Annotated in this window: 97 protein-coding genes (2 of these 97 running past the window's edge); 81 read left to right on the top strand and 16 right to left on the bottom strand. The window is 45.0% G+C overall.

The window, feature by feature from the left end:
* The 5 genes in view from ruvB to yajC are tightly spaced (at most 50 nt apart) and all read left to right on the top strand, a layout consistent with a single transcriptional unit that may run on beyond the window.
* Positions 1-739, top strand: partial view of a Holliday junction branch migration DNA helicase RuvB gene (ruvB, locus tag NST25_RS24350; RefSeq protein WP_036677672.1) — the 3' portion only. It extends 269 nt beyond the left edge of the window; 739 of the gene's 1,008 nt are visible here — the last part of the coding sequence; its start codon lies beyond the left edge, outside the window; its stop codon occupies positions 737-739.
* Positions 740-771: 32 nt separating this feature from the next.
* On the top strand, positions 772-2,871 hold the full coding sequence (locus tag NST25_RS24345; RefSeq protein ID WP_340392662.1) for a SpoIID/LytB domain-containing protein: 2,100 nt from the start codon (positions 772-774) through the stop codon (positions 2,869-2,871).
* A 9-nt stretch (positions 2,872-2,880) separates the two neighbouring features.
* Complete coding sequence (gene queA / locus NST25_RS24340) at positions 2,881-3,909, top strand: tRNA preQ1(34) S-adenosylmethionine ribosyltransferase-isomerase QueA (RefSeq protein ID WP_340392661.1); 1,029 nt, start codon at positions 2,881-2,883, stop codon at positions 3,907-3,909.
* A gap of 21 nt (positions 3,910-3,930) precedes the next feature.
* A complete protein-coding gene (tgt, locus tag NST25_RS24335) occupies positions 3,931-5,067 on the top strand; it encodes a tRNA guanosine(34) transglycosylase Tgt (RefSeq protein WP_036677666.1) in 1,137 nt (378 codons plus the stop codon).
* A 50-nt stretch (positions 5,068-5,117) separates the two neighbouring features.
* Complete coding sequence (yajC, locus tag NST25_RS24330; RefSeq protein ID WP_038572999.1) at positions 5,118-5,438, top strand: preprotein translocase subunit YajC; 321 nt, start codon at positions 5,118-5,120, stop codon at positions 5,436-5,438.
* A gap of 95 nt (positions 5,439-5,533) precedes the next feature.
* Here yajC and NST25_RS24325 read toward each other — a convergent pair whose 3' ends face one another.
* Positions 5,534-6,373, bottom strand: a complete 840-nt coding sequence (locus NST25_RS24325; protein ID WP_340392659.1) for a phosphatase PAP2 family protein — start codon at positions 6,371-6,373, stop codon at positions 5,534-5,536.
* A 94-nt stretch (positions 6,374-6,467) separates the two neighbouring features.
* Positions 6,468-6,860, bottom strand: a complete 393-nt coding sequence (locus NST25_RS24320) for a TIGR04086 family membrane protein (protein ID WP_036677660.1) — start codon at positions 6,858-6,860, stop codon at positions 6,468-6,470.
* Positions 6,861-7,086: 226 nt separating this feature from the next.
* Here NST25_RS24320 and NST25_RS24315 point away from each other — a divergent pair, with 226 nt between their 5' ends.
* The gene (locus NST25_RS24315; protein WP_076130399.1) at positions 7,087-7,851 is read left to right on the top strand and encodes a DUF421 domain-containing protein; all 765 of its coding nucleotides are present in this window, start codon (positions 7,087-7,089) and stop codon (positions 7,849-7,851) included.
* Positions 7,852-7,855: 4 nt separating this feature from the next.
* Here the strand turns inward: NST25_RS24315 and spoVB are convergent, their stop codons facing one another.
* Complete coding sequence (spoVB, locus tag NST25_RS24310; protein WP_076130398.1) at positions 7,856-9,454, bottom strand: stage V sporulation protein B; 1,599 nt, start codon at positions 9,452-9,454, stop codon at positions 7,856-7,858.
* 196 nt (positions 9,455-9,650) lie between these two features.
* On the opposite strand from spoVB, the gene NST25_RS24305 reads away from it, so the two are divergent.
* From NST25_RS24305 to NST25_RS24280, 6 genes are all read left to right on the top strand, one after another.
* Positions 9,651-9,902, top strand: coding sequence for a post-transcriptional regulator (locus NST25_RS24305; RefSeq protein ID WP_036677655.1), 252 nt, complete (start codon positions 9,651-9,653; stop codon positions 9,900-9,902).
* Between the two features lie 221 nt (positions 9,903-10,123).
* Positions 10,124-11,374: a protein translocase subunit SecD gene (gene secD, locus NST25_RS24300; RefSeq protein ID WP_036677653.1), complete on the top strand. Its 1,251-nt coding sequence runs from the start codon at positions 10,124-10,126 to the stop codon at positions 11,372-11,374.
* Positions 11,364-12,266, top strand: a complete 903-nt coding sequence (secF, locus tag NST25_RS24295) for a protein translocase subunit SecF (protein ID WP_052097271.1) — start codon at positions 11,364-11,366, stop codon at positions 12,264-12,266. The genes secD and secF overlap by 11 nt, the downstream gene beginning before the upstream one ends.
* A gap of 143 nt (positions 12,267-12,409) precedes the next feature.
* Entirely contained in the window at positions 12,410-13,360 is a 951-nt protein-coding gene (locus tag NST25_RS24290) for a cation diffusion facilitator family transporter (RefSeq protein WP_036677651.1), read from the top strand.
* Positions 13,361-13,389: 29 nt separating this feature from the next.
* Complete coding sequence (gene recJ, locus NST25_RS24285; RefSeq protein WP_076130397.1) at positions 13,390-15,792, top strand: single-stranded-DNA-specific exonuclease RecJ; 2,403 nt, start codon at positions 13,390-13,392, stop codon at positions 15,790-15,792.
* A 145-nt stretch (positions 15,793-15,937) separates the two neighbouring features.
* Complete coding sequence (locus tag NST25_RS24280; RefSeq protein ID WP_036677647.1) at positions 15,938-16,456, top strand: adenine phosphoribosyltransferase; 519 nt, start codon at positions 15,938-15,940, stop codon at positions 16,454-16,456.
* Between the two features lie 253 nt (positions 16,457-16,709).
* Here NST25_RS24280 and uraA read toward each other — a convergent pair whose 3' ends face one another.
* The gene (uraA, locus tag NST25_RS24275) at positions 16,710-18,023 is read right to left on the bottom strand and encodes a uracil permease (RefSeq protein WP_038572987.1); all 1,314 of its coding nucleotides are present in this window, start codon (positions 18,021-18,023) and stop codon (positions 16,710-16,712) included.
* A 313-nt stretch (positions 18,024-18,336) separates the two neighbouring features.
* Here uraA and NST25_RS24270 point away from each other — a divergent pair, with 313 nt between their 5' ends.
* The 10 genes from NST25_RS24270 to NST25_RS24225 all read left to right on the top strand — a co-directional run bounded on the left by NST25_RS24270 (position 18,337) and on the right by NST25_RS24225 (position 28,569).
* The gene (locus tag NST25_RS24270; protein WP_036677643.1) at positions 18,337-20,517 is read left to right on the top strand and encodes a bifunctional (p)ppGpp synthetase/guanosine-3',5'-bis(diphosphate) 3'-pyrophosphohydrolase; all 2,181 of its coding nucleotides are present in this window, start codon (positions 18,337-18,339) and stop codon (positions 20,515-20,517) included.
* A gap of 21 nt (positions 20,518-20,538) precedes the next feature.
* On the top strand, positions 20,539-20,982 hold the full coding sequence (gene dtd, locus NST25_RS24265) for a D-aminoacyl-tRNA deacylase (RefSeq protein WP_036677641.1): 444 nt from the start codon (positions 20,539-20,541) through the stop codon (positions 20,980-20,982).
* Positions 20,983-21,115: 133 nt separating this feature from the next.
* Positions 21,116-21,271 (top strand): hypothetical protein, encoded by a 156-nt coding sequence (locus NST25_RS24260; protein ID WP_175617366.1) that lies wholly within the window; start codon positions 21,116-21,118, stop codon positions 21,269-21,271.
* Positions 21,272-21,421: 150 nt separating this feature from the next.
* Positions 21,422-21,931: a type 1 glutamine amidotransferase domain-containing protein gene (locus tag NST25_RS24255; RefSeq protein WP_076105448.1), complete on the top strand. Its 510-nt coding sequence runs from the start codon at positions 21,422-21,424 to the stop codon at positions 21,929-21,931.
* Positions 21,932-21,979: 48 nt separating this feature from the next.
* Positions 21,980-22,429, top strand: a complete 450-nt coding sequence (locus NST25_RS24250; RefSeq protein ID WP_036677637.1) for a hypothetical protein — start codon at positions 21,980-21,982, stop codon at positions 22,427-22,429.
* A gap of 367 nt (positions 22,430-22,796) precedes the next feature.
* Positions 22,797-22,934, top strand: a complete 138-nt coding sequence (locus NST25_RS24245) for a hypothetical protein (RefSeq protein ID WP_175617365.1) — start codon at positions 22,797-22,799, stop codon at positions 22,932-22,934.
* Between the two features lie 192 nt (positions 22,935-23,126).
* Positions 23,127-24,380, top strand: coding sequence for a histidine--tRNA ligase (gene hisS, locus NST25_RS24240; RefSeq protein WP_036677635.1), 1,254 nt, complete (start codon positions 23,127-23,129; stop codon positions 24,378-24,380).
* 55 nt (positions 24,381-24,435) lie between these two features.
* Complete coding sequence (aspS, locus tag NST25_RS24235) at positions 24,436-26,214, top strand: aspartate--tRNA ligase (protein WP_076130396.1); 1,779 nt, start codon at positions 24,436-24,438, stop codon at positions 26,212-26,214.
* 61 nt (positions 26,215-26,275) lie between these two features.
* Positions 26,276-27,031: a tRNA threonylcarbamoyladenosine dehydratase gene (locus NST25_RS24230; protein ID WP_076130395.1), complete on the top strand. Its 756-nt coding sequence runs from the start codon at positions 26,276-26,278 to the stop codon at positions 27,029-27,031.
* A gap of 239 nt (positions 27,032-27,270) precedes the next feature.
* Positions 27,271-28,569 (top strand): NCS2 family permease, encoded by a 1,299-nt coding sequence (locus NST25_RS24225; RefSeq protein ID WP_036677630.1) that lies wholly within the window; start codon positions 27,271-27,273, stop codon positions 28,567-28,569.
* Between the two features lie 55 nt (positions 28,570-28,624).
* On the opposite strand, the gene NST25_RS24220 is transcribed toward NST25_RS24225, so the two are convergent.
* Positions 28,625-29,188: a hypothetical protein gene (locus NST25_RS24220; protein ID WP_340392656.1), complete on the bottom strand. Its 564-nt coding sequence runs from the start codon at positions 29,186-29,188 to the stop codon at positions 28,625-28,627.
* Positions 29,189-29,736: 548 nt separating this feature from the next.
* On the opposite strand from NST25_RS24220, the gene NST25_RS24215 reads away from it, so the two are divergent.
* From NST25_RS24215 to NST25_RS24170, 10 genes are all read left to right on the top strand, one after another.
* Positions 29,737-31,920 (top strand): UvrD-helicase domain-containing protein, encoded by a 2,184-nt coding sequence (locus tag NST25_RS24215; RefSeq protein ID WP_340392654.1) that lies wholly within the window; start codon positions 29,737-29,739, stop codon positions 31,918-31,920.
* Between the two features lie 391 nt (positions 31,921-32,311).
* The gene (locus NST25_RS24210; protein ID WP_076129667.1) at positions 32,312-32,593 is read left to right on the top strand and encodes a CD3324 family protein; all 282 of its coding nucleotides are present in this window, start codon (positions 32,312-32,314) and stop codon (positions 32,591-32,593) included.
* Positions 32,594-32,887: 294 nt separating this feature from the next.
* The gene (locus NST25_RS24205; RefSeq protein ID WP_076281197.1) at positions 32,888-34,192 is read left to right on the top strand and encodes a replication-associated recombination protein A; all 1,305 of its coding nucleotides are present in this window, start codon (positions 32,888-32,890) and stop codon (positions 34,190-34,192) included.
* Positions 34,193-34,571: 379 nt separating this feature from the next.
* A complete protein-coding gene (locus tag NST25_RS24200; RefSeq protein WP_076129669.1) occupies positions 34,572-35,588 on the top strand; it encodes an ABC transporter ATP-binding protein in 1,017 nt (338 codons plus the stop codon).
* Positions 35,575-36,510 carry an ATP-binding cassette domain-containing protein gene (locus NST25_RS24195; protein WP_036677615.1) on the top strand — a complete coding sequence of 312 codons (936 nt, stop codon included), beginning with the start codon at positions 35,575-35,577 and terminating at the stop codon, positions 36,508-36,510. The genes NST25_RS24200 and NST25_RS24195 overlap by 14 nt, the downstream gene beginning before the upstream one ends.
* A 4-nt stretch (positions 36,511-36,514) precedes the next feature.
* On the top strand, positions 36,515-37,477 hold the full coding sequence (opp4B, locus tag NST25_RS24190) for an oligopeptide ABC transporter permease (RefSeq protein ID WP_036677612.1): 963 nt from the start codon (positions 36,515-36,517) through the stop codon (positions 37,475-37,477).
* Positions 37,478-37,504: 27 nt separating this feature from the next.
* Positions 37,505-38,410 (top strand): ABC transporter permease, encoded by a 906-nt coding sequence (locus NST25_RS24185; protein ID WP_076129671.1) that lies wholly within the window; start codon positions 37,505-37,507, stop codon positions 38,408-38,410.
* A gap of 19 nt (positions 38,411-38,429) precedes the next feature.
* Positions 38,430-40,277, top strand: a complete 1,848-nt coding sequence (locus NST25_RS24180; protein WP_076218485.1) for an oligopeptide ABC transporter substrate-binding protein — start codon at positions 38,430-38,432, stop codon at positions 40,275-40,277.
* Between the two features lie 292 nt (positions 40,278-40,569).
* A complete protein-coding gene (locus tag NST25_RS24175) occupies positions 40,570-43,302 on the top strand; it encodes a glycoside hydrolase family 9 protein (RefSeq protein ID WP_340392650.1) in 2,733 nt (910 codons plus the stop codon).
* A gap of 32 nt (positions 43,303-43,334) precedes the next feature.
* The gene (locus NST25_RS24170; RefSeq protein WP_081386463.1) at positions 43,335-46,319 is read left to right on the top strand and encodes a glycoside hydrolase family 48 protein; all 2,985 of its coding nucleotides are present in this window, start codon (positions 43,335-43,337) and stop codon (positions 46,317-46,319) included.
* A gap of 368 nt (positions 46,320-46,687) precedes the next feature.
* On the opposite strand, the gene mnmA is transcribed toward NST25_RS24170, so the two are convergent.
* Positions 46,688-47,809, bottom strand: a complete 1,122-nt coding sequence (gene mnmA, locus NST25_RS24165; RefSeq protein ID WP_076193287.1) for a tRNA 2-thiouridine(34) synthase MnmA — start codon at positions 47,807-47,809, stop codon at positions 46,688-46,690.
* Between the two features lie 294 nt (positions 47,810-48,103).
* Here mnmA and NST25_RS24160 point away from each other — a divergent pair, with 294 nt between their 5' ends.
* On the top strand, positions 48,104-48,523 hold the full coding sequence (locus NST25_RS24160) for an Rrf2 family transcriptional regulator (protein WP_036677599.1): 420 nt from the start codon (positions 48,104-48,106) through the stop codon (positions 48,521-48,523).
* Between the two features lie 202 nt (positions 48,524-48,725).
* On the opposite strand, the gene NST25_RS24155 is transcribed toward NST25_RS24160, so the two are convergent.
* The 3 genes from NST25_RS24155 to NST25_RS24145 form a co-directional block, all read right to left on the bottom strand.
* Positions 48,726-49,181: a GNAT family N-acetyltransferase gene (locus NST25_RS24155; protein WP_076304253.1), complete on the bottom strand. Its 456-nt coding sequence runs from the start codon at positions 49,179-49,181 to the stop codon at positions 48,726-48,728.
* Positions 49,182-49,249: 68 nt separating this feature from the next.
* Positions 49,250-49,867: a hypothetical protein gene (locus NST25_RS24150; RefSeq protein WP_076179369.1), complete on the bottom strand. Its 618-nt coding sequence runs from the start codon at positions 49,865-49,867 to the stop codon at positions 49,250-49,252.
* A complete protein-coding gene (locus NST25_RS24145) occupies positions 49,864-50,310 on the bottom strand; it encodes a GNAT family N-acetyltransferase (RefSeq protein WP_076129675.1) in 447 nt (148 codons plus the stop codon). The genes NST25_RS24150 and NST25_RS24145 overlap by 4 nt, the downstream gene beginning before the upstream one ends.
* A 128-nt stretch (positions 50,311-50,438) precedes the next feature.
* Here NST25_RS24145 and NST25_RS24140 point away from each other — a divergent pair, with 128 nt between their 5' ends.
* Positions 50,439-50,891: a MarR family transcriptional regulator gene (locus NST25_RS24140; RefSeq protein WP_076179370.1), complete on the top strand. Its 453-nt coding sequence runs from the start codon at positions 50,439-50,441 to the stop codon at positions 50,889-50,891.
* 179 nt (positions 50,892-51,070) lie between these two features.
* Here NST25_RS24140 and NST25_RS24135 read toward each other — a convergent pair whose 3' ends face one another.
* Entirely contained in the window at positions 51,071-51,514 is a 444-nt protein-coding gene (locus tag NST25_RS24135) for a carboxymuconolactone decarboxylase family protein (RefSeq protein ID WP_076179371.1), read from the bottom strand.
* 273 nt (positions 51,515-51,787) lie between these two features.
* Between NST25_RS24135 and NST25_RS24130 the strand changes: the two genes are divergently transcribed.
* From NST25_RS24130 to NST25_RS24120, 3 genes are all read left to right on the top strand, one after another.
* The gene (locus NST25_RS24130; RefSeq protein WP_076129677.1) at positions 51,788-52,162 is read left to right on the top strand and encodes a hypothetical protein; all 375 of its coding nucleotides are present in this window, start codon (positions 51,788-51,790) and stop codon (positions 52,160-52,162) included.
* A gap of 158 nt (positions 52,163-52,320) precedes the next feature.
* Positions 52,321-53,529: a glycosyltransferase gene (locus NST25_RS24125; protein WP_076185497.1), complete on the top strand. Its 1,209-nt coding sequence runs from the start codon at positions 52,321-52,323 to the stop codon at positions 53,527-53,529.
* Between the two features lie 22 nt (positions 53,530-53,551).
* Positions 53,552-54,652 (top strand): glycosyltransferase family 4 protein, encoded by a 1,101-nt coding sequence (locus tag NST25_RS24120; RefSeq protein ID WP_254847650.1) that lies wholly within the window; start codon positions 53,552-53,554, stop codon positions 54,650-54,652.
* A gap of 249 nt (positions 54,653-54,901) precedes the next feature.
* Here NST25_RS24120 and NST25_RS24115 read toward each other — a convergent pair whose 3' ends face one another.
* Positions 54,902-55,570 carry an SOS response-associated peptidase gene (locus tag NST25_RS24115; protein ID WP_076129680.1) on the bottom strand — a complete coding sequence of 223 codons (669 nt, stop codon included), beginning with the start codon at positions 55,568-55,570 and terminating at the stop codon, positions 54,902-54,904.
* Positions 55,571-55,726: 156 nt separating this feature from the next.
* Here NST25_RS24115 and NST25_RS24110 point away from each other — a divergent pair, with 156 nt between their 5' ends.
* The 6 genes from NST25_RS24110 to leuS all read left to right on the top strand — a co-directional run bounded on the left by NST25_RS24110 (position 55,727) and on the right by leuS (position 62,515).
* Positions 55,727-56,182, top strand: a complete 456-nt coding sequence (locus NST25_RS24110; protein ID WP_076129681.1) for a DUF523 domain-containing protein — start codon at positions 55,727-55,729, stop codon at positions 56,180-56,182.
* A gap of 128 nt (positions 56,183-56,310) precedes the next feature.
* A complete protein-coding gene (locus NST25_RS24105; protein WP_339191273.1) occupies positions 56,311-57,462 on the top strand; it encodes a cysteine desulfurase family protein in 1,152 nt (383 codons plus the stop codon).
* A gap of 92 nt (positions 57,463-57,554) precedes the next feature.
* Positions 57,555-58,076 (top strand): PRC-barrel domain-containing protein, encoded by a 522-nt coding sequence (locus tag NST25_RS24100; protein ID WP_036677560.1) that lies wholly within the window; start codon positions 57,555-57,557, stop codon positions 58,074-58,076.
* 14 nt (positions 58,077-58,090) lie between these two features.
* Positions 58,091-58,300, top strand: a complete 210-nt coding sequence (locus NST25_RS24095) for a hypothetical protein (RefSeq protein ID WP_036677557.1) — start codon at positions 58,091-58,093, stop codon at positions 58,298-58,300.
* A gap of 179 nt (positions 58,301-58,479) precedes the next feature.
* Positions 58,480-59,547, top strand: a complete 1,068-nt coding sequence (locus NST25_RS24090) for an AI-2E family transporter (RefSeq protein ID WP_036677553.1) — start codon at positions 58,480-58,482, stop codon at positions 59,545-59,547.
* A gap of 517 nt (positions 59,548-60,064) precedes the next feature.
* A complete protein-coding gene (gene leuS, locus NST25_RS24085; RefSeq protein WP_076129683.1) occupies positions 60,065-62,515 on the top strand; it encodes a leucine--tRNA ligase in 2,451 nt (816 codons plus the stop codon).
* Between the two features lie 61 nt (positions 62,516-62,576).
* Here the strand turns inward: leuS and comER are convergent, their stop codons facing one another.
* Positions 62,577-63,428 (bottom strand): late competence protein ComER, encoded by an 852-nt coding sequence (gene comER, locus NST25_RS24080; protein WP_036677548.1) that lies wholly within the window; start codon positions 63,426-63,428, stop codon positions 62,577-62,579.
* A 187-nt stretch (positions 63,429-63,615) separates the two neighbouring features.
* Here comER and NST25_RS24075 point away from each other — a divergent pair, with 187 nt between their 5' ends.
* From NST25_RS24075 to NST25_RS24045, 7 genes are all read left to right on the top strand, one after another.
* Positions 63,616-64,269 carry a ComEA family DNA-binding protein gene (locus NST25_RS24075; RefSeq protein WP_340392648.1) on the top strand — a complete coding sequence of 218 codons (654 nt, stop codon included), beginning with the start codon at positions 63,616-63,618 and terminating at the stop codon, positions 64,267-64,269.
* A gap of 113 nt (positions 64,270-64,382) precedes the next feature.
* A complete protein-coding gene (locus NST25_RS24070) occupies positions 64,383-64,901 on the top strand; it encodes a dCMP deaminase family protein (protein ID WP_076137388.1) in 519 nt (172 codons plus the stop codon).
* Positions 64,902-65,015: 114 nt separating this feature from the next.
* The gene (locus tag NST25_RS24065; protein ID WP_340392647.1) at positions 65,016-67,691 is read left to right on the top strand and encodes a ComEC/Rec2 family competence protein; all 2,676 of its coding nucleotides are present in this window, start codon (positions 65,016-65,018) and stop codon (positions 67,689-67,691) included.
* A gap of 774 nt (positions 67,692-68,465) precedes the next feature.
* Positions 68,466-70,529, top strand: coding sequence for a glycosyl hydrolase 115 family protein (locus tag NST25_RS24060; protein ID WP_340392646.1), 2,064 nt, complete (start codon positions 68,466-68,468; stop codon positions 70,527-70,529).
* A gap of 133 nt (positions 70,530-70,662) precedes the next feature.
* The gene (locus tag NST25_RS24055) at positions 70,663-71,202 is read left to right on the top strand and encodes an RNA polymerase sigma factor (RefSeq protein ID WP_076129686.1); all 540 of its coding nucleotides are present in this window, start codon (positions 70,663-70,665) and stop codon (positions 71,200-71,202) included.
* On the top strand, positions 71,199-72,317 hold the full coding sequence (locus NST25_RS24050; RefSeq protein ID WP_076185491.1) for a hypothetical protein: 1,119 nt from the start codon (positions 71,199-71,201) through the stop codon (positions 72,315-72,317). Before NST25_RS24055 ends, NST25_RS24050 begins: the two co-directional genes overlap by 4 nt.
* Positions 72,318-72,389: 72 nt before the next feature.
* Complete coding sequence (locus NST25_RS24045) at positions 72,390-73,406, top strand: LacI family DNA-binding transcriptional regulator (protein WP_076179378.1); 1,017 nt, start codon at positions 72,390-72,392, stop codon at positions 73,404-73,406.
* Positions 73,407-73,916: 510 nt separating this feature from the next.
* Here NST25_RS24045 and NST25_RS24040 read toward each other — a convergent pair.
* A complete protein-coding gene (locus NST25_RS24040; RefSeq protein WP_076129690.1) occupies positions 73,917-74,867 on the bottom strand; it encodes a sugar kinase in 951 nt (316 codons plus the stop codon).
* Positions 74,868-75,213: 346 nt separating this feature from the next.
* On the opposite strand from NST25_RS24040, the gene NST25_RS24035 reads away from it, so the two are divergent.
* From NST25_RS24035 to NST25_RS24010, 6 genes are all read left to right on the top strand, one after another.
* Complete coding sequence (locus NST25_RS24035; protein WP_038572952.1) at positions 75,214-75,855, top strand: bifunctional 2-keto-4-hydroxyglutarate aldolase/2-keto-3-deoxy-6-phosphogluconate aldolase; 642 nt, start codon at positions 75,214-75,216, stop codon at positions 75,853-75,855.
* A 238-nt stretch (positions 75,856-76,093) separates the two neighbouring features.
* Positions 76,094-76,330, top strand: coding sequence for a hypothetical protein (locus NST25_RS24030; RefSeq protein ID WP_038572950.1), 237 nt, complete (start codon positions 76,094-76,096; stop codon positions 76,328-76,330).
* 308 nt (positions 76,331-76,638) lie between these two features.
* Positions 76,639-77,187 carry a sigma-70 family RNA polymerase sigma factor gene (locus tag NST25_RS24025; protein WP_036677530.1) on the top strand — a complete coding sequence of 183 codons (549 nt, stop codon included), beginning with the start codon at positions 76,639-76,641 and terminating at the stop codon, positions 77,185-77,187.
* Complete coding sequence (locus NST25_RS24020; RefSeq protein WP_340392643.1) at positions 77,184-78,440, top strand: zf-HC2 domain-containing protein; 1,257 nt, start codon at positions 77,184-77,186, stop codon at positions 78,438-78,440. Before NST25_RS24025 ends, NST25_RS24020 begins: the two co-directional genes overlap by 4 nt.
* A gap of 276 nt (positions 78,441-78,716) precedes the next feature.
* Positions 78,717-79,736, top strand: a complete 1,020-nt coding sequence (gene holA, locus NST25_RS24015; RefSeq protein ID WP_036677525.1) for a DNA polymerase III subunit delta — start codon at positions 78,717-78,719, stop codon at positions 79,734-79,736.
* Positions 79,737-79,773: 37 nt separating this feature from the next.
* Complete coding sequence (locus NST25_RS24010; RefSeq protein WP_076185489.1) at positions 79,774-80,262, top strand: hypothetical protein; 489 nt, start codon at positions 79,774-79,776, stop codon at positions 80,260-80,262.
* 149 nt (positions 80,263-80,411) lie between these two features.
* On the opposite strand, the gene rpsT is transcribed toward NST25_RS24010, so the two are convergent.
* Positions 80,412-80,684: a 30S ribosomal protein S20 gene (gene rpsT / locus NST25_RS24005; RefSeq protein ID WP_036677521.1), complete on the bottom strand. Its 273-nt coding sequence runs from the start codon at positions 80,682-80,684 to the stop codon at positions 80,412-80,414.
* Positions 80,685-80,988: 304 nt separating this feature from the next.
* Here rpsT and gpr point away from each other — a divergent pair, with 304 nt between their 5' ends.
* From gpr to dnaJ, 16 genes are all read left to right on the top strand, one after another.
* Positions 80,989-81,990, top strand: coding sequence for a GPR endopeptidase (gpr, locus tag NST25_RS24000; RefSeq protein ID WP_036677518.1), 1,002 nt, complete (start codon positions 80,989-80,991; stop codon positions 81,988-81,990).
* 156 nt (positions 81,991-82,146) lie between these two features.
* Complete coding sequence (locus tag NST25_RS23995; protein WP_340392641.1) at positions 82,147-83,484, top strand: stage II sporulation protein P; 1,338 nt, start codon at positions 82,147-82,149, stop codon at positions 83,482-83,484.
* Positions 83,485-83,519: 35 nt separating this feature from the next.
* A complete protein-coding gene (locus NST25_RS23990; RefSeq protein ID WP_076129694.1) occupies positions 83,520-84,005 on the top strand; it encodes a hypothetical protein in 486 nt (161 codons plus the stop codon).
* Between the two features lie 140 nt (positions 84,006-84,145).
* Complete coding sequence (gene lepA, locus NST25_RS23985; RefSeq protein ID WP_036677511.1) at positions 84,146-85,960, top strand: translation elongation factor 4; 1,815 nt, start codon at positions 84,146-84,148, stop codon at positions 85,958-85,960.
* A gap of 105 nt (positions 85,961-86,065) precedes the next feature.
* On the top strand, positions 86,066-87,871 hold the full coding sequence (locus tag NST25_RS23980) for a histidine kinase (protein ID WP_340392638.1): 1,806 nt from the start codon (positions 86,066-86,068) through the stop codon (positions 87,869-87,871).
* Complete coding sequence (locus NST25_RS23975; protein ID WP_076141556.1) at positions 87,856-88,623, top strand: response regulator; 768 nt, start codon at positions 87,856-87,858, stop codon at positions 88,621-88,623. The genes NST25_RS23980 and NST25_RS23975 overlap by 16 nt, the downstream gene beginning before the upstream one ends.
* A gap of 95 nt (positions 88,624-88,718) precedes the next feature.
* Positions 88,719-90,023: an extracellular solute-binding protein gene (locus NST25_RS23970; protein ID WP_076129697.1), complete on the top strand. Its 1,305-nt coding sequence runs from the start codon at positions 88,719-88,721 to the stop codon at positions 90,021-90,023.
* Positions 90,024-90,114: 91 nt separating this feature from the next.
* Positions 90,115-90,999 carry a sugar ABC transporter permease gene (locus NST25_RS23965; RefSeq protein WP_249267723.1) on the top strand — a complete coding sequence of 295 codons (885 nt, stop codon included), beginning with the start codon at positions 90,115-90,117 and terminating at the stop codon, positions 90,997-90,999.
* A gap of 63 nt (positions 91,000-91,062) precedes the next feature.
* Positions 91,063-91,890, top strand: a complete 828-nt coding sequence (locus NST25_RS23960) for a carbohydrate ABC transporter permease (protein ID WP_076129699.1) — start codon at positions 91,063-91,065, stop codon at positions 91,888-91,890.
* A gap of 19 nt (positions 91,891-91,909) precedes the next feature.
* Entirely contained in the window at positions 91,910-94,186 is a 2,277-nt protein-coding gene (locus NST25_RS23955; protein WP_340392636.1) for an FAD-dependent oxidoreductase, read from the top strand.
* A 184-nt stretch (positions 94,187-94,370) separates the two neighbouring features.
* Positions 94,371-95,543, top strand: a complete 1,173-nt coding sequence (hemW, locus tag NST25_RS23950; RefSeq protein WP_076105910.1) for a radical SAM family heme chaperone HemW — start codon at positions 94,371-94,373, stop codon at positions 95,541-95,543.
* Positions 95,544-95,636: 93 nt separating this feature from the next.
* Complete coding sequence (locus NST25_RS23945) at positions 95,637-96,128, top strand: N-acetyltransferase (RefSeq protein WP_051490987.1); 492 nt, start codon at positions 95,637-95,639, stop codon at positions 96,126-96,128.
* A gap of 103 nt (positions 96,129-96,231) precedes the next feature.
* Positions 96,232-97,263 (top strand): heat-inducible transcriptional repressor HrcA, encoded by a 1,032-nt coding sequence (gene hrcA / locus NST25_RS23940; RefSeq protein WP_036677493.1) that lies wholly within the window; start codon positions 96,232-96,234, stop codon positions 97,261-97,263.
* 48 nt (positions 97,264-97,311) lie between these two features.
* The gene (gene grpE / locus NST25_RS23935) at positions 97,312-97,893 is read left to right on the top strand and encodes a nucleotide exchange factor GrpE (protein WP_036677491.1); all 582 of its coding nucleotides are present in this window, start codon (positions 97,312-97,314) and stop codon (positions 97,891-97,893) included.
* 175 nt (positions 97,894-98,068) lie between these two features.
* Positions 98,069-99,916 carry a molecular chaperone DnaK gene (dnaK, locus tag NST25_RS23930; protein WP_036677488.1) on the top strand — a complete coding sequence of 616 codons (1,848 nt, stop codon included), beginning with the start codon at positions 98,069-98,071 and terminating at the stop codon, positions 99,914-99,916.
* Positions 99,917-100,169: 253 nt separating this feature from the next.
* A complete protein-coding gene (gene dnaJ / locus NST25_RS23925) occupies positions 100,170-101,294 on the top strand; it encodes a molecular chaperone DnaJ (protein ID WP_036677487.1) in 1,125 nt (374 codons plus the stop codon).
* 1,370 nt (positions 101,295-102,664) lie between these two features.
* On the opposite strand, the gene NST25_RS23920 is transcribed toward dnaJ, so the two are convergent.
* On the bottom strand, positions 102,665-107,203 hold the full coding sequence (locus tag NST25_RS23920) for a S8 family serine peptidase (RefSeq protein ID WP_340392633.1): 4,539 nt from the start codon (positions 107,201-107,203) through the stop codon (positions 102,665-102,667).
* Between the two features lie 283 nt (positions 107,204-107,486).
* Here NST25_RS23920 and NST25_RS23915 point away from each other — a divergent pair, with 283 nt between their 5' ends.
* From NST25_RS23915 to NST25_RS23900, 4 genes are all read left to right on the top strand, one after another.
* Positions 107,487-107,846, top strand: a complete 360-nt coding sequence (locus NST25_RS23915) for a hypothetical protein (RefSeq protein ID WP_340011057.1) — start codon at positions 107,487-107,489, stop codon at positions 107,844-107,846.
* 36 nt (positions 107,847-107,882) lie between these two features.
* On the top strand, positions 107,883-108,062 hold the full coding sequence (locus NST25_RS23910; RefSeq protein WP_036683923.1) for a YfhD family protein: 180 nt from the start codon (positions 107,883-107,885) through the stop codon (positions 108,060-108,062).
* Between the two features lie 97 nt (positions 108,063-108,159).
* Positions 108,160-108,534, top strand: a complete 375-nt coding sequence (locus tag NST25_RS23905) for a hypothetical protein (protein WP_340392632.1) — start codon at positions 108,160-108,162, stop codon at positions 108,532-108,534.
* Positions 108,535-109,173: 639 nt separating this feature from the next.
* Positions 109,174-110,085, top strand: a complete 912-nt coding sequence (locus tag NST25_RS23900) for a methyl-accepting chemotaxis protein (protein WP_340392630.1) — start codon at positions 109,174-109,176, stop codon at positions 110,083-110,085.
* A 214-nt stretch (positions 110,086-110,299) separates the two neighbouring features.
* Here the strand turns inward: NST25_RS23900 and NST25_RS23895 are convergent, their stop codons facing one another.
* Entirely contained in the window at positions 110,300-110,554 is a 255-nt protein-coding gene (locus tag NST25_RS23895; RefSeq protein ID WP_340392628.1) for a hypothetical protein, read from the bottom strand.
* 291 nt (positions 110,555-110,845) lie between these two features.
* On the opposite strand from NST25_RS23895, the gene NST25_RS23890 reads away from it, so the two are divergent.
* The 5 genes from NST25_RS23890 to NST25_RS23870 all read left to right on the top strand — a co-directional run.
* Positions 110,846-111,406, top strand: coding sequence for an RNA polymerase sigma factor (locus NST25_RS23890; RefSeq protein WP_076128962.1), 561 nt, complete (start codon positions 110,846-110,848; stop codon positions 111,404-111,406).
* Positions 111,366-113,042 (top strand): DUF4179 domain-containing protein, encoded by a 1,677-nt coding sequence (locus tag NST25_RS23885; RefSeq protein WP_143763876.1) that lies wholly within the window; start codon positions 111,366-111,368, stop codon positions 113,040-113,042. The genes NST25_RS23890 and NST25_RS23885 overlap by 41 nt, the downstream gene beginning before the upstream one ends.
* 104 nt (positions 113,043-113,146) lie before the next feature.
* Positions 113,147-113,725 carry a DNA-3-methyladenine glycosylase I gene (locus tag NST25_RS23880; protein ID WP_076185274.1) on the top strand — a complete coding sequence of 193 codons (579 nt, stop codon included), beginning with the start codon at positions 113,147-113,149 and terminating at the stop codon, positions 113,723-113,725.
* A 209-nt stretch (positions 113,726-113,934) separates the two neighbouring features.
* On the top strand, positions 113,935-114,987 hold the full coding sequence (prmA, locus tag NST25_RS23875; protein ID WP_076185273.1) for a 50S ribosomal protein L11 methyltransferase: 1,053 nt from the start codon (positions 113,935-113,937) through the stop codon (positions 114,985-114,987).
* Positions 114,988-114,989: 2 nt separating this feature from the next.
* On the top strand, positions 114,990-115,343 hold the 5' portion of the coding sequence (locus NST25_RS23870) for a site-2 protease family protein (RefSeq protein WP_036683904.1). 330 nt of this gene lie beyond the right edge of the window; the window shows 354 of its 684 coding nt (coding positions 1-354); its start codon is at positions 114,990-114,992; its stop codon lies off the right edge, out of view.

The following is a 115,343-nucleotide window of genomic DNA, read 5'->3' as shown; positions in this document are numbered from 1 at the left end:
GCGTCCAGGCGATCTTGCCGCTCTGCTGACGAATCTGCAGGAAGGCGACGTGCTTTTCATCGATGAGATTCACCGTTTACACCGCACGGTTGAGGAGGTTATGTATCCTGCGATGGAGGATTTCGCGCTGGATATCATGATCGGCAAAGGGCCAAGTGCCCGTTCGGTACGATTGGATTTGCCGCCGTTCACACTGATAGGTGCCACAACCCGGGCAGGACTACTGTCTGCACCACTGCGTGATCGTTTCGGAGTGGTCAGTCGCCTGGAATTCTATAACATAGATGAGCTGAGTTACATTGTTTCTCGAAATGCGGATCTTTTAGGCATTGAGATTGTTGGCGATGCAGCAGAAGAGATCGCGCTTCGTTCGCGGGGCACGCCGCGGATTGCTAACCGCTTATTGAAGCGGGTCCGTGATTTTGCTCAAGTGCGCGGAGATGGAATTATAACTCCTGAAATTTCTGGGGAAGCATTGAAGATGCTTCAGGTGGACCCACGTGGGCTGGACAGTATTGACCACAAGATGTTAAGTGCTATGATTTCAAGCTTTCGCGGCGGTCCTGTAGGACTGGATACGATTGCAGCTACGATTGGTGAGGAAAGTCAGACGATTGAGGACGTATATGAGCCGTACCTGCTGCAGATAGGTTTCTTGCAGCGGAGTCCGCGTGGAAGAATTGTAACCCCGGCCGCTTATCATCATTTAGGGCTTCCGCTCCCTCCGGAGCAGCACTAGTTCGTCACTACAATTATAAAGGAGGATGCTGGATGAAGCATACGAAGAGGAAATGGAGAGGGGTCGCCCCGCTAAGCAAAGGATTGCTTGCGGCTGCGCTTGCTGTAGGAAGTTTCCTGATCCCTGCGGGTGCCAGTCATGCCGATTCTAATAGCACGATACGAGTTGCTCTTTATGCTGATATTGGAAGTAAATATAAATCCACTGTGCCAGCAGTAACACTGCTATCAACGCAAAGCTTTACTTTGCTGTCGGATCAAGCAGGAAGTGCTCCTTTGGTGTCTGTCCCAGCACAGAAGCAAATTCGTGTAAGTCTGGACGGATATAGAGTTAAGGTGATGGAGGTTTCAAGCTGGCAGACAGCAGCGGATGCAGCTAAAAAGCTCCAATCCACCTCCGATAAACCGCAGATTTTTGCAATCTCCAGAAATGGAGCGACTGTGTATCAGTTGTACACGGGCGTCTATGCTAGTGAAGCAGCTGCCAAGGATGGGCTTACCCGTGTAGTCAAAGCAGGGTTGAGCATTCCTGCTGACCAAACCCCAGCAGTGAAAGGTAATAAACATTTATCAGCTGGCCGCTATTCTTCGGAGCAGGAAGCAGATGTGGCGCTTAATAGCCTCACCGCAGCTGGTTTGGATGCTTGGAAGGTGTTTCTGACAGGAAACGATGGCAGTGCACAAGTAGAGGTATGGGTAGGCGAAGCTGCCAACGATAGTGATTTAACAGCTGTTCAGGCCGCTGTGTCTACGGCGGCACCACAATTTACGGTTTCGGTGGCGACCTCGCCTGGATTAATACTGCGTAAGGATGCCGGACTGGATTTTAGCAGTGAAACTCAAGCCGATCATTATCTGGTTTCTGGAAGCAATGCTAAATTTCTTGCTGCAGGCAGCGAGGCTGGGATTCAGTTAGTGGAAAGATCCAAGCGTACATATCGCGGAAATTTGGAACTGAGCAATTTGAGCGGATCGCTGGCTGTAATTAATGTAGTGCCGCTGGAGCAATATTTGTATGCCGTAGTTGGAGGAGAGGTTTCCTCCAGCTGGCCAGAAGAAGCGCTAAAAGCTCAGGCTGTCGCCGCCCGCAGCTATGCGCTGTCCCAAGGCAACCGTTTTGATGTAGCGAATGTAGTAGATACCACTCTTAGTCAGGTATATAACGGAATCGGGTCTGAAGCTCCCTCCATTATCAAAGCTGTAGATACTACTGCTGGTGAAGTGCTGATGGGTGGTGGTAAAGTTGTTGAGGCTGTATTTTCTTCCAATAGTGGAGGTATGACAGCTGACCCTTCAGAGGTTTGGGCGAATGGTGGCGATGTATTTGCTAGTGTTCCAAGCGTTGAAGATGTTTCGGCTGCTGCTGCTAAGAAGTGGTATTATGTTCTGCTTGCGAATGGTACCTCTGGTTATGCACGTGAAGATAATATTAAATTGACGGGCAGCAAAACCGCTGCCGGACTCGATATAGTTACCGCTACAACCAAAGATGTGAATATACGTCCTCTGCCAGTTATTGAGAGCAGTGTTAGTGCAGTCGGAAAGCTGAATCCGGGTGAGAACGCTGTGGCTCTGGATAAAGTATATGAGTCTGGCAGCTATAGCTGGATCAAAGGGCCGTATACCTCTGCTGAACTTCTAAAAAGCCTGCAGGGTAAAACAACAAGCACGCTCCCTTCCAGCATCTCTAACCTGCAGGTCACCCAGCGCGGTCCTTCTGGAAGAGCGATTCAGGTGAAAGCTAATGGTCAGGCTCTGAATGTGAAATATCCTGATATGTTCCGCTCCGCGTTTAATGGATTACCTAGTACATTGTTTGATATTGTGGCACCCGGAAGTTATACTGTATTAGGCGCTGACGGCGCTACCGCCACAATTAGCAGCTCGCAGAGTGCTGGCGTGCTTTCCGCATCGGGGAAGGTTAATGTGAATGGCAGTGGAACTGTAGTGATGGGCGGAGATTCTGCGGCCAGAGTGATCACTAACAGCTCGGGCTTTCTGTTCATTGGACAAGGCAACGGCCATGGTCTAGGCATGTCGCAGTGGGGCGTGAAAGGCATGGCGGACAGCGGGTATGATTACAAGCAAATATTGCAACACTATTATAAGAACGTTACTATAGTTAAGGAATGAAGACAGACCATGAATGTAGATGCTTATGATTTTCATTTGCCGGAAGAATTGATTGCCCAGACACCTCTCGCTGATCGCAGTGCTTCTAGACTGCTTCTAGTGAATAAGGAGGATGGAGAGCTGGCTCACCGGCATTTTACCGATATTATTGATTATTTTAATCCCGGAGACACGCTTGTTCTAAATGATACGAGAGTCATTCCAGCGAGATTGTTTGGAGTGAAAGAAGATACTGGTGCTAAGGCGGAAGTGCTTCTCCTGAAGAATCTTGGGGATGATCGCTGGGAAGCTCTTGTAAAGCCAGGGAAAAAGCTCAAGACAGGCGCGGTGATCATCTTTAGTGATGAGCTTCGTGCCGTTATCGAGGACGAAGCTGATATGGGCGGCCGTACGCTTCGTTTCATATATCAGGGTATTTTTCAGGAGATTCTGGACAGGCTGGGAACGATGCCGTTGCCACCTTATATTAAGGAAACACTGGATGATCGTGAACGATATCAGACTGTGTATGCTCGGCATGAGGGATCGGCCGCTGCGCCTACCGCAGGGCTTCATTTTACCCAAGAATTGCTGGAACAGATTGAGGCTAAGGGTGTAAATATCGCTTATATCACCCTTCATGTAGGTCTCGGTACTTTTCGTCCGATGTCTGTAGAGAAGGTTGAAGAGCATGTTATGCATTCTGAGTATTTCGTAATGTCTCAAGAAACGGCAGATACCATAAATGCTACTAAGGCACGAGGCGGCCGTATTATTGCAGTTGGTACAACGTCTTGTCGGACACTTGAAACGGTCGGAAGACAATGTGAAGGTGGTCCGCTTGTGGAATGCAGCGGCTGGACGGATATTTTTATCTATCCAGGGTATACGTTCAGTGTAGTAAATGCGCTAATTACCAATTTCCACCTGCCAAAGTCTACTTTGGTTATGTTGGTTAGCGCTTTGGCAGGTCGGGAACATATTCTAGCTGCTTATGAAGAAGCGATAGAGCAGAAGTACCGATTCTTTAGCTTTGGAGATGCAATGTTTATTTATTAAGGTAAGAGGATGGGTTAACTTATGGCAGCAATTACTTATGAGCACATCAAAACGTGCAAACAATCCGGAGCCAGACTTGGAAGAGTCCACACTCCACATGGTGTGATTGAGACACCAGCATTTATGCCAGTCGGCACACAAGCTACAGTTAAGACCATGAGTCCTGAAGAGCTGAAAGAGATGGATGCCCATATTATTTTGAGCAATACTTACCATCTGTTTCTAAGACCAGGCCATGATATTGTTCGTGAAGCTGGTGGACTGCACAAGTTCATGAACTGGGATCGTCCGATTCTGACAGACAGCGGCGGGTTTCAAGTATTCTCGTTAAGCGACATGCGCAAGATTACAGAAGAAGGAGTTCATTTCCGTTCCCATTTAAATGGGGATAAGAAATTCCTGTCTCCGGAAGTAGCGATGGAGGTTCAGAACTCCCTGGGTTCAGATATAATGATGGCATTTGATGAATGTCCTCCATTCCCGGCTGAATATGATTATGTGAAAAAATCCCTAGAGCGCACCACGCGCTGGGCTGAACGTTGCCTGAAAAGTCATGCTCGTCCTAACGATCAGGGTCTTTTTGCTATCGTGCAAGGGGGCATGTATGAAGATCTGCGCCGTCAGAGCGCGGCTGATTTGACTTCCATGGATTTCCCGGGGTATGCTATTGGGGGGCTCAGCGTCGGAGAGTCCAAGCAGCTAATGTATGAAGTGCTGGATTATACAGTTCCCCTGCTGCCACAAGGCAAACCTCGCTATTTGATGGGCGTGGGTTCACCGGATGCGCTGCTGGAAGGATCAATCCGAGGAGTGGACATGTTTGACTGCGTCTTGCCTACTCGTATTGCCCGTAATGGAACAACGATGACCAGTCAGGGAAGACTCGTTGTACGCAACGCTAAGTATGCCCGTGATTTTGGGCCGCTTGATCCGGAGTGCAATTGCTATACATGCCGGAATTATTCCCGCGCTTATTTGCGCCATCTAATCAAAGCCGATGAAACCTTCGGACTTCGATTGACGACATACCACAATTTGCACTTCTTGTTGGATTTAATGCGTAAAGTGCGTGAAGCCATCAAAGAAGATCGGCTGCTTGATTTTCGCGATGAGTTTTTTGCCAAATACGGATTATATGATAATCTTAAAGGCTTTTAGGGTTTGATTTAAGAGTCATGTTTTAATGTACTTTGAAAGGGGGGAGAAATATGATTCAATCGTTTCAATATGCAGCTGGCGCAGGTGGTGGAGGTAGTATACTAGGCCTGGTAGGTCCCTTTGTTCTTATGTTTGTAGTATTCTACTTCTTGCTGATTCGTCCGCAACAAAAGAAGACCAAAACTCGTAACGCAATGTTGAAAGCTCTGAAAAAGGGCGATAAAATCGTTACTATTGGAGGGCTTCACGGTACGATCATGGAAATTTCCGATGATATCGTGGTTCTGCGGGTCAACGATGTAACTAAGCTGACTTTTGATCGCGGTTCCATCAGCCACGCTGTGGCGACGGATGTCGAAGAGAAAGTATAGACTTGTTATTTAAGTAAATAAAAAGCGGTGTCTTCTCATTGGAGAGGACACCGCTTTTTTGATCTTTAAGGTTATTAAGATTTAGCAGTTTAACTTTAACGTACATTTGTTACGCGGCTCGGAACGGTAAGCGACTCTTCACGTCCCCGCAAAGTTAATTTGGAAAGTTGAACGCCAACTGTAGAGGCTAGTACAGCTAGCAAGGTTCCACCAATCATATCTGTAAGCCAATGAATGCCCAGATAGAAAATTCCAAAGACGATTACAACTGCGGAAATACTAGTGATGGCCATCCAGCGGCGGTTCCCTGAACGGAAGGCCAGAAGTGCCATTGTAACAGATATGGACGTATGTAGACTCGGGAAGCAGTTATTGAGACCGGATAGCGGTCTATATTCCTGTTCGAATTTCGGAAATACATCCAGCATAGTAAATTTGACGCCCGCTGGCAGATAGGACCAAACCTCGTTTACCGGGAAGTAAAGATAGAATGGAATCGCCAAGGCATAGTTGATAATAATAGCATAGCAGGTGGCATATAACATCACCCGGTTTTTATCTAACAGATAGACCCCTAATGATGCTGCTAGAACAGACTGAAGCATGAAAATGTAGAAAAAGACGATGATCGGTGTTAACCATGGACTGTAGAATATATCCTGAACGGCTTGGACAAAATGACCCTCTAGACCAAATATAAACGGCGTATAATCAGAGGTAAGATGCATTTTTTGTTCAATTTGCAGTTCATATTTATTTATGGCTAATACGCCAAACATTCCTGCAATCAGCAACAAAAACTTATAGGATCGCAGCATCTCTTTCCCAATTTCAACCAATGCCATGAGTGGATTACGTTTAGCGCCAATCCATACTAATATCACTACTAATGCAACTGTGTACAAAACAATATGGTTCATTGATTGGTAAAACAAAGCAATCGAAGCCTCCTTGATCTCTTAATGAAGTCAGATGATCACAGTTTAACATATTTTCAAGGAATGTTTCGAATTTAATGGAATTATAATTTTAGCTTTTTTGTAAATTAACGCCAAACATTCCGCCGAGAGCGCCAATTGCAGCAGCTGCCAGAACCCATAGCAGATCCACACCAGAGGGTGCGCTGTCCAGTGCCAAAAAACCGATCAACAGAACGATAATTCCATAAAATGCGCCTGTAAGACTTCCTTGATACCAGCCTTTGCTCGTGGCTCTGCGACCGGCGGTTAGTCCTCCGAATGCTGCAGCTATGCCGTGTACAATGTATGTGTACATTGAGAGATCCTGCTCCTTCAGACTGCTGCCCCATAACAAAAGTGAGAGGACAAACGCACCCATCAGCATCCAAAGGAATGATCGACATAGGCCAGATAACACAGGATTGGCTATTCTCCACGAGAACATGCGCCGGATTAAATACATGGTACAACCTCCTAAAGTTTTTTTGAGGAAAAAGAATCAACATAGTTATTATTCATTGTATGGGATGGCTTGCCCCAATAGTACAAGAAAGGGCATTGCAGCCTTTTTACCATTAATTAATATGCCGGCTTCCGAATGTTCCCTGCACAGAGCGGTCAGAATAGGGTTACATTAATCCACCCGAGGAAACAAGTCTGCGGGTGAGAATGGAGGGGAGCGAAGCTATATGTTCCAGCATATCTCTACCCATATTTTCTTGACCGTGCTGATGTATTTCTTCATATTCCTGTGTATGCGCATCATGGGGAAGAGGGAAATAGGTAAGCTGTCTGTATTTGATCTAACGATCTCCATCATGATTGCTGAGATTGCTGTTTTTGTGCTTGAGGATATTAATCGGCCGATCTATGAAGGAGTCGTTCCGATGGCAACATTGGTGTTGATACAGGTAATTGTGGCTCAGCTCAGTCTTAAGAGCAGAAAGCTCAGACTTTTAATGGACGGCAAACCGAGCATACTCATTTCTGGCGGCAAGCTGCACCGGGGCGAAATGCGTAGGCAGAGATATAATATTGATGATCTGCTGCAGCAGTTGCGTGGACAGAACATCGCCAGTCCTGCTGACGTGGAATTTGCAATCCTGGAGCCTAGTGGACAGCTAACCGTATTCGAGAAAGAGAAGGGGAGTTCATCCTCTAACCCATCAGGCAATAGCAGTGCAGCTGCTGAGCATAAAAAGAGTGACGATAATAAAGGAAATAAGAACCGTAAGATAGAGCTGCCGAAGAATAAGATCAGATATGAAGGACTTCCAATCCCTCTGATTATGGATGGCAAGGTGCAGGATCAGAATTTAGAGATGATTGGAAAAACCAGATTTTGGTTAAGAACTCAAATTCGTCAAAAAGGAGTATCTGATTTCAAAAATGTATTTCTATGCTCCATAGATCATAAGGGCAGAATTTATGTCGACCGTTTGGACAACAGATAGCTTTTTAGAGCCTGCGTTTGATAAACGGCAGACGGTCCAAATCACGAATTGAGATAAGGCCAGCTAACAGACTGATTCCGAAATACAGGACCATTCCTATCGCAGAGGCAAATATAAATTGAATCCATTGTACATCTGCAATGGGAATGGAAGTGTATACATAATGCACGCCCGCTCCCATAATGACCATTGCACATAAGGTTTTTATGGTTTCGGTTACTCTTAAAGATAATGAAATAAGACTGACCACACTGTATCCGTGAAGCAGCGTAACCAGAATGCTGTTCACAATAATGGCTATGATGGCGCCGTAAATTCCATATTCAGGTTGCGATGCCAGTATTACGATCAGAATGATTTTGACTACTGCTCCAATTAAGGTATTGATGAGTGCCCTGCCCGGTCGATCCATAGCTTGCAGCGCAGCTTGTAAAGGAGCTTGAACATAAATGAACAAGGCGAATGGAGCCATGAGCTTCAGCATAGGAGCTGTATCCGCGTTACCATATAACAAATTGCATAGCGGAACCGCCAGGATATACATAAGAACAGCAAAAGGAGCCCCTGTTACCAGCGCAAGCCGCAACGCTTGATGCATACGCTTGTGAATGGTGGGCAAGTCCTTTCTTGCCGCAGCTTCTGATATGGAAGGAACCAGAGACACAGCAAGTGAAGAGGTTAATGCCCCGGGCAGCAGCAATAAAGGAACAACCATCCCTTGTAAAGACCCGTACTGAGCTGTAGCGGCAGCAGCGGCTATACCTGCCAAGGCGAGACTGCGCACAGTAATAATAGATTCCAGCAGATAAGAAAAAGAGCCTACAAGCCGACTTGCTGTAACGGGAATGGATATGCCTAGTAACCGCCGTAATATGGGGGAGTTGGCTTTCACACCTTGTGTATCAGATGGGATAACCTCCGGCTCGAGAGCGGGTTGCTCTGGAGTCGGATTTGTCTGCTTTTTATCTTTTTTAGTAATGACATAATATTGCCACAGAATCGCTAACATTCCGCCAATTTCTCCTACCGTCACACCTAACATCGCTCCAGCCGCCGCCATAGCAATACCCTTAGGAAGCAACAACCAGGAGAACCAGAGCATAAAGAATATTCGAACTAAAGATTCGAAGATGGAGGAGAGCGCCGATGGTATCATGTTCTGCTTGCCTTGGAAATAACCGCGGTAAATTGCAGATACGGCGACAATCCCAATCATTGGGATCATGGCAATAAACGTATAATAAACTCGATGGTCTGTTAAGATAACATTGGAGACCCATGAGGCACTTACCAAAGCAACCAATGTAAAGAAGATTGCAAGTCCAATACTAAGAGCAAGTCCAGTACGTAAAATCAGCCGTGATTTTTCAGGCCGATTCTCTCCTTCTGCTTCCGCCACCATCTTGGCTATCGCCAGTGGAATCCCGCCTGTAATGACAGTAACCAGCACAAGAAAAAAAGGATACGCGAGCTGATACAGACCCACACCTTCTGCTCCGATAATACGGGGTAAAGCAATCCGGGGAATAAATCCAAGCATCCGATTAATGATGCCGGCGGCTAGCAAGATTAAAGTTCCTTGTATAAAGCTCTGTTTCTTCAAAGGTCACGCCTTCTTCCCAAAATGAAATAAAACGCTGGCGAACTTGTCTATTCTTATGGATATGCTGTACCCCTATCTCGGCATGCCTTGTTTTAGTGGCATTAACTTTTTGTGACGGAAGAAGGAAAGCGAAGAACAAGAGTCGAATATCTATGGTGAGCATACGAACATGAGCGATCTTTGGAGGTGTCAACACGTGGAATCGGAACAGTGGAATCATGATCAACATAGTGAAGAAATCGAAGCCATGTGCCGCAGCAAAGCTGAAGAATTCCGGCTCCTCGGCTATGAGTATGTAACCAGCAAGGATATTTGGGATTGCATCAGCCGTAATTATGATAAGGAAGGCTTGCCTCCCCTACATAAGCTGGTAAACGACATTTATTCCTTGAAAGCCAATAGTTACATGAATTATTTGACTATTGCGGCCTATCGGGGGTTGAACTGAACAATAAACCACATATTTCTTTTTGCGAACTGCCTGATAAAGCAGTAAAGTAAGAGAATAATAACTCCACATCTCCTATTAAAACGGATGTCTTGCTGATTTAGGCAGGGGCGGCCGTTTCTTTGTGTGAGTATAGCTCTATCAATGCTGTGAATTGACGGTCATTTCGCGTGTAGCTATAATAGGAATATTGAGTTAATGAAAGGGGAACTAGCTAGAGCATGAAGAGACTAATGGGCTTTTTTATTACCGTGCTCGTTTTGACAGGCGTTATGGCATTTACTACTCCTGGACTGCTGGACAAGGTTAGACTTGGTCTTGACCTGAAAGGCGGATTTGAGATTTTGTATCATGCTGAGCCTATGGAAGCGGGAGCAGCATTGTCCCGAGCTTCTCTGCTGAAGACAGCGGAAAGCTTAGAAAAACGGGCGAATGCGCTCGGAACAAGTGAACCAGAGGTAACTACTGAAGGTACGGACCGTATCCGTTTGAAAATTGCGGGCGTAACGGATGAAGCCGAGGTTCGTAAAAAAATGAAGGAACCTGCAGTTCTGACTTTCCGTAGTGCTGCTGAAGGTGACGCTGAGGGAACTTACAGCAAAATCGAACTGGTAGGTAGTGATTTTGTTGAAGGTGCTGCAGAAGTTGGACGGGATAACCTGAATCAGCCAATCATCAGCATCAAGATTAAGGACAAGGACAAATTTGCAGAGATTACTAAACGTCTCTTGGGAAAGAATCTCGCAATTTACTTGGATGAGAACAAACTATCTGACCCTACGGTACAAGCAGTACTTACCGATGGCAGTGCTTCTATTTCTGGTAACTATACAATTAAGGAAGCGCGCGAACTTGCAGACACGATTAACCTAGGTGCATTGCCACTGAAGCTGACGGAGAAATATTCCCAAAGTGTGGGTGCTACCCTGGGTAAGCAATCGCTTGATCAAACGATTCGAGCAGGTCTGCTGGCTTCTGTGATTATCCTTATTTTCATGATCGGAATGTATCGTTTGCCAGGTCTTTTGGCTAGTTTTGCCTTGCTCTTGCATACATGGGCGCTAATTGCGGTCTTCGTCTTCGCGGACTTCACCTTGACGCTGCCTGGTATAGCCGCATTTATTCTGGGTATAGGTATGGCGGTCGATGCTAATATCATTACCAACGAACGGATAAGGGAAGAAATGCGCAGTGGAAAAAGTATACTGTCCTCCGTTAAGGCAGGGAATAAATCCTCTTTCCGGACAGTAATGGACTCCAATGTGACTACTATTATTGTGGCAGCAGTTATGTTTGCCTTCGGTACAGGTGCGGTCAAAGGCTTTGCATTGGTGCTGATTGTAGAAATCGTGCTGAGTATCGCCACGAATCTTTATTTCTCCCACTGGTTGCTTAGCCAGCTTGTCAAAGCGGGTAAGCTGAACAAACCGAAGAGCTTCGGTGTTAAGGAGAGTGAAATCCGTGCGCTTTAAGAAAGAGCTTGATTTCGTACATTTGAGTAAATATTTCTATATTTTCTCTATCGCATTGACAGTAGCAGGATTGATTTTCCTGGCGACATTTGGCCTGAATTACAGCGTTGACTTTAAAGCTGGATCTAATGTGGACATCTCCCTATCCAAGAATTTGAACTTGGATCAGGTTAAGACTGCAACTAGTGCAATCGATGTCGATCATGAACCGACGATTTCGTTTGGTGATCAGCGTGTGAATATTCGTTATGACGAAGTTCTTGATGAGGCTCAAGATGAAGCCCTAAAAGCTGAAATCCTTAAGCTGGATGACAAAGCATCATTTGAAATTAACACCGTGGACACTGAAATGGCTAAAGAATTGGCACGTAATGCTATTTATGCAGTTCTGATTTCTTGTCTGGGGATTATTATTTATGTAAGTATTCGTTTTGAATGGCGTTTCGCCGTGGCATCGATTGTGGCCTTGCTCCATGATGCCTTTATCGTAGTCGCGCTCTTCTCTATCTTCCGCTTGGAAGTGGATTTGACGTTCATTGTAGCGGTGCTTACGATCATCGGTTATTCCATTAATGATACGATCGTTATCTTTGACCGTATCCGTGAGAATTTACGTTTTGGTAAACAGAAAACTTATGAAGACTTGAAACACCTTGTGAACAAAAGTGTGGCTCAAACGCTCATGCGTTCTCTCTATACTGCATTTACCGTATTTATTGCGGCGTTCTTCCTGTTATTGTTCGGAGGCGAGTCGATTAAGATGTTCTCGCTTGCGATGGTAATCGGCTTGCTCTTCGGAGCTTACTCTTCCATCTTTATTGCAAGTCCACTCTGGTTAGTGCTTAAAAAGCGTGAGAAGGTTAAAGTGAAGAGCAGCCCGAATAAAGGTTAGAAGAAATTAGCATCGAAGTTCTACTTTTCTTATACGTTTAAGAAAGCCGCGTCAAATGCGACGCGGCTTTCGAAATCTTTAGGGTCATGTCATGTGTATTGAATCATCATGAGATTACTTGCTATTGGTAAGGAGGGCCTCGTATGAATAAAGAACGATCACCGCAAAGCGAGACGGTTGCTTGGACAGGGATCATTAGCGATGTTACTTTGGCAGTAGCTAAGGGGAGTTTTGGCTATATTTCAGGGAGCAAGGCATTAATGGGGGATGCTTTGTATTCCGGAGCAGATGCAGCAGCTAAACTGGCGGATATTCTTCCGTGGCGCTCTGAGCAAGGGAGAAAGAGTAAGCAACGGATCGAAGAACGGCGGGGCACTAAGGAGCCGCTGCTGGCTATACTTTTTTCGGTATTTATTCTTATGGGGGGACTGCAGATCGCATTCTCTGCAATCCGCGACTTAACAGATGGAAAATCATCTACACACGGACAGCTGGCGTTTGTAACCGTCTTAGTATCTATTGTGTTTAAAGAAGCTGTTTTTCAATATCAATATCGCTACTTTAAAAAAATAGGTGATGGCAGTCATGCTGCATATGTTAATAGTCATCGTTTCAGCTTATATACATCTATCACAGTATTAGTCGGAATTTCGTTATCCATGGGTGGTACCTATTGGCATCCTCTATCTTATATGGATCCTATTGCCGCGCTCTTAACCGGAGTTTTAATTCTTCGTAAAGGCTATTCACTCATTGCTAGCTCTATTAACACTAAAAACGCGCAGGAGCTTCCTTCGGAGGAAGCCGCTAATTTTATTGAAACAGTGCAACGTGTTCATGGCGTCATTCGCGTAGAACATTTGAAGGCACTTGAGCAAGGGAATTATGTGAATCTTCAAGTGAAAATCAGTGTGAATCCGCGGATTACGGTGATGGAAGCACAGGATATTTCGGAATGCGCTAGGAAGCTGCTGCAGCACCGGTTTGTTCATGTCGGTGAGGTGCATATGGACGTTGTTCCTTATGATCCCGGCTATCCGTACAAAAGCAATTATGAATTGCCGGATAATGATATTCCTACGTTGCTTCAGTAGTTTGCAAGGTGAGAGAAAGGTGAGTTCTATTGCTTTATTCAAAAACAAGATGGCAATCTCCGGCAGCCAATCCCGACACAGTTAGGGATATGGCCCGGAGCCTTTCTATTTCTCCACTCTTATCCTCACTATTAGTAAATAGAGGAATGAACACGCCTCATGAAGCTCTAAGCTTCATGGATGGCAGTGAGGAAGAACAGCATGATCCGTTCCTACTCAAAGGAATGGCTGAAGCGGTTCCTAGAATTAGAAAGGCTTTAAAAGATGAAGAACATATTCTTATTTATGGCGATTATGATGCCGACGGGGTGTCCAGCACAGCACTTATGATTCATCTGCTGCGCTATTTAGGCGCTTCCTTTGATATTTATATCCCACACCGCTCTAATGAGGGTTATGGGCTGCATAATCATGCCCTGGATTGGGCTTTACAGCAAGGTGTCTCCTTAATCATTACAGTAGATACTGGCATTAGCGCTTATCATCAGGTTGCTTACGCTAATGAACTGGGGATCGATGTGATCGTTACGGATCACCATGAACCTCCTGAGCTTTTGCCAGAGGCCTATACGCTTATTAATCCCAAGCTGCCAGATTGCCCTTATCCGTTCAAAGGATTAGCGGGTGTAGGTGTGGCTTATAAGCTTGCTCAGGCTATTCTAGGGGAAGAGACTCCCACAGAATGGGCAGAGATTGCAGCGATAGGAACGGTTGCGGATTTAATGCCGCTACTTGGCGAGAACCGTGAGATTGTTAGAAATGGCTTGGAAAGTATGCGGCATTCAAGTTTCCCGGGGATTCGTGCCTTACTCGCTGTCAGCGGTGTGAACATGAGCACTGTGAGTGCGGTCAATATCGCTTTTGGCATGGCGCCGCGCATCAATGCCAGTGGTCGCCTGGATCATGCTGGACGGGCTGTGTCCCTCCTCACTACCGAGCATGCGGCTGAGGCAGAGCAGCTAGCTGGAGAGCTTGACCTGCTTAACAAAGAACGCCAATTGGTGGTAGAAAGAATTGTTGTTGAGGCCACTGCCAAGCTGGAGCAGATGACACAGGGTGGCGAAATCCCAGACATCATTGTTCTTGCTGATCATGGCTGGAATGTAGGTGTGGTAGGTATAGTGGCTTCCAAACTACTGGAGCGTTATTATCGGCCTGTGATCATTCTGGATATACATCCAGAGACCGGAATGTGCAAAGGTTCTGCTCGCTCCATACCTGGACTTGATATCTACGCTGCACTTTCTTCTTGTTCTGATTTAATGGATCATTTTGGAGGTCATCCAGCCGCTGCGGGAATGAGCCTGCATCGGGATGGATTAGAAGTCTTTGCTGCAGCATTAAATGAATATGCGTCCGGGGTGTTAACGTCAGAGCATTTCGTTCCTGTTGCTTCCGCTGATGCAGAGGTGTCAATCTCGGATTTATCACTGCAGACCGCGCTAGAATTGGAAAGGCTTGCACCTTTCGGAATGTCTAATCCGTTGCCGAAGTTTATTATTCGTGGGGCTACTGTGAAAGAGACACGTACAATGGGTCAAGATGGAAAACACCTGAAGATTGTATTGCAGCAGGGGAAAAACAGCATTGAAGCCTTGGCGTTTGGTAAAGGCGCTTTATCCAGGCTGCTACCGGCGGGTACTACGATCAACGTGTTAGCTGAGCTGTCGATCAATGAATGGAATGGCTCACGCAAATCACAGCTGATGCTGCAGGATTTATCTGTGCAGGATGCCCAGTTATTCGATCTTCGTGGTGCTGCTGACGCCGTACGGCAAGCCGCACATATTAGAGAACTACTTCTTCCTTATAGTGGTGCGGGTCCGTATCGAGCTGCTGCAGTGTTTCAGAACGGACGTAGTACGCCTGCAAGTGAATTGATAGGAATGTCTTTATGGGTATATGATAAAGAAGCTGGCATTAGCGCTGCTGTTAAGGATGAGCCCCTTCAGGAGTCAGGGCATGTCTCTCTGTTATGCATACTGGATATGCCGGAGACTCCTGAACAACTGGATGCGCTGCTCCAAACCTTCCCTAATGCTGATAATATTGCGTTATTGCATTCTATCAAGGATGGCCGAGAACGACTTATTACTCCGACACGGGATCATTTCAAAATACTATATAAACTGTTGGCTTCGATCACCTCAGTTGCAACGCCTGAGAACGAAGTTTTGCTGCGGTTAAGCCGCCAGTCCTCGTTAAGTATCCGCATGCTTAACAACATGCTTGATGTGTTTGAGGAGCTTGATTTTATTAAAAGAAGTCAGGGAAGTGTGGCGTTTATTACTCAGCCAGTAGCTAAAAGTCTGACAGCTTCGAGTCATTTTGTCCGACTGGGACAGATGGCGGAGATGGAGCAATACTTCATGGAGGGCAGCCTGTCAGAGTTACAGGACTGGATGTTATCGCGTCGTTTAGGCGTATCATAATCCATGCAAATATGAGATGCTGAGCGTACCCAACGGTGTATAAAAATGCAACGCTCATATAACAAAGCGAATGCTTACGAAGCAAGTTTTGCCGATCTGAAATCACTGTAGCTTATGCTTACAAAACTTATAGGAGATGATAAATTTGGATTTTAAAGATAGTATTCGTGTGATTCCTGATTTCCCTAAAGAAGGTATTAGTTTTAAAGATATCACCACATTGCTTAAAGACGGTGAGGCTTACCGCCAAGCGATTGACGCGTTGAAAGCTCTCGTAGCGCACTTGGAAATCGACGTTATCGCTGGACCAGAAGCACGTGGCTTCGTAGTTGGAGCACCTCTTGCTTATGCGATGGGAGTAGGTTTTGTGCCGATTCGTAAAAGCGGCAAGCTTCCATATGAGACTATAGAGGTAGGTTATGATCTTGAGTATGGCAAGGACACCCTTGCTGTTCATACAGATGCCATCAAGCCTGGTCAAAAAGTATTGATCGCTGATGATTTATTGGCTACTGGTGGAACCATTGCTACTTCGGTTAACCTTGTAGAACAGCTTGGCGGTAAAGTGGTAGGTGCTGCTTTTCTGATTGAGCTGGTTGAGCTTGCTGGGCGTAATAAGCTTTCTGGAGTTGAAGTTCTTTCCTTGGTGAATTACGAGGATTAATCTTGTAAAGTTTGTCTTTTCCCGGGAAATAAACGGGGATTCGGCTCTCGAATTATGCTGAAAAGTGCAAAGATTAGCGCGTGACGCAAAGTGTGGAAGTTAAACATTAATTGGAAAATGTAAGATAATAACAGCAGCTGTCTGCCTTGTGGCGGAGAGTTGCTGTTTTGTATCTGAGTCAATAAAAAAAGCTGCCCAAGTCCATAAATGGATGTTGGAGCAGCTTTTTTAAAATTCTATTTTTTATAACCGATTAATGGGCAGTTTTATCACTTTCTCCGCCATCATTAGACAGTCCAAGCACTTCAATGAGTTTGAAGAACAATGCCAATACGATACCAACAATTGTAGCCAGCGCCATACCACTTAGTTTAACGTTGCCCATAGTAAGGGTTGTACCACTGATTCCGACAACGAGTACCAACGTAGCCATGATCATGTTCGTAGCCTTGGAAAAATCAACTTTTTGCTCAACGAAAATACGTAATCCGGAAGCCGCAATTACACCAAACAGCAACAGGGATACACCACCCATTACAGGGGTTGGAATATTAGCGATGACGGAGGAGAAAGTACCAGAGAATGAAAGCAGAATAGCAATCACCGCTGCGCCGCCGATTACATATACCGAATATACTTTAGTCAACGCCATAACCCCGATATTTTCACCGTAGGTTGTATTTGGAGTAGAACCGATAAAACCGGAGATAATTGTAGATATCCCGTTCCCCATCAGAGAGCGGTCAAGTCCAGGATCTTTTGCCAAGTCTCTGCCGACAATATTGCTTGTAACAAGTAAATGTCCAATATGCTCAACAATAACAACTAATGATACCGGGATAATAGTGAATATTACATTCCAATCAAATGAAGGAGTAACAATGGAAGGATGCGCTAAAAATTTTGCATTAGAGATAGCAGCGGTATCCACCATTTTCAAAATATATGCTAAACCATAACCAGTGACGATACCAATAAGGATGTGAATGATTTTTGGAAAACCGCGGAAGAGTACAGCTCCAATTACAGTTACACCAAGTGTCACCATAGAAAGTGCGATTGTTTTGCCATCTGGAGTCCAGTCTGCAACTGCAACGCCTTCAGGAGCAATAAGTCCTGCCATTCGTGCGGCAACAGGTACAAGTTCAAGTCCGATCGTAGCTACGATCGCTCCCATTACTGCTGGAGGGAAAACAACATCAATCCATTTGGTTCCTGCATAACGAATGATCAATGCCACGAGCACGAATATAATACCAGTGACGATAAAAGCACCCAAAGCAAGCGAGTATCCTTTCATGTGATCATTTGGGTAACGACTGAGTACTGACAATACCGGTGCAATAAAGGCAAAGCTGGAACCAAGGTACGCAGGGATTTTACCGCGACAGATCCAAATGTACAGCAATGTACCGATACCATTCATAAGCAAAATCATTCCAGGGTCGACCCCGAACAAGTTAGGCACTAGCACTGTACTGCCAAACATGGCAAACAAATGCTGGAGACTTAATAGAAAGCCTGGGCCCCATGGAAGTTTTTCGTTAACTTGAATTTCGCGTTGCAATGGAGTTCACTCCTCTTTCTTATCTGATATTAGGTTGTCCGGCGAAAATCCGCCTTTACTAGATTAAATAGAACTTGGCTTTTTTACAACAACATTTTCACAAGTGTTATTAATTTGTCCGAATTTAATTACTTTTACTTCTGGAATACCATGAGATGGCAAGTGTTGACGTAATCCTCCTTAAGCCTCATAATTATAGACAACTTTGAATAAGGGCGTAAGTAAGCTTGGACAAATGAAATGATTGGAACCTGCAGATTTTTGAACAGTTGCGGGTTCATTTTATTATAGAAAGGAATCGGATACGACGAGAATGGGCATTGAGCGATTAATTGATAAGGCTGGCGCCTATATAAAAGATAAAGATCTTCTCCGCATCCGGGAAGCTTATGAATTTGCCGATCAGGCTCATCACGGGCAGATCCGCAAGTCGGGGGAGCCATACATTCTGCATCCGCTGGCGGTGGCAGATATTGTCGTCAATATGCAAATGGATGTTATATCTATTGTTGCAGCGCTTTTGCATGATGTGGTGGAAGATACGACGGTCTCACTGGAACAAATCCGCGCTAAATTTGGCGATACCTGCGCAATGCTTGTTGACGGCTTAACGAAGCTGGAACGTATTCGCTTTCGCTCAAAGGAAGAGCAGCAGAACGAGAATTACCGCAAAATGTTTATTGCTATGGCCCAGGATATCCGGGTCATTGTCATTAAACTGGCGGACCGTCTGCATAATATGCGAACGTTAAAATACCAATCTGAAGAGAGCCAGCGCCGTATTTCTTATGAGACGTTGGAGATCTTCTGTCCTGTAGCTGACCGGCTGGGGATTTCCGCGATTAAGTGGGAGATGGAGGATATTGCGCTTCGTTACTTGAACCCGCAGCAGTATTACCGGATTGCTAATCTGGTGCATAAGAAGCGGGCTGAACGTGAGCAATTTATCGACAGCGTAATTGGCCGTATTCGTGCCAAGCTGGATGAAATGGGCATTGAAGGTGATCTTTCCGGCCGCCCGAAGCATATTTACAGTGTTTATAACAAAATGAGCACAAAAAATAAGCAGTTTAATGAAATTTATGACCTGCTGGCCATTCGTATCATTGTGGATAATATCAAGGACTGTTATGCAACCCTTGGAATTATTCATACCTTATGGAAGCCAATGCCGGGGCGTTTTAAAGATTATATAGCTATGCCAAAAGCCAATATGTATCAATCTCTGCATACTACTGTGGTAGGACCAGGCGGAGAGCCTACTGAGGTGCAAATTCGCACCTGGGAAATGCACCGCACGGCAGAATACGGGATAGCCGCACACTGGGCATACAAAGAAGGCAGCAGTAATAATGCTAATCCGGAGAATCGGATGCCTTTCTTTCGCGAAATATTGGAGCTGCAGCATGAAGCTAAGGATGCCGAAGAGTTCGTAAAATCACTAAAAATGGATTTTTTCTCAGACCTCGTGTTTGTATTTACTCCTAAAGGTGAGGTTATTGAGCTTCCTGCCGGTTCTGTGCCTCTTGACTTCGCGTTCCGCATTCATACAGAAGTGGGCAATCGTACGATTGGTTCCAAGGTGAACGGGCGGATCGTGCCGCTTGATCACAAGCTGAAGACGGGCGATATTGTTGAGATTTTGACGTCTAAGCATTCTTACGGACCTAGCCGTGACTGGCTCAAAATTGCACAATCCTCTCACGCAAGAAGCAAAATTAAACAATGGTTCAAAAAAGAAAAACGTGAGGAAAATGTCGAAAAAGGACGCGAAGCGATTGAACGTGAGCTGAAGCGCCTGAATGTCGAAGTTTCCGAGTGGATTTCTGATGAAAAACTGTTGGAAGCTGCGAAAAAATTCGCTTTTAATGATGTAGAGGATATGTTGTCTGCCGTTGGTTTTGGTGGGATTACCGCTTCGCAGATTGCCTCCCGTTTGACGGAGAAGCTGCGCAAGGAGCAGGAAGAAGCTGCTAACCACTTGGAGCTTACTTCAGAGATGAAGGAGATCAAGTCTTCCGGCGAGAGAAGAAATCAACCCACCAATGGCGTTAGTGTAAAAGGAATTGAAAACTTACTTGTTCGTTTTGCACGATGTTGCAACCCGGTTCCGGGTGACGACATTGTAGGTTATGTTACACGGGGCCGGGGCGTATCTGTACACCGCCAGGATTGTCCTAATATTCCGGGTGAAGGTGACGGAGAAGAAGCAGCTAGAGTGATTGAAGTGGAATGGGAAGGCACGATGGAAGCAAACTATAGTGTGGATATTGAGATTACAGGCCATGATCGCAATGGACTGCTCAATGAAGTACTGCAGGCTGTGTCCGAGAGCAAAACGAACATTTCAGCGGTCACTGGGCGCTCTGACAAGAATAAGATGGCAATGATTCATATGACCATCCTTATTCGTAATACGGAGCATCTGCAATCCGTTGTAGATAAAGTGAAACGAGTCAAGGATGTATATACAGTGAATCGGATCATGCAATAAGGCAAGGAGCGAAGTAGTGCGATGAGAGTTGTAGTACAGCGTTGTAAGGACGCCAAAGTAACCGTGGATGAGACAGTGACCGGAGCGATTGGCAATGGCCTGATGCTGCTTGTCGGCGTTACCCATGAAGATACAGAGAAGGATGCCAAATATTTAGCGGATAAAATAGCTGGACTGCGTATTTTTGAAGATGATGCTGGCAAAATGAACTATAGTGTCACGGATACTAACGGAGCTATTCTTTCAGTGTCCCAGTTTACTTTATACGGAGATTGCCGTAAGGGAAGACGGCCGAATTTCATGGGAGCTGCAGCTCCTGCGGAGGCCGAGCGTCTTTATGATTATTTTAATCAAGAGCTTAGAGCTGGAGGTCTTCAGGTGGAGACGGGCATATTTGGAGCGATGATGGATGTGTCGCTGACCAATTGGGGCCCAGTTACTCTCATTCTGGATAGCCGCAGCTAACGAAATAGAGGATGTCGAAGATTGCTTCTGGCCGGAGCTAACTTTCGACATCTTTTTTTTATGCGGATAGAGCTTCTTTGGGCTGGATAAACTAAATGCAGGCAGATATCACGCATAAGGCAGGAGTTTAAGAATGAGACAATCACAGAAGGCATGGGTATGGAGAAGTATCCCGGCATTACCGACTGGGAGTCCTATGGAAGCCTGTGCATTAGCCAAAAAGCTAGACGGCGAGACCGAACCACTAGTGATGAAAGGAAGAAGCCGCAATCTCTTGCCGCGTACCTGAAGCGGGTGGAAAATGCGGCTTTTTCGGTGTTGTGAAGGAAGCCTTTTTTCCGATTAAAGGTTAGAAAGCATCCTCATAAGGGTAATAGACCACAAGAAAGAATAATTAGAACATCATTAATTGCTAAAGACAGAGAGGAGAAACTATTACATGAGTAACGTTGCTTTCTTACTGGCTAATGATTTTGAAGATTCTGAAATGAAGGTTCCTTATGATGAAATTATAAAGGCAGGACATCAAGCTGACATTATTGGTTTGAAAAAAGGGGAGACCTTGCTAGGTAAAAAGAAAGAAGTCTCCTACGCAGCAGACAAGGCGATCGCCGATGTTCAAGCAAGTGATTATGACGCGATTGTCATCCCGGGTGGTTCTTCCCCCGAGAATTTACGGCAAAATGCCGATATTTTGAAGTTTGTAAAAGAAGCAAATGAAGCAGGCAAGCCTATCGCCTCTATTTGCCACGGACCGCAAATTCTGATCAGTGCAGACTTGCTTAAGGGACGCACCATTACCTCTTATCCTCCGCTGAAGGATGATGTTGTGAATGCCGGCGCGGAGTTTAAGGATGAGGAAGTAGTGGTTGATCGCAATTACATTACTTCGCGTACACCAAAAGATGAGCCTGCATTTGTTCGTGAAATATTGAAGGTCCTGAAATAAATAAGCAATATTTAAATTAGAGTCTTATAATCCAAGGAGGTAATGGCAATGAGCAGAAAAATCCAAGCGTATTTCAGAACTGAAAATGAAGCAGAAGGCGCAAAAACAGCATTGATTAGCTATAAGGTGGATGGCTTGGAGGTTTGGCCACTCACAGACCCTATCGGCAATGATCGTAATATTCTGTTTCCAATCATTCCACTGGATAGTGCATCTGTAGTCGCAGGCACAACTGGAACGCTTGGAACGGCTAGTACACCTGCAGCTGGAGCTATGCTGGTTCCTGGCATTGCCGCTTCCGACACTCGGGCTGACCCTGAAACACATTATAGTGTGAATGAAGATCAGGTTAGTGCGAACGTGGCAGAAGGAGATCTCGAAGATGGGGATTTAAGTGAACTTCGTTATGTGATGGAGCTAAGTATAGCAGAAGAGAATTATAATGAAGTTGTGGAAATCCTCCGGGGTAAAGGGGCTTATGTTGAACAATTCGAATAGTATTCTATTAAAAATAAACCGCTTTCATGGAATGTAATATAATCGTAATATTCCGTACATGATTCCTTAATATAGCGTGTTTATAATAAAGGCATGACCCCCTTTTTAATAATATATGATGATGGACCTGCAGCATTCGGCTGCAGGTCATTTTTTTTATTACAATATAATTGCTGAATAAAAAACTCGGAAGCTGTCAAAATTTATACTAGGCATCCTTTTTACTACCTTGACTTTAATGCAGTAGTTCAGTAGAATGTTAACAATATACGATTTTATCATATGGTTTTGATGACGGGACCAAGTAATTCGAGAACCCACAACTCCAGAGAAGAATCCCTTGTCGATTCGGATGACATCTACTTAAGTGGATGATGAACCGGTATCGCTTGGCTGCAAGGATTCTGTTGATGAGCGAATGAATGACCTCCCCGAGAACGTACGGCGAAAGTGGGCAATGTTGATTGCCGCGATCAGTAGCCGTTTACGCGTAGGCGGGCGTTAACCGCTTTGAGCGGCTTCAGTATATTTTTACTGATCCGGAATGTGGGTGGTACCACGTGGTGTATTATTGGTTATGATAATCCCTCGTCCCTGTTTTTTTATAAAACAGGGCGAGGGATTTTTTGCTTTTTCTGCAATAGAAACAGATGAAGAGAACAGCTTTAGAGGGGTTATTTTTTAGGAGGGATAGACTGTGGCTAAAGAAAGATTCGAGAAACCAACAGGAACGCAGGACGTGCTTCCGGGTGCTGTGGAGAAATGGCAGTATATTGAGGGGAAGGCCAGAGATTTATGCCGCCGTTTTAACTACCGGGAAATTCGCACACCTATGTTTGAGCACACAGGGTTATTCGAACGTGGAGTAGGCGAAACAACGGATATCGTGGAAGGTGAAATGTATACGTTCAAGGACAAAGGCGACCGTGATTTGGCTCTTCGTCCAGAAGGAACGGCTGGTGTCGTGCGGGCTTACGTTCAGAACAAGCTATACGGTGAACCTGATGTAAGCAAGCTGTATTATATCGGACCTATGTTCCGTTATGAGCGTCCGCAGGCCGGAAGATATCGCCAGTTCCATCAGTTTGGGATTGAGGCGTTTGGGGCCGTGGATCCGGCTATTGATGCAGAAGTAATCTCTATGGGCTATCAATTCTATAAGGATCTAGGTCTTAAGGATGTAAGAGTGGAGCTTAATTCCGTGGGTAATGCACCAAGCCGTGCGGCTTACCGGGAGAAGCTGCTGGGATTCCTTAGACCGATGAAGGATAACCTCTGCAGTGACTGTCAGCGTCGAATCGAGCGTAATCCGCTTCGTGTGCTGGATTGCAAGGTGGATCAGGATAAATTTACAGATGCGCCTTCCATTTTGGACAGTTTGGATGATGAATGCATAACTCATTTTGAGAAGGTTAAGATGCATCTCGACATCATGGGTGTGGAGTTCACGATTAATCCTCGTCTTGTACGTGGTTTGGATTATTACACGCATACTGCGTTTGAATATAAAGCAGCTGGCATTGGCTCTATTGATACCGTAGGCGGCGGAGGCCGTTACAACGGTTTGGTTGAAGAAATCGGTGGACCGGATCAACCGGGTATTGGTTTTGGGATCGGGCTGGAGCGTATTCTTCTTATTCTGGAAGATCAGAAGGTAGAGCTGGAGACTGCGAAGCCACTGGATGTGTATTTTGTAGCTCTTGGCGAAGAGGCTGACATTGAAATCTCCAAGCAGCTATACTTTCTGCGTAGCCAAGGGTTCTCGGCAGAACGCGACTACCTCGGCCGGAAGATGAAGGCGCAGATGAAGTCAGCTGACCGTATGTCGGCACGTTATACTGCGATTCTTGGCGAAGACGAGCTGAAGAATGGTGTAATTGCGCTGAAGTCGATGAGCACAGGGGAACAGCAGACTGTGAAGCTCGAAGAGCTGGCTCAGGCGTTGGTATAGAAGAAGACTTTTTAAGTAGAAATGTATTTTTAAATAAAAAGGGGAATGGTGAATTATGCAAAGAAGTCATAACTGTGGGCAATTAACACCAGAACATATTGGACAAACGGTAACCTTGAACGGATGGGTCCAGACCCGCCGCGACCTTGGGGGCGTACTTTTTATTGACCTGCGTGACAGAAGCGGTATTGTGCAAGTTGTATTCAACCCGGACTACTCCGGCGAAGCACTGCAAATTGCGGATAAGGTTCGCAGTGAGTATGTTTTGGCTGTCAAAGGAAAAGTGGTTAAACGTGATGAAGAAACCATTAACCGCAATCTGCCAACAGGTGAGATTGAAGTTCAAATTACAGACATCGAAGTGCTGAACGCTGCTAAGACTCCTCCATTCTTCATCGAAGATGGAGTGGAAGTAGACGAATCTCTTCGCCTGAAATATCGTTACCTGGATCTGCGTCGTCCAGAAATGCAAAAAACGCTGTTGCTACGCTCGAAAGCTTCTAAGATTTTCCGCGATTTCCTTGACAGTGAAGGATTTATTGACGTAGAGACGCCAATCCTAACTAAGAGCTCACCGGAAGGTGCTCGTGATTATTTGGTGCCAAGCCGTGTGCATGAAGGCGAATTTTTCGCATTGCCACAATCTCCACAAATCTACAAGCAGTTATTGATGGTGGGTGGCATTGAACGCTATTATCAAATTGCTCGTTGTTTCCGTGATGAAGATTTGCGTGCTGACCGTCAGCCGGAATTTACACAAGTGGACATCGAGACTTCATTCCTGTCTCAGGATGAGCTGCTTGGCATGATGGAGAACCTGATGCAGCGTTTGTTTAAAGAAACTGTAGGAGCGGATATTCAGCTTCCATTCCAACGTTTGACTTATGCTGAGGCTATGGGCAAATACGGTTCAGACAAACCTGACCTGCGTTTTGGATTAGAGCTTGTAGAAATGAACGATATTGTTGCCACAAGTGGCGTAAAGGTATTCGCTTCCGTGATCGAAAAAGGCGGAGAAGTGAAATGTCTAAATGCTAAAGGCTGTGGGACTTGGACTCGTAAAGAAATCGATGATCTCGGACCTTATGCTGCGCGTTATGGAGCGAAAGGTTTGGCTTGGATTCAAGTGAAAGACGGCGAGTTCAAAGGGCCGATTGTCAAATTCTTCACTGAAGAAGAAATTGCCGCTGTGAAGGAGCGTACAGGCGCTGAAGAAGGCGACCTACTGTTGTTCTCCGCTGATACCAAAAAGGTTGTAGCGGACGTTCTAGGTGCCCTTCGTGTCAAAATCGGACGTCAGCTGGGTCTGATCGACGATAACGTGTTCAAGTTCGCTTGGGTGACTGACTTCCCATTGCTTGGTTATGATGAAGATCAGAAACGTTATGTAGCAGAACACCATCCGTTCACTCGTCCACGTGAAGAGGATCTTCATCTGTTCGACACAGATCCAGGTGCAATTCGTGCACAAGCCTACGATATCGTTCTGAACGGTTATGAAGTAGGCGGCGGCTCCATGCGGATTTACAAACGTGAAGTACAGGAAAAAATGTTCCAAGCTCTCGGCTTCTCAGATGAGGTTGCTTACGAGAAATTTGGTTACCTGATGGATGCGTTCGAATATGGTACACCTCCACATGGTGGTATTGCCTTCGGTTTAGATCGTCTAATTATGCTGCTGGCGGGTCGTACAAATCTACGCGAAACCATCGCATTCCCGAAAACGGCAAGTGCAACGGACCTGCTTATGGATGCACCTGCACCAGTAGACGGTTCACAATTGGAGCAACTGCATATTAAGCTGGCTCTTAAACCAAAGAAAGAAAAAGAATAATTAAATAAAGCGGGCAAGGCAGATTTCTGCTTCGCCATAGCTTTTGAAGGAGGCTGACCTCATGCTGCATCAGTTCTCACGTACGGAACTGGCGATCGGACCGGAAGGTCTGGAGATTATGAAGAACAGCACAGTAGCGGTACTTGGTATCGGCGGTGTTGGCGGTATGGCTGTTGAGGCATTGGCTCGTAGCGGGATCGGCAGACTGATTCTGATTGATAAGGATTCCGTCGACATTACCAATGTGAATCGGCAGATCCACGCACTTACTACAACGGTTGGGCAAAAGAAGGCCGAACTGATGGTAGACCGTGTGAAGCTGATTAATCCGGAATGTGAAGCGATTGCGCTGAACATGTTCTATACGGAAGAAACCTATGAGGAACTGTTCAAGCTGAAACCGGATTATGTGATTGATGCCTCGGATACGATTATCTACAAGGTCCATTTGATTAAAGAATGTCTGGCACGTGGAATTCCTATGATCTCAAGCATGGGCGCTGCCAACAAAATGGATCCTACAAGATTCCAGGTAGCGGACATTTCCAAAACAACGTATGATCCGATTGCCCGGGTCATTCGCCAGAAGCTGCGTAAGGATGGGATTAAGAAAGGCGTGAAGGTGGTTTTCTCTACGGAGCCGCCAATGAAGCCACGTCAGGATGTTACGGACAAGATTGTTCCGGAGAATGCGCCGGATCGACGTAAAGCGAAACAACCGCCAGCCAGCAATTCATTTGTTCCACCGGTAGCCGGCCTAATTATGGTCAGCGTTGCCGTGCGTGACTTGCTTGAGGCTGGAGGCGTCAGCTTGTAAGTGAATCGCTGAGCTGAGGCTGTTTCAATTATAGTTATAGGATTAGAGTAATGGACAAAAGGGCGAGTAGCTGGAATCCGGCTGCGTACGCCCTTTTGTTGTCGTTAAACAGGCGGGTTCTGCAAGAAGCAGGCCACAAATAGGCATAATAGCTGAACCGGGATGAACGGCTGATTATTAGATTTATAATCCGGGTAATATCCGCCTGCGGAACTTAATATCAGTGGAGGTTTTTGTACATGAAATCGAATTTTTGGCGAAATAGTGTGGGGCTTGCGCCTGAGAATGACTGGAAACGGGAATGGGCTGCAGGGATTCTCTCCTATTTTGCTTCAGTTTATATTGTTATGGTGAATGCGACGATTCTCCATGACGCGGGGATGCCGCTTAGACCGGCAATGGTGGCTACACTGTTGACCGCAATTACCGGCTGTCTGCTGATGGCTTTTGGCGGGAAGACGCCTATCATCGTGGTTCCCGGGATGGGGATTAACGCATTTTTCACTTATACGCTTGTTCATTCCATGAAACTGGACTGGAGAGAGGCGCTTACTGTAGTCGTTATAACAGGCGTGTTATTCGCTATCGTGGCCTTTACATCACTTTATCGTATTCTTAGTGAGGCAATTCCCCAAAACCTGCAGCATGCCATTACAGTCGGTATAGGGCTGTTTCTGACCTTTATAGGGCTGCAAAAGAGTGGGATAGTGATTGCCCATCAGACTACTTTTGTTGCCATAGGACATTTTAGTGATCCTGCAGTTATTACATCCTGTGTGACTTTATTGCTGGCTTTAGTGTTATTTATCCGGGGAACTAACGGAGGCCTGCTGATAAGTATGCTGGTCGGTACAGGACTTGCCTACCTGCTGGGAGCTGCACATGCACCGGAAAAACAGGCCTCAGGGCATGTATTCTCAGGTTATGGCGGCCTATTTTTCGGAATGGACTGGAGCGGCATTGTGAGCCTGGTGTTCTGGATTGCTGTATTCCTGTTATTGTTAATCGTTGTATTTGAAAATATCGGTCTTGTAGCCTCGCAGACGATGATGGCAGGCCGTCCAGAACGCTTCAAAAGCAGCCTGCGTGCGCTCTCGCTTGCTAATATCGCCGCAGGTCTTTTCGGAAGCAGTCCGGTCGTGGCCGCTGCAGAATCTAATGCAGGAATAGCTGCGGGCGGGCGTTCGGGTCTCACCTCGCTGGTAACAGGGCTTCTATTCGGGGCGACCTTCTTATTCCTACCGCTGTTATCCTATATTCCCGACAGTGCGATCGCACCGATCCTGATTGTGATCGGCGGACTAATGGTACAAAATGTGCGTGAGATGGACTTAAGTGATTTGACCGAGCTGTTCCCGTCTTTTCTAATCATGGTTATGATTCCATTCACCTATAGCATCGTGGACGGTATGGCTTTTGGTTTTATTACCTACCCAATTGTGAAGCTGGCGCTGGGCAAAGGGAAGGAAGTGCCACCTGCGTTGTATGGAATTGCTGGTTTGTTTGTGGCTAACTTTATTTTGCAGGCTGTGCTATAGTGCGGCATCCGGTTTCTTTGATTGCGAGGGACCTGTTACACACTTATTAGCTCTATTAGCCCGCGTTGAAATCAAAGAGGTAAATGCGTGTGCCGCTGATTGGAGTCAAATGTGCGTAGACGTCGAAAACAGAGGGATAAATGCGGCTGATTGGAGCTAAATGCGTGTAGACGACGAAATCTACGGGATAAATACCGTTGAATGGGGCTAAATGTGTGGAAGCCTCGAAAACAAAGGGAAAAATACCGTAGATGGAAGCTAAATGTGCCTGGACGTCGAAATTAAAGGCAAAAATGCCTCTGATTGGAGCAAAATGCGAGCGAACGCCGAAAACAGAGGCGAAAATGCCTCTGATGCGAGCTAAATGTGCCTGGACGTCGAAATCAAAGGCAAAAATGCCTTTGATCGGAGCTAAATGTGTGCGAACGCCGAAAACAGAGGCGAAAATGCCTCTGATGCGAGCTAAATGTGCCTGGACGTCGAAATCAAAGACAAAAATGCCTTTGATCGGAGCGAAATGCGAGCGAACGCCGAAAACAGAGGGAAAAATACCGTTGATTCGAGCCAAATGCGTGGAAGCGTCGAAAACAGAGGGAAAAATACCGTTGATTCGAGCCAAATGCGTGGAAGCGTCGAAAACAGAGGGAAAAATACCGTTGATTGGAGCTAAATGCGTGGAAGCGCCGAAATCAAAGGGATAAATACCGTAGATTGGAGCTAAATGCGCGTAGACGACGAAAACAAAGGTATAAATACCGTAGATGGAAGCTAAATGTGCCTGGACGTCGAAATCAAAGGCAAAAATGCCTTTGATCGGAGCTAAATGTGTGCGAACGCTGAAAACAGAGGCGAAAATGCTTCTGATTCGAGATAAATGTGCCTAGACGCCGAAATCAAAGGCAAAAAAGCCTCTGCTCGGAGCTAAATGCGTGCGAACGCTGAAACCAAAGGCAAAAAAGCCTTTGGTTTGTCCCAAACATTCGGCGCTTGTGCATGCTAAGGTGCACCAAAGTGCTTTAGGTTGGAGAACTTATAAGTTTAGTCAAATCATTTGAAAGATTTGGTATTTAAGTGCTGATTGTGCTACAATGGGTATCCTTTTGCGTGAGAAATGGGCGTAGGAGCATGAAAATTTAAGCTCGATAAACTTTTAGGAGGTAACTGAAATTGGAAGACAACTTTCAAAGTGCCTATCAAGAGGAAGAAGACAGGCTGAATCAAGCGCTTACTGAAATTGACACTTTGCTGGAGAAGCTCCAGCAGACACCAGTGTACACGGGACATGACTATACGGAACAGGTGCTGGAAGCGAATCGTGATCAGAAGCGCAAAGATCTTGCTAAGCTTAGGCAGGAGCCTTATTTCGGACGGCTTGATTTTCAAGGCAATGATGAGAATGAACGGAAGGCACTCTATATAGGCAAAATCGGCGTAGACCGTGAGCAGGTAAGCGACCGTCCGCTAGTCATCGACTGGCGCGCACCGGTAGCAAGCCTGTTTTATTCGTTTACCGGCGGTACGGAGCCAGCCACCTATGAAGCTCCTGAGGGATTGATAGAGGGGCTGGTATACCTCAAACGCAACGTGGTGATTCGGAAGCAAATTCTGGAGCGGGTCGCGGATACGTACAATCGGGAAAGCGATGCACCGATTGTATCAGATGAGTTTCTCGTCTATCGACTTGGGGAGAACAAGGATAATCGTCTACGGGATATCGTATCGACCATTCAAGAGGAGCAGGACAAGATTATCCGTGCTGCCAAAAATACAGCGCTAATCATTCAGGGCGTGGCAGGAAGCGGTAAAACAACCGTTGCACTGCACAGGCTTGCTTTTCTGCTGTATCAATACAAGGATCAGGTTTCTGCGGAAAAAATGATCATTTTTGCACCAAACCGGATGTTTTTGGATTACATCTCGGACGTATTGCCTGAGCTCGGGGTAGGTAATATTGCTCAAAGTACATTTCCGGATTGGGCGGCTAATGTACTAGGACTGGAATTGCCGGAACAGGATGCGACAGAGACGATGAACCGCTGGTTCGAAACCCCTGGCGGCATGCCGGTAATTACAGAAGAGACACCAGGGCGCTTCAAGGGTTCCACGGTGCTGATGGGAATCATAGATTCCAGCATCGAGCTATTAGAAAGCAGCTCTGTACCTGAGGGTGATTTTAGCCCGTGGGAGGGTGCGGTGCTACGCCGTTCTATGATTTTGCGCTGGCATAATGAGGAGTATGCTCCCTATCCTCCAGCCAAGCGCAAGGAACGGGTAATGGCGCGGATTCATCGCTGGATTGAGATGGAACTGAAGAAGAGTCCGTCAGCTGCTGCTATGAAGGATCGCAAGAAAAAAGGCGCGCAGCGAGAGAAGGCTTATAGTGCCAAATGGCCTAAATATGATCCATTAACGATCTATAAGCAAATTTTCCGAGCAGCTAAACTTCCTGAGGATTGGCCGGTTGAACCGCCAGAGGAAATTCCTGCAGCTGTGTTGAAGGAAACGGCAAAAGAGCTGAAAAAAGGCATCATACGTGAAGAGGATTTACCTCCGCTGCTGTATATCCATTATCTTTTGAATGGTGATGAGGGCGTTACTCGCTTTGACCATGTAGTAATCGATGAGGCTCAGGATTTTTCACCTTTCCAAATTGCCGTTCTGGATTTATATGTGCGAGGCCATTCCTTTACGATCCTGGGTGATCTCTCGCAGGGCATACATGCCTATAAAGGCGTACACGCGTGGGAAGAGATGCAGACGTTGTTTGCCCCTGAGAACACGGCTTATCACGCGCTGACACGCAGCTATCGTTCTACTATGGAAATTATAGACTTCGCTAATGGAATTCTATCTTCAGGTGTGGAGAGCTCATTGCTGGCTGTTCCTGTGTTTCGTAGTGGAGATCCCGTGCGTATGATCGCCTATGGCGAGGATGCCGGGGAACTGGTGGCTGATGAGCAAGCTCGCTTGCGGACAATAACCTCTGCACTGAAGTCTCTGTCAGGAAGGGAATACCGTACGGTGGCTGTCCTAACAAGAAATCTTCATGAGGCTGCAGAACTATATGCGGAGCTGGCACAGCATTTTGAAGATATTCATCTGATTGATGGCAGTATGACGCAATATCAGGGCGGGTTATCGGTGCTGCCTGTCTATTTATCAAAAGGTTTGGAGTTCGATGCGGTGATCTTAGCAGATGCCGATCAAGACCATTACGGAGCGACGGCTTGGGACGCGAAGCTGATGTATGTCGGCTGTACACGTGCTCTCCATGAGCTGTGGCTGCTCCATAATGGGGAAGTTCCTTCCTATGTGCAAACGGCGGCTGGAAGCGATTCTGAGGGAGAGTAAGATTGGTGGAGAATGGTTATAACTGTTCTTGGTCTTGTAACTCCCCCATAGGTATGGCTTAATAATAAGTGTCCGGCCGGGCAAGAACACTTCTGGAAGGAGGCTGATTGAAATGATTTCAGTATACGAGGTGGTTTCCGTTTAAGACGGAAACCTGCTTAAAGCGAGGAGGCCTTACGGCCTCCTTATTACTAACATAAGAAGTACCACACTTATCCATAAGAACGAAATTTATGAAATCGAATGTAGACGCTACCAAAAGGTTTTTATATAATGAAATTACGGATTTTTCCAAATATGAGGAGAAGAAAGGAGGCAGGTGACGTGATTATAACTAAAAACTTAGTTGACCGACGCATAGGGACACACCTGTTGAAGGAGGAAATGCAAGTTGAGTTATGTAAATGGGAAGGATGTGCTCCCCCCTGGCTTGCTCGAAGAGCTTCAGGGATACATCCAAGGTGAACTGCTCTACATCCCAAAGAAGACGGAAGAGCGGGTTCGATGGGGCGAGAACAGCGGTTCGAGGAAAGAAATAGCGAACCGGAACAAGGAAATTTTCAGTTGTCATCGAAGCGGTGATTCCGTAGCGGAACTTCAGAAGAAGTACCATCTATCGGAAGAAAGCATTCGTAAAATCATATCAAAAATGCGGCTGGCAGTAAATTGCTAGCTTGCAATTCAAGCATAAACGCCTCTGGTGTCCTTATAAGGACGGTAAGCGTTATGCGAGAAATCATAAGGATAAAGTGTAGCGTGAAACCTATACTTTCTTATATTTTGAAAAAAGAGCATGGCTCCCGCCTTTCTAAGACGAGATCATGCTCTTTTTATTTTGGCGTAAAATAAGTCTATGCTGATACTGTTACCTTGACCCGGCAGGGCATCCTAATCCTTCCCTGTGATATGGTATGATAGAGAGGATTTACATTGAGCTTTTACAAGAATATAGCAAGGAAGTGGAGTTATGGATTTATTTTCTTTCGGAGAGGACACCGGGGGCGGACGGCTGCTTGCGGACCGGATGAGACCGGAGAATCTTGATGAATATATTGGTCAAGAGCATATCATAGGTCGGGGGAAGCTGCTGCGAAGAGCGATTGAGGCGGATCAAGTCTCTTCGATTTTGCTCTATGGCCCCCCGGGATGCGGCAAGACGACACTCGCGCATATTATTTCTCATCACACGCAAGGAGAGTTCGTACGTCTGAATGCGGTGGAAGCTACCGTGAAGGATGTACGGGAGGTTATTGAGCGAGCTCAGAACAATCAAACATTGTACGGCACTAAGACGATCCTGTTCCTGGACGAGGTGCATCGATTTAATAGCTCACGCCAGGATGCGCTTTTGCCAGCAGTAGAAAAAGGGACTATTACCTTCATTGGAGCGACTACAGAGAACCCGTTCCATTATGTTAATGGGGCGCTTATGAGCCGCTCCACCTTATTTCAGCTGGAGGCATTAACGAGTGAACACAGCTTGATCGCGATGCGCAGAGCCTTGGCGGACAAAGAGAAAGGTCTTGGATTTATGGAGCTTCAGGTCGATGAGGAGGCTTTGTTGCATATTGCAACAATGGCTAATGGAGACATCCGGCGGGCACTAAACGCGCTGGAGCTGGCAGCCCTGACTACCGCGCCGCAAGTTGATGGAAGTGTTCATATCACGCTGGAGGTGGCGGAGGAATCCATTCGGCGCCCCATTGTGAAGGCTGATGAATCTACGCAGTATGATGTGCTATCCGCTTTTCATAAAAGTATTCGTGGTTCCAGCGACGCCGCGTTGTTTTGGTTTCTGTATGCGGTAGAAAAGCTTGGAATGGACCCTATGACTTTTATTCGGCGCCTGATTGCAGCCAGCAGTGAGGATATCGGCTTGGCTAATCCCCAAGCTATGGTTCAAGCGGTGAGTGCGCTGGATGCGTATCGAAACAATGGTTGGCCAGAGGCGAAGCTGAACATTGCCCAAGCTATTCTTTTTGCAGTGGAAAGTCCGAAGTCTAATGCTGTGGTTATGGCTATTTCCAATGCAATGGCAAGTATGGATGAGATCAAATCAGCGGAGGTACCGCTGCATCTGCGTGATACGCACTATAAAGGTGCAACTGCGTTAGGGCATGAAGGATATCAATATCCGCACAATTTTCCGGGGCATTATGTGAAGCAAGAGTATTTGCCTAAGGAGATTTCTCAGCATGTTTTTTATCAAGCTACTGAGCAAGGCAATGAGATTAAGATTCGTCATAATCAAAAGCTTCGGCGGGAGCAGTGAGCAGCTAGCGACTGTAATACCTTCCAATTTCATGCTGGAAAGCCAAAGATTTTAACTTTCAGTCGAACTAAATAATTCCCAAAAAAAGGCGGCCTAGAGCCGTTTTTTTGTTGCCTACGTTACTTTTAATCACATCGATTGAAAATTTTTTATAGGAAAAGATTGATAATTTACCATAAGTTAATTAAAATGAACTACAAAGTTACGAGATGTTCATTTTTATTTCCGATTGAACTACTGGTAGTATTCTTAACAGTGTTAATTATCATCACATTGGTTATTTCAAAATGTTTCATGAAAATCAACACTATTTATATCAAAATTTACATAATATTTTCATTGTGTTAATTTTGAAATCCTTGTCGTTAGGGTGATGAATATGGGCGAAGAACTACTAGAAATCAAAAATTTGTCGACATCGTTCAGAATTGCAGACGACTATTATGCTGCGGTTGATGATGTTACCCTGTCTGTTCGCAAAAATGAAATTCTGGCTATCGTTGGAGAATCTGGTTCAGGAAAAAGTGCGCTCGCCTTTTCCATTATGGGGCTGCATACCAGAGCCAGAATTGACGGACAAATCAAATACAAGGGCCAGGACATCGTTACTATGTCTCCTGCTGCACTAAACAAGCTGCGCGGCCAAGAAATGTCTATGATTTTTCAAGATCCTTTATCCGCTTTAAACCCGCTAATGATCATCGGTTCACAGATTGAAGAAGTACTTATCCTACATGATTCCAAGCTTTCTAAGAAACAGCGAAAAGAGAAGGTCATTGATCTTTTGACCAAGGTTGGAATTTCCCGTCCCGAGCATACATATCAGCAATACCCCCACGAATTATCCGGTGGCATGAGGCAGCGGGTGGTTATCGCCATTGCGATAGCCAATGGACCCAAGCTTTTGATCGCCGACGAGCCTACCACAGCACTAGATGTGACTATCCAATTACAAATCCTTGAACTTATTAAAAAATTAAAAAACGATATGGAAGCAGGCATTATCTTAATCACTCATGACTTAGGGGTTGTAAGCGAAATGGCTGACCGTGTTGCGGTGATGTATGCCGGACAAATCGTCGAAATCGCAGATATTTTTACGTTGACGTCTAATCCGAAACATCCATATACGAGATCCTTATTAAACTCCATTCCAACGGCAAAAGAAGAAAAATCCAGGTTGCATGTGATTCAGGGGATTGTTCCACCACTGCAAAACCTTCCGCGTAAGGGCTGCCGTTTCTCGGCACGGACGCCTTGGATTCCTGAATCGGAGCATGAGGAGAACCCACAGCTGCATGAAGTCGCACCCGGACATTTCGTTCGCTGCACCTGTTATAACAATTTCCATTTCCCTGATACTAACGAGGAGGCAATCCACAATGGGACTTCTTGAGGTTAAAAATTTAGCAGTACATTTTCCGATCCACGGCGGTGTTTTTCGAAGGGAAGTTGGCGTAGTTAAGGCTGTCGATAATGTTAATTTTACCATTGAAGCTGGGCAAACCTATGGTCTGGTTGGTGAATCTGGTTCCGGAAAGACGACAACGGGTCGCGCGATTATAGGTCTTAATTCTATTACTAGCGGCAGCGTGATTTTTGAAGGGCAAGATTTGGCCTTGAGGGGTGTACGAAAGCAAAGAAATGTCCGCAAAGACATTCAGATGATCTTTCAGGATCCGTACTCTTCCTTAAATCCTAAGAAGCGTGTACTCGATATTATTGCAGAACCGTTGCGTAATTTCGAAAAAATGTCTCCAGGGGAAGAAAAACGCCGGGTGCAGGAATTGCTTTTACAAGTAGGCTTAAGTCCTGAGAACATCCTGAAATATCCGCATGAATTTTCTGGCGGCCAGCGGCAGCGGATCGGAATTGCCAGAGCAATTGCACTCAAGCCAAAACTTATTATTGCTGACGAGCCGGTATCTGCGCTAGATGTCTCAGTACAGGCACAGGTGCTTAACTTCATGCAGGACATTCAAAAAGAGCTGAATCTTACTTTTCTATTTATCAGTCATGATCTCGGGATCATCAGGCATATGTGCGATCATATAGGGATTATGTATAAAGGACGACATGTGGAGCAAGGGACTGCTAAAGATATTTTTGACAATCCTCAGCATATTTATACCAAACGACTCATTGCCGCCATTCCTGATATTGATCCGAAACAGAGAGAAAAGCAGACGGAATTCAGAAAATCAGTAAGCAAGGAATATGAACAAGCGCACCGGAATTATTTTGATGAAGAAGGCATGGCTTATCCATTAAAATCAATTTCCGAGACTCATCTGGTAGCCTTGCCTGAGAAAGGTTGAGAATATGTGGAAGATTATCGTTCGTAGAATTCTTATAATGATCCCTCAAGTAGTTCTATTAAGTATTCTTGTTTTTCTTATGGCGAAGGCGATGCCTGGTGACGCACTCTCAGGAATGCTCGATCCGAATATTGATCCGGCGGCCATTGATGCGATGAGAGAAAAGCTCGGTCTAAATGATCCATGGTACATCCAGTACTGGGATTGGATCACTAAAGCGATACAAGGGGATTTCGGCCAGTCCTTCCGTTTCAAAATGCCGGTCTCAGAGCTAATCGGACAACGCCTGATGAATACCCTTTGGCTGGCGATTGTTACGCTGATTCTTACATACCTTATTGCTATCCCGCTTGGTATTACCAGCGGACGTTATAACGATTCGTGGCTGGATCGCTTGATAACTGGCTATACCTATATTGGATTTGCTGCACCGTTGTTTATTTTTGCACTTTTAATGGTATGGGTTTTCGGATTTCATTTTCATTGGTTTCCTACCAGCGGCAGTGTCAGTCCCGGGGAAGTTCCAGGTACACTAAGTCACTTCTGGAGTAAATTCTATCATCTGCTTCTGCCTGCGCTATCTATGGCGCTAATTGCAACGGTTGGGACCGTACAATATCTGAGAAATGAGATCATTGATACGAAGCAAAAAGATTTCATTCTCACTGCTAGAGCTAAAGGGGCTTCAGAGTCACGCGTATACAATCGTCATATTTTGAGAAACTCCTTGCTGCCGATCGCTGCATTTTTTGGATATGAGATCACTGGGCTAATTGGTGGTACGGTGTTCGTTGAAACGATCTTCAGCTATCCAGGAATGGGTTTGCTGTTTCTAAGTTCGATAACGATTCGGGATTTCAGCGTGGTAACAGCCCTCGTTCTTCTGTATGGGGTTGCTTCCATCGTCGGTGCGTTGTTATCAGACATTATTTTAAGTATCGTAGATCCTCGTATCCGGATTAAATAAGAAGATGAACACTTTGGGGTGAATGAAATGGCAAAGACGAGCGCAGAGATAGCTCTGCTGCAGGAAACTGATAAAAGTCCATCGGGCTTCAAAATTGTTTGGCGGGAGATGGTGCGGGATAAGCTGGCACTGGTCTCATTGATTTTCCTATTTACGATTATTGCTGCTGTATATGGGATCTCCTTATTTTTAGATCAGAAAGAAATTGTCACGGTTGACTTGTTCGCCCTATATGAGAAGCCTTCGGCTGTGCATTGGCTGGGGACTGATTATGGAGGACGGGATGTATTCGGTCAATTAATTATAGGAACACGAAATTCCATGTCTATTGCCTTTATGGTTACATTTTTTACGGGAATTATCGGTATTCTGGTAGGTTTAGTCTCAGGTTACTTTGGGGGAACGGTAGATAATGTCGCGATGCGTATTGTAGATTTCTTCATGATTCTACCTTTTCTAATGATTGTTATTGCTTTTGTCAGCGCAGTTCCTAAATACAATACGTTGACCTTCTCCTTTATCATGACAGCATTTCTTTGGATGGGGATTGCCAGGCTCATTCGTTCCAAGACATTACAAGAGAAGGAATTGGATTATGTTCAGGCATCTAAGACCCTAGGCTCCTCCAATCTAAAAATTATGTTTACGCAAGTTCTGCCGAACTTAAGTTCAATCATTATCGTAACAATGACCTTGAATCTGGCAGCTAATATTGGATTGGAATCAGGCCTATCCTTTCTAGGTTTTGGTTTTCCAGAAAGTACACCCAGTCTGGGTACTCTAGTAAGCTATGCGAGAAATCCGCAGACTCTTGAGTTCAGATGGTGGATCTGGTTACCCGCATCATTGCTGATCCTGGTATTGATGTTGAGTATAAATAATGTGGGTCAAGCGCTAAAACGTGCGACCGACGCAAGACAAAGAAAAGGATAATAAGGGAGGAAATGATTAAATGAGAAAAGCCATTCGTTCAAAAGCTTTACTAGTTTCATTAATGTTTGTAATGTTGTTCGCTCTTGCGGCCTGCGGCTCCAAGAACAACAACGAAGCGGCTGAATCAACAGCAGCTCCTAACGCCAGCGCACCTGCGGCAACCGCAGAAGCAACGGCCGCGCCTGAGGCAGAAGACGGACTTTATAACATTAAAGATTTCAGTAACGTTAAGACTAACCAAGGTGAAGCTATTGACGGAGGGACAATTACATTTGGACTTGTTTCCGATAGTCCATTTGAAGGCACTTTGAACTGGAACTTCTATTCTGGAGATCCAGATGCTCAAGTTCTGAACTGGTTTGATGAAGGTCTGTTAACTTGGGATAAAGACTATGTTTATACTAATGATGGTGCGGCTACTTATGAAGTTGCAGAAGATGGACGTACCTTTACCTTTACGATTCGCGACAATGTAAACTGGCAGGATGGTAAGCCAGTAACAGCTGAAGACTGGTTGTTCGCCCATGAAGTTATTGGTAATCCTGCTTATGATGGTCCTCGTTACGGTTCTGACTTCACTAATATTGAAGGCATGGATGAGTACCATTCCGGTAAGGCCAAGACCATATCCGGGATTAAAGTGCTGGGTGATAAGAAACTGCAAATTACTTATAAGCAATCTACACCTTCCTTGTTAACGGGTAGCGTATGGATTTATCCATTAGCCAAACATATCTTTGGCGGCATGGATGTTGCCAAAATCTCCTCTTCCCCTGAAGTCCGCCAAAAGCCAATTGGCTTCGGAGCTTTTAAAGTTGAGAGTATCGTTCCTGGTGAGTCTGTAGTATTTGTTAAGAATGAAGATTACTGGCGTGGAGCCCCTAAACTGGATAAAGTAATTTTGAAGGTTATCAACCCAACAACGATTGTACAAGAACTGAAATCTGGTGGAGTTGACTTGGTGGATTCCTTCCCTATTGATCAATTCCCTGATAATGCGAAGCTATCAAATGTTGAGTATCTCGGGGCTGTTGACCGTGCGTATACGTATATTGGATTTAAGCTTGGCAAATGGGATGCAACGAAAAAAGAGGTTGTTACCGATCCTAAAGCTAAAATGGCGGATGTGAATCTTCGTAAAGCAATGTGGGCTGCGGTTGACAATGATACTGTTGGTAAAAAGTTCTATAATGGTCTGCGTTGGAATGCGACTACCTTGATTCCACCGTCCCATCCAGAATTCCATGATACTACCAATCCGGGCGTAGCTTTTGATCCAGAAGCAGCTAAAAAGATCCTGGATGACGCTGGTTACAAATTAAACGGTGAATTTAGAACGAATCCAGATGGCAGCGAGCTGAAGATTAATTTCATTTCGATGACTGGTGGAGACATTGCTGAGCCGCTGGCTCAATATTATGTACAATCCTGGAAAGCGATTGGTCTGAATGTAACTTTGGAAATGGTAGAGTTTAATACCTTCTATGATCGCATAGGTCAAAATGGTGAGGATGATCCTACTGTTGATGTGTACCAAGGTGCTTGGGGGGTAGGGATTGACGTTGACCCATCAGGCCTGTACGGTAAAGATGCAATCTATAACTTCCCACGTTACTCCAGTGCAGAGAACGATCGTTTGCTCGCCGAAGGGATCTCTGAGGCTGCATTTGATGTAGACAAACGTAAAGAAATCTATAAAGAGTGGCAACAATTTATGGTTGATGAGATTCCAGTATTCCCAACACTTTATCGTGCTGTGATTGTGCCGGTTAATAACCGTGTTCTAAACTTTGCAATTGGTGATGGAACCGGACTCTATTATAACGACATTGCGGTTTCTGCAGATAAAGCTGCGGTGGCTCAGTAAGAGGGGATTAATGAACAGCAGTTCAAGGAGAAATCCTGAGCTGCTGTTTTTTATTTTCCGTTAAATTAACAATTATTCCTATATTTTGTGCATTATTTACTGTAAAAATATAGTGTTTTAATGAAAGATATGGTATATTTTGGGTGAGAGCGAAACTTTCGCTTAAATATAGCTCTTAGAGTGAGGTGAGTGGATGATCGCAATGACAGGTACCTGATTCAAGTGAGGGAGGTGTTACGGGACTGAGGTGTAATCTTTCTTGTGGCATTCACTGAAGAGAGGGGCAGTAGAAATGATCAAGAGGTATAGGAAACAAGGACTGGTGTTCAGTTTGTTGTTTACGCTTACATTTTGTTCAAATGCTGCATTTCAACCGGCGATAGCAGAGGCAGCGGCCGGAGACTACAACTATGCGGAGGTTCTACAAAAATCTATTTATTTCTACGAAACCCAGCGGTCTGGTGAATTGCCAGATAACAATCGGGTGGAATGGCGGGGCGATTCCGGTCTTTTGGACGGGGCGGATGTGGGACATGATCTGACTGGTGGTTGGTACGATGCCGGTGATCACGTTAAATTCGGTTTGCCTATGGCTTATTCTACAACGATGCTGGCATGGTCAGTTTATGAGTACAAGCAAGGATATGAGGGGTCTGGGCAGCTGGAGGAAATTTTAGACAATATTCGCTGGGCAACCGATTATTTTGTGAAAGCTCATACCGCTCCTAACGAGCTGTGGGGACAAGTTGGTAACGGAACAACCGATCATAATTGGTGGGGACCCGCAGAAGTCATGCAGATGCAGAGACCTTCCTACAAAATTGATGCCACTCATCCCGGATCAGATCTTGCCGCAGAAACAGCTGCAGCGTTAGCTTCAGCATCCATTATTTTCAGGGATACGGATGCCGTATACGCGGACAAGCTGCTGCTGCATGCTAAACAGCTTTACAATTTTGCAGACACTTATCGCGGCTCCTATTCCGACAGCATTACCGACGTCAAACAATATTATAATTCTTGGAGCGGTTACGCGGATGAATTGAGCTGGGGGGCTGTCTGGTTGTATTTGGCGACTAACGATCAGCAGTATCTCAATAAGGCTATTGCAGCAAGCGATCAATGGGGAACGAATCAGGCTGGAAACTGGGGGTATCAGTGGACACAGTCTTGGGACGACAAGCATTATGGCGCTCAATTACTGTTGGCACGAATCACCGGGCAGACCAAGTTCATTCAATCCACTGAACGGAATATGCAGTATTGGACGACTGGAGTGGGTGGAACAAGTGACCGTGTTGCCTATACACCTGGCGGACTAGCCCATCTCGATCAATGGGGCGCATTGCGTTATGCAGCCAATCAGGCTTTTATGGCCTTCGTTTACTCAGACTGGGTGAGCGATCCGGTGAAGAAAGATACGGCGCGCTCTTTCGCGGAGAGACAAATTACGTATATGCTTGGTGACAATCCACGAAACAGCAGTTATGTTATCGGTTTTGGTAACAATTCTCCTCAGCATCCCCATCATCGAACCTCACATGGATCATGGAATGATAGTCAGAGCGTTCCGGTAAATCATCGCCATGTCTTGTACGGAGCGCTAGTTGGAGGCCCGTCCAAAACAGACAGCTACACCGACTCCATTAACGATTATGTCTCGAATGAAGTTGCAACCGATTACAATGCTGCTTTTACAGGAGCTATTGCAAAAATGGTGCTGCTGCATGGACAAGGGCAACAGCCCCTTGCACAATTTCCACCTGCAGAGACACGTGAAGATGAGATGTTTGTCGAAGCCTCTGTGAATGCTAGTGGCAGCAACTTTGTAGAGATTCGAGCATTGCTGAATAACCGTACGGGCTGGCCGGCAAGGGCCAGTAAAGAGATGTCTTTTAACTATTATGTGGATCTTAGTGAAGCGATAGCGGCTGGTTATGGTCCTGAGGATATTACGGTTACAGCGGGAGGCTACAATCAGGGTGGAACGGTGTCTGCACTTCAGCCTTACGATGCAGCTAACCATATCTACTATACTAAGGTTGATTTTACAGGTACTTTGATTTATCCGGGTGGACAATCTGCTCATCGTAAGGAGATTCAATTCCGAATTGCAGCTCCGCTGAACAGTAACTTCTGGAATAATGCTAATGATTTTTCATTCCAAGGGGTGGCAGCTCAAGGAGTAACTCCTGTAAAAACAGCGAACATTCCGGTGTTTGAAGCAGGTGTGCACATGTATGGAGAACTTCCAGCGGGTGGCGGACAACCTGGAGAACCTCAAGTCCCTGCACGTCCGACTAATGTTCAGGCTGTAGCAGGTAATGGGACTGTCCATTTGACTTGGAATGCGATTAGCGGGGTCAGTGAATATACCGTTAAACGCAGTGAAGTGAGTGGAGGCCCGTATACGGTGCTTGAGAATGTCACGGGAACGGATTACATGGATAGTGGACGGGTGAACGGAACCACTTATTATTATGTGATCACTGCCACGAATAGTGTAGGGGAGAGCTTGCCATCTATACAGGTTAGTGCTAAACCCCAAGAACCGACACAGCCCACAACGGGAAATTTGAAGGTGCAATATCGTACGAATGATACGAATGCCAGTGATGGACAGCTGCGCCCTCAGTTCCGAATTATGAATACAGGAACCGAGTCTGTGGCACTTAGCGGCTTGAAGCTGCGTTATTATTTCACTGTGGATGGGGATAAACCACAACAGTTTCATTGTGATTATGCTGTAGTGGGCAGTGGTAATTTAAGCGGCAGTTTTGTTAAGCTGAATCCCGCCAGTACGGGCGCGGATTATTATCTGGAGATTTCTTTTGGTGCAGGGGCTGGAAGTATAGCGCCTGGTGGAGATAGCGGCGAGATTCAGGCTCGCACCAATAAGACGGACTGGACGGCTTATAATGAAACGGATGATTATTCCTACAGCGCGGTTCAGCAGACATTTGCCGATTGGAATAAGGTTACACTTTATCAAGGTGAAACACTTGTATGGGGCTTAGAACCATAAATATATCCAAGAGAGGGAGCTTGCCTAAGATGATGAAATTGAGCTTAATAAAGAAGCCTGTTTCTGTAATAATGGCCGCAGTCCTGTTTCTCTCACTCATGACCGGTCTATTTAATTTTAGACCTCAGACTGCTCACGCTTCAACTACGGAGCAGACGCGATTTCTGCAATTATATGCGCAGCTAAAAGACCCCGCAAATGGTTATTTCTCTGCCGAAGGAGTACCTTATCATGCGGTAGAGACCTTGATGAGTGAAGCCCCTGATTACGGACATATGACGACCTCGGAAGCTTACAGTTATTGGATGTGGCTTGAGGTACTCTATGGTTATCACACAGGGGACTGGACTAAGCTGGAATCAGCTTGGGACAACATGGAGAAATATATCATTCCTATTAACGAAGGTGATGGCAAGGAAGAACAGCCAACCATGAGTTATTACAATCCGAACAGCCCGGCTACGTATGCAGCGGAGCATGCTCAGCCGGATCAGTATCCAAGTCAGCTAGGTGGCCAGTATACAGCAGGTAAAGATCCGCTAGATGCTGAATTGAAGGCGACGTATGGCAACAACCAGACCTACTTGATGCACTGGCTGGTAGACGTGGACAACTGGTACGGCTTCGGCAACTTGCTGAATCCTACGCATACAGCCGCTTATGTGAATACATTCCAACGGGGTGAACAAGAGTCCGTTTGGGAGGCGGTCCCTCACCCGTCTCAAGATGACAAAACGTTCGGAAAAGCAAACGAAGGCTTCATGAGCCTGTTCACAAAAGAAGCTAACGTGCCTTCCGCTCAATGGCGTTACACGAATGCTACAGATGCCGATGCACGGGCAGTGCAAGCAATGTACTGGGCTAAAGAGCTCGGCTACAACAATACAGTGTATTTGAATAAAGCTAAGAAAATGGGCGATTTCCTGCGGTACGGTATGTATGATAAATACTTCCAAAAAGTAGGAAGTGCAGCTACTGACGGCACCCCTGATGCCGGGACTGGCAAAGATTCCAATCAATATCTTCTGGCTTGGTATACCGCATGGGGCGGTGGACTTGGAGCAACAGGAAACTGGGCTTGGAGAATCGGTGCGAGCCATGCCCACCAAGGGTATCAGAATGTCGTGGCTGCCTACGCACTTTCTGATTCGGATGGTGGTCTGATTCCGTCATCAGCTACAGCTGGGCAGGATTGGGAAAACTCTCTGAAACGTCAATTGGAATTTTATACTTGGCTGCAGTCCTCTGAAGGGGCAATTGCCGGTGGAGCGACCAATAGTTATCAAGGCGCCTACAAGGCTTATCCAGCTGGAACCAGTACTTTTTATGGCATGGCCTATGACGAAGCTCCAGTCTACCACGATCCTCCATCCAATAACTGGTTCGGAATGCAGGCATGGAGTGTGGAGCGGGTAGCGGAGCTGTACTATATCCTTGCTTCTAACGGAGACACTACATCTGAAAACTTCCAAATGGCAAAACAAGTTATAGAAAATTGGGTAGATTGGTCTAAAGATTATGCCTTTGCCAACAAACGTCCAGTTACGGATGCAGAAGGTTACTATCTGAACAGCCAAGGAAATCGAATTCTTGGAGGCGCCAATCCACAAGTGGCTACAGTCTCTGCACCAGGAGAATTCTGGATTCCAGGTAATGTGGAATGGACAGGACAACCTAATACGTGGAATGGCTTCAGTGGTTCTGCCGCAAACAGTAACCTGAAAGCCGTAACTAAGAGTCCAAGCCAAGATACAGGTGTACTGGGCAGCTATATTAAGGCACTTACCTTCTATGCGGCTGGCACCAAAGCTGAACATGGCAGCTACAGTACTCTGGGAGGAGAAGCTCAGGTACTGGCTAAATCTTTGTTAGACACGGCATGGGGTTATAACGATGGAATTGGTATTGCAACTACCGAAAGCCGTGCAGATTATTCTCGCTATTTCACTAAAGAAGTCTATTTCCCAAGCGGCTGGACAGGTACATTCGGCCAAGGAAATACGATCCCTGGTACATCAACAGTGCCTTCCGATCCTGCTAAAGGCGGAAATGGGGTATATGCAAGCTATACCGATATCCGTCCAAATATCGTAAATGACTCCAAGTGGCAATATCTGCTGGACAAATACAATACTTCTTTTAATAAAGTGACTAAAACTTGGGACAATGGAGCCCCTGAATTTACCTACCATCGCTTCTGGTCGCAAGTAGATATGGCAACTGCTTATGCAGAATACGATCGATTGATCAACAGCAGCGTGCCTACGGAGCCAGTAGCTCCAAAAGCACCTTCCAAACCAAGTGCAGTCGCTGGTAACCAAGTTGTAGATCTTAGTTGGAACAACGTAACTGGAGCTACAAGCTATACTGTGAAAAGAGCTGCAACAACTGGTGGCCCTTACAGCGATGTGGCTGTTGTCACTCAAGCTACTTACAGTGACACTTCCGTGGTTAACGGTACGGATTATTACTATGTAGTTAGTGCTTCCAACGTGGTTGGAGAGAGCCCGAATTCGCCTGAGGTTCACGCCAAGCCTATGGATGTACCGATTCCGGCACAAGGAGATTTGGTGGTGAAGTACCGGACAAGTGATACCAATCCGGGAGATAATCAGTTCCGCCCGCAGCTGCAAATTGTTAACAATGGGGATACGGCTGTAGCGCTTAGCGATGTAAAGCTGCGGTATTATTACACGATTGATGGCGATAAACCTCAACAATTTAATGTTGACTATGCTAACATCGGTGGAAGTAATATACAGGGAACATTCGTGAAGGTAGACCCTGCCAAAACTGGAGCGGACTATTATTTAGAAATCTCCTTCGGCGCAGGTGCAGGCAGTCTTGCACCGGGAGCCAACACGGGTGATATCCAGATCCGGGTCAACAAAACGGACTGGAGCAATTACAACGAGGTTGGAGACTACTCTTATGATCCTACCAAAACATCGTACACGGAATGGAATCATGTGCCGTTGTACTTGAATGGTGCTCTAGCATGGGGACTTGAGCCTTAAAGTCTAAATGAGGGAAGCCCTAGCCATTTGGCTGGGGCTTTTTTTGTTATTGGCTGGTTAGCGACTGCACTGCGACTAATTGTGGCTTCATGTCCATTTTAATTGTATTTCCTACAACTAAAATAGGCTCTAGCCGCGCCAACGTAATTTAATTGCACTTCATACAACTATTTATCAGTATATGGATACTTATTGAGATATAAGCTCAGTTTAACTGTACAATGTGCAACTAAAACCCAAAAAGAAATAAAAAAGCACGAAATAGCTGTATTAAATACAACTATTTCGTGCTTTTGGTATGTTAGTTAGATATTGTGAGTTACTACGAATACTTGTAGATCAAGCTTTTATAGAAGCTTGGTTTACATTCACACTTGTGCTGAAGGAACAACCTTCTCCGCGTATTCTATCGTTCCGCCGCCGAGACATTGCTCACCGAGATAGAAGACAACGGCTTGACCAGGGGTGATCGCTTTTTGTGGAACATCAAAGGTTACATTAATCGTTCCATCTTCACGCGCTGTAAGGGTCACGCCTTGATCTGGCTGGCGATACCGGAATTTGGCGGTGCATTTCAGCGGCTCTTGCCCAAGCGCTTGACCGTCAATCCAGTTAACACCGGAAGCAATCAGGCTAGTGGAGTACAGGCTGTGGTGCTTGTCTCCTTGTACTACATAAAGAATGTTGCGGCTAAGATCTTTTTCAGCTACAAACCACGGTTCGCCGTTGCCAGAGCCACCAATACCAAGGCCTTGGCGTTGGCCTAACGTGTAATACATAAGTCCGTCATGGCGGCCTTTGATCTCTCCAGTTACTATGTCAACCATATCGCCAGCTTGTGCCGGGAGATATTGGCTGAGGAATTCGCGGAAGTTGCGCTCGCCGATAAAGCAGACGCCTGTGCTATCTTTTTTCTTGGCAGTGTAAAGTCCTGCTTCTTCAGCAATTCTCCGCACTTCAGGTTTCGGCAGATGTCCAATAGGGAACATTGTTTTAGAGAGTTGATGTTGCCCCAGTGCATTCAGGAAATAGGTTTGATCCTTATTGTTGTCTACGCCGCGGAGCAGCTTGTACACACCATCTTCTTCTATAACACGTGCGTAATGTCCAGTTGCGACATAATCGGCACCAAGCTGAAGAGCTTTGTTCAAAAATTCTCCAAACTTAATCTCGCGGTTGCACATGACGTCAGGATTTGGCGTCCGGCCGGCCTTATATTCATCGAGAAAATAAGAAAATACCTTATCAAAGTATTCCTTCTCGAAATTAACGGTATAGTAAGGAATATCAATCTGCTCGCATACGCGGCGAACATCCTCTGCATCGCTTTCGGCCGTACATACTCCGAATTCGTCGGTATCGTCCCAGTTCTTCATGAAGATGCCGATGACGTCATAGCCCTGCTGCTTGAGCAGAAGCGCCGTGACGGAGGAATCGACCCCTCCGGACATGCCGACGACGACACGGGTGTCTTGTTTTGCTTTTGTCATCGTAATCACCATTTCTGTACCCAAAATACCGGTCATTCATGGAACACCCGGCTCAAAATGTATTATAACATACCTGTCTACTCTAAACCTCTGAAATAAGAGACTGGAAACAACAAAATGTCCACCTGGGGTGAACATTCTCGTAAAATGTTTTGTTTTCCATTTCATTTGTGACTTCGGATATGATAACATAAACTGAGAGTAATTATCGGAATACCTTGATATGACAATCCAAATGACTTGCCGAATCAATAGTATACAATAATCAGACATTAAACTGAAAGAGGTGCCCCTTTGAAAATATCAACTAAAGGTCGTTACGGACTAACAATTATGATGGAGCTTGCACTGAAATTTGGTGAAGGACCAACTTCACTTAAGAGTATTGCTGAGAAAAATGGTCTTTCCGAGCATTATCTGGAGCAACTAATTGCTCCTCTGCGCAATGCAGGACTTGTAAAAAGTATTCGTGGAGCATATGGCGGATACATTTTGTCGCGTGAGGCGAATGCTATCACTGCCGGTGATATCATCCGTGTGCTGGAGGGCCCTATCTCTCCTGTAGACTTCACGGAAGAGGACGATGCAGCGAAACGGGATTTATGGTTGCGTATTCGCGACAGTATTGCCGATGTGCTGGATTCCACAACACTTTATGATTTGATTAACTACAAAGAAGAGAGTTTGGCTGACAATTACATGTTTTATATTTAGATCTCCAATGAAAGATAACTCAACAGTATTATGAATCAACCTTTAGGCTCCCATTTGGGAGTCTTTTTTTATCTTTTATTATCTGTGATTCTATTTGTTCTTACGTTTATTAAGGAGCGCAATCCAGCAGCAAAAGGCTCCGATGAACGCTGCGAGAATCGGTATCCATTGATTAGTAGTCAAGTAAGCACCTCTACAGTACTTATAATTCTTTCGTCATAAAAACACTATAGGGGTCTTCAATGTAATCTGCAAACGGACTACAGTATTCAAACCCATATTGTTCATATAGTTTTCTAGCCGCTTTGAACCCTTCAGTGGATCCGGTTTCCAAGCTCAGCCGCCGATAGCCTTGTTGCTTAGCTTCTTTAATAATATGGGCAAGCATTTTAGATGCAATGCCCTTCCTAAGATGCTTGGTAGAAGTACGCATGGATTTGATTTCACCATGATGGCTACCCATGTCTTTAAGAGCACCGCAACCTAAGAGTTCGCCCTGCTCCCAGGCACTCCAGAAGGTGATTTCAGGTGTTTTTAATTTATCTAAATTCAACGCATGTACACTCTCTGGGGGAGATTGCTCAAACATGCTCTGAAGATGTTCACTGATCAATGCTATGATTTCGGTTCCGGTTAAGTTATCGATTCTAATCTCCAAATTATTCACTCCCAATGATAAGATTATGGTTTGTTGTATAAATCAAGTTTCTTTAGCGGAGTTCGCTATTAATGTTGTAGCAATCGGTCCAAGACTTTCTGTGTAAGTGGCATAAAGTAATTAAGAATTAATCCGCCTAAACAAATGGTAAGTAGAGTGCCAATCCCAATAGGCCCATTGAAAATAATGGCGGCAAATAAGAAAACAAGATAAATGATTGTTCTAGTAAATAGTATACTAAGCCTAGTTATCGTTTGCAGTACTAATGTTAGCCGGTCCACTGGAATCGGTGCGAAATTTGCGTATAAATAAATGGATGTACCTAATCCAATTGCGATTAAGCCTAAACCATAAAAAGCAATTTTACTGATCCACAGATTAGGCTCGATCAGATGGTTAAACAAAAAAAGCCACATATCAATACCTAAGCCTGCTATGAATGCAGTTACCAGCCCTAATAATTCCGGTCTTTGCTTGGATAAACATGAATTACATCCAATCAATAGGCATGCGATCAGCACTTCCCAACTGCCTACTGTAAGACCGACATTTTTGGATAGACCCACTAAAAGTGCATCAAAAGGTGATGCTCCAAGGTCAGAGATTATTGTTAGTGAAACGCCTAGGGTTAAGATGAAAATCCCGCAAGTGAAAATGGAAAACGTAGTTACACTAAACTTCTTCATTCTTTTGAAGCAGAAAGATCTTTAGTCATTAAAAGATGAGGGATGCCATCCTCCATAAATTCAGTAGATGAAGCCCGATAACCAAGTTTTTTATAGAAGCCCTCCGCCTGAGTTTGCCCGTGCAATTTAACTTTTTGATGTCCCTTTTCCACCACGATCTCTTCTAATGCCGAAATAATTTTTTTCCCAATTCCAAATTTACGATAAGGTTCTAGGATGCAAATACGCTCTAACTTACCTATACCATCAAGAACGCGGATCCTTCCTGTGGCAACTGGTTGCCCATCATAATAGGCCAGGACATGTTCACATTCTCCATTCAGTGTATCGAATTCATCAAATTCATCATTAAGGGGAACGCCTTGTTCCTCAACAAATACTTTTTTTCTGATTGAAAATGCAGCTTCAAGTTCCTCGATTAGTGTAATTCTTTTAAGATTCATTCTTGCTTACTCCATTCTGTATTTGTTTTTTTTAGGAAAAACGTCATAATGAATTAACGACAATTATAAGTATATATACAATCAATATTGTTGTAAATACAACATTATTGGAACTGGTAGGTGATTGAATGAAAGAGATCCTTCGTGAAGTTGGAATGATAGCGAGGGCATTAGATTCCATAAGTAATATAGAGTTCAAGGAATTAGAGCTTACAAAGGGGCAGTATTTATATCTGGTCCGGATATATGAGAATCCGGGCATTATTCAAGAAAAGCTGTCGGAAATGATAAAGGTGGACCGAACAACAGCAGCACGTGCGATTCAGAAGCTTGAAATCCAAGGTTTTATTGAAAAGAAAGACGATGAAACGAACAAAAAAATAAAAAGGTTATTCACAACTGAAAAAGGCAAACAAGCCTACTCTTTTCTGAAGAGAGAAGGGGACCATACCGACTTGGTTGCGTTAGCAGGATTATCTGAAAAAGAAACGGAAGTCTTGTTTCGACTTTTGCAAAGAGTTAGGAAAAATGTTGAGGTTGAGTGGGAATACGTAAAGAAGGGAAATAAAAGAGAGTACTAAAATCAGAAATTGTTATTGAACTAACCCAACACGATCGCATGAAAAAATGCCTTGCTAGTGATTATACTGGCAGGGCATTTTAATGAGATGATTCATATATCAACGGAGCCGTGGAACGTGCGGAGCGGAGAATAAAAAAAGAACACCCTAAAGTGTTCATTAAGGTTAATTAATGTTAATTATTGTGCTGCGGGGGTATTTCCCATTGCAATAGAAATTCTGTTCCAACTGTTGATTTGATTAATAATCAGCACAAGATCAACATATTGTTTCTCATCGTAATGTTCACGTACTTGTTTATATAGCTCATCCGGAACTCTTTTGGAAGGGATCAGCGTAATATGCTCAGCTAGTTCTAGAGCAACCTTCTCTTCAGGTGTATAAAAAGTACATTCCTCCCAAACATTTAAACAATAAATTCGTTGTTCGGTTTCACCCATTTTACGAGCTTCGGATGTATGCATATCTATGCAGAAAGCACATCCGTTAATTTGAGAAACTCTGATTTTGATAAGTTCTCTTGTAGTCCGATTAATCGTAGATTTTTTGGTGTACATCTCCATATCCATCATGATTTTCATACCCTCAGGTGCAACTTCATTGTAAGCAACTCTTTGACTCATTAGGCAAGACTCCTTAGGCTTTAGTTTAGGAATAGTATAACTTTATTTTAACACTATTATTCTTTATATGCGAACATTTGTACTTATTTTTTTATTTATAAGAAGGCAGAAATCACCCGTCGACATATCCTCAAAGCGGAACGGAAATGATATCAATATAATCTTCTACCTGTCTAATTGGCTGTTATTCCACGAGTTTCCCCTTCCTCTTGCCTCACAACTATCGGCTTCCTGGTGAATAAGTTGATAGAAACCAAGAGGAGGAGTGAGGAAATGCCTTATACAACAGGTCTTATTACAAATACAAGAGCAACTGGTACTGCAGCAAGTAATGTAGTAGTCAGTGTTCGTAACACAAGTAATGCGAGTGCAATGATGATCGTCGAAGTTTTTGGTGTTCCATATTCGATGCCAGCTCTTACTCCGCTTTATGTCACAGGGTATTACGTTCCTGCAAAGAGTTCTGATATTAGAGAGTTTTTCATTGGGGGCAATTTGGCTTACGAGGTACAAATTAGTAGTCCTTTTCCTTTGGCAGAAGTAGTTACCTCCGTGTATGGGCTGGACGAGTTCGGAAATCTAGTTACTGATCAGCGAGTGCTTCAATCTGAATTGACGCAGATTACGGCATTATCTATCCCTATATAATAGTAACGTTTAGACCATTAAGCAGCAGTCGCTGACAGAAATAGGGCGATTGCTGCTTTTTTAGGCGCAATAAAGTATTTTAGGGGCATTCACACAATCATATGAGAGGAATCAAAATATACTGATTTTATACTCCAATGTAGAGAGAGGTAAAAATCATGGCGGATGTAGGAGTAGTTATGCCTGTGTATACCCAAAAGCCGGAGTTTCTGCGGCAAGCTCTGCAGTCTGTTCTACACCAATCTTTTACCAATTTTCGGCTGGTTGTTGTGATCGATGGAGCACCAGATATGGAACCGCTCGTGAGATCCATTATTGTCGAAGATCCGAGGGTAACGGTTATCTCTTACGCACAGAACAGGGGTATAGCACATGCACTGAATACTGGCTTTGATCTTTTGTTTAGTGAGCCCAGTATTCAATATTTGAGTTGGGTTTCCAGCGACAATGTTTATGAACCCCGTTTCCTCGAAATCCTTCGGGGGGCGCTAGTTAGAGGTCCACAGGAGTTAGGCATCGTGTTCAGTTCTTTTCAAAGCATCGATAACGAGGGAAAGTTTCTTCACAACGAACATCAATTGGCTACGCAGCGTAATTATCAGTCACAGCCCAAAGAGAGATTGCTGGATTATTCGCTCATTGGCGTATCTTTTATGTACAAAACACAGATTGCGAAGCTTGTTGGAGCTTATGGAATGGAACCGGTGGAAGATTATGATTACTGGCTGAGACTGGCTGAACATTGTGAGATTCGCTTTATACCGGTGGAACTGGTGAATTATCGTGTAGATTCTACCTTTAGTGTATCTGCCCAGTTACATTCGGTTGAAAATCATCGTAGATGGAGATATGCCTATCATTTGACCCGCCATCAGGCGCGGTTTCGCAGAGGGATTCCGGCGATGATTACCGTTTTATATCCTGTAGTGAATGCTTGTGCGGATGAAATAACGAGGATAGAGAATCTGTACGAACAAACGTATAGCAATTATGAATGCCGGGTGCTGGATTTATCAACTACACGTCAGCCATCAGCTCTATTGGAAACCATACCTCATCCTGCGACAGCGTTCGCTTGGCTGCCTGGGGCTGTGGAGTCACACGCGATTTGCAGTGCTATTGAGCAGCTATCCACCCCATTTACGATAGTTTTAGGTCCAAAGGTTTTTATAGGAGCGCTCGATATTGAGTACATGCTGGAAGCTTTGATTACTACGGGTGGGGATACGATTTCCAACTACTACACGGATGATCATAGCTTGATTGGATTTCGACACAGACATGTCCCCTCGACCAAAAGCCACTATTATAATGAGCTGTTTCGCAGCGCGGATTTGTATGATTTGTTGAAGACCTCTTTTACCTAAAATAATTTGCGAATGAGTGATCATGATGAAGATTTTGTTCACTTTTTATAACCCGAGTGGTGGTATGCAAACTCTGAACCGAGTTCGCTGCCAAGCGTTATATGCTCGCGGTGTAGAGTGCCATTTACTGTATACACACCATGGAAAAGGACAGCAGAATATCCGTAACATTCAAACGCATATTACCAATAGTGATGACGAGATCAGGGCAATGCTTGCTCGGGAAGCTTTTGACTTAATTGTAGTGTGTACGGATATTAACTTAGCAGAGCGGATTCGAGAGTTTGGGTATAAAGGGGCGCTTGTTTTTGAAGTGCAGGGTTTAGGTACCTTAGATGAAGCTGAGCAGGTCGTTAATAATTTTACAGAGCGCATTTACAGGCTCACCGATGCACTGCTGTATCCGGAAACAACCCATTTGCAGGCGCTTTTCAAAGGCGGATTTCCAACCATTCCACAATATTGTTTTGATGATCCGATCGATTGCGATCAGTTTGGATATACCAATTATCCCGCGAAAAGTTTCCCTATCCTCGGTTGGGTAGGACGCATTCAAACGAATAAGAATTGGCGGGAATTTCTGCAAATCGGGCAAAGGCTGCTGACGATCCATCCCGAGCTTTATTTATGGATTTTTCAGGATGATACGTTGTTTGATCCAGAGCAAAAAGAAAGCTTTGATCAATTTGTAGCTGAGACAGGGATTTCTTCACGATTAATTTCGTATTCTAATATTCCTCATGAGCAAATGGCAGATTATATGAGCATTATTGGTGATTCGGGAGGGTTGCTCCTTTCGACCTCAATTTTGGAAGGATTTGGATACGCGGTTGCTGAGGCGATGTTGTGCCGTTGTCCTGTACTTACTACAGATTCAGACGGCGTTCGAAGACTCGTCATTAACAATCACACTGGAAAAATATACACGAGAGGGCAGCTGGATGAAGCTGTGAATGCTGCTCTATCCTTAATGGATGATCCGGCACTGCGGGCCAGAATCAGGATGAATGGAGAATGGCATATCCGGACTAACCTGTCCTCCGAGCTGTATGCAGACAGATTTCTACAGATGTATCATCAATTGATGGGACGTAGAATTCAAATTGAGCGGCGCTGGTCTTAACTCTGCGGTTAATCTGCAGGGTTAAGATGTTTTTTCATGGATTAACAACGAGGTCAGAATTAGTGTCAATAAAAGGGTGACAATCATTCCCACCATTTGAATAATATTGTTATAGGGATCAGGGAGAGTGACATAAGAAAAGATAACCTCTTTTAATATAAAGAACAGAATTCTAAATAAACTCAGAAATACTAACCCTGCTACGATCCACTTTTTTAAATGTGTTTTATAAATATGACTTCCTCCTGTCTATATCTCATTGATTAATTCCTTCGTATTATTCCGGACATTTCCCACTGCAGTGGAAACCGGATAGGCTCTCATTTGATGCTGATCATAGGGTTTAAGAAGCTTTATTAACGAAGTTGCGTCCTGATTGCTCCGGCTTAGCCATTCAGGCTCATCCTCAGGCTTCAAAATAACTGGCATACGGTTGTGGATTTCAGCCATAAGTTCATTTGGGGTAGTCGTTATAATCGTGCAGGTACTTAATTTATTACCTTCAGGGTCCATCCAAATATCATACAATCCGGCCATTGAAAAAATACCCCCATCGCGCATCACGATTCGCATGGGTTGTTTGCTGCTGCCCTGTGCCTTCCATTCATAGAAACCATCAGAAGGGATGATGCAGCGGCGGGAGCTTACTAATCGCTTGAAAGAAGGCTTCTCAAGGAGTGACTCTGCCCGGGCATTGATCATTTTACTGCCGATTTTATCATCTTTGGCCCAAGAAGGAACCAGACCCCAGCGCAGTTCCCCAAGTTTATTGCTGGACCCTGTGTTAATGACTGCCGGAATTTGCTGCATGGGTGCTGCGTTATATGTTGGAGCATAGTGGATAATGGTAGAATCATTGGCAAAATATCTGACCATCAGCTCTTCCATGGTGACTGTTATTGTATATCGTCCGCACATTTTATACACTTCCCATTCGGTCGTTTTTGAGGCTAGATTTGTTTACAGCTTGTAATCAGCATGTTATGCTCGAAATATTTCTTAGCTTGAACGGCTGTTGAGGGTTGTATCTTATTATAAACGAAGCACAATGAATGAAGAAAGCGGTGCATATAGGTGATTTTGGTAAGCTCTTGTTTAGCTGGCATGAAGGTAAGATATAATGGTACGGATTGTTTGGATGAGAAAATTCAGAAGCTATTGAATGAGAATCAGGCTATTGCTGTGTGTCCGGAATTATTAGGGGGATTCTCTACGCCTAGAGAGCCAGCTGAAATTGTCGGCGGGGATGGTGAGGATGTGCTTGCAGGAACGGCAAAAGTAGTGGACCGGTCGGGAACAGATGTAACAGAACTATATTTAAAAGGGGCCTATATTACGCTTGAAAAAGCTCAAGAGGTTTCAGCCACGATGGTAGTCCTCAAGGAAAACAGTCCTTCTTGCGGCAGCACCATGATTTATAACGGAGAGTTCAAAGGGAAGAAGATCGCTGGCAACGGCGTGACTGCGGCTTTACTTAGAAAAAACGGCATAGAAGTTACCTCTGAAGAGAATTGGCTGTCATTATCCTAGCCTATATAGGGAATTGATTACAATATTGTGTTCTTTAGTTTGTGGAAAACTAACTTCTCGCGCGGTATAATTTAATAGTTCTTAAAAACGAACTATTGTACTATACCCTAGAAGTGGAGAAATGAATGATGAAAACCATCTATTTGGACCACGCCGCATCAACTCCGGTTCATCCCGAGGTGGCCAAGGTCATGCTGAATATAATGACAGAACAATATGGAAATGCGTCCAGTGTACATCAGTTCGGACGTTCAGCCAAGAAAATATTAAATGGGGCGCGCGATACTATCGCCGCCTTTTTAGGCTGCTCGCCGGAAGAGTGGGTGTTCACTGGCGGCGGAACCGAAAGCGACAATCTAGCCCTCTATGGAGCTGTCGCTGCTGTTGCCCAGAAAGGCAATCATATTATCACCTCTGCGATAGAGCATCATGCGGTGCTACATACCTGCGAAGAGCTGGAGAAGGAAGGCTTTAAGGTTACTTATCTTCCTGTGGATTCTACAGGCCGAGTATCCGTTGCAGACGTAGAAGCAGCGGTGCAGGAAGACACGGTGCTAATCAGTGTAATGTATGCCAACAATGAGGTAGGAACCGTTCAGCCGATTCAGGAAATTGGCCAGCTTGTCAGAGAGCGGGGAATTCTGTTCCATGTTGATGCTGTACAAGCTCTTGGTGCCTTACCGATCACACTGCGGGAGCTTCCAGTAGATTACATGAGCTTTACAGCTCACAAAATCAATGGACCTGGGGGGATCGGTGGCCTTTATGTGCGGAGTGGAGCACCGCTGCATTCAAGACTCCACGGTGGCCTTCAGGAGCGCGGCAGACGAGCCGGAACAGAAAATCTAGCAGGTACTGCTGGATTTGCCAAGGCTGTTGAAATAGCAGTTACAGGTCTATCAGAACGTCGACAAAAAGTGCAGCTCCTGCGCAATAGACTACTTGAAGAGCTGGATGCGCTGATTGGCCGGGAAAGTTATTCGATTAACGGCAATACCGAGCATTTTTTGCCAAGTATACTGAATTTGAGCTTCCCGGGAGCTAGAACAGATGTTATGCTGATGAACCTGGATATGGACGGGATTGCGGCAGCAAGCGGTTCAGCCTGCACGTCAGGATCACTGGAAATATCCCATGTTCTGAGAGCAATGGAGCTTCCAGAAAATATTTTAGGGTCCGCGATTCGATTTAGCATGGGTTTGGGTAATACTACTGAAGAAATTGAGTACGTTGCTCGAAAAGTTGAAACCATTCTGAATCGGCTGCGTATCAGAGACTAGTTACTTCTAGGCTATGATAGGTATCCTGATCATTCGGGCTTTCACTTTTTGAGAACTCGTAATTACACTCAAAGTGAGGAGACCGAGCAGTCATGAAACTTCAAGATCTGATCGGCTTGGCTGTATATGAAGTTGAAGAGGGTAACGCAATCGGCAAAATTGTCGATATTTTGCTCGATTCAAACTGGAATATTACGGGTATTGAACTGGAAAGCAAATCTTTTTTTGGTGGCCATGTGAAATTTGTGGCATGGGAAGATATTGTGGCCTACGGCGAGGATGCTGTCATGATTCGTAGTAAAGAGTCGATTGATAAGATAGATGCCGATCATATACCTTGTACTTTTCTACTTGGAAAGAACAAACTTAAGGATTTAAAAGTGCTAACTACAACTGGAACTATACTCGGACGAATATCTGATGTTTATTTTGACCAAAAGTTGGGAAACACAATAGGAGCGCTGGAAATTAGTGACGGGCTTGTCACTGATTTGATCGAAGGCCGCAAATGGCTGCCTTGTTCTGACGAGATGTCCATTGGTGAGAATGCATTAATGGTTCCTGCGATGAGCGAAGAACGGCTACAAAAAGCCATTAATATTGTTAACGGATAGGTGGAATGTATTATATGAAGTGTCCAAACTGCAACTCCAAAGATATCGGAAAGATCGGTTCCCACCAGTTTTATTGCTGGGGCTGTTTCATCGAATTGACGGTAAATGGCGAGAAAATGTCGGTTTATCAAGTTGAAGAAGACGGCACACTAAGCTCACTGGACGACCTGTTCTCCGGGGATGATATGACTCAGGATTTCCCGCAAATTCATGCGTCGTCTTGACTATGAATCTTGCTTTGTAAGCAAGACTGCTCTATGTACTTAAGCGTCAATTTCCTTTCAGCTGAAATCAGTTGTAAGGTTATTGACGCTTTTTTGTGTGTTTGATGGTTATTTTGCTGCGGCCATACATATACTTATTTACGAAGCTAGTCCAGGCTCTACCGCAGGAGGGTACTCTCATGGAACAATGGTCCCAAAGTAAATGGTTCCGCTGGATGATCGGAGTGCTGCTATCCCTGATCATTTTGTATTTTGTTTGGTTGCTTCGTCCGATGCTGCAGGGGATTTTTGTATTCTTAAAGGCAATCCTCGCTCCATTTCTGGCAGCTATGATTATTTCCTATGTGCTGAATCCGGTGGTTAGTATGCTGGCCGGACGGAAGATGCCGCGTAGCGTAGCTGTTCTACTTATATATGCAGTGTTTCTAACGGCGATTACCGTGATCGCCATCAACCTTATCCCGATGTTTATTGAGCAGCTTGAAGAGTTAAATGAACATCTGCCTGAGATCACACTGCAAGCCCAGGGGCTGATGAGCCATATGAATACAAGGCTAATACCGCCTGGGGTTGAAATGGGGATGAACAACTGGTTTTTTCAACTGGAGAATCGTCTGGCCGAAGGGATTTCTCATTTTCTCGATAACATAGGGACAACGATTAACTTGCTGTTCAATGCTTTTATCGTGCCGTTTCTGGTGTTCTATATTCTGAAGGATTTTGACGTATTTGAACGGACGGTGGTCTCTTGTCTGCCCCGCGCACGCCGCAAGTCTATTGTTACTTTGTTAAAAGATATTGATGCCGCGCTCGGCAATTACATTCGCGGACAATTTCTGGTCTGCATCATTATAGGTGTGCTCGCCTATATCGGCTATGCTATCGTCGGAATGCCTTATGCCTTACTGTTCGCCAGTGTGGTGGCAGTATTTAATATTGTTCCGTATATGGGTCCTTTTCTAGGGGCTGCACCTGCCATTGTGATGGCTTCGACCGTCTCTTTTCGATTAGTTCTACTGGTTGCTGTGGTAAACACTTTATGCCAAATTGTGGAGAGCAATATTATTTCTCCACAGGTAGTAGGCAGGACGCTACATTTGCATCCGCTGCTTATTATCTTTGCATTGCTGGTAGGTGGTGAGCTGGCAGGGATGATTGGACTGATCCTTGCTGTACCGTTCTTTGCAGCTGCAAAAGTCGTTATTCAACACTTTATGGCGTTTTTAATCAAACGAAAGCCTGTATAAAGGGATAATCATTGACTATTGACAACAGTTTTGTATATAATGTTGGGGAATATTACTGATGACTCAGTATATAGTTGTTCGATGATGAGGAGTATTAATTCTATACCGTTATTGCAGAGAGCCGGCACTAAGGTGCGAGTCGGTTAACGGAACAGAGTGAACTCACCTCGGAGTAACGGTGCAAGTTTACAGGATATCCATAAGAGATAATGGATGTCATGAATGAACCGCCGTCGCCTCACCCCCGCTAAAGGGTGCAAAGTGAGTGGCAGAATAAAGTATATTCAGCCGCTAACTAGGGTGGTACCACGGGAATTATAACCTCTCGTCCCTAGCGATAATACGCTAGGGATGGGAGGTTTTTTTGTAAATATAAGAGAGTATACGTTTCACGCAATACTTCATGTCTTATATTTCCCGCATAAATGCTTACCGACCTTATAAGGACACCGAGGGCGTATATGCTTGGTTAAGGAATAAGAAATCTAAGAAGTAACACTCCAAGGAGGAGCAGACAATGAGCGACAATCAAACAAATAGCATACCCGCTACTGGTTACCGGGCGCAGGCTATTGAGCCGAAATGGCAAAAGTTCTGGGATGAGAACAAAAGCTTTAAGACAGGAGAAGATCCTGAAAAACCCAATTTTTATGCACTGGATATGTTTCCGTATCCTTCAGGTGCAGGACTGCACGTAGGTCATCCAGAGGGTTACACAGCGACGGATATCGTTTCTCGATACAAACGGATGCGCGGTTTCAACGTATTGCATCCGATGGGCTGGGATGCTTTTGGACTTCCGGCTGAGCAGTATGCGATGGATACCGGCCAGCATCCACGTGATTTTACCGATAAGAACATCGATAATTTCCGTCGTCAGATCAAATCGCTGGGTTTCTCCTACGATTGGGACCGCGAGATCAGCACGACAGATCCGGATTATTATAAATGGACACAATGGATTTTTATCCAGTTGTATAACAAAGGCCTGGCTTATGTAGCAGAAGTACCTGTTAACTGGTGTGAGGCACTGGGTACGGTACTTGCCAACGAAGAGGTTATCGATGGTAAAAGTGAGCGCGGAGGTCACCCTGTCGTGCGCAAACCGATGCGTCAATGGATTCTGAGAATTACAGAGTACGCTGAGCGTTTGCTGGAGGATCTGGAAGAGCTGGATTGGTCCGAAAGCATCAAGGATATGCAGCGCAACTGGATCGGGAAATCAACAGGTGCAGAAGTGAACTTTAACATTGAAGGTCACGAAGCTAACCTGACCGTGTTTACTACACGTCCAGATACACTGTTCGGAGCAAGTTACTGCGTATTGGCACCAGAGCATGAGCTTGTTGATGTGATTACAACTGAAGCACAGCGTGCTGCTGTGGCAGAATATCGTGAAAAAGCTTCACGTAAGAGCGATCTGGAGCGTACGGATTTGGCGAAAGAGAAGAGTGGTGTCTTCACAGGCGCATATGCAATTAATCCTGTGAATGGTGCGAAGGCGCCAATCTGGATTGCAGATTATGTGCTTGCTGGTTACGGAACGGGAGCAATTATGGCAGTTCCGGGTCACGATACTCGCGACTGGGAATTTGCTAAACAATTCGGCCTGAATATCGTGGAAGTCGTTCAAGGTGGCAACGTTGAAGAAGAGGCTTATTCCGGAGATGGCCCGCATGTCAATTCTGATTTCCTGAATGGACTCAAGAATGAAGAAGCGATTGCGAAGATGATTGCTTGGTTGGAAGAGAAGGGCGTAGGTAAGGGCAAAGTAACCTATCGTCTGCGTGACTGGCTGTTCAGCCGTCAACGCTACTGGGGAGAGCCGATTCCAATTCTGCATTTGGAAGACGGCACAATGAAGACTGTTCCGGTGGATCAGCTGCCGCTGGTACTGCCAGATGTAGAGGCAATCAAACCTTCGGGTACAGGGGAATCTCCACTTGCGAATGTAACAGAGTGGGTGGAAACTATCGATCCTGAGACTGGCATGAAGGCTCGCCGCGAGACGAACACCATGCCGCAATGGGCGGGCAGCTGCTGGTATTACCTGCGTTATATTGATCCGAAAAACGATCAAGAGCTTTGCTCCCCTGAGAAGCAAAAAGCATGGCTTCCAGTAGATCTGTATATTGGTGGAGCAGAGCATGCCGTGCTTCACTTGCTCTATGCACGTTTCTGGCACAAGGTGCTTTATGATCTCGGCGTAGTTGAAACAAAAGAACCTTTCCATAAGCTGGTTAACCAAGGTATGATTCTTGGGAATAATAATGAAAAAATGAGCAAATCACGCGGAAATGTCATCAATCCTGATGAGATTGTGGAAGCATTTGGTGCAGATACGCTGCGTGTGTATGAAATGTTTATGGGCCCTCTGGAAGCAACCAAACCTTGGAATGAAAAGGGTGTAGAAGGAGTTCACCGTTTCTTGTCCCGTGTATGGCGCCTGTTCGTGAGTGAAGATGGTAAGCTGAGCACCAAAATCACAGCAGACGGTGGCACTGATGAGTTCAAACGCACTTGGCACAAGACCATTAAGAAGGTTACTGATGATTTCGAGCATCTGCGTTTCAATACCTCAATTAGCCAGTTGATGATTTTTATTAACGATGCTTATAAGCAAGAAACTTTGTCCCAAGAAGCTGCTGAACACTTCGTACAAATGTTGTCACCACTGGCGCCTCACATCGCTGAAGAGCTGTGGCAGCTGCTCGGTCACGAAGGAAGTATCAGCTACGTGGCTTGGCCAACGTATGATGAAGCATGGACGGTGGATGCTGAGGTTGAAATCGTTATTCAGGTAAATGGAAAAATCGTACAACGCGCATTGATCCCGCAGGATATGGGTCAAGAAGAGATGCAAGCTCATGCGTTGTCACTCCCGAATGTGAGTGCTGCAGTAGAAGGTAAAACCGTACGCAAGATCATTGCGGTTCCTGGCAAGCTTGTAAATATCGTAGTGGGTTAAGCGAAGAACGCAATATTGCCCGCAGCAACGGAGAACTCCGTGCTGCGGGTTTTATTGTTTTCTAACGGTCTACGGGACTTTGAATAATACCGTCATGCCCAAATAACGCATCCAGCTTGGTAACATCCTCATCGTATTTATCATGGGTAGTCATGATGAGACGTTCGAATACGCCCTCAAGGCTAATGCGAAGATGGTTCAGTGCCTCTGCGGTAATCCCACCACGGACAGCTACACGTTCTTGAAGCTCTTGCGGGGTGAATTCTCCTTCTGTTAGCAGCTTGCCTGTTCCAAGCAGCATTTCACCTGCAAGCCGGCTGATTAACGTCTCTTCAATCCCGGTAACTTCCACCGCAGCTTCAATCCAGCGTTCAATGAAATAGCTCAAGAACGCAGGTCCGCAGCTGGAGAAATCAGAAGCGATTCGGGTATGGGCCTCTTGAATTTCCAAAGGAACACCTATGAAAGACAACAGCTGCAGCAGCACGAGCCTGTCTTCTTTATTAAGCCTGCTGCCAAATATGCACAGTGATGTCCCACTTTTGACACAGTGTGTAATGCTGGGGATGATCTTGGCTATTTTGGACGGCAAAGCGGATTCCAGATGTTGCAATTGAACGGGACTTGTAATGGATACGACGATTTGATCGCTGCGGAGATAAGGGCCGATCTCATCTGTTAAGGTTTTGAATTCCAGCGGTTTTACACATAAAAAAACAATGTCACTTCCAGTCGCTGTTTCACTATTGCTTCCGCATAAGTTTATGCCGGGATGACGATCTTCTAGCTCCAGCAGTTTATTCAGACTGCGGTTGCTGGCGAGTACATCGCACGGATTCAGGGCTCCGGAAGAAAGAAAGGCGTCAATCAGCAGGCTGCCCATGCTGCCTGTTCCGATAAATCCAACTTTCACCTGTGGTTCCTCCTTTCTAGCGTTGCTTATTTACTAACTGACATGAATGCTCTTCGTTATATGTATGCAGGATAGACTTGGACAGATGACAGGTTTTGTATGAATTATTAAAGGAGTTTCCAGCCGCAGGAATGTATGAAGATTCACAAAAAGGCATAAGAAGAATTTTTGTGAGGAGGAAAGTAATATGAATAAAGGAAGTATCGTACTCGGAGTGGCTGCTGCTGTAATAGGAAGTGGGCTTTTATGGGCGGCAGGGAGCAAGGGCGATTCCGGGATTGCCGGGTGGGAGACTTTGAATATTGGTATGGAGCAAGCGGTTGGAATCGCTGAGTCTGGTGGCGCTCCAGCTGCTGGGGGCAGTGAGGGAGGTCATCAGACGAAGGGAAATAAGCAACATTTAGAGAAAGATGCAGGGCAGGTTGAAGCTACTGGGAATGCTGAAGACGGTGAGAAGGTTAAGGTGGCTGCGCAAGCAGAACAAGCTGTCCAAACTTCGGCAGCTGAAAAAGCTTCGACAGCCGCTGCGGGGGAGAGAGCAGAAGGAGCGGTCCAAACGCCAACGGCAGAAGGCCAAGCACCAGCAGGGGGCAAGGTACTTGCGGCTAAGGAGGCGACTGAGCTTTCCATATCAGCAGCTTCACAGGAAGGTAAAGTAAATGTGAATACTGCGGGTGTTAAGGAGCTGATGGATCTTCCGGGCATCGGAGAAAAGAAGGCTCAGGCAATTATGGATTACCGCAACCGAGAAGGGACCTTTCGCAGCCTGTCTGATCTGGGGAAGGTAAAGGGGATAGGACCTAAAATGCTGGAGAAGTTAAAAGCTTTAGTAATATTTTGAAGATAAATAAGAAATGAAGATCGTTGGAAGTGCCACAACCGTTGTCCTAGTGAAAACTTGCGGGGATGTGCTACAATAGTTAACAACTATTTAGAAGGATATGGAGATTGATTATGACTACTGCCTATCGTAAAGACTGGGATACTTATTTCATGGACATTGCCTGTATGGTCTCAACTCGTTCACGCTGCTCACGACGACATGTAGGTGCTGTACTGGTGCAAGGCAAGAAGCTGCTTGGTACCGCGTACAACGGGGCGCCAATGGGCGTACCTGATTGCTCAGAGGCAGGTTGTATGCTCTCGGAGCAATATGAGATGGAGATCGTGGATGGCGTAGAGACTATGGTGAAGAAACAGCGCTGCATTCGCACGATTCATGCCGAACAGAATCTTTTGCTATTCACAGACCGGATTGACCGGGAAGGCAGTACCGTCTACGTGACGGATGAGCCTTGCTGGACCTGTGCAAATATGCTGGCTAACAGCGGTATTGTGGAGATTGTGTATTATCGTCCTTACCGTAAGGATATGGAAAAGGTAGAAGCAATGATGGCTGCCAAAGGCATCGTATTTCGCCAATTGGAGAATTATGAGCCGCCAAGTGAAACGATGATTAAAGTAGCCGAGTAGCTGTATTGTACAACCCTAATTGAATAAGATGGCTTGAGGAAGAACCTCTCGTGCGCTTTTATGGCGTATGCAGAGGTTCTTTTTTTTATCTTGCGAAAGGAGGAGAATGGAGGCGTGAAGGAGAGACCCTTATTAAGTTTTACAGTGTGTTGGGTGGCTGGAAGTGCAGCAGCGTGTTTATTCTCAGGGATTAGCTTATGGTTGGCGTGGGCTGGATTACTATTTTTACTGGTTAGTATGAGAGTTTGGGTGAACATGAGCTGGAAGCAGCTGGCGGTATTTTGTTTGGCGATTATTTTATCCGCTGGATATTGGGAATGGAATGAAGGCCGTAATTTAAGTCACCTGCCTGAAGCGCTAGGGAGATTATTGTCGGAGTTGAATGAGACTGCCGTGGAGGCTAAGGGGACGATTGTTTCCGTTGTGGAACGGGACGGGGACCGGGTTGATTTCACGATGAAGCTCTCAGAGTTATCGTTGATTACTGAGGAAGATGCCGCTTCACCTGATCCGCGGGACGAACAAGATAAAAGAGTGCATGGGGAGTTAATTATGGTGCAGATCAAACTACTTGCCGAGCAAGAAATCGCTATTGCTGCGGAGTGGCGCAGAGGGGATCAGGTGTCGCTAAACGGTGTACTTGAAGAGCCAGCAACAGCGCGGAATTACGGAGGGTTTGATTATCGGGCCTATTTGCATACGCAGAAGATTCACTGGATTCTAAAGAGTCAAGGTGCAGAAAATGTGCAAGCAACTGCTCCAGATTCATGGAATCCGTTAATGATCTTACGCTGGAATGATAAAGCGCGGGCAATTCTTGGAGCGGAGACGGATCGGCTGTTTCAAGCGCGCCACTCTGGATATATGAAGGGTTTGGTGATTGGGATGCAGGATGATCTCGATCCGGATACCTTTAAGCAGTTCTCACAACTTGGTTTGACACATATCCTCGCCATTTCAGGTATGCATGTTGCGGTGTATGTTGGTGTTCTTTTATTTATATTCAGGCGCTTACGGATGACAAAAGAAACCACGCTAACAGTCACCTTAGTGCTCGTTCCTGTATACGTCCTGTTGACAGGTGCGGGTCCGTCTATCGTGCGTGCGGGATTAATGAGTATGATTGCATTGCTCGCTGCACGAGTTGGCATGCTGAAGGATGGACTGAATATTTTGGCTGCAGCGGCACTGGTTATGCTGATTTGGAATCCTTACATGCTGCTCAGTGTCAGTTTCCAGTTGTCGTTTCTGGTGACCTTAGGATTAATGGTCTACGTTCCGCTTATGGACCCTCTGCTGAGCGCACTGCCACGCTGGCTTAAAAGCGCCGTCTCTGTGACTCTAGTTGCCCAGTTGGTCTCATTTCCATTGACGATTTATTATTTTAATCAATTTTCTCTGCTGTCTTTAGTGGCTAATCTGGTTTTTGTGCCCTTTATTACTTTTATCGTATTGCCGTTAGGAACGCTTGCGCTACTGCTTGGACGATTGTGGGGAGATGCCGCGATTTTTTTGGCACATATTACGGAGCTGCTGAATAACGTTACTTTTTATGCGGTTGAATGGATTAATGGTTTTGCTGGTGGAGTTCTGATTTGGCGCTCGCCTTCACTGCTGTGGATCGGAGTGTATTATGTCTTATTGTATGGGCTGTTGTATGCTGCCAGGCTAAGAGTAGAAGCCCGCGCAACACCTCAGTATATGGAGGATGAGACGAGGCCGTTAGCTGAGATTGGTTTATCTGTGAACAAGCACGGCGGGTTTGGGGGAACGGGGAGCGCACAGTATTTTTTGGATGAACCTAAGATTGTACGTTGGAGCGGAGCGATTGTTCTACTATCTGCGGTTGGACTGGGCCTAATGCTGTACAAGGGTTATCAGTCAGAACGTCAGGCGGGTAAAGGGACGATTAGTTACCTGGATATCGGGCAAGGCGACAGTATCCTCATCACTACACCAAAAGGAGCTCATATTCTTGTAGATGGTGGAGGAACGTTAAATTTTGGGCAAAAAGAAGAATGGCGCATTCGCCGCAGCCCGTTCGAGGTAGGGGCTAAAGTGTTGGTGCCTTTGCTTAAAAAACGTGGGATCCACCGTCTGGACGCGATTATTTTGACTCATGGGGATCAGGATCATGCCGGGGGACTCCAAGCCGTTATGGAGGCAATTCCGGTTTCGGCACTGCTTTTTAATGGCACACTCGCTGACCGTGAATCTTATATGGAGATGATGCGGACTGCGCTGGAGAACAATGTTCAACTGTATGCCGTACATCAGGGAATGAGGCTTTCCCCGGATGATAAGACGGAGCTGTCCTTTTTATGGCCGGAAGAACAAGATAGAGAGGGAGCAGCGTCAGGTTCTTCTATGCTGAATAGCATCCCACTGTTGGAGGATCAGAACCACGATTCTGTAGTTTTTCGTCTAGAGATGAACGGAAGAAATTTTCTATTTACCGGAGATATGGATCTGGAAGCCGAGGAGGAGATTGTGCAGCAAGCCCTGCAAAAGGGCATTAACGCAGGACCTGCCATTGACGTTTTAAAAGTAGCTCACCATGGGAGCAAAACTTCAACAGGCGAGTCTTGGCTGCAGTTTTGGCAACCAGCTGCTGCGGTGATTTCTGCGGGAGTAAATAATCTATATGGTCATCCGAAAGCTGAGGTATTGGAACGTTTGGAAGTTAATCAAGCTGCTGTTTTTAGAACGGATCGGCAAGGGGAGATCCAGATGCGTGTGCGGGCCGACGGGATTATTGTGCGTCATAAGTTGGCGGAGGGAGCGGATTAGGGAGGTAGTCGAGTAATGTGATTTAGTGCTGGTGGTGTATGTTAATTTTCGCAGACTCTATAAAGTCCCTTTAAAGCTCCTTTAAAGCTCCTTTCGTGGTCTTTTACACCACTATAAAACTAAAACCTTGTTTAGTTGCACTTTGTGCAATAGATCGCACCTTAAAGTAGCTGGATCTTCATTTAGTTGCACTTTGTACACTTAAAATCTGGAAAAACGCCTATTTTTCTAATTTTGAGCAGAAATAGTTGCATGAAGTGCAACTAAATCACTTTATGAGCTGGAAAGATCTTTTTTAGTTGCACAAAGTGCAACTAAACGCTCCATATGAACATATCAAAGCACCTCAGTTACATATTATCGTTGTAGCGATACTAACTTTCACATAAGTTCCTGTTACTTGCTGATGATCCCAGTCCATTTGTTCTAGCACCAGCTGCTCTAATACTGTAACTGTTGTCCTTTCTAGCACCTGCTGCTCTAACGCAGTAACTCCTTTCCCTATCTAGTGGCTGGTGCTCTAATGCAGTAATTGCTGTCTCTCTCTAGTATCTGTTGTCCTCACTAGCACCAGCTGCTCTAATCAAGTAGCTCCAGGAACCGCTGTCCTCCTCCAGTAATTATTACGTACGCATGCACAATCTATGTAAACGCTTTATAATAGAGATGAAAGATTCTGGTAAACTCTATGCTTACTTAAACTATGTTGCAAAGTGCGGTGGTGAGAAGCTTGTGTCCTCCGTGTTTTGTAGCGAATTAGGAGATGAAGCGATAGTGAATACATATGCAGAATTTAGAGTCACAGCGGAAAGTGTATATGATGTTCAAGTAGAACGCAGTAATCCAATTGGACACGCTTGGCGGATGATCGCCATGGATCATGAGCAGGTGTTCGGAAAAGCTCCGGTACAAGGAGCAGCAGCTACTGTAATTATTCGTTATGCGACAGAGGATGATGGCTGTCCGGAATGGGCGGAGGGTTTTTGTTTGCGTTTTACAGGTAGCGAAGAGGATCGGAGCCTGCATATTATCGGCCGCGATGAATTGGGCATTATTTATGGGATGCTTCATTATAGCTGCCACGTGCTTGGTGTCGATCCCTTCTGGTTCTGGGCGGAGCTTCCTCCTGTTAAGAAAGATGCGATCAATCTACCTGTTTCTGATTACAACAGCATTCAGCCAAAGGTACGCTACCGAGGTTGGTTCGTGAATGATGAAGTGTGTCTTATCGGCTGGAAGGAGGATTATCCTCCGACGGCGGAGGTATGGGAGCCTGTTTTTGAAGCGCTGCTGCGCTGTGGTGGAAATATGGTAATCCCGGGGACGGATTTGCCGAGAAACGGAATTCATCATCAGCTTGCGGTGGATATGGGACTGTGGATCACACATCATCATGCGGAACCGCTTGGCGCGCAAATGTTCCTGCGTGCTTTTCCGGGCAAGCAGGCCAGCTATGAAGAATATCCAGAATTGTTTGAACAGCTGTGGAGAGAAGCCATCGAGCGGCAAAAAGATGAAAAAACACTCTGGGTGCTTTCCTTCCGCGGACAGGGTGATAAACCTTTTTGGGAGAATGATCCCTCTTTTGATACTCCGGAGAAACGGGGCGATTTGATCTCATTTGTAGTTCGCAAGCAATACGATATGATCTGTGAATATGTGGACCAGCCTGTGTGCTGTATGGCGATGTACGGAGAAATTGCAGAGCTGTATAAACAAGGAAAGATCGAAGTGCCAGAAGGTGTTATTAAAATATGGGCGGATAACGGATACGGTAAAATGGTGTCGCGACGACATGGCCATCTGAATCTGCGCGTGCCTGCTCTACCCGAGGCAGGAGATCAAGGCAAAAACGGGGTATATTACCACGTCACCTTCCACGACTTGCAGGCCTCCAATCATCTAACACAATTCCCAACGGATCCGTCCTTTATAGTGGAGGAATTACAGGGGGCATTTGCGGCAGGGGCTAGTGAATATCTGCTAGTGAATTCAGGGAATATTTTGCCTCATCTCTATACATTAGATCTGACAGCAAAGTTGTGGATGGATGGAACAGCAGATGCTGATGAACAGCTTCAGACCTTCGTTAACCGTTTCTACACAGCGCAGCAGGGGCGAATTGCACAATTGTACAAAAGCTACTTCAAAAACACCATAGTATATGGTCCTAATGCTGACGACCGCGCAGGCGATGAATTCTATCATCATCCGGCAAGGCAGATTATAGGGCATTGGCTGCAAAATAAGACGGAGAGCGATGAGCGACTGCGCTGGGCCGCAGGGGATGTTCCTTTTGTAGAGCAGGTTCGATGGTTCAGGGATCGAGCTGAGCGAGTTGTACTAGTCTGGTATCTGCTGCGAAAGCAGTGCCAAGAGGTGATGGAACTTTTACCCGAAAAAGAGAGAAACAGGCTGCATGTTCAACTGCTAGTTCAAATTGAGCTGCATTGGAGCGGGTGCAGAGGGTTATCCTCTCTTTGCCAGGCGTATATGTGTTACCAAGAAGAGCGATTTCCAGAGGCGTTTATCGAAGCTTCTCATGCGGTTTGGGATTATAAGGAGGGCCAGCAGGCTCTTTTACGGGCAGAGATCGGCCAGTGGAAGCATTTTTATCGGGCTGATTGGTTGACCAATATTGCCAACACTATAGATCATGTAGAAACGGCCCGTAAATTTTTGCGGATTCAGGGGGATAGTCCGGATATGTTTCTATGGTATAAGGAATATTTGATGCCCGAGACCGAAAAACATATCTATCTGGAAAATACGCATCGTAATCCGTTACCGGACGATGAGCTTGCACGGCGGCTGGAGGAGAAATTCAGCTCTCTTTAAAAAATATCCACACATCACTAGTGAACGCTTAAACGTTCATCGGTGGTGTTTTTTTATGAATGACCTATTTTTTATTTTACAGGGAACTTTTTCAAGTTTGAAAAGTCTTATTAGGCAAGGGGTGAGGCGAAACATGCTAAGCGAAGATATACCATATACAGCAGCGTACGCGCCCGCAATGAGTTTGCGGGAAATGATGGAGGCGTATGGCTCGGATGTGTGGAATTATGCTTTTTTCTTAACTAGAAGTCGAGAGCAGGCAAATGATATCAGCCAAGAAGTGTTTTTGAAGGCGTACAAGAATGTTGGAAAATACCGGGGGCAATCTTCGATGAAAACCTGGCTGCTTACGATTACCAGAAATACGGCCTTCAGTTGGAGCAAAAATAGCTTTTGGCGCAGATTCATAGCTTTGGGTGATCAACCTACTGCTGTTAATGCACCTTCTGCGGAAAAAGAAGCCCTTGGCAATCAGTATGCGAACCGGATCTGGGAAATTATTATGACCCTTCCAGAGAAGAACAGAGAGGTGCTTGTGCTAGATATTCAACATGGATTATCCATTGCCGAAATGTCAGATTTGCTGAATGTAGCACAAGGAACCGTGAAATCTCGGCTCGCGCGGGCGAGAGAAAAGGTTAAAGAGGCTATCCAGAAGGAGGAGAGGGAATGAAACGCAACACGGATGATAGTAATCCAGTGATGATCGGGCAGACGGATTGGTATGCGCAAGCAGGCAAAAATCCTTTCATTGAAGATGGTTTTACGCCTGAGTTAATGATGCGGATCGAACAGGCTGCTGCGAATAAAAGTTCAGCTTACAAACGTTATTGGATAAATAAAAATGTGGTGTTGACCAGTCTGGCTACGATTTTGTTGATAGGTGCGCTTACCTTCCCTATGGGCATATGGAAAAACACAGGGCCAATTCATTCGTCATCCGTTCAGTCACAAGGCGCAGGCATACTGCCTTCTTCTAGTCCTGCAACTAATGATAAAGCAATAGAGCCTCCGACAAGTCCAGTAGAATTTGAGATTAGCGGTAAGAAATACTACATGCCTTTGCCAATGAACAGAGATAAGAGTAAAGCGTATGCCGTTGAGACAACAGCGGGAATCCTTTGGTCGCCGCCACCCCCGATGGTGGACTACAAGAAGCCAAAGTACACACATCCTACAGAACCGTTCACTCTTTACCTGAGCTCGAAGGACCAGACGGAATTATCGGCTTCTTCAGCTACTAGGATTTATACTTTACCTCTTTATGCAGGAGGGGCAAGTACTTATCAATATTTGAGTGGATTTTTTGGAGCGGGCGATTACGCTCTGCTATTTACCTATACGAAGACTATAGGTTCAGGCATTATGGAGAATGGTAGATTTTTTATTCTAAATGTTAAAAAAGCAGCGACAGGAGAATCTGTGGTACCGAAAGAGCTTACGTCCTTTGATTGGGAGCTATTAGAATATAAGTCAATAATCGCAGTGGATAAGGAGCATGACCAGATCGTATTTAGTTACCTAGAATACCCGGTAGATAAGACATACCAAGATAAAACAGTGCTTTATGATATGGAGACCTTAAGCATTCAAACACCTGCATCGACCATTGGATTTAGAGACATTAATGGACAATCGTTAACCATGGAATATGAGATGAATGGGGAACTTTGTAAAGCGGATATTCTTACGAAAGGTGGACCAGGGTGGATAGATGAAGATTGGGCATTTTTATCAGAAGAGCGACAAAATGAGCTGTATCAGGAATTTTACAGTCAGACTCCCTAGTAGATAATTCACTAAATAAAAGCTATACTTTTTGATAAAGTATTTTCTTTTGAGAAGAGTGGAGCCGAAGCGATGAAGAAGTTAACGATTGATGATGTGGCTCAAAAAGCGGGAGTTTCGAAAAGTACGGTCTCCCAATTTTTGAACAAACGTTTTAAATATATGAGCGAAGCGACGAAAAACCGGATTGAGGCCGTAATTGAGGAGCTTAATTATCAGCCAAATGGTCTGGCGCGCAGTCTGAAGCAGAACCGGACGCATATGGTCGGGATCATCGTAGCTAATATTGACTACACGCTGTCAATCCAATGTATCCGGGCGATTGAGAATGAGCTGCAGCATCACGGAATCCAAGTGATCATATGCAACGCAGATGAGAATGCGGAGAAAGAAAGCAAATATGTAGAAACCTTAATCGCTCGTCAGGTGGATGGGCTGATTATTTTTCCTACAGGGAATAACCCGTCTGCCTATAGCAAGCTGGTAGAGGCTGATTTCCCGCTAGTCTTTATGGATCGTCTAGTAGATGGAATCACCACGCAGAGTCTATTGCTGGATAATGAAATGGCGGCAAAGATAGGCGTAGGGCAGCTAATTCAGCAAGGCCATGAGCGGATTGCTCTGGTGTCCCTCCCAATTGGGGAGCATGCGATTACTCCTCGCAAAGAGCGGATTAGTGGCTACAAAAAAGCGATGGAAGAAGCGGGCATAACGCTGCGTGAGGAGTATATTTGCAGTGTATCCAAAGAGGAATTAGCTTCGGGGCTGGAACACTTATTAGCACTGCCGGAGCCGCCAACTGCACTGCTGGCTACGAACGACATCACACTAGCGGAAATTCTGAAATATGCGAATCGAAATGCCATCTCTATTCCAGAACAGTTGTCGGTCATCGGGATAGATGATGCGGAATTCGCGCAAATTTATAATCCGGTCATTACGACAATCCGTCAGCCTGCTTACGAGATGGGGATGCAGGCTGCCAAGATTATACTCTCTTGTATCGAGGATAAGGGAGCTTCTGTTCCAATTACATACCGTTTCCCGCCGACCTTGCAGCAAGGGCAGTCGGTGAAGTCTTACAAATAAGTTTGAACTATAAAAAGGGGAGTGCCCAGCAGCTATTTCTTAGCTTGCTGGGCACTCCCCTTTTATTGGACCTAACTTTATCTAAACACTAAACTTGGGTTTGATTGGTAATATTTTCGCGTAAGAAGTCGCTATCGGACTCAGCTGACCTTATATGCAGTATAATCCCATATTTGGAGTACTATCGGACCCCATCGCAGCTATCGGTATGGAAAACATGCTAAATGCCCTTTTTCATAAGGAATAGTGTCACTGGAGTCCGAAACTACGCCGCAAAGGTAAAAAAATTGCAAATAGCGTCTTTTGGGTCCGAAAGCCCTGAGGTAAGTGATTACACTGCTGAAGTATAGCAATAGCAATAGCAATAGCAAAAGCTTAGCATAGCAAAGCCAAAGCCAAAGCCAAAGCCAAAGGCATAGCATAGCCATAGCAGCCAATTAGCGACCCAAAAAGCAGAGCAGCGCTCCCCCAATAACAGGAGAATCGCTGCTCTGTGTCTTTTTGCAATTATTAGACTTCTTGTTGCATAAACTTCGCAAGTTCCTCACGGGTGGGAAGTCCGTCCATATCGCCTGGCGACATGACGGCTAACGCACCGATCGCATTGCCGCGTTTGACGGCCTCAGCAATCGGAAGCTTTTCCAGCATCGCACTGATTACGCCAACCGCAAATCCATCACCTGCACCCACCGTATCAACAACCTGCTCCACCTTGAATCCGTCCACGTAACCTTCCCCAGCAGAGGATTTATAGTAAGCGCCTTCAGGGCCAAGCTTGATGACGACTAAGCTTACGCCACGCTCCAGGTAATAGTCTGCAATCTCTTCGGGTGTGCTCAGTCCGGTAAGGATTTTACCTTCACCGAGTCCCGGCAGGAACCAGTCGCAGCGTGTAGCCAGATCATTGATGGTACTCACCATTGTTTCTGTATCCGGCCATAAGCTGGGACGCAGATTAGGATCCAGAGAGATCGTCTTTCCTTTACTCTTCATAAATTCCATAGCGTGAATAGAAAATTCAAGACAGCTCTTGGACAAAGCAGCGGAGATACTTGTAACATGCAGATGTCCTGCGGAATTGAAGTAGGCCTCGTCGAAATCCTCCAGACTAAGCGTGGAGGCCGCGGAGTTTTTGCGGAAGTATTCGACCTTTGGATCGCCGGTAACCACTTTCGATTTGATAAGCATGCCTGTTGAATACTCTTTAGTAAAAGTAATATTGTCCGTATTAATGTTCTCGTTCTTCATCGCCTGAGCAATGAATGTGCCAAAGTTATCTTCGCCAAGCTTCGTAACATAACCTGTAGGATGATTCAATCGCGACAAGCCTGTAGCCACGTTGCTTTCTGCACCTGCTAATGCTTTGGAGAACGAAAATACTTCATGCAGAGGACCGGCCTCATTCGCATAAAACATCGCCATCGGCTCCCCGAAAGTGACGGCATCCAGCTGTTTACTCATTTTTAGTTCCTCCTAGGGTAATGATTTTATCCCAGTATAATGATTTGTAATTTGAAATTATCACATAAATCGGTTTTGTACAATAAAAGAATGATTGTTAACCAAAAAACTTTTTTCGTAAAAAGAAAATAATGTTTCCATAAACCCTTGTTTTATAAAGGTTTTTCTTAGGTTTTATTACTTATTTCCACCTGATGTAATAAAAATGTATTGACTGTTAATCGTATTGTTATTACTATTTCCTTATAGAACAAAACGCAATAATTAGTAAATTTAATAAAAAAGTTTATCTAAAAAAGTATTTCCTGTTTATCTATGATCGTACCAAGAGAAAGGGAGTCTACTGATGAAGAAAATGAAAGTATTGCAGAATGTGGCATCCGTCGGGGTTGTAGCGGTTATTCGAGCAGATAGTGCTGAGGAAGCTTTTAAGATGTCCGTTGCTTGTATAGAAGGCGGTCTAAATAATATTGAGGTAACTTTTACTACACCAGACGCGGATGTGGCGATTAAGAGATTGGTTGCTGAGTACGGAAGTCGTGCGGTGATTGGCGCCGGAACTGTCTTGGACCCCTTAACAGCTAGAATAGCCATTCTTGCAGGTTCAGAGTTTGTCGTTAGTCCCTCCTTTGAAGTGGAGACAGCTAAGATGTGTAATCTTTACGGCATTCCCTATATGCCTGGTTGCATGACATTAAATGAAATGAAGGAAGCGCTGAAGTACGGCGTGGATGTGCTTAAATTGTTCCCTGGCAGTGCTTTCGGTCCGGATTATGTAAAAGCGGTTAAAGGTCCTATGCCACATGTAAATATTATGCCGACCGGTGGCGTGGATTTGAACAATATGGAGAAGTGGATTGCAAACGGCTGCATGGCTGTGGGCATTGGGGGGAATTTGACTGCACCGGCGAAGAATGGCCGATATGATCAGATTACCGATCTTGCTGCCCAATATGTGGCGAAGTTTAAAGAGATAAAAGGGATTTAATGTATAGTTCGAACGGAGATTGAAATCCAGATTCGCGTTTTTATTTATAGGCTGTGTGGCTGACAGACGTTGGCCATGCAGCCTTTTTATGTTGATTTTCTTTGAGCTGTCCATATTCCTTTTATTCTATGCTTTTTAGAAAGTATAGAATCGGGATAAAGATAATAAACTATATAATAGAAGAGTAGTGATACATGGACTGAACGTCAGGATTTATTATCCAGCCGGGAGTGAGTATATGCCTGCTTATAATGATAAAAAGCTGTATCAAGCAGCGGATGAAGATGATGCTGAGTACGTAGAAATTGAGTCGGCATTCCATGGTTGTAAGGTGACGGAAGGGCAGATCTACAGATTAGAGCGCAATTACAATAACCCTCAATTATTTGAGAATGGAGAAGCCTATGTGGTGGATGATGAGACTAGGGAAAACTACGCGGTCTTCATGCTCTGCAAAATTGCGCTCTATAAATAGAGTTTCTTGCTCGATACCGGAGGGTAATATTTAAGACAGACGGCTTCATTTCCGACAAGGGGATAGGCCGTTTCTTTTGATGTCATTTTTGTTACTAAGATAGTGAAAAAGAGTATTTGAATGATTGTTGTTTCCCCTGTATGCTTAGTAGGAATTATTGGCTGTGCAATGCGGGATAGCGCGTTGTAACGGCTGGCTTAACATGACGTTCTAAGAAAAGTTTGGTATTCTAAAAATATTAATTACACGGTTGCAACAAATTCGCAGTCTTGCGCGTCAGTAAGATTGCATAGAGAGGGGGAACCTTCGTGGTGGAGCAGGGACTCATCAGAGCCGCTCAAGCGGGCGATCGCGACGCTCTAATCACCCTATTGCGAGAAATTGAAGGACATGTATATAAAACGGCCTTCTACATTTTGCATAATGAACAAGATGCGCTAGATGCATCTCAGGAAGCCTTGATCCGGGTTTATACAAAAATCGGCTCATATGAGGAGAAGGCCCAGTTCAAAACGTGGGTTCAGCGAATCGTCACTAACATTTGCATTGATAAATTCAGAAGAACTAAACCTACAGTTTCTATTGATGAACATGAAATGGTGTTTCAGGATAAACACAATGTGGAACGTGAGGTTCTATCCTCTTATTTAGCTGAGGATATACGCGAAGCGATTGATCAATTGCCCGAGCATCATCGGACAGTCATCGTCCTGCGCTATTTACAGGATTTTTCTTACAACGAGATTGCAGATTGTCTGGATTTGCCCTTGAATACAGTGAAATCGTACTTATTTCGGGCTAGACAGCAACTGCAGAATAGACTTCAGGAGTACCAGAAAGGTGGTGTATCGGGATGAAATGCGCGGAGGTGATGGAATGGATGCACCGCTATTTAGACAAAGATTTGAGTCAAGATGAGATTGTTGAGATGTTCCGTCATATCGATAATTGTCCTTCCTGCGCGGAAGTCTTTGAGCGCCTGACACTTCTCTCCAATGAATTGGAGCAGTTGCCAGACGTGAAACCCCCGTTTAGTCTGGTTGACTCTATTTTACCTCAGCTTGCAGAATTGGATCGAAGCAGTCGTGAACAAAGTGCTGTGAGATCTGAGGAGCTGGTTGTTGTTCCATTTTCACGTGAAAGCTCCCGCGGTAAACCTTCCAAGGGAACCTCTATAGCAACACGGACAGGCATTGGAGCTATTGCAGCTGCCGTTCTATTAGGGATCGCAATATTTAATATGCCCGATAAAATGCCTGGGGCAGAAGTAGAACAAAGGATGCAGGATAGTGCTAAAACAGCCAGCGATGATACTAAGGATACAGCAATGGAATCACAAGCTTCTATTACTGCTAACTCTGATGGAGCTTCACCTGCGGCTGGTGGAGAGAACGAGGGCGCTGCCCAGTATAAGACGGATGCAACAGAGATGAACGAAGATAACGCCGCTTTAGATAGAGCGACGGGACCAGTGGACCCTACCTCGATGCCAAGTGCACCGGCGGATGCAGCTGATGCGGGAGCTGGAGCTGGAGGGCGGTCGATCACCGAACCGCCTCAAAGCGCAGATCCTAAGCCTACAGAGAAAATTGTTTCGCCAAAGCAGGATGTCGCCACGAAATCTCAAAATTCAGATTCTAGTAATGCCAGTAGCAATCAGCTAAAGGTGGATAATAAGGAGCAAACTGCTGATATGAATTCAGACAGCGCAGCTGATTCTGCTCCGCTGATGGAGGATTCTTTAAAGATTCCTTATGACTATGGACGGGAAGTTATGAGCTTAAGCAGTTCTGATGAATCTAATGTGCAGACCTGGACTTCCCCTGATGGTCAGTATGCTATAGAATTTGTTGGGCTGCAGCTTGTGATTTATAAGAAGTCGCCAGCGGGCTCAACGGAAGAACGGTTAGCCGTAAACTCTTATCCGCTGGAAGGAAATTGGATTTCTGGTGAATGGTCTGCGGACAGCTCGAAGTTTACGTACGTGACTGAAAAAGATGGTGTGAATGTAACCAAGGTGTACACTGTACAGGAAGCAGTTTCTTCAAGTCCGGCTGCATCCCCTGGGGCGACACCAACGAACACTCCAACCTCATCTTCAACAAATTAAAGTGGGGTTGGAACTTTTTTCGAAGTTTCTGAATATACTATATCAACAGGACAGGAACTAGAAAGTATAGGTTTTGCAGAACATCGGTATGACCGCCGGATGCGGAGTTTCTAGAGCTTCGCACTCCGTCGTTTATATAGATGCGCCGCTTAAACGGAGAGGCTTTGGCCATGGCTGCCAGAGTTTCTCCGTTTTTGCATGCATTTTTGTAGTTTTTTTTGCTACAATAGAACTCTGGACAAAATGGGCTAGATGAATGGAAAAGGAAGTGGCGGGATGGATGCCAAAACGGCGATAAAAGAAATCAAACAAGGGAAGATCTCACCGTTATATGTTTTATATGGCAGTGAGAAATTTCGAATGAATGAATTCACGGCACTGCTGGAAGAACAGCTGATTGCTAAAGAGGATCGTGATTTCGCAGTTATTCCCTTTGATCTCTCTGAGACGCCGGTGCAGGCTGTGGTAGAAGAAGCGGAGACTGTGCCATTTATGGTAGAACGTAAATTATTGCTGGTGCGGGATGCCTCGTTATTTACAGCGGGCAAAGAAAATGCCAAACTGGAGCATCGTATAGATCTTTTAAGTGACTATTTGCAGCATCCTGTAGACTTCAGTGTAATCGTCTTTATGGTGAATAATGATAAGCTGGATGAGCGTAAAAAAATTGTGAAGACTGTCAAATCAGTGGGCACAGTATTAGCCTTTAATCCACTGGGAGCAGAAGAGCTGCTGCGCTGGGTGGAAAAAGGAATTCGTGAGCGGGGTTGTGTAATGGCACCTGGCACGGCAGAAATTCTTATAACTAATGCAGGCACAGGCTTGCAAGGTTTATCTGCAGAGATGGACAAGCTTTGTTTATTCGCTGGTAAGGGCGGCACTGTGGATGCGGGGGCCGTAGAGAGTCTGGTACACCGTGGAACAGAACAAAATGTGTTTACGCTTGTTGAGGATATCGCTAATCTGCGTCTTGATAAGGCGCTTGATACCTTATATGAGCTGCTGAAGCAGCGTGAGGAACCGATCAAGATCGCAGCGCTGGTTGCGCGGCAGTTCCGCATTATTTTGCAGGTTAAGGATTTATCAGCACATAGTTATTCGCAGGGACAGATTGCGTCACAGATCGGATTGCATCCATATGCGGTTAAGCTTGCTGGGGAGCAGGCCCATAAGTTCTCCAGTGAACGATTGCGGCAAATCTTAAGTGCATTGGCGGATCTGGATTATAAAATGAAAACAGGGGCTATAGACAAAGTGCTAGGGCTGGAGCTGTTCATGCTGCGTTTAGGTGTCTGAGCTAAGAAGGGGAAAAAGTATTGGAGATGATCTGACTATGAAAAGAATATTTCAATATTCGGCACTGCTGTTACTCGTTCTATTAATTAGTTCCTGTGGCAAAACGGATACTAATTCACCGTCAGATTCAGCTTCTGAGTCGCCTGCGAATACGAATACCTCTGCAGATGCACCTTCTTATTTTGGGGAATGGAGTGTACAAGGTCTAGTAGGTTCTACACCTGTCTCGGCAGCGGAGGATGAAAAGCTTATTGGAATGCGGGTAACTTATTCGCAAGAAAAGGCATCTTTTGATAAAGATGAAATTATGAACCCTGAATATAAGGAAGAGAACATAACAAAGGATGACTTTTTTAACGAATACAGAAATGAATTAAGCGACCTTGGCATCGAGACGGAATCGGTTATGACGGTATCTATAAATAATTGGACGAATCCCGGTAGCAGTTTTATTGTTAAAGACGATCAAACGATGATTTTTTTATGGGATGGTAACTATTATGAAATGAAAAAAGAGAATAAATAAATGAAAGAAGACCGCCTCTCTGAGGGGGTCTTCTTTCATTTAATAAACATCTCTTAAACACTACTTATTATTAATTAATAGACACAAAAAAACCTAACCGTATGAAGCATAGCGGTCAGGTTCTTCAATTGCTCATTATGAATGTCGTCTTAGGCTTGAGCCGTAAGAGCGTTCAATTTCTTCGCCAAGCGGGATTTTTTGCGGGCAGCCGCATTTTTATGAACCAGACCTTTACTTACGGCCTTGTCCAGCTTTTTGGAAGCAGCTAGGAAAGCAGCTTGAGCAGTTTCTACTTCCGTACCAGTCAGAGCTACATCAGCAGTTTTCACAGCTGTACGAAGCGCGGATTTTTGGGAAGCATTCAGTGCACGGCGTTTTTCGTTCGTGTTTACGCGTTTAACCGCGGATTTAATATTTGGCATTGCATTCACCTCCTGTAAGACATTCGAAATCATTATCAAATGATTCACAACTTAAAATAGTTTAGCATGACCGGTAGCAAAAAGCAATACTTAAAGCTTTCAAATTAAACCTCCGTATCCTGCATAAACATTGGCTTTCTCTCGCACACTATCGACAAAAGAGCATAGGCAGAAGCTTGCCAAATGAGGATGAACTCATGGAAGTGTATGCTTACAAAACTAAGCAGCTGCTTTCGAAGTGAGTTTTGTTCGAAGTAATTCATGGAAGTGTATGCTTACAAAACTTTTAGGAGGCTGGTACACAATGGAACCGGATCTGCAGCTATATTCTGTGCGCACCGATTTGGCATTAGAGGCAAAGGAAATGGCTCAAGGCCCACAACGAACGCCGATCCCTGGTGTGAACGAAGAAGTGGAAGAGTCTGATGGGATTAAAGTGACCCGTCTTGGTGTAGCTAATGCTGCCGGATCACAGGCAATAGGACGCGCAATTGGTAACTATGTAACCCTTGAGGTACCCGCTCTGCGTGGCGGAGATACAGGCTTGCAGCAAAAGGTGGCAGAAGTTTTTGCCCGCGAATTTGAGGACTTTTTGATCAGAATTGGGATTGGCAAGGATGCATCTGTGTTGATTGTTGGTCTTGGTAACTGGAATGTTACACCGGATTCACTGGGTCCGTTGGTGGTGGAGAACTCACTCATTACGCGGCAGTTCTATGAGCTGGTTCCGGATCAGATCTCCCCTGGTTATCGTAAGGTGAGCGCTATTGCTCCTGGAGTGCTTGGGCTGACTGGGATTGAGTCGAGTGAAGTCGTGCAGGGAATCGTGGATCGGACGAAACCTGAGCTTATTATTGCCATAGATGCGTTGGCATCCCGGTCACTGGAGCGTATCAATACGACGATTCAAATTGCCGACATTGGGATCCATCCCGGTTCGGGGATTGGCAACAAGCGACGTGGATTAACCCAAGAAATTCTGGGTGTTCCTTGTATCGCAATCGGAGTGCCCACTGTCTGCTATGCCTCAACTATTGTAAATAATGTGCTGGAGATGATGAAAAATCACTTCGGGCAAGGAGCAAACCATACGAAGGAAATCATGGGGATGCTGGACGATATCTCTGAGCAGGAACGCTTGTCATTAGTGAAGGAAGTGCTTGAACCTCTGGGGCACGATTTGATTGTCACTCCCAAGGAAATCGATGAATTTATTGAAGGGATCGCGAATATTGTGGCCAGTGGTCTGAATGCGGCTTTACATGATGCGGTTGATCCTGAGAATGTTGGCGCGTATACCCACTAACTGAATTATGGTTTGTTTAGCCCGGCGGGATGCTGAATTAAGGTATCCTGTACGGGCTTTATGTCTATTCTCTCATTTTCGGTTCTAGTATTGCTCTTGCGCTCATAGATTTGGAGTATAAGAGATTACAGAGGGCTGGAGGAGGACATAACTACAATGAATAAAAAATGGTTTCAGCTTTGGAACATCGGCCGTTTAAGGGGAAAAATGCTGGATGTTTTATCGCTGGGGAGAACGATGCTGCTGTTGGCCGGAGGTTCGCTAGTATTTTTTATGCTGCTTGGAGCCGGTGGATTGGCCGGGCAGAAGCTTAGCTCTTCACCCATTCCTTCAATGAAGGGGCTTGCTGCCTCTCTGTCTAGTGGTTTTTTCATGGAGCTGCTGGGGATGGAGGTGCCGCATTTACCTCAGGGTAAAGAGCCTTCCGCTTTTTCAGGTGAAAAGGTAACTTCTTTCGTATTTCAGTTGCTAACCAGTGTGAATCCAGGTGACCCTAAGAGTCTAGTCTCTCGTGAAGTGCCGGGGATGGCGGCGGATGATCCATTTCTTTTGCGGAAAGGTTCAGGTGGATCTACAGGAGCACCAGTGGATTATCATCCTGGGACTGATGAACTGGCTGAGGGTGGTGAAGATGCAGAAACTTCTGTTCCGGACGAAGGGGACAAGCATGGAGATACTACAACACAGCAGCCTGAAGCGACGGTTGCACCATCCCCTGAACCATCAGCGGAGGAAGGGACGGATAAGAGTGATCCGCAAAGCGGCACAGACAGCACTAATGATACCTCGATCAAACGGATTCTAATCTATCATTCACATCCTAGAGAGGCCTACAACCCTCTGTTAGGGGCAGCAAATGAAAATCCCAGCTCCGGAGTTTCAACTAAAAATGTAATGCTGGTAGGATCATATATTACGAAAAGACTGGAACAGCTCGGGATTGGTACGGTTCATGCCAAAGAAGATTTTCCAACCAAAATCACCGACTATAACTGGAACTTTTCCTATAAATATTCCCGGATCTTGGTTAAATCAGCACTCAGCGCAAATGAGGAAATGGATAGTTTTATCGACATTCACCGCGATTCGCAGCGTCATAACAAAACAACAGCTGTTATTGACGGGAAAAGCTATGCACAGGTCTATTTTATCATTGGACATGCAAATAAAGACTGGAAGAAGAACGAAGAGTTTGCCAATAAGATTCATCAACAGCTTGAAAAGAATTACCCGGGAATATCTCGTGGGATATGGGGAAAAGCTGCGGGTAAAGGAAATAACGGGGAGTACAATCAGACCCTCTCTCCTAATAGTGTTTTGATTGAAGTGGGCGGAATTGATAATTCGGCTGAGGAATTAAAGCGTACGGCTGATATTTTGGCGGATGCTATCGCTGATGTTTACTGGAGCAGTCATGACGCTGAGAAGGTGAACGCACCTGAAAAAGTGGCGAATCCCACTACAACACCAAAGAAATCAAACGGAGCTTCTTAAAATAAATTACCAAGGATTAAAAAGGAGTGGTGTACATGTCGCGTTTCGGAAAAAAACTGGTTATGGTCGGGATTTGGGCAGGGATTGGCATCCTCTTAGGGATGCAGTTCGGCGGAAGCGGTGGTTCAACAGTCTCTAAGATTCTGCCCGGCTGGAATGCCAGCCCGACTACACCCACCAGTCAAGTAACAGGCATGCAGCCACAGCCACAACTGCAAAAGAATGGTGTGACACAGGGTGGGCAGACTTATGTATATGTGCCAATGGTGATCGATCCTGTCACAGGTGCATATACGGCCGTCTCTCCTTTGCCTCAAAATAGCAATATAACGCCAGCCGCAGATCCTCCTCAGCAAGTTGTGGATGATTATAGTACGAAATCTCCGGAGCAAATTCTAATTCCTGAGGAGCAAAAGCCTACAGTCGATGTTCTGGCAGATAAGACGGCAGGTCTCTTGCAGCAGGCTTCCCAGAAGGGAATCCGCTGGGTAGTTTCATTGTTCGCTTCGGCAGAAAATTAACAGCAAATTTAGAAGAAACGGTTATTTCACGGGATCGTGTATAGCTGTTTCTTTTGTTTTGGGCCAGCGCGGGATTGATGGAGTAAGCTTGTACTGTTATAATAAGTGGATTAATATCAGGCTGTCTGTGGGGGTAAGGAATGACTGACGTTCAGAAAAGACAACAACAAATTCGCAATTTCTCGATTATTGCACATATAGACCATGGTAAATCGACACTAGCTGACCGCATTTTGGAATACACGGGGGCACTAACCACGCGTGAAATGCAGGAACAGGTACTCGATCAGATGGATCTGGAGCGCGAACGTGGTATCACAATAAAGCTGCAAGCCGTGCGTTTAACCTATCGTGCAGACGATGGTGTAGAGTATTATCTCAACTTGATTGATACACCGGGGCACGTCGATTTCACCTATGAAGTTTCCCGCAGTCTTGCAGCATGTGAAGGCGCACTGCTGGTTGTGGATGCGGCTCAAGGAATTGAAGCACAGACGCTGGCCAATGTGTATTTAGCACTGGATAACAACTTGGAAATCCTACCTGTGCTCAACAAAATTGATTTGCCAAACGCTGACCCTGACCGGGTAAAGCAGGAGATCGAGGATGTTATCGGGCTGGATACCAGTGAAGCGGTTATGGCATCTGCCAAAGCCGGTATCGGAATCAAGGAAATTCTGGAGCAGGTGGTGAAGCAGGTTCCTGCGCCATCCGGTAATTCAGAAGAGCCGCTTAAAGCATTGATCTTTGACTCTCACTACGATCCTTACAAAGGCGTTATCGTCTATGTGCGCGTAATGGACGGGAAGATCCGTGCAGGTTCGAAGATTAAGATGATGGCAACTGAGAAGACCTTCGAGGTCATTGAAGTTGGCGCATTTATGCCGCGTATGACCATTGTCGATGAATTGAACATCGGTGATGTTGGCTTTATCGTAGCTGGGATCAAGCATGTTGGAGATACCCGTGTCGGTGATACTGTCACTGACGCAAAGAATCCTACTGCTGAGCCGCTTCCAGGTTACCGTAAGATCAACCCGATGGTATATTGCGGGTTGTATCCGATTGAGACCTCCGATTATAACGATCTTCGTGAGGCGCTGGAGAAGCTCCAGTTGAATGATGCTTCGCTAAGCTTTGAGCCGGAAAGTTCAAGCGCACTTGGATTTGGTTTCCGTTGTGGTTTCCTTGGACTCTTGCATATGGAGATCATTCAAGAGCGGATTGAGCGCGAGTTCAATTTGCCGCTAATCACAACAGCGCCGAGTGTTATTTACCGAATTATGCTGACCAATGGCGAAATGATCCAAATCGACAACCCGTCACATTATCCGGAGATCGGTACGATTGACTATATTGAAGAGCCGTATGTTAAAGCAGCGATCATTGTGCCTAACGACTTCGTGGGTACTGTAATGGAGCTGTGCCAGAACAAACGCGGCGAGTTCGTAAATATGGAATATCTAGATACTAATCGTGTAACGATTACGTACGAGATTCCGCTGTCAGAGATCGTTTATGATTTCTTTGATCAGTTGAAATCCGGTACGAAAGGTTATGCTTCTTACGACTATGAAATTTGCGGATACCGTCGTTCGAATCTGGTCAAGATGGATATCTTGCTTAACAATGAGCAGGTCGATGCCTTGTCCTTTATCGTTCACCGCGATCGTGCCTACAACCGCGGACGTATCATTTGTGAGAAGCTGCGGGGGATTATCCCGCGTCAAATGTTCGAAGTGCCGATTCAAGCCTCTGTGGGTACGAAGGTGGTTGCGCGTGAAACCGTTAAGGCGATGCGCAAAAACGTACTTGCTAAATGTTACGGCGGCGATATTTCCCGTAAACGGAAGCTGCTGGAGAAGCAAAAAGAAGGTAAGAAACGCATGAAGCAAGTGGGTAGTGTAGAAGTACCACAAGAAGCGTTTATGGCAGTACTGAAGATCGATGAGTAGAAAATAGGTAGAGCCGGGAGAATATCCCGGCTCTATTTTTTTAAGCAGGAGCAGATTACAATAGGGGGAAGGATTGTAAGCACATACAAAGTGAGGGGAGTCCTCGTGAAGCGATTATATTTGAAACTTACGCCAAGTACCTTTAAGAATCGGATTTTGTTAGCCTTCTTGCTGTTGGTACTAACACCCATTGCCATACTCGTTCTATATAACTTTAAAGAGACAGAACAAATGCTGCAGGATAATGCGGAAACGAAGAACATAGAGCAGCTTATTGGTATTAAGAATGGTTTTGTTGATCTCATGAGTCTCGTGATGAAAACAGGGTCATTACTCGAACAAGATACGACGATTTTATCGATAATGAAGAATCCCGAGCAATCTGATGAAATCACGAGAAAAAAACTCGTTGAAAACAAGTTTGGAGCGATTGAAAATACATTCTTTATGAGTGGAGCGACGGTGTATTATACATTAATCGACCTTCATGGAAACGCATACACTTCCTTTATGCCAAAGGAAACTTTGAGCTACGACGAAATCCAATCAGAGGATTGGGTTCAAGCATTGAAGCGAGAAGGAACGAATCGATATATATGGAATCCGAATGACAAGAATAATGTGGTCCGGGAAAGTACAACAAGTAAGAAAATGCTTAGTCTTTATGAGGTTATGCGTGATAATGGTTTGAATATTTATGCCTATGCAAGATTAAGTATCGATTATGAGGAGTGGTTTACCAGATCAACGTTAGGGAGTAAACAGGAAGGGGCTTTATTTCTACTCGATGCCTTGGGGGGTGTGATGCTTAATCCGCTTAAGGATGAGACTTTTTCCCCTGATATTGCGCAGAGTATTGTGAAGAGTGCCAACCAGCGGCAGACGGGGCGTGCTGCATCCATTGTCGATCCGAAGGAGGAAAGTTTATACACATACAGCTACATCGAGGAGTTAAATGGCTATGTTGTTAAAAAGGTGCAGCTAGCACAGCTATTTCTTGAGGTAGACAAGCAGAAACGACGGTTTTTTGGTGGATTTGGAATCATTCTGCTGCTATTTGTTCTATTAACTTATTTCATATCATCGACGATTACAGTACCGCTTAAGAAGCTACAGAAGAAGATGGAAATGACCGCTAAGACGAATCTCAAAATGAAATTACCCGAGCAAGGGCGGGGAGAGATTCTTGCCCTGACTCAGAGTTTCAATATCATGATCCATGATTTAAATGAGCTGTTGCAGCGACTTCAGCTTGAAGAAAAACAGAAGCAATTCGTTCGATTTCAGGTATTACTTTCGCAGATGAACCCGCATTTTCTACTAAATACATTGAATACGATAAAGAGCATTGCCTTAGATAAAGATGATGATGAAATTTATGGAATTTGTGTTTCACTAGGAAAAATATTGGAGACAACCTTAAATACTGAAGTCGATTTGATCCTGTTAAAGGATGAAATCGTACTAATAGAATCTTACATGGAGATACAGCGGCAACGTTTTGGACATGGGATTGAAATTCAATATGATATCAACGAGGAACTGCAATACGCATTAATCCCTAAATTTTGTCTGCAGCCCTTAATTGAAAATAGCTTGATTCACGGCTTCGGTCAGTCTGTAAAACAAGGGAGAATTGATATCTCCGCTAAAGTGACTGAGCAACAGCTGTATCTGCAGGTTAGAGATAACGGCATGGGGATAGAAAGAGCACAGCTGAATAAGGCTACACGGAAACGTAAAGGAATCGGTGTTCAGAATATTAGGGAGAGCTTAGAGCTGTTGTTTAAGAATCAACGGACAGGTATGGACATTGTATCTTCGGATACAGGAACTGAAGTGATCATCCATTTTCCATTCCTTATTTCAAAACCTTACGATGGAGGTAAGCTCACATGTGGAGAACATTAATTGTGGATGATGAACAACCTGCGGTTAAAAGTATACGAAAGCTATTCTTAAAGGCTGGAATTCCGTTTGAAATTATAGGTGAGGCGGAGAATGGAGAAGTAGGCTTGCAAATGATTCGTGAGCTGCAGCCTGATGTGGTAGTGACGGATATCAATATGCCAGTGATGGATGGGGTGAAGCTTCTTCAAATTGCGCGAGAGGAAGGCTTCGACTGCCGGTTTGTAATGTTGACCGCATTGAGTGAATTTGAATACGCCCGGCAAGCGCTCGTTTTTGGGGCTTCGGACTACATTCTGAAGTTATCTTTAGATCTCCAAGGCTTGAAGCAGACTATGGGTAAGGTTCAGGCCGAGCTGGAGCGAATGGTGAAGATGAAGAAGGCCGATAAATGGTTTCCTGAGAAGCAACAAACGGGACCGACAGATCATGTGGAGATGAACAAAATTATAGCTTATATTGAAGAACATTATGCTGAGGACATCTCGCTCAAATCCATGTCAGAGTTGATCCGGATGGATGCCAGCTATATAAGTGACTTATTCAAGAAAAAGACAGGGAAAACGTTGACCAATTATATTCAAGAGCGTCGGATTCAGGCTGGGAAAATGCTGCTTGCAGAGACGAAGCTAACAATTAGCGAGATTGGGCAGCAAGTAGGCTTTGAGAACGATAATTATTTTATAAAAATCTTCAAAAAGTGGTGTGGTGTCACGCCAAATGAATTCCGTAAAGAACCAAAAAACGTTCTATAAGTTCCCAAATGTAGTTCATCCCCCAGAATCCGCTCTGATGATAAAGTTATAGATGTAGAGCACAACACATAATCCTTCCAAGGGGGAAGCTATCTATGAAGAAAAAGTGGTATCCTGCAGTGCTTTCTGTCTTATTAGCAGGTACGATGCTGGCTGGTTGTGGGAGTGGTGGAAGTAATGCATCGCAGGGCAGTGCAAATGGAGAACCAGCAAAGGAGAAAATAAAGCTTACGATGTGGGGGGCAGTTCCTGCAGAAGCCGGGCCTCAAGCTGTAGTTGATAACTGGAATAAAGATCATCCAGATATTCAAGTCGAGTATATCCGTAATGTAAATGACGATGCAGGCAACTTAAAGCTGGACACTGCTTTGATGACCAATCAAAACATAGACCTTTTCATGAACTACGATCTTGCTCATTTACAGAAACGTATGGATGCAGGCGTTGCCTTGGATCTAAGCACGAAAACAGATTATGATATCGACAGCCAGATCGGCGAGGACGCAGCGATGTGGAAAATCAATGATAAATACTATGGGATTCCTACAAAGAAAAACATGGCGTTTGTATGGTTGAACAAAGATATGCTGGATGCAGCAGGATTACCGATTCCTGCGGTGGACTGGACTTGGTCAGATCTTGAGGAGTATGCGAAGAAGCTAACGAAACCTGGTGTGTACGGATTATTGCAGGCAGATTCCTCCTTCGCAACAACGATGGACGGTACGCTTGCTGGAATGGGTGTGAAACAGGCGGATGGTACTTCAAACTTTGGAAATGATCTCTGGAAACAGCAACTGGAAATATTGCATAACATGATGTTCGTGGACAAATCCACACCGGAATATGGGGAGCAGCTGACCAGTAAAATGCCGGTTGACACCATGTTCCTGCAAGGCAAAGCGGCAATGCTGGCAGCAGGTGAGTTTATTTTCCGCAATGCGAACAACTTGAAGGACTATCCGCATGATTTCAAAACCGCGTTCGCCGCTATTCCAAAAGTGAATAAAGATCAAAAGGATTATAAATATTCGGGCGGTGTGGGCGACATGCTTGCTCTTAATGCAAAGTCCAAGAACCTGGATGCGGCTTGGGAGTTCGCAAAATGGTATGCGGATGGCGGTATGCTGCCAATGGCAAGCGGGGGTCGTATTCCAGCCTCTAAGAGTGTGGACAGTAAGGAAGCGATGAGCCTTCTCTTGAATGGTGTAGAAGACAAATATGATACAGATTCAATGAATAATATTGTATTCGGCAAATTCCCATCCTTCCAGCTAAATGTACCTCAACAAGCCATTGATGCACGTAAAGAAGAGTATGAAAAATACTTCTTAAATAAGCAAGATATTGATACCACGATGAAAAATATGCAAACCCGTTCGCAAGAGTTAATGAAATAAAGAAATAGCTGGCACAAAAGAGAAGGAGGAAGAATTCTTCGTTCTTCTCTTTCGTGTACCCATTTTTCAGCATACGAAAGGCGGCGATACCGTGAAGCGGAGAAGCTGGATGGACAGACAAGGCTGGATCGGCATGACTTTTATTCTCCCGAATATGATTGGTATTCTCTTATTCTTTGTGATTCCTGCAATCTTTTCCTTTGTCCTGATGTTTACGAATTATCAATTTTCAAATCCGAATTGGCAATTTACCGGGCTGGATAATCTCAAACGGTTGTTCCATGACGATAATTTCTATGCCTCGATCAAATATACGGTGATATTCCTGATATCGGTTCCAGTATCGATGGTGCTCGCTTTTATTGTGGCGCTATTTCTAAACCGCAGTGTGTATCTTAAAGGATTATTGCGTGGAATGTTTTTCCTGCCGTATATCTCTAGTGGAGTAGCCGTTGCATTTGTCTGGATGCTGCTATTTCAGCCTTCACAGGGACCCATCAATGAACTGCTTCGCTGGATTGGCATAACATCGCCGCCAGGGTGGTTTGCGGATACGGAAACCGCAATGTATGCCATTGATATCGTACAGATCTGGCTGATGCTTGGCTACAATATGATCATATATTTAGCAGCACTACAGGAAATTTCGACAGAACAGCTGGAAGCTGCCCGGATCGATGGTGCAAGCACATTTAAAACAACATGGAAAATTGTATGGCCTCTTGTTAGTCCAACAACTTTTTTATTAATGATTACCGGATTAATTATGACGATGAAATCGTTCTCGATTATTCAAGCCATTACGGCTGGAGGACCTAGCGGAAGTACGACGGTCTTATCACTATTCGTTTATAAAACAGCATTCAGTTATTACGATATGGGATATGCTTCAGTCATTTCATGGTTCTTGTTCGCCGTCATTCTCGTCATTACAGTCATTCAGTGGATCGGCCAAAAGCGCTGGGTTCATTACTAATTAAACCCACAAAGTGGAGCTTTGCGGGAGGCCCCGAAACCATAAATTAAAGGAGCAGGCGGTATGAATGAAAAAGCAGGAAACATGAAGGTGAAGCTGCCAGTGACGATCATCATGTTTGTTCTAGGACTATTTATGATTGTGCCTTTTCTATGGATGCTCAGCACATCTTTTCAGACACCTGCCGAGGTGTTTAACGAATGGCTGCCTTCATCTCTCAACTGGAGCAATCATATTCGGGTGTGGACAGGAAGTTATGATTTTGTTCCGTATTATTTAAATTCACTTAAGATATCGATTATTGGAACTGCGGGAGCTGTGTTTCTATCTGCCCTTGCCGCTTACGGATTTTCACGTACTTCGTTTAAAGGGCGGGATGGCCTATTTGTCATATATCTATCCATGATGATGGTTCCACCGCAGGTGCTTTTTGTTCCTAAGTTTATCATGTTTAACTGGGTTGGGATTTACAATACGCATTTGGCCCTAATCCTTCCAGCCATGTTCTCGATCTTCGGTGTATTTATGCTTCGGCAGTTCTTTATGGGCATTCCTAAGGAAATCACGGAATCTGCTTTTCTGGATGGAGCCGGTCATTACAAAATATTTTTCCGCTTAATTCTGCCATTAGCGAAGCCGGCAATCGCTACGTTTGCTATTCTTGATTTCTCCTGGCAATGGAATGATTATGAGAATGCGCTTGTATTTTTGCAGAGCCCTAAGCTATATACCATTCCGCTTGGATTGCAGAATTTTATTCTTGAGAACAATGTGGATTACAACGGGATGATGGCCGCTTCGTCGGCTGCGATCATTCCAATGATTGTTATCTTCTTCATAGGTCAGAAATATATTATTCAAGGAATTTCTAGCTCGGCTGTGAAAGGCTAACTATAGGAGGGATACTGACATGAGAACAGAAACGGTTAAATCCGATGTGACAGTGGTCGGGGGTGGACTTGCAGGGATGAACGCGGCGATTGCTGCAGCACGTCTTGGGTTAAAGGTAGCACTGGTACAGAATCGTCCTGTACTTGGTGGTAACTCGAGTTCAGAGGTTCGGGTATGGGTATGTGGTGCAACAGGACATGGTGTAAATCGCTATGCACGTGAGACAGGCATTATGGGTGAGCTGTTCATCGAGAATCAATACCGGAACCCGGAAGGGAATCCATATCTATGGGATCTAACCTTGCTCGAAGCGGTGAAGGCAGAATCGAATATCAGCTTGTTCCTAAATACCGATGTACGCGAAGTGGAAGCGGAAGGTGAGGCAGAGGAGCGTACGATTCAGAGTGTGACCGGCTGGATGATGGGATCTGAGCGTTTAATCACGTTCGAGAGCGATGCTTTCATCGATTGTACGGGTGATGGTTTAGTGGGCTTCCTAGCAGGAGCGGATTTCCGATTAGGACGTGAAGCCCGTCATGAATTTAATGAGGAATGGGCACCAGAAGTGCCTGATAATATTACATTAGGCAGTACATTATTATTCTATACACAGGATACTGGAAAACCGGTACGTTATGTTGCACCCTCATTCGCGAAGGATATTACAACAACGTCTATCCCGATCCGCCGGGTCATTCGGAGTGGGGATTCAGGCTGTCACTACTGGTGGATTGAGTGGGGCGGCGAGCTTGATACGGTGGATGAGAATGAACGTATACGTGATGAACTATCCTCTGTTATTTATGGGATTTGGGATTATATCAAAAACTCAGGCCATTTTGATGCCGAGAATATGACGCTTGAGTGGGTTGGCTCGATTCCGGGTAAACGTGAATACAGACGATTTATTGGCGATACGATTCTAACGCAAAATGATATTCTCGCGCAGCGTGAATTTGCAGACCGTATTGGATTTGGTGGCTGGTCAATTGATCTACATCCCCCACAGGGGATGTACGCACAAGAGAGTGGCTCCAAGCATCTGCATGCGGACGGGATCTACCATATTCCATTTGGTTCGCTATATTCGAAGAATGTGCGGAATCTATTCTTCGCGGGTCGTAATATCAGTGCATCTCATGTGGCTTTTGGAACAACACGCGTTATGGCAACCTGTGCGATCATGGGTGAAGCAGCTGGAGCAGGTGCAGCTTTATCCGTCATCAAAGGTGTGACCCCACGTGAAATTCGCGAGCAGCATATGCATGAATTGCAACAGGTGATGTTAAAGCAAGATGCTTCGATTATTGGATTACGTAACGAAGATCCACTGGACCTCGCCAGAAAAAGCGAGATTCATGCATCCAGCACGTTGAATGGTATCCTGCTGGATCGTCCAGCCGAAGCTTATGAGCTTTCTCATGATGTAGGGATTTTGTTTCCGGTTGAAGGAAGTATCCGTGGGTTAAGGCTGCTTGTGTCAGCAAGTATTCAGACGCAGCTGACCGTGGAGATATGGACGACTGGACGCGCGGAAAATTACGTGCCGGCGGAGTGCAAACAGGTTGATGTTATAACAGTACAGGCTGGAGAGCAGCAATGGATTGAAGTACCGATACAAGAGGAGAAATGTAGTCTTATCGGTGAATGTAATATCTTCGCTATTATTCGAGCTAATGAACACCTTCAATTGCATATTTCAGAAACCCCAATCACTGGTGTCATTACATTTGAGCGAGGTGCTAAATCCGTTGTTGATTCAGCGCTGGAGGATCATCAGCCAGATCAGCCGGTGATAGAGTGGAGCATGAAACAACTTGTACGCAGGCATTTCTGCTTTGCAGTAGAAACATCGGCATATGCTGCATCTAAAGTCATTGATGGGTATGTTCGACCTTTCGCGGGACCACATAGCTGGGTTTCTGAGCCGATGACCGCGGGTAGATCGGAGTGGGTAGAGGCGCGTCTCCCGGATGCTGCTCCAGTCTCCGAAATCCATTTCACCTTTAATGATGATGTCAATGAAGATCTCATCAACTTACATCACCATGAAACGCCATTTCTAGTGATTCCTGAACTGGTAAAGAACTATGATGTAGAGCTGCTCATTGATGGCGCGTGGCAAGTCATGCTCCGTGTCAAAGATAACCATCGCCGGAAGAATGTTCATCGATTAGAGAAGCCTGTCCTTACAGATGCTGTCCGGATCGTTATTCATGAAACTAACGGTGGAGTACATGCCGAACTTGTGGAAATGCGGATTTATCAAGAAGCAACGGCTTTGCCGTCCTTATAGGGACGGTATCCGTTTCTGCGGAAATACAAAATATATAGGATAACGTAAAACTTATACTTTCTTATATTATAAAATAGAGTTCATTTATAAATGAACGCCCTCGGAGGGAAGCCGTCAGGCTTCCCTTTTCTTGTTTTTTAGATTACACTATTCAAACGATATTTTTATATAAAGGAGACAGCTAATGACAACGAAGACTAATGGCCGTCCCCCTGAGGCTGTATACATTCATATCCCTTTTTGTACCAATAAGTGCTTTTATTGTGATTTCAATTCCTATGTACTCAAGGATCAGCCAGTTATGGATTATCTCGAAGCTTTGGATCGAGAGATGGAGCAGACCGTCAAGAACACCCCTCCGGGTGTTATCAAAACGATCTTCGTCGGCGGAGGCACACCCACTGTTTTAAAACCTGATGAAATGGCTTATTTCTTAAAGTCTGTTCGCACGCATTTCCCCAACTGGGATAAAGATATTGAGTTTTCTATGGAAGCTAACCCTGGAACAACGGATCTGGACAAGCTGACGGTTATGAAAGAAGGCGGCGTGAACCGGGTGAGCTTTGGTGTTCAAGCATTTCAGAACGAGCTGCTCACAGGCATCGGCCGGATTCATAATGTAGATGATGTATACCGGAGCCTAGAGAATGCACGTGCAGTTGGACTAAATAATCTTTCGGTTGACCTGATGTTTGGGCTGCCTAATCAAACTGTTGAGATGTTGGGCGAAAGTATCCGCAAGGCGTTGGAGCTGGATCTACCCCACTATTCTATTTACAGCTTGAAGGTGGAGGAGAATACTCTTTTTCACACGCTGTTTAATAAGAACAAGCTTCCTCTTCCTAATGAAGAGGATGAATTGCAAATGTACCTCCTGTTGATGTCCTCTATGAAGGAAGCGGGTTACAATCAATACGAGATCAGTAACTTCGCGAAACCAGGAATGGAGAGCCGCCATAATATCACCTACTGGCGTAATGAAGATTATTATGGTCTAGGAGCAGGAGCGCATGGATATGTGGGACGTCAGCGGCATATTAATGTTAAGGGCGTAAATCCATATGTAGAAGCCACACGTAAAGGGCTGCCACGACTGGATGCATACCCAATCTCAGAAGCAGAAGCGATGGAAGACTTTATGATGGTCGGCTTGCGTATGCATGAGGGCGTCTCTAATGAAGCTTTTCAGGCGCAATTCGGGCGTTCAATAGAGGAAGTATTCGAGAAATCCTTGCATAAAATGCTGCATGCAGGGCTGTTGGAACAAGAAGCAGGGGTTTACCGACTCAGCAAGCAAGGAATCTTGTTTGGGAACGATGTTTTTGCTGAATTTGTAGGCGCCCTGACAGAAGTTTAATTTTAAAATACCCCTTGAATTGTAATTCACTCTGTTGTATATTTATTCATATTATCAACAGAGGGGTGAACCAAAGTGCTTGCCAAGACGGAAATGATTCGCCATTCGTCTCCAGCGGGAGACGCACAGGTAATTTGTAGAAATGCTGTGGTAGAAGACGTTGAGCCATTGTATCTAATGATAGAAGAGTATGCCCAGCGCGGCATCATGTTGCCCCGTTCCCGGCAGGCGCTGACACGCCAGATCGATCAATTCGTAGTTGCCGAAATCGAAGGCAGATTCGTAGGCTGTGGTTCACTTTTCAAGCTCGGGAATGATCTCGTAGAGATTCGTTCAATTGGATTGAATGATGAAGGCAAGGGTAAAGGCGTAGGCTCCATGATATTGGCGAAGCTGGTCGAGGAAGCTAGGAACCAGAAAATCCCAAAGGTAATGGCACTAACCTATGCTGTTGATTTTTTTCTTAGAAATGGATTTGAAGTCGTCCAGAAAGAGATTTTCCCTGAAAAAGTATGGACAGATTGCGTGAATTGTAAAAAGCAGCATGCCTGCGATGAAATAGCAGTGCTTAAGATACTGAACTGACTTGACAATGTCAATGTCAGTTTGGTATTTTTGTATTAGTGGTTAGCACTCATCTGAGTCGAGTGCTAACGAATCGGAGCCACAGCCGATAGGAGGGAATAACATGTTAACTGATCGCCAGAGAATGATACTAAATGCAATTGTGGATGATTATATTTCATCGGCAGAGCCAGTAGGATCTCGTAGCATTTCTAAACGGGGAGATGTAGGATACAGTCCGGCTACGATTCGAAATGAAATGGCTGACCTAGAGGATTTAGGTTATCTCGAGCAGCCTCATACATCGGCGGGAAGAATTCCTTCCCATAAAGGATACCGATATTATGTGGATCATTTGGTACCGTGGAATTCCGCCGAAACGGCAGAAATGGGCACGATCCGCGCTTTTTTTGCCGAGAAGCTAAATGCAATGGAGCAGGTAATCCAACATGCGGCGATGATTCTTTCCAATATGACGAATTATACTTCCATCCTGCTGGGACCGGAGGTTTTTCATACTTCATTGCGTCATTTTCAGTTGTTACCACTAGATGATACAACCGCTGTGGCCATTATCGTCACAAGTACGGGGCAAGTTGAGAATCGTACGGTGAACATTCCGCCGGAGATTTCTGTTTCCGAGATGGAGAAAGTGGTTAACCTACTGAATAGTAAACTGGTCAATGTACCACTCTATAAGCTGAAGACTCGGCTCTATTCCGAGCTTGGCGAAGAAATGCAGCGTCACATCTCACATTATGAAGAATTAATGCAGGTGCTGGACACCGCGCTGGAAAGCGATCAAGAGCAGCGCATCTATCTCAGCGGAGCAACGAATATGCTGACACAGCCTGAGTTCAAAGACGTAGACAAGGTGAAGAGTATTCTTGATCTGCTGGAAGAGACACCGACACTGCTCAAAATGCTGGCCCCTACAGTGGGTGGCACAGGTATTCAAGTACGAATAGGAACAGAAAACAATCACGAAGCGTTCGCTAACTGTAGTCTGATCACCGCCACTTATTCACTTGATGGGCAGGCACTAGGAAGCATTGGGATCCTTGGGCCGACCCGTATGGAATATGCAAGAGTGATGGGGATCTTGGGCATTTTATCCCGAGATTTGACAGCGATGCTGGCGCACTGGTATAAGTGAACAGAGTCAACATGATTTCGTGAATGATTTTAAGGAGGTGAAGACAACTTGAAAAAGGAACAAGTTCAAGATTCTAATGAATTCAAAGAGGAATTGATCAATGAGGAGCCTGTGGCTGAAGTAGTCTCAGATGCCGACTCATTTACAGCTGAAAACGTTAGTGAAGGTGCTTCAGATACAGGTGCTGAGGTGAAACGCCTACAGGATCTTGCTGATGAATATCAAGGTCGTGCACTGCGTGCACAAGCTGATTTTGATAACTTCCGTCGTCGTACCCAGAAGGAAAAAGAAGAGTTGGCTCAATATGCTACCTCCAAGCTCCTGACGGAATTGCTTTCCGTGCTGGACAATTTCGAGCGTGCGTTAGTCACTACTCCAGCTAATCCTGAATCCGAAGCTTTCGCGAAGGGCGTTAATATGATTTTCCGTCAGCTGGATGGGGTATTGAAGGCTGAGGGGCTTACAGCTATGGAAACAGTAGGACAGCCTTTTAATCCTGAATACCATCAGGCTATTATGCAGGTTGAGAGCGAGGAGTACGAAGAGGGTATCGTTACAGAAGAGGTTCAAAAGGGATATCTTCTGAAAGATAGAGTTCTTCGTCCGGCCATGGTCAAAGTCAGCATGTAGTCTGTCTATATAGGACGGGCAGTTTCTGCTCGCCATAAAGCAGCAGTGCTTTTGCCTACTATTTATCCAATTGCAGGCTGTTGCCCGGATAGTTTATTATCAATCGAATTTTTTTGATATTTTTATAAATTTATTGAGCTTAGGCTCCATATAACTTTAGAGGAGGCAAATTATTGTGAGTAAAGTTATCGGTATTGACTTAGGAACCACGAACTCTTGCGTTGCCGTTATGGAAGGCGGCGAAGCCGTAGTAATTCCAAACCCAGAAGGCGCGCGTACAACCCCTTCGGTTGTAGGCTTTAAGAAAGACGGCGAGCGTATCGTCGGTGAAACGGCTAAACGCCAAGCAATTACTAACCCTGATCGTACGATCAGCTCTGTTAAACGTCACATGGGTACTAACCACAAAGAAAGCATTGATGGTAAAGACTACTCCCCACAAGAAATTTCGGCAATGATTCTGCAAAAGCTGAAATCCGATGCAGAGGCTTATCTTGGCCAAACTGTTACTCAAGCAGTTATCACTGTTCCTGCTTATTTTAATGACAGCCAACGTCAAGCTACCAAAGATGCAGGTAAAATTGCAGGTTTGGAAGTTCTGCGTATTGTGAACGAGCCAACAGCAGCAGCTTTGGCATATGGTCTGGAGAAATCCGAAGATCAAACCATTCTAGTCTATGACCTTGGTGGCGGTACTTTTGACGTATCCATCCTTGAACTTGGTGATGGCTTCTTCGAAGTAAAAGCTACAAGCGGCGACAACAAGCTGGGTGGCGACGACTTTGACCAAGTGGTTATGGATTACCTGGTATCCGAATTCAAAAAAGAGCAAGGCATTGATCTGAGCAAAGATAAATCTGCTGTACAACGTTTGAAAGATGCAGCTGAAAAAGCGAAAAAAGAATTGTCAGGCGTACTGACAACAACTGTATCGCTTCCGTTCATCACTGTGGTTGACGGCGTACCTCAGCACTTAGAGATCAACTTGACTCGTGCGAAATTTGATGAACTGACTGCTGGTCTGGTAGAACGTACTTTGGGACCAACTCGTCAAGCATTGTCTGATGCTGGCATGACCCCTGCAGACCTTACTAGAATCGTTCTGGTTGGTGGTTCTACACGTATCCCAGCTGTACAAGATGCTATCAAAAAGCTTACTGGCAAAGAACCACACAAAGGTGTGAATCCGGATGAAGTAGTAGCTCTTGGTGCTGCTGTTCAAGCGGGTGTATTGACTGGTGATGTTAAAGACGTTGTATTGCTTGACGTAACTCCGCTTTCCCTGGGTATTGAAACTGCAGGTGGCGTGTTCACGAAGATGATCGAGCGTAATACTACGATTCCTACAAGCAAATCCCAAGTATTCTCAACCTTTGCTGACAACCAACCTAGCGTAGAGATTCACGTGCTGCAAGGTGAGCGTCAAATGGCAAATGGCAACAAGACACTGGGACGCTTCATGCTGAACGAGATTCCACCAGCACCACGTGGCGTGCCACAAATCGAAGTTTCTTTCGATATTGATGCCAACGGTATCGTAAATGTATCTGCAACAGATAAAGGCACGAACAAGAGCCAAAAAATCACTATCACTTCTTCCAGCGGCCTGAGCGACGCAGAAGTAGAACAAATGATGAAGGATGCCGAGCTTCACGCTGAGGAAGACCGTAAGCGTAAAGAACTGGTGGAAGCGAAGAACGGTGCTGACCAACTCGTGTATTCTACTGAAAAAGTAATTAAAGACCTTGGCGATAAAGCTGATGCTTCTGATGTTGAAAAAGCAAATGAAGCTAAAGATAAAGTTAAAGCAGCACTTGAAACTGACAATCTTGAAGAAATCAATGCAGCTACAGAAGCATTGACTGAGATTGTACAACAGTTGTCCATGAAGCTGTACGAACAAGCTGCTCAAGCTGAGCAAGGTGCTGAAGGTGGCGCTGGAGCCGCTGAAGGCGCTCCTAAAAAAGATAATGTAGTTGACGCTGACTATGAGGTTGTTGACGAAGATAAGAATCAAGGGTAACCTTATACGATAAGTGTAATAGGAAACTGATAAATTCTTATATAGTTAAGAAGGGAAGGTCAAAACCGGGTCATCCCGTGTTTTGACTTTCCTTTTGTAATATCAGATTGCACACTCTTTGCGAATGCGCCTTCTGATATTGTAAGAATAAACATCGCTGAATCTGGATGGTCAGATCCTGAGGTTTTATCGTATAATGGTTTGTTTGACAGGTAATAAGGAATTTGAGTATGTATGCACGGAGGTGAAAGCAGTGGCAGATAAACGCGATTATTATGAAGTGCTTGGCCTTAGTAGAGATGCTTCAGACGATGAGGTGAAAAAAGCGTACCGGAAATTGGCGCGCCAATATCACCCAGACGTGAATAAAGCAGATGACGCTGAAGCTAAGTTTAAGGAAGTAAAAGAAGCTTATGATGTTCTTAGTGATGGACAACAGCGAGCTAGATATGACCAATATGGCCATATTGACCCTAACCAAGGTATGGGCGGCTTCGGAGGCGGCGGTGGTGGCGACTTCGGAGGGCTTGGCGATATCTTTGATATGTTCTTTGGAGGCGGCGGACGCCGTGATCCTAACGCACCGCAGCGCGGTGGGGATTTGCAGTATACCATGACCATTGAATTCAAGGAAGCGGTATTCGGCAAAGAAACCGATATTACTATTCCACGTACAGAAACTTGCGATACCTGCTACGGCTCCGGGGCTAAACCGGGCACTAAACCAGAGACTTGTTCCGTATGTCATGGTAGTGGACAACAGGAATTCGTACAGAATACACCGCTTGGACAGATGCGTAATCGTCGTCCTTGTTCACATTGCAGTGGTACAGGTAAGATTATTAAGGAAAAATGTACGACTTGCGCCGGACAGGGTAAGGTTAAAAAGCAACGCAAGATCCATGTGCGCATCCCGGCCGGTGTTGATGACGGTGCACAGCTGCGCATGACTGGCGAAGGCGAAGGTGGCTTACGCGGCGGTCCTGCTGGAGACTTGTATATTGTTATCCGTGTTAAATCGCATGATTTCTTCGTGCGTGAGAACGATGATATTATGTGCGAGGTTCCGCTTACGTTTGCACAGGCAGCACTTGGTGATGAGATTGAAATTCCAACCTTAACCGAAAAAGTGAAGCTGAAGATTCCTGCCGGAACGCAAACAGGCACTTTCTTCCGCCTCAAAGGTAAAGGTGTTCCACGTCTGCGTGGATCTGGCCAAGGTGATCAGCATGTACGAGTAATTGTTGTGACACCTAGCAAGCTCAATGAAGAGCAAAAAGAATTGCTACGCCAGTTCGCTTCTCTGAACGGAGAAAACACACATGAGCACGAGCAGTCCTTCTTTGATCGTGTGAAACGTGCGTTTCGCGGGGACTGATATCCTAACTCATTCATTCAGTAAATGAATAGAAAAAGACAGCAGAGCAGCGATCCTTCCGTTATTGGGGGATCGCTGCTCTGCGTTTTTGTTTAGCATGAGATTAGGGCAGGGCCAGTTAACTAACCTCATGCAAATCTTTGGAGGAGCTGTGATGCTTGAACCTGCGAAATTCTGCGTGTTTGGCTAACTCGGCCAATCCCGTAACCTCGGTAAACCTGGTAACCCCGGTAAATTCGGTAACCCCGGTGACCCCGACAAGTCCGGCAACCCCGGCAACCGCGAACCGCGAACCGCGAACCGCGAACCGCGAACCCTGTAACCTTGAAACCCCCGACTGGTCTCCAGCTTTTTTAAACACACTATATGCTTTGAATTATCTAGGTGGGCTTGCGGACTCAGCTGACGCTATTTGTACATTTTTCTCCTTTTGAGCGAAGTTTCGGACTCCAGTGCAGCTATTGCCCAGAAAAGCGCTCGTATTTGGTGTTTTTCGTGCTAATAGCGACTATGAGGTCCGTTGGTATGGCAAATGTCGCATAATTCAGCGTTTAAGTGCAACTGTGTCCGATAGTGCCGAGCATAATCTTCTGCGTGGATAGGACCCAGAAGAATCTGGAGGCTTGCGGACCCAGAAGACGCTATTTGCAAATTTATCGCCTTTTGAGCGAAGTTTCGGACTCCAGCGCAGCTATTGCCCAGAAAAGCGCTCATATTTGGTGTTTTTCGTGCTAATAGCGACTATGGGGTCCGTTGGCATGGCAAATAGCGCATAATCCAGCGTTTAAGTGCAACTGTGTCCGATAGCGCTGAGAATAATCATCCGAGTGGATAGGACCCAGAAGAGGCTGGAGGCATACGGACCCAGCTGACGCTATTTGCATATTTATCGCCTTTTGAGCGAAGTTTCGGACTCCAGTGCAGCTATTGCCTAGAAAAGTGCTCATATTTGGTGTTTTTCGTGCTAATAGCGACTATGAGGTCCGTTGGCATGGCAAAAGTCGCATAATCCAGCATTTAAGTGCAACTGTGTCCGATAGCGTTGAGTATAATCATCTGAGTGGATAGGACCCAGAAGAGGCTGGAGGCATACGGACTCAGCTGACGCTATTTGCAAATTTTTCTCCTTTTGGGCGAAGTTTCGGACTCCAGTGCAGCTATTGCCCAGAAACACGCTCATATTTGGTGTCTTTCGTGCCAATAGCGACTATGGGGTCCGTTGGCATGGCAAATGTCGCATAATTCAGTGTTTAAGTGCAACTGTGTCCGATAGTTGTCTCGTATGCGCCGCAGAAGTGACCTTAAGACGAGAAAGCCCCAGCAGCCAAATGGCTGCTGGGGCTTTCTTTGAGAGTTCAACTAGATACTGTTTAAGAACGTAGGTCCTCAAACACACGGCTCAGAATCGTTGCTGCTTGTGCACGAGTCAGAGTGCCTTGTGGATTGAAGTTGTCCGCACCAACGCCCTTGAGATAACCTTTGCTTACAGCATAGGCTACGGCGTTTCGTGCTTCTGCAGCGATGTTATCGGCATCCTTAAAGCTCAAAGGAGTCTTAGCTACTGTAAGATCAGCGCCTAGGGCCTCAGCAATGATAAGGGCTGCTTCTTCGCGAGTCAGCACATCGCGTGAACCACTTTGTTTGATACGAGTATTCCATGTGTCACCTTTTCCGAGTAGACGGTCGAAGAGCGTTAACAGTTCCGCTTGATTTAAGGTGTCAGCAGGTTTGAAGCTGCCATCGGTTCCTTTGCCGGCAATGATGCCATGAGCAGCAAGAACTTCGATATCGCCTTTAGCCCAGTGTGTGCCGATATCCTTGAAGCTTACATTACGGGATGCCACGCTATAAGAGCCGTCACCAGTAACTGTAAACTGTAGAATACCTTCTTTAGAGAAAGATCCAGGTTGCAGATAGGACCATTTATGATCCTTTGTTTCTGCATAGGCGGCAGTTTTTCGAGCATCACGTAGACTGCTGTCTTTTAGATTAAGCTGAAGGGTAACCGGCTTTCCGGTTGTCCAACCATTTTTGATGGTAAGAATGGAAGAACCAATATTGATCGCAGCTGAGCTTCCTGATAACACTGCTGCATCACTAGCATCAGCCAGACTTATCGTAAGCAACAAACCACTGCTGCTAATGAAATCCGGAAGGGTTGCCGCTGGAATAAGAACATTGAACCCATTACCGTTAAGGCTGAGTGCATTCTCCGATTTCTTCAACTGTTCAGCTTGCGCCGGGGTAAGCGTAATAACAACTTGGCTATACTTATTGAAATTCACATCGCTAAGATCAAGTACAGAAGTCTTATCTTTTGCATTCTGAATCGAATTTGTTAATGCAGTATCTAAGATATTAAACACCGCTGAAGCTTTACCACCAGCTGGATCGGCTGTCTCTACTAGCTTCCCGGATTTCGAAGAAGGTCCAGGAATGGGAGTGCTGGCTGCTGTAGGTACATACGACTCAGAAGATGGAGGCGATGTAGGCGATGGTGTCGGTGTTGGTGTTTCTGTTGGATCTGGCGTTGGTGTCGGCGTTGGTGTTGGTGTAGGCGTTGGTGTAGGTTTTTCAGGTGTGTTTACAGTTACACTTACTGTTCTCAAACCAGATGGGATAGTTGATGTTGTGGCATCATTCCAAATCTGGACATCATATAACTCAAAGGAATAATCTCCTGCTGTTGCTGGTTCGAAGGTTATTTGGGCTAGTGAGCCAGAGCCGTGATAAGCACCTCCTGACAGATTGACACTATATTGTGTCAGTTTTTGGCCGTCTCCAAGGTCATACGTTTGTGAATATTCTGTAAGTGGAACACTAGAGAAATGCTCCTCTTGATACGTAACCAGCTGTACGCTTGGCTGGATTACTGGTGTTTCAAGGGAATCATCGTATATGACACCGAATGAAGCCCCATAGACGCCATAAACCTCATCTGTCACGGAATAATCTAAATTAACGGTCACAGATTGTCCTACTTCAATGGTGGATGCAGAAAGAGCCGGAGTTACTGTGAAAGTACCGTCCCCTGTGCTATAAAGCAGCCGCTGAACGTAATCATCGTCGTCTGCACCATTGCCAACTTTATCGACCACATGGACTTTGTACTCATTTAGCCCCTCGTTAACAGGAACATCAATGGTAAAGGCACCGTTATTTGCAATCACACCGCCAAATTTATAAGCATTCCCATCATAATGTTTGCCTTCGGCATATACGGTAAACCAGTTTCCAATAGGGTTTGTATTAGAAATATAATAGGCCATTAGGTCATCATCAATGAAACCACTAATTTGTGCCACGCCAGGATCGGTTGGCGCTTCACGTTCATACTCCTCAATGGTGATGCCAGAAACTTGCGGCTTCTCGGTATCAATTGTGAACTCGGTCTTTTGTTTCTCGAGCAGTTGCCCATTGGGAAGCACAGGAATGATGTAGTAGTGACCATCTGCTAAAGTAGACTTGGCGGAGGTCTCCAGGTCTGTTAATGTTCCATCCCAATTTGGAACTTCGTATACACCACGATAGATCTTCTCATCGATCGCATAAACTTCACCTAAAACTGTTGCAGGAGCATCTTTTGAAGAGGCAACGAAACTTATGCCTTCCAACTCTTCATTGACAGAAAAGGAAAAGGTGGTGTCGTCTGAGCGACCATCACCATTAGGTGAAATTTGTGGACTTTCAAAAGAGAGCTGATTAATAGGTGCTACATTAAATTGGTCACCTACAACAACGTTAAATGGCAGACGAAGGGTTTCTGTATCAGAGGTAAGTAACAGGATGCCTTCATATGCGCCCTCTTTTGCTGTTTTAGATACATTGAGTGTAAATTGTGCATATTGATCTGCCCCTGAGGTAACGCTGTTTGGTGCAAAATCAATACTAATATCAGTAGGAGCTTCTGTCAGCCATTTGGTGGACAGGGTGTATGTTTCTCCATTCCCTTTAAAGTCCTCTACATAGACAGCTTTCGTTACAGTAACACCCTTTGGCTGTAAGCCGAAGGATAAGGAACCTGTGTAATAAGGGATTTCAACAGTACCGGGAAGACCGCTGTTAAGGATCTCACCGACTTTAGCAATGGATTTAGCGTTTATCGACTTCTCCAGATTAATTAAACCTGCACCTTGTTGGTACAAGGAGTAAGAATTCCCATCACGGTTAAAAATAGGATCAGCATTGTTCATCAGCAGAGCTTTAATTTCATTTGGCTTCAGATCAGAGTTTTTACTCAGTAACAAAGCCACAGCTCCTACAACATGTGGGGTTGCCATGCTAGTGCCATTTTTCAAGCCAAAAGCTTGGTCATAGTTCCCATCCCAGCTAGGGATCGTCGAGTTGATATTGACTCCGGGCGCTACAACATCAGGTTTTATTAGATAATCGGGCATCCCTGGACCCATAGAACTGAAGTTTGCTAACTGATTTACTTCAAGCGCTATATAGTAACTGATTATATCTTTAGCCGCAGCCATCTGAGTTTTTATTTTTTTGCCATCGGCTTGACTGATTCCGTAGGTAGGAATGTAATCCCCAGACGCACCAAGGGTGGGGCTGATTTCACCAGGCTCATTATTGGCAATCAGCAAAAGCTTCGCACCAGCAGCTTTGGCATTAAGAGATTTGTCTGAGAAGCTCAGCGAGCCCCGATCAACAAGCACTACCTTATCTTTGACATCCAGATTTTTGTAATCGGAAGGACTCCCAAGACCAGCGAAAACGATCTTACTGCCAGCAATATTATCGATTAAATCTGGGGAGTAACTGGCTAATGTTCCGGGAATCTTTTTAACATCGCCAATATCAAAGAAAGGGGTATTTATCGGAGTGGTAGAAGCTCCAACACTAAGCGCGAGTTGGGCACCAGCGGGTTCGCCCAGTGTTCCTGCATCCGGTCCAGCGTTACCGGCGGCAATAATAACGTTCACGCCCGATTTTACGGTATTGTCTATCGCGATTGAACTCGCGGAATAGCTTTGGTTGACACTTGAGCCTAGAGAAAGGTTAATAACATCTGCTCCGTCATCGACTGCTTTCTCAATACCCGCAATTACATCTGCTGTGGAACCAGATCCATAGGGACCAAGTACGCGATACGCATACAATTCTACCTCAGGTGCCACATCTAAAATTGTCCCGGCAACGTGTGTACCATGCGAGGTTTCGTAAGGAGTACCTGCTCTTGGAGGGAAGTTAGCATCAGGGGCTGTTTCAGCCGGATCATCATCCTGATCATATACATCATAGCCACCCTTATAATTATCTTTTAACAAAGGGTGATTCTTATCAATACCAGTATCGACAACAGCTACCTGTATATCTTTGCCTGTGTAACCTAAATCATGTAGTTTGTCCGCGCCTATTAGCTTGCCGCTGTCTGAATAGGAACGTGTAACAGGTAATGTCGCTACTTCAACACTGTCTGCTAGTGCATGTACTTCTTCATTTGGATAGATAGCCGCAACGCCTGGAAGCTCTAACAGCTTGTTTACTTGATTGGCTGGCAGCGTAATGGAATACCCGTTAAAAATCTCACTGTATTCAAAACCGATATCGGCATCGATTTTCTGTGTTGAGGAAATAAAGCTTTTATGCTCTGAGATAATTTTACTGCGTTGTGAGGAGACTGAGGATCGTAAAGAATAAGTTTTTGCCTCATTTACATACACACTGACTGGTTTATTAGTCAATTCCACAATTACTGAAACTGGTGCTGAACCTTTGAGTACTCCAGCATAGTTATGAGGGGTCACACTTTGAGATTGTACATCAGTAACCAGGGTTGAAGATTCAAGGGATGAGTTCGCAAATGCAGCTGATGGAAAAAGAACAGACACAGCCAGACCGAAGCTTGCCGCTCCAATACCAAATCTTTGAATAGAGTGTTTAAAGGTACGTTTCAAATAAGTTCATCCTCCCAAATGAATTTTTTGTATTACAATGTGTCTGTGGTTCTCCTCCTCAATATAAAATGTAAAAAATTATGAAAATTAAATTTATTCTACAGCTATAACTTCAAATCGAATATACAACTTTAGTACCATATTGCAGCGAAGCGTTGAGGAAAATGTCGAATTCCCAGTAGATAAGTGGAATATAAGAAAATCAGAGCATAAAACAAGTGAAATTAAGACAATATAAATGAATGCAACAGATATCTGAATTTCAAGCGAGAGCGGGGATAAGATGTCGGAAAGATATATTTTGGCATATTTTAAAAGTCCAGAGGAAGCCGAAGGCGTCGCGCGCAAGCTTCGTGCACTTCGGGCAATTGAAGTTTCCATCGATCGCTTCAGTAGATATGGAGGTACCAGCTTTAGCTCAGGGGTAAATCCGGTGACAGGCAATGTGGCCAGAATGGACTCCATGACTGCTGAGTACGCACACACAGGCATACTTGCAGCTGCGGACACCAGCTCTAGCGGAATGAGTCATGGTGGTAACGGAGGTCCAACGGGGAGAGATATTTTGCTTACGGTTATTGTGCATACGGAGTCCTACGATCAGGCTCTGCGCTTAATTGAAGAAGCAGGCGGGATGGTCTGATCAGGCACTCATTAATAAGAAGGAAGGAGACAAATAATGGATAGAGAGAACTCACAAATCTTCTCCAAGACGGAGAAATTGAAAATGTTATACGAAGCTAAAGCGGAGGATGTAGAATTCTCGGCGGCGGAAGCCGATCTTGATGATATTGAAGCTCAGGATCGCGCACAAGAAGCGGACAAACGTCAGCTGAATGAGATTATGAAGAAAGAATAGCAGCTAAAAAAGCTAAGGCGGATACCTCACTTTGTGGGGTATTTTTGCGTTTGGGCATGTATAATTAGGGCGAAGAGCTTAAGTGTGGGGGGAAAAGATGGATAACGTTATTTTGTGGACAGGATTAGCCTTATTGATCGCATTATTAACCTATTTGAAGCAGAAGCAGTTGTACTCTCCAAAAGTAAAACGGGCCTATCGTGAGTTGGGGGAGCTGACAGAGAAGGTTCGTATGGAGCGCTCTGAGGCGAGCGATTTGTATCGATGGGAAGCAGAATTAACCGAACTAGAGAATCATCCGAACGAACTGAATAAATTGGATGCTGAAATTAGGTTTCATCACGCATTTTTGTTATATCTTGAACGTCACTACCCTTCAGACCCAAGGATTATTGGTTTGAAGCAAGCTGACGCATATCAGAAGGATATGGTTTTGGGGATTAAGATAAAAGATTATAAATCCAATAAGTAAGATAATTTTGAATGTGTGTACAATGGGAGAAGGAAAATATTCGTACAGGTCACAGACAACTGTTGCATGAAGGCGAGGGTAGGCGTGGCGTGCTGCGCCGCAGTCTGGCTGGAGTGCATTTGAATCGGAGGAACTTCCATACTTTGCTACATGGGATTGAGAATGATAGGAGTTTGAAAATGAAATTGAGAGTTTGAACCCTAGCTGATATTGCAGCTGGGGTTTTTGTTATTAGATCAGTAAAAATGAACTAAGTTAGGGCAAGCTTTTAGCTTATAAGAAAGGCTAATGCTAAGAAGAATTTGAGGGTCTCATAGTCGACGTAGCTGTAGATACTTTTCTGTTGGAAAATGAAATTAGGGAAAACCTCCCTGAAAATCCCCTGAAAAGATAGAAAAAGGCCTGATTTCATGAGTTTTTGGGGAGTATTTCCCAAAAAGATAGATGAACATTCGAATCTTGCACATCATTAGGGATGTTTTCCCTAATTATCATCATTTCGAGTATATTAACGTCTGCAGATGTTATAAATATTTTAAGTAAAATAGCTAATATCACACTACAGATTAAGGATGTATAATTGTTCGAATATACTAACTACGACCAATCAACTATTGAATTTTTTCAGGGGGAATTAGAATGGGGCTGGTACACTCTCAAGGAGTTACTGATGAGCTTGTTGTTAGATCTTTAGAAAGAAATTTAGCTATTATCCGGTTTGACCTTGATCGCCGGGTAGCTTATGTGAATGAAGTTTTTGCAAATTCCATGGGATATAAAAAAGATGAAATGTACGGAATGCATCATAAAGAATTCTGTTTTCCACATTTCGCAGATAGCCCAGGTTACGAACGGTTTTGGCAGGATCTTTTTACAGGGAAGAGTTTTCAGGATAAGATCGAACGAATGGATTCGAAAGGAAATGCGGTTTGGCTTGAAGCCACCTACATGCCAGTGTTTGATGAAAGCAATGAACAAGTCATCGGAGTATCTAAAATAGCAACTAATATCACCCAAAGACAAAGTAACATGAGTAATGTTGTCCAACGGATGCAAGAGATGGCAGACAGCTTGAATCAAAGAGCAGATTTAGGTATTGAGCGCAGTCAAGAATTATTACGAAGCATCAACAAAATCGCCGAAGTATCGATAGAAAATACACATACTTTAGCTAATCTTGAAAAGCAAGCTGTAGCGATTCATAGCATCGTGCAAACGATTCGCGATATTGCTTCGCAAACGCAATTATTAGCCCTAAATGCTGCTATTGAGGCAGCGCATGCCGGGGAGTATGGGCGAGGTTTTGACGTAGTGGCAAAAGAAGTAAGAAAATTATCTTCCATGGTACAAGATTCGATCATAAAGGTACGGGATAGTGTGGATGCGATCACGCTGGAAATTGGAAAGATCTCTATAGGTACAAATCAAGTACAAGAAAGTATAGAAGATAGTCAGCAGCAGGTTCTGGTAGCGTTGGAGGATTTTTCGAAGATTGCTTCTTCTGCACAAAATCTCGACACACAAGCGCGCGAGGTTATGGATATCCTTTAATTGTTAATATGTATGTTGATAGATTGAATATCAGCAAAAAAGGGTCGGTCTCCTACTTGAAAGAGATGGACCCTTTTATTGTTGGTATTATCCGATTTTGTTAACAATCAAGGTAGGAATCATATATCTATGATTTGTGATGACTCCGTCTACAGTAATACTAACCTTAGTAACTCCGGTGTCCCCAATCGCCCCATCAGAGCCAGTCCCACCTTTAGCCCCCCGTCCCCCCAGTTGCCCCAGTTGCCCCATATCCGAGTAATTCTGCTGTAGCTAATCGATGCTGGGCTACTAATTTCTCTGCACTGTCTTTACCCCAAAATGAGATTTGGATTGGATGGTCTGGCAAACTAGCAGTTGTGAAAAAAAATTCGAAGGTATCAAAATCCGCAAAATAATTTTTAGTTATTACCTGATTTGGCATCACATCTAGCAGATCACCTACATATTGAATTCTTTCTTCATTCATGTAGTAGCCTTCGATCAGAACTGTGGAAGCAATCTGACCGCTACCATTAGCAATTTTGACAGTGACCTGTTGTGTAAGTCTTGTGTTGTTTTCTGAGTTAACATTGTTTTCTACGGACCAGTAGTTAAAAGAGTCATTGTCCTTCCTCCATTTGCTTCATTCAGATTATTAAGCCTGTTTGATTTTCTCTATGTCTTTAAGAGTAGCGATAGTTTATGCTCAGAAAAACGAACCTTTTCCAAGGATTGGTTGTCATATAGATATCTCAGTCAAGAAAGGAGGGCGCAAAATTTGGAGAGTAACCGGGAGTTATTTGAAACCTACAATAAAGATGTATACCGGACTTGCTACTATATGGTGCATGACGCGGCGGATGCAGAGGATTTGACTCAGGATGTCTTTATTACCGTATTTCGCAGTAATCGTGAGCACGTGGAGCATATCAAGGCTTGGATTATGAAAATAACGGTCAACCATTGCCTCAATCATTTGAAACGAAAACGGACTTTACAACAGAAGATTACGGACAACCTTCATTTCTTTAATAAAACGGCAGAAACAGCTGTGGAGCAGCAGATTGAGCAGCGTGAGACGGAGGTCGAGTGGGCGCAATATATGAGCCAGGTCCCTATCAAACTTAGGATGGTGCTCACACTTAGGTATATGCATGATTTCAGTCTGGCTGAAATTTCGGATCTGCTGTCCATTCCACTTGGAACGACCAAATCTAGGCTGCATAAAGGGCTAACGGTAATGAGGAGAATCCTGCAGGAGGCTGGGGTTCAACTTGAACTAAAGGAGGGCGAAGCTTTTGAAAAAGTTAGAAAATATGCTGGAGCATCGTTTAAATGAAGATAAAGGTGTGCCTTATCCAGATTTTGAACGCATGTGGGGACGTTTAGAGCAAGAAAACAGTACAATGACTCCCCTACAACTTCGTATGGCGAATGGTAGCGGGAACAGAGGGAGAAACTGGAGTAAAATAGCTGTGGTGGCTTCATTTTCAGTACTTATTGCAGCGGCACCCGTATATGCAGCAGTGCATTATGATTGGGATAATTTGCTCCATGGGAGAGGAGGCGTTCAAGCAGCGCTGGCCCAAAATCTCGGACAACAACTGAACCAGTCAGTGACGCAGGATGGAGTAACTCTGAAGCTACATACAGCGATTGTGGATGAGAATCGGACGGTTATCTTATTCACTTTGGATGTAGGAAAACGCTTGGAAAATGAAAATTGGAATGTTAATGGAATGACTTTGAAGGGCGCAGATGGGGCGAATGGTCCTAGTGAGTTCAGTTATGTGTTATGGGATGAGAAAAATCAACATTACAACGGATATTTCGAGAGTGATTGGACACCGAAAAAGGATACTGTGAATGTGCAACTAGTTGCAGATAATCTGCAAGCCTTTAGCACACAGGAGTTAGATTTACCGCTGGATATCCAATCGCAGGAGACACAAAAGTTTCCTATTGGACAGGAAGGAATGCGCAGCATAGAGGTGAAACCATTTACCCAAGGACAAGAAAAAATATTATTCTCTTCAGCGATCATTTTTGATCAGCCAGAAACAAAAAAATGGGCCTTTCCAAATATAGTCGCTTACAAAAACGGAACGCTCATAAATTCGCTGGCTGGAGGTGCTTTCGGTACACCGGGAGAAAACGGGGAATATACGTCCCAGCAATATTTTAAGGCGGCTGATATTTCCAGCGGAGAAGTGAATTACAAGCTGCAGTACATGAAACAAGAGAAAAAGGTTGAGGGGCCCCTAGCTTTTGATCTTCAATTAAGCAAAAAGCAGATGGAGAGCGGAACCATAAATACCTCATTGAATCTGCCGCTAGAAGAGGGCGAACCTAATTACACGCTGGAGAAAATGGTAGTGACGCCTACTCAAATTCGAATCGCTATTAGAAGTAAAGAGAAAGGCAACAATTTCCCGTATCAAAAGTCTACTCTTGAAGTAGCAGGCAAGACGCTAGAGGGCAATTTCTGGAGATCTCCAGAAGGTGAGCCGGAATTAACAGTGCTTCGTTTTGAGCGGCCAGTTGACCTTGAAATCACAGAAGAGACGCCAATTACCTTTGTTGCTAAATACAAGGTGACTCAGCACGGCAGCTATAAAATTAACAAAGACGAAAAAACACCGCTTCTGTTGACGAATATATCTGATAAGAAACAGACGCTTATCCAGCAGCTTAGCGGATACCCGGTAAAATGGACGTACTATATGCAGGGTGCCGATCTTTATGTAGAGACTGAAAGTGAAGATGCTCGCTTCGGTGGAATTAACCAGACCCATATCGGACTGGGGAAAGAGCGTATTTTAGGTAAACCTCTGACCGTTAATTTCACTGGGGATGGAAACAATAAGGCCATTGATGTTTACAAGGGTTTCAAAGGTACAGAAGCTTCTATTTATATATTCTTCTATACGACTGACGATCCGGATAAAGAAACAAGAGTGCAGCTGCGGCCATAGAAAATCTTTTTTAGGGAGGAACCTTGTGTTCTTCCCTTTTTTTCGTTTACAGTGAGTAGATGCTGAGTGGACTCAGCGAGGATTAGCGTAAAGGAGAGAAAAGGATGGAAATCACTCGCTGTGCTTGGGTTAATGAGGATCCTTTATATATCGCATACCATGATGAAGAGTGGGGAAAACCTCTGTATGATGACCGGAAGCTGTTTGAATTACTTATGCTTGAAGGCATGCAGGCAGGGTTAAGCTGGTACACCGTCTTAAAAAAACGGGCACATTACAGAGAGGTATTTGATGGATTTGATCCGCAAAAGATTGTGCATTATGATGAGCCGAAAATTGCTGAGTTGATGAACGATCCCGGGATTATTAGAAATCGCTTAAAGATTGATTCTATCATTCGTAATGCAAAAGTATATTTGCAAATTAGTGCGGAAACAGGCAGCTTTTCAGATTATCTCTGGAGCTTTGTGGGGGGCGCGCCTACGCTTAATCATTGGAAGACACGTGCGGATGTCCCTGCTTCAACGGCTCAGTCTGACGCAATGAGTAAAGCATTAAAAAAGCGAGGCATGAAGTTTGTCGGCTCTACCATATGTTATGCTTTCATGCAGGCATCGGGGATGGTAGATGATCATTCGCTCGATTGCTTTTGCAGGAGCAGCCCGGGCATGGCAGAGCGTTGATCTGTAGTTTGGCGTTACCCCAAGAAGAAATGTTATACTATGAAGCGAATGCTCACAAAACTAAGTCTATGCTTACGAAGCCAGTTTTGCACGAAGTTAATCAATGAAGCTAACGCTCACAAAACTAAGCCTATGCTTACGAAGCCAGTTTTGCACGAAGTCAATCAATGAAGCTAACGCTCACAAAACTTTAGGAGGATCACATAAAGATGTTATGGCATGAAGTGACGATACATACAACAGAAGATGCACAAGAAATGATTTCGAATTTTTTATATGAAGCAGGAGCGGGTGGGGTTTCTATTGAAGAATCCGGAACACTCAGTAAAGAGCGGAATACGCGTTACGGTGAATTATATGACCAACCCTTGAATGATATCCCAGAAGGGGAAGCGGTAATCAAAGGTTATTATGCCGATTCCACGGATATGGATGCTGTTATAGAAGAACTGACTCCACGGGTAGCAGAATTGCGTGAGTACGGTATTGATCCGGGCAAATCGCTGATTTCTTGGAAAACCGTAGATGAAGACGAATGGGCGCATGCTTGGAAGCAATATTTTAAACCACTCAGGGTATCGGAGCGTCTCACGATTAAACCAACTTGGGAGGAATATACGCCTGAGAGCCCCGATGAGGCAATCATTGAGCTGGACCCTGGTATGGCATTTGGTACAGGGACTCACCCTACAACAGCTTTGTGCCTGCGTGCGCTTGAAAAGAATATTAGCGGCGGCGAAGAAGTAATCGATGTTGGTACGGGTTCAGGAATATTGGCTGTAGGTGCGATGCTGCTCGGTGCGAAATCCGTGCTGGCGTTAGATTTGGACCCTGTAGCTGTTGAAAGTGCGCGCGAGAATGTAGCACTGAACAAACTTGAGAAGTTCATTTCGGTAAAAGAAAGCGACCTGCTCTCCTTGCTAGGCGGTGAAGGTGTGGCTGACACGGCTGCTGGAGAAATGTGGCCATCCGCTAGACCGGGTCACACTCTTGAGGGAACACCTGCTGAGCAAGTAACAGAGGATAGTCTTGGCGTTACACTCCCAGTGAAGATTGTAGTTGCGAATATTTTGGCAGAAATCATCGTATTGTTTACGGATGATGTGTATCGTGCACTTCAGCCAGGAGGCTTGTATATTACCTCTGGTATTTACAAGGATAAAGAAGGGCTTGTGGCTAACGCACTACAAGAGTCCGGCTTTGAGATTATGGAAGTATCCCGTGAAGAAGATTGGGTGGCATTTACAGCCGGAAAGAGGTAAAAATGGATATATTGCAAAGTATAATACGTGTAGATTTGGATCAGCTTCCTTTTCTGCTTATTACGATTTTAATTGCTTTTACAGTACATGAATTCAGTCATGCTTATTTCGCAAATAAGTTCGGTGACCCTACGGCTAGATTATTAGGACGCATGACGCTTAACCCTGCTGTACACTTCGATTTTTTTGGTATTTTACTGCTGCTGGTTGCTGGTTTCGGGTGGGCGCGTCCGGTTCCTGTAAACCGCGATAACTTTAGCCGCCCCCGTCTGATGGGAGTCATTGTGTCTGCTGCGGGCCCAATCAGTAACCTGTTACTAGGGATTATTGGTGCTTTAATATATGGGGTGCTTGCG

It is taken from the genome of Paenibacillus sp. FSL E2-0190, assembly GCF_037992965.1.
GTDB lineage: Bacteria > Bacillota > Bacilli > Paenibacillales > Paenibacillaceae > Paenibacillus_AQ > Paenibacillus_AQ odorifer.
Note: the sequence above shows the minus strand (reverse complement) of the source record. Positions and strands in the feature narration are given on the sequence as shown.

Excerpts from the sequence above, each read along its gene's own strand:
- NST25_RS24075 (WP_340392648.1), top strand. The coding sequence starts at position 63,616 with ATGAATAAAGGAAGTATCGTACTCGGAGTGGCTGCTGCTGTAATAGGA.
- NST25_RS24315 (WP_076130399.1), top strand. The coding sequence starts at position 7,087 with ATGTTCCAGCATATCTCTACCCATATTTTCTTGACCGTGCTGATGTAT.
- tgt (WP_036677666.1), top strand. The coding sequence starts at position 3,931 with ATGGCAGCAATTACTTATGAGCACATCAAAACGTGCAAACAATCCGGA.
- NST25_RS24205 (WP_076281197.1), top strand. The coding sequence starts at position 32,888 with ATGGATTTATTTTCTTTCGGAGAGGACACCGGGGGCGGACGGCTGCTT.
- NST25_RS23880 (WP_076185274.1), top strand. The coding sequence starts at position 113,147 with ATGGAAATCACTCGCTGTGCTTGGGTTAATGAGGATCCTTTATATATC.
- NST25_RS23915 (WP_340011057.1), top strand. The coding sequence starts at position 107,487 with ATGTCGGAAAGATATATTTTGGCATATTTTAAAAGTCCAGAGGAAGCC.
- NST25_RS24225 (WP_036677630.1), top strand. The coding sequence starts at position 27,271 with ATGAAATCGAATTTTTGGCGAAATAGTGTGGGGCTTGCGCCTGAGAAT.
- NST25_RS24175 (WP_340392650.1), top strand. The coding sequence starts at position 40,570 with ATGATCAAGAGGTATAGGAAACAAGGACTGGTGTTCAGTTTGTTGTTT.
- mnmA (WP_076193287.1), bottom strand. The coding sequence starts at position 47,809 with ATGACAAAAGCAAAACAAGACACCCGTGTCGTCGTCGGCATGTCCGGA.
- NST25_RS24290 (WP_036677651.1), top strand. The coding sequence starts at position 12,410 with ATGAATAAAGAACGATCACCGCAAAGCGAGACGGTTGCTTGGACAGGG.
- prmA (WP_076185273.1), top strand. The coding sequence starts at position 113,935 with ATGTTATGGCATGAAGTGACGATACATACAACAGAAGATGCACAAGAA.
- NST25_RS24105 (WP_339191273.1), top strand. The coding sequence starts at position 56,311 with ATGAAAACCATCTATTTGGACCACGCCGCATCAACTCCGGTTCATCCC.
- hemW (WP_076105910.1), top strand. The coding sequence starts at position 94,371 with ATGACAACGAAGACTAATGGCCGTCCCCCTGAGGCTGTATACATTCAT.
- NST25_RS24320 (WP_036677660.1), bottom strand. The coding sequence starts at position 6,860 with ATGTATTTAATCCGGCGCATGTTCTCGTGGAGAATAGCCAATCCTGTG.
- NST25_RS24120 (WP_254847650.1), top strand. The coding sequence starts at position 53,552 with ATGATGAAGATTTTGTTCACTTTTTATAACCCGAGTGGTGGTATGCAA.
- secD (WP_036677653.1), top strand. The coding sequence starts at position 10,124 with ATGAAGAGACTAATGGGCTTTTTTATTACCGTGCTCGTTTTGACAGGC.
- NST25_RS24195 (WP_036677615.1), top strand. The coding sequence starts at position 35,575 with ATGGGACTTCTTGAGGTTAAAAATTTAGCAGTACATTTTCCGATCCAC.
- NST25_RS23975 (WP_076141556.1), top strand. The coding sequence starts at position 87,856 with ATGTGGAGAACATTAATTGTGGATGATGAACAACCTGCGGTTAAAAGT.
- NST25_RS23955 (WP_340392636.1), top strand. The coding sequence starts at position 91,910 with ATGAGAACAGAAACGGTTAAATCCGATGTGACAGTGGTCGGGGGTGGA.
- yajC (WP_038572999.1), top strand. The coding sequence starts at position 5,118 with ATGATTCAATCGTTTCAATATGCAGCTGGCGCAGGTGGTGGAGGTAGT.
- NST25_RS24260 (WP_175617366.1), top strand. The coding sequence starts at position 21,116 with ATGAGACAATCACAGAAGGCATGGGTATGGAGAAGTATCCCGGCATTA.
- NST25_RS23905 (WP_340392632.1), top strand. The coding sequence starts at position 108,160 with ATGGATAACGTTATTTTGTGGACAGGATTAGCCTTATTGATCGCATTA.
- NST25_RS24185 (WP_076129671.1), top strand. The coding sequence starts at position 37,505 with ATGGCAAAGACGAGCGCAGAGATAGCTCTGCTGCAGGAAACTGATAAA.
- holA (WP_036677525.1), top strand. The coding sequence starts at position 78,717 with ATGGATGCCAAAACGGCGATAAAAGAAATCAAACAAGGGAAGATCTCA.
- NST25_RS24145 (WP_076129675.1), bottom strand. The coding sequence starts at position 50,310 with ATGAATCTTAAAAGAATTACACTAATCGAGGAACTTGAAGCTGCATTT.
- NST25_RS23900 (WP_340392630.1), top strand. The coding sequence starts at position 109,174 with ATGGGGCTGGTACACTCTCAAGGAGTTACTGATGAGCTTGTTGTTAGA.
- NST25_RS24130 (WP_076129677.1), top strand. The coding sequence starts at position 51,788 with ATGCCTTATACAACAGGTCTTATTACAAATACAAGAGCAACTGGTACT.
- hrcA (WP_036677493.1), top strand. The coding sequence starts at position 96,232 with ATGTTAACTGATCGCCAGAGAATGATACTAAATGCAATTGTGGATGAT.
- NST25_RS24020 (WP_340392643.1), top strand. The coding sequence starts at position 77,184 with ATGAAATGCGCGGAGGTGATGGAATGGATGCACCGCTATTTAGACAAA.
- NST25_RS23895 (WP_340392628.1), bottom strand. The coding sequence starts at position 110,554 with ATGAATGAAGAAAGAATTCAATATGTAGGTGATCTGCTAGATGTGATG.
- NST25_RS24270 (WP_036677643.1), top strand. The coding sequence starts at position 18,337 with ATGGGCATTGAGCGATTAATTGATAAGGCTGGCGCCTATATAAAAGAT.
- NST25_RS24250 (WP_036677637.1), top strand. The coding sequence starts at position 21,980 with ATGAGCAGAAAAATCCAAGCGTATTTCAGAACTGAAAATGAAGCAGAA.
- NST25_RS23970 (WP_076129697.1), top strand. The coding sequence starts at position 88,719 with ATGAAGAAAAAGTGGTATCCTGCAGTGCTTTCTGTCTTATTAGCAGGT.
- NST25_RS24095 (WP_036677557.1), top strand. The coding sequence starts at position 58,091 with ATGAAGTGTCCAAACTGCAACTCCAAAGATATCGGAAAGATCGGTTCC.
- NST25_RS23945 (WP_051490987.1), top strand. The coding sequence starts at position 95,637 with ATGATTCGCCATTCGTCTCCAGCGGGAGACGCACAGGTAATTTGTAGA.
- NST25_RS24140 (WP_076179370.1), top strand. The coding sequence starts at position 50,439 with ATGAAAGAGATCCTTCGTGAAGTTGGAATGATAGCGAGGGCATTAGAT.
- NST25_RS23990 (WP_076129694.1), top strand. The coding sequence starts at position 83,520 with ATGTCGCGTTTCGGAAAAAAACTGGTTATGGTCGGGATTTGGGCAGGG.
- NST25_RS24010 (WP_076185489.1), top strand. The coding sequence starts at position 79,774 with ATGAAAAGAATATTTCAATATTCGGCACTGCTGTTACTCGTTCTATTA.
- NST25_RS24055 (WP_076129686.1), top strand. The coding sequence starts at position 70,663 with ATGCTAAGCGAAGATATACCATATACAGCAGCGTACGCGCCCGCAATG.
- leuS (WP_076129683.1), top strand. The coding sequence starts at position 60,065 with ATGAGCGACAATCAAACAAATAGCATACCCGCTACTGGTTACCGGGCG.
- NST25_RS24200 (WP_076129669.1), top strand. The coding sequence starts at position 34,572 with ATGGGCGAAGAACTACTAGAAATCAAAAATTTGTCGACATCGTTCAGA.
- NST25_RS23995 (WP_340392641.1), top strand. The coding sequence starts at position 82,147 with ATGAATAAAAAATGGTTTCAGCTTTGGAACATCGGCCGTTTAAGGGGA.
- NST25_RS24170 (WP_081386463.1), top strand. The coding sequence starts at position 43,335 with ATGAAATTGAGCTTAATAAAGAAGCCTGTTTCTGTAATAATGGCCGCA.
- NST25_RS24255 (WP_076105448.1), top strand. The coding sequence starts at position 21,422 with ATGAGTAACGTTGCTTTCTTACTGGCTAATGATTTTGAAGATTCTGAA.
- NST25_RS24035 (WP_038572952.1), top strand. The coding sequence starts at position 75,214 with ATGAAGAAAATGAAAGTATTGCAGAATGTGGCATCCGTCGGGGTTGTA.
- NST25_RS24180 (WP_076218485.1), top strand. The coding sequence starts at position 38,430 with ATGAGAAAAGCCATTCGTTCAAAAGCTTTACTAGTTTCATTAATGTTT.
- dtd (WP_036677641.1), top strand. The coding sequence starts at position 20,539 with ATGAGAGTTGTAGTACAGCGTTGTAAGGACGCCAAAGTAACCGTGGAT.
- opp4B (WP_036677612.1), top strand. The coding sequence starts at position 36,515 with ATGTGGAAGATTATCGTTCGTAGAATTCTTATAATGATCCCTCAAGTA.
- rpsT (WP_036677521.1), bottom strand. The coding sequence starts at position 80,684 with ATGCCAAATATTAAATCCGCGGTTAAACGCGTAAACACGAACGAAAAA.
- gpr (WP_036677518.1), top strand. The coding sequence starts at position 80,989 with ATGGAACCGGATCTGCAGCTATATTCTGTGCGCACCGATTTGGCATTA.
- NST25_RS24070 (WP_076137388.1), top strand. The coding sequence starts at position 64,383 with ATGACTACTGCCTATCGTAAAGACTGGGATACTTATTTCATGGACATT.
- aspS (WP_076130396.1), top strand. The coding sequence starts at position 24,436 with ATGCAAAGAAGTCATAACTGTGGGCAATTAACACCAGAACATATTGGA.
- NST25_RS24115 (WP_076129680.1), bottom strand. The coding sequence starts at position 55,570 with ATGTGCGGACGATATACAATAACAGTCACCATGGAAGAGCTGATGGTC.
- NST25_RS24090 (WP_036677553.1), top strand. The coding sequence starts at position 58,480 with ATGGAACAATGGTCCCAAAGTAAATGGTTCCGCTGGATGATCGGAGTG.
- NST25_RS24125 (WP_076185497.1), top strand. The coding sequence starts at position 52,321 with ATGGCGGATGTAGGAGTAGTTATGCCTGTGTATACCCAAAAGCCGGAG.
- NST25_RS24230 (WP_076130395.1), top strand. The coding sequence starts at position 26,276 with ATGCTGCATCAGTTCTCACGTACGGAACTGGCGATCGGACCGGAAGGT.
- NST25_RS24150 (WP_076179369.1), bottom strand. The coding sequence starts at position 49,867 with ATGAAGAAGTTTAGTGTAACTACGTTTTCCATTTTCACTTGCGGGATT.
- NST25_RS24040 (WP_076129690.1), bottom strand. The coding sequence starts at position 74,867 with ATGAGTAAACAGCTGGATGCCGTCACTTTCGGGGAGCCGATGGCGATG.
- NST25_RS24030 (WP_038572950.1), top strand. The coding sequence starts at position 76,094 with ATGCCTGCTTATAATGATAAAAAGCTGTATCAAGCAGCGGATGAAGAT.
- NST25_RS24050 (WP_076185491.1), top strand. The coding sequence starts at position 71,199 with ATGAAACGCAACACGGATGATAGTAATCCAGTGATGATCGGGCAGACG.
- NST25_RS23910 (WP_036683923.1), top strand. The coding sequence starts at position 107,883 with ATGGATAGAGAGAACTCACAAATCTTCTCCAAGACGGAGAAATTGAAA.
- lepA (WP_036677511.1), top strand. The coding sequence starts at position 84,146 with ATGACTGACGTTCAGAAAAGACAACAACAAATTCGCAATTTCTCGATT.
- NST25_RS24100 (WP_036677560.1), top strand. The coding sequence starts at position 57,555 with ATGAAACTTCAAGATCTGATCGGCTTGGCTGTATATGAAGTTGAAGAG.
- NST25_RS24135 (WP_076179371.1), bottom strand. The coding sequence starts at position 51,514 with ATGAGTCAAAGAGTTGCTTACAATGAAGTTGCACCTGAGGGTATGAAA.
- queA (WP_340392661.1), top strand. The coding sequence starts at position 2,881 with ATGAATGTAGATGCTTATGATTTTCATTTGCCGGAAGAATTGATTGCC.
- NST25_RS23960 (WP_076129699.1), top strand. The coding sequence starts at position 91,063 with ATGAATGAAAAAGCAGGAAACATGAAGGTGAAGCTGCCAGTGACGATC.
- NST25_RS24345 (WP_340392662.1), top strand. The coding sequence starts at position 772 with ATGAAGCATACGAAGAGGAAATGGAGAGGGGTCGCCCCGCTAAGCAAA.
- NST25_RS24045 (WP_076179378.1), top strand. The coding sequence starts at position 72,390 with ATGAAGAAGTTAACGATTGATGATGTGGCTCAAAAAGCGGGAGTTTCG.